The following is a 115,343-nucleotide window of genomic DNA, read 5'->3' as shown; positions in this document are numbered from 1 at the left end:
TTGGCAAGCCGGCATTGGGATGCACCGAGACATAAGCTTCGGAAATGGTGGCCAGGGTTTCGACATAAGGACGCAGCAAATCCGGCCCCAGCGCGCAGTTCAGGCCAAAGGTCACCGGCTTGACATGCGCCAGCGAATAATAAAAAGCTTCGGTCGTTTGGCCGGACAGCGTGCGGCCCGAGGCATCGGTGATGGTACCCGAAATCATCACCGGTAACTCCAGCTGCAGCTCTTCAAACACCTCCAACACGGCAAAGGCTGCGGCCTTGGCATTCAGCGTATCGAAAATGGTTTCCAGCATAATAATATCGGCGCCACCTGCAATCAGCGCCCGGGTCGATTCCTTGTAAGCAAGCACTAACTCATCAAAGCTGACATTGCGAAACCCCGGATCGTTAACGTCTGGCGAAATCGAGGCAGTACGGTTAGTGGGTCCTAACACACCGGCGACAAAACGGGGTTTGTCGGGTTGCTGAGCTGTGACTTCGTCACAAACCCGCCGCGCCAGTGCCGCCGCCTCACGATTGATGCGCTCTGACAGGTGCGCCATCTGATAGTCATGCATCGCAATGGTGGTGGCGTTAAAGGTATTGGTTTCAATAATGTCCGCCCCGGCCAGCAAGTATTGCCGGTGAATATCGGCAATGAGTTCCGGCTGAGTAAGGACTAACAAATCGTTGTTACCTTTGAGATCGGACGGCCAATCCGCAAACTCAGCGCCGCGATAACCGGCTTCATCCAGACGGTGTTGTTGGATCATGGTGCCCATAGCGCCATCCAGCACCAAAATACGTGAGGCCAGCAGCTGGCGTAGTTGCTGTGGCGTTAAACGAAGCTCTGTCATTAACTGTTGCCTATCTGATTCAGGTCAAAGGGCGTAGCCTGGTAAACGTAATAGTTTAACCAGTTACTGAATAATAAAAAGGCGTGCGCCTGCCATAATTTTAACGGCCCCTGGGCCGGATCATTATTCCGGTAGTAGTTCTCCGGTAAACGCGGTGCCAATCCGGCCGCCAGGTCGCGTTGATACTCATCATCCAGCGTGGTCAGATCATATTCCGGATGGCCGGTAACAAAGATCCGGCTACCACTGCTGTTTTGCAGCAAATAGGCCCCGGTGACATCGGCTTCAGCCAGGATATGTAAATCGTCATGCTGTTGGTATTTTTGTTTTGGCACCTGCGCATAACGCGAATGCGGCACCAGAAATTGCTGGTCAAAGCCGCGCAGCAGCGGGCTAAACGGCTGTACTACGTCTTGCCAGTAAACACCGGATAATTTCTCGCCGCGAATTTCCCGCTGTAAGCCGTAGTAATGATACAGCGCAGCATGGGCGGCCCAACATAAAAACAGCGTCGAGGTAACATGGGTATCCGCCCAGCGCAGAATTTCACCAAACTGCTGCCAGTAGGTGACATCCTCATAATCAACTAATCCCAATGGCGCTCCGGTAATAATCAGACCATCATATTTCTGCCCCTGCACATCAGAAAAGTAACGATAGAAGCAGTTTAAATGGCTCTCCGGTGTATGTTTACTGACATGATCATCGATGCGGATCAGCTCAATATCCAGCTGCAGCGGGCTATTCGCTAATAAACGTAATAACTGAATTTCAGTCACAATTTTATTGGGCATTAAATTCAGAATAGCGATCCGCAACGGCCGGATATCCTGGGCGGCCGCCCGGCTCTCGGTCATTACAAAGACATTCTCTGCTGATAAGGCTTCTACTGCAGGTAACTGGTCAATCACTTTAATAGGCATAGCTGGCTCCGCCTTTGGCTAGCACCATGCTGAACCTGAGTCTGGTTAGTCAGCTGGCACCCTGATAACTTCTATACGTTTAGACGTCTAAATAAGGCGTATTATGCCGTACTATGTCAGAAAAGCAACAGCCGTCTGTCGCAGCGGTGATGACGGCAGGCGGTGCCAGTAGAAACTGACTATTCCGCTGCTGCAACTTTAGGTATCAAAGTAGTGTTGAATGTTGAGTGTTGAATGTTGAGTGTTGAGTGTTGAATGTTGAGTGTTGAGTGTTGAGTAGAAGATGCGGACTTGCCTGGCGAGGGCGTAAAATCATTTTTGTTAATATTTGCGATTCACTTATAAAAAAACTCCGGAGCTTTTCAGGTCCGGAGTTTTGTTGTTTTAATCAGATGCGGCAGAGCTTAAAGCTCTTCCGGCTCTGGTATATCCATCACATCGTCAGTAGCAACGGCTTCACCTGGTTTTAATAACAGCCGTGCCCGCAGCTCTTTCTCGATTTCATCCGCGATGGCGGTGTTTTCCTGCAGGAACTTCATCGCATTGGCTTTACCCTGACCAATCTTATTACCCTGATAAGCGTACCAGGCGCCAGACTTATCGACTAAGCCTTGCTGTACGCCCAGGTCAATCAGCTCACCCAGTTTGTTGATACCGGCGCCATATTGAATAATAAATTCAGCTTGTTTGAATGGCGGTGCCACTTTGTTTTTTACTACCTTAACCCGGGTTTCGTTACCGGTAATTTCATCGCCTTCTTTTACCGAGCCAATACGACGGATATCTAAACGTACTGAGGCATAAAATTTCAACGCATTACCGCCGGTGGTGGTTTCCGGGTTACCAAACATTACACCGATCTTCATCCGGATCTGGTTGATAAAGATACACAGGGTATTGGAGCGTTTGATATTGGCAGTCAGTTTACGCAGTGCCTGTGACATTAAGCGGGCCTGTAAACCCATATGGCTGTCACCCATGTCACCTTCAATTTCTGCTTTCGGCGTTAAGGCGGCGACCGAGTCCACGATCACCACGTCTACGGCGGCAGAGCGTACCAGCATGTCGCAGATTTCCAGCGCCTGCTCACCGGTATCTGGCTGAGAAACTAACAGCTTATCGACATCCACGCCTAATTTCTTCGCATACACCGGATCCAACGCATGTTCGGCATCGATAAAGGCACAGGTTTTACCGCTACGCTGTGCTTCGGCAATCACCTGCAGCGTTAAGGTGGTTTTACCGGAGGACTCAGGACCATAAATTTCCACAATCCGGCCATAAGGTAAGCCGCCAATGCCCAGTGCAATATCCAGCCCCAGTGAGCCGGTGGATACCGCTTCAATATCCAGGGCAGTGCTGTCGCCCAGCCGCATAATAGAACCTTTACCGAACTGGCGTTCGATCTGGCTTAGTGCCGCACTTAATGCCTTTTGTTTGTTGTCGTCCATTGGTCGCTCCGGAGAAATTAGGTTAAGCCTTTAACAACTGTATGAGCATACAGTAGTCTAGTTTGTTGGGGCTGTCAATAACAAGATGCATTGTCTGAGCGCATGTTCAATCGCCTGCTGGCGGATCTGCTGCCGGTCGCCAGCAAAATGCAATTGCTGAGTGCTGACAGTCCCGTCGATACTAAAACCGAAACAGACGGTACCGACCGGCTTCTTTGCCGTGCCACCGGTAGGGCCGGCAATGCCGGAGATGGCAAGCGCTATGCTGGCACCCGCCGCCTGGGCTGCGCCACTGGCCATCTCGGCTACCGTTTGCTCGCTGACGGCGCCATATTGTAATAGCGTTGCGCTGCGTACCCCTAACAATTGCTGCTTGGCTTTATTGCTGTAGGTAACAAAGCTACGGTCAACATAGGCCGAGCTGCCGGCTACCGCGGTCAGCCAGTAGGCAACCCCACCACCGGTGCAGGATTCTGCAGTGGTGATACTGGCTTTTTTCCGTAATAATAGCTGCCCTAGTTCAGTGGCAAGCGCTAAGCTTGTTGTTTCCGCTGTCATATTTGATCCAACAGGAAGTGTTAGCACCATTATGCCGTCAGACCAGAAACCGGAGCAAGCGTTAAGCAATCATACCCCGATGATGCAGCAATATCTGGCACTGAAAAGCCAGCATCCGCAGATCTTATTGTTTTACCGGATGGGTGATTTTTACGAACTATTTTATGAAGATGCGAAAAAGGCTGCCGCCCTGTTAGATATTTCGCTGACCAAACGCGGTCAAAGCGCCGGTGAACCGATCCCGATGGCCGGCGTGCCCTATCATGCCGTTGAGGGTTATCTGGCGCGTCTGGTGCAATTGGGTGAGTCCGTCGCCATTTGCGAACAGATTGGCGATCCGGCGACCAGCAAGGGGCCGGTAGAGCGCAAGGTGGTGCGGATTGTTACCCCGGGCACCGTGACCGACGAGGCGTTGCTGAATGAGCGGCAGGATAATTTACTCTGTGCCATCAGTGAGAGTCGCAGCCACTTTGGTCTGGCGCAACTGGATCTGACCAGTGGCCGTTTTTTGCTGAATCAGGTCAGTCATGCCGATGATTTGGCCGCCTTGCTGCAACGGCTAAATCCGGCCGAATTGCTCTATCCGGAAAACTTTAGTCTACCGCACCTGACCGAACGCAAAGGCGCCCGCCGCCGTCCGGTATGGGAGTTTGAACTGGCCAGTGCCGAGCGCTTACTGTGCCAGCAATTTGGCACCCGCGATTTACAGAGCTTTGGCGTGTTGGAAGCGCCGGTTGCGCTGATGGCCGCCGGCTGTTTGATGCAATATGTCAAAGATACCCAGCGCGCTCAGTTACCGCATTTACGCAGTATCGCCCTGGAGCGGCCGGATGATTTTATCGTACTGGATGCGGCCACCCGCCGCAATCTGGAATTAACCCATACCTTAAACGGGCAAACTGAGCATACGCTGGCGGCCGTGCTGGATAAAACCCAGACTGCCATGGGCTCCCGCTTACTGAAGCGCTGGATCCATGCGCCGCTGCGTAACCGCACTCAGCTCAATCAGCGGCTGGATGCGGTACAGGAACTGACAGAAGATTTTCAGGCGCTGCAACCCTCACTAAAGCAAATCGGCGATATCGAACGGATCCTGGCCCGGCTGGCCCTGCGCAGCGCCCGGCCCCGCGACTTTGCCCGGCTACGCCAGGCGCTAACCGAGCTGCCAGAGCTACAGCAACAGTTACTGCATGCCAAAAGTCAGTTGCTGCAGCAGCATCAGCAGGCCACCCTGCCGGTGCCGGAGCTGGCTGAATTATTACAACGCGCTATCGTCGAATCACCACCGGTGCTGATCCGTGATGGCGGCGTCATTGCTCCGGGCTATGATGCCGAGCTTGATGAATGGCGGGCGCTGGCTGAAGGTGCCACCGACTACTTACAGCAACTGGAGTTGCGCGAGCGTGAGCGTACCGGTATTAGTTCGTTAAAAGTCGGCTTTAACAAGATCCATGGTTTTTATATCGAAACCGGTCGCAGTGCTGATACCAGGGTGCCGCCGGAGTATGTGCGCCGGCAAACACTGAAAAATAATGAACGCTATATTATTCCGGAGCTAAAAGAATACGAAGATAAGGTACTGGGTAGCCAGAGTAAGGCGCTGGCGCTGGAAAAACAGCTCTATGACGCGCTGTTTGACGCCGTGAGCCCTTATCTGGCGCAGCTGCAACAGCTGGCACAAGCCTTGTCGGAACTGGATGTGCTGTGCAGCTTTGCCGAGTGTGCGGTGCTGTATCAGTATTGCCGGCCGCTATTAACTGAGCAGATCGGTATTCAGCTGACCCAGGCGCGGCATCCGGTGGTGGAGCGGGTGCTAAAGGCGCCCTTTATTGCCAATCCGTTGCAATTAGACGCCTCACGGCGGATGCTGATGATCACTGGCCCCAATATGGGCGGTAAATCAACTTATATGCGGCAAACTGCCCTGATTGCCTTAATGGCCGCCATCGGCAGCTTTGTGCCGGCAGAGCAGGCGGTTATAGGTCCAATCGACCGTATTTTTACCCGCATTGGCGCCTCTGATGATCTGGCGTCCGGCCGCTCGACCTTTATGGTGGAGATGACGGAAACCGCGACCATTCTGCATCATGCCACCGCACAAAGTCTGGTGTTGATGGATGAAATTGGCCGTGGCACCAGTACCTATGATGGCCTGAGTCTGGCCTGGGCCTGTGTCGACTATCTGGCCAATCAACTGCAGGCGTTAACCCTGTTTGCTACCCATTATTTTGAACTGACCAGTCTGGCGCAGCAATTACCTGCCGTCGCCAATGTCCATCTGGATGCGGTTGAGCACGGTGATGGCATTGTATTTATGCATCATGTGCAGGAAGGCGCCGCCAGCAAGAGTTTTGGCCTGCAGGTCGCCCAGCTGGCCGGGGTGCCAAGGCCGGTGATTCAACTGGCACGGCAAAAACTGCGCCAGTTGGAACAAAACGGGCCAACGACGACGCCTGAACCTGTGACCCAACTGGAATTACTGGCGCCGGAGCATCCGCTGCTGGCTCAGCTGCGTCAGCTTAACCCAGATGATCTAACTGCTCGCCAGGCGTTGGATTATCTGTATCAACTGAAACAACAGCTGGACATTTGATGAGCAGCAGAATGCGTCTTAATGATTGGAGCCTGTCGGCCGTGGTGGCCGGTTTTGTTGCGGTGCTGGTTGGCTTTGCCAGTTCAGTGGCGATTGTGTTTCAGGCAGCAGCCGCCGCCGGTGCCGACAACGCCGTGATGGCGTCCTGGCTGTTGGCACTGGGCATCGGTATGGCGCTGACCTGTATTGGTTTGTCCTGGTATTACAAAGCCCCGGTGATTACCGCCTGGTCAACGCCAGGTGCGGCGCTGCTGGCCACCAGCCTGCAAGGTCTGACGCTGGCGGAAGCGACCGGCGTTTTTATCTTTACCGCAGGCCTTGGTTTATTAATCGGCTTGAGCGGCATGTTTGAACGTTTGACCAAATTAATACCATTACCACTAGCCAGTGCCATGTTAGCTGGTATTTTGCTGCAATTCGGCTTTTCGATCTTCAGCAGCCTACAGCAGCAATTAGTCCTGGTTGGTGCGATGTGTCTCACCTACCTTCTTGCCAAAGCATTCATACCTCGTTACGCGATTTTGGCGGTATTACTTTGTGGTTTATTACTGGTTTGGTTTGGCGGCACGCTTGACCTGTCGGCAGTAAGTCTGACACTCGCCGAGCCGGTTTGGATTACCCCAGATTTTTCATTATCTGCTTTAATTGGTGTTGGCTTACCACTACTGCTGGTAACCATGGCGTCACAAAATATTCCGGGAGTCGCAGTACTTCGAACCAGTGGCTATCAAACACCCGTCTCGCCGCTGATTAGCGGTACCGCACTTAGTACGTTATTACTCGCGCCTCTTGGCGCTTTCTCAATCAATTTAGCCGCTATCACGGCTGCGATTTGCAGTGGTCATGAAGCGCACCCTGATGGCAGCAAACGTTATGTCGCCGGTATTGCTGCTGGGATCTTTTATTTGTTGTTCGGTTTGGCAGGCGCGACAGTCGTTGCTCTTTTTGCCGCCTTTCCAGCCGAAATGGTGGCTGCTCTGGCCGGACTCGCGCTACTTGGAACTATTGCGGTAAATCTACAAAGCTGTACTGCCGATGCCGAGTATCGGGAGGCTGCCGTGATTACCTTACTGGTTACCGCATCTGGTATCAGTTTGTTTGGTATTGCATCTGCATTCTGGGGCCTGATAGCCGGTGCCTTAACTGTTTTAATTCAAGGAATTGGCAAGCTGAATCGCTCTGACTAAGACTTGCTGTACTCTGTCTTCCAAGCTAAGCTCCTGTCGTTCCATTTTATTAATAACAACAAAAAGGATGCAGCATGCGCTTAGCGAAACTGGCCTCTCTGGTCTCCGCCCTCTTGCTCAGTGGTACTCTCAGTGGTACTGCCCTGGCACAAAGCAAAGTCGTGACCGAAGCGGAAGCCCGGGCTTTACATCAGCAAATTCTGACCATTGATACCCATGTCGATATCGGCCGTGGCTATGCGACGCATCTGCTCGATCCGGGTGGCTTTACCAAAGCCCAGGTCGATCTGCCCAAGATGCGTGCTGGTGGCCTGGATGCGGTGTTTCTGATCGTTTATGTGGGTCAGGGAGCCCTGACCCCGGAGGCTTATCAGCAAGCCGCCGCCACCGCCGAGCATAGCTATCAGGCCATAATGCGGATGATCCGTGCCTATCCGGAGCAGGTTGGGCTGGCGAAAACGGCAGCCGAAATTGAAGCCCTGCATGCAGCAGGTAAACGCATTGTGCTGCTGGGGATGGAAAACGCCTATCCGCTCGGCGACAGTGTCAAAGACGTCGCGAAATGGGCTGAGCGTGGTATTCGTTATGTGAGTTTTACCCATATCGGTCATAACCAATTTTCGGGCAGTTCAAATCCGCGTAGCGACCTAAATGACGCTGAGCAGGATCCGGGGTTATCGGCGTTGGGCCGGCAACTCGTCGCCGAACTAAACCACCATGGCATTCTAATTGATGTGTCTCATATGGGTAAAAAGTCGATGCTCGAAGCCATTAAGCTGTCAAAGGCACCGGTTATCGCCTCGCATTCCGGCGCCATGACGGTGCATGCCAATCTGCGGAATCTGGATGACGAACAACTTGATGCGATTAAAGCCAATGGCGGTGTCGCACAGATGGTTGCCTTTCGCAGCTATGTAGCCGAGCTCGATCCGGGGCTCAGTGCTGAGATTAGCAAATTGCGTGAAAAATACCTGCCAAACGGCTGGGCTAATGCCAACGAACAGGACCGCAATAGCTACGATACCGAATTGGCCAGCCTGCGTAAGCAGTTCCCGGATGTCACTGTGGCGCAGTTTGTCGATCATATTGACTATAGTGTGCAACGCCTCGGCATCGAACATGTCGGCATTGCTTCCGATTTTGATGGCGGTGGCGGTGTACAGGGCTGGGAAGATGCCAGCGAAACACTGAATGTGACCTGGGAGCTGATGCGTCGCGGCTATACCAAAGCACAAATCGAAGCGCTCTGGGGTGGCAATGTGCTGCGGATCTTACGCCGGGCCGAGCAGGTTGCTGCAAAGCATCAATAGTATTGGGTCCCTAAGAAGGGTGTTATAAGCAAAAATCCACCTCCAGAGCAGGAGGTGGGTTTACGTTGCTCCCCAATAAGGGGCTAATACACGAATGAACCTGGAACCGCTATTTAGCACTATGTCCACTATTTAACCCCTGCGAAAATCTCCGACAACAAGGACAACAGAACCACCCATCTACAAATCCTCCGGGAAATTGATGCATTCGGTAGCTATCTCTTTAAATTCCTCAAGTTCAATATTATAAAAAGACGCAATAGACTGCTCTTTAATTACATAAGTCCATCTATGTACATTCTTTATTTCAGCCCCCATAAACAAACGTTCAGTTTTAACAAGATAGATGCCAATATTAAAACCGTTAACTTTGAAACTACTAATCAGCTCAAGATATCCGAAGCTATCTTCACGGGAATGGTGCTCAAAATCTACAGCAGTAAATGGTTCACTATAAAAAGTTATTGCTCTGAATTTTTCATTAACATTTTGTGGGTCACGTTGAAAGCTGCCTGATACAAATTTATACTCAGCGTTAATCAACCAATTGCACCCCATAAATTCATATTTCTTAACAGCACTATTATCTCCAAAACTACAAGATGAAATAAAAAGTAACGTTATAATAGAAATGATTTTTTTCATTTTTTACTTCCCAATCCATATATCGTCTAAACCGCAGCTGGTGCCTACACAACTCATCGTCAAAGAATAATTTACGGGACCCGAGTGTAATTGACTTGTGTAGCTATGTAACCCCAACAGATTACCTACAGGGCCGAGTATTTTCGAAGATGTGCGGCCTAACGTTCCACCAATATCACTTGCAGTTGACGAACCAACAGTTGCTCCAGTTGCAATATTACTTGAGGAAGAGGGTGCTGCAGTACCTCTTACAATATAACTTTGAGCATCGGCAGCCAATGCTACAAAATCACTGCGCAAACCAAGCTTCATCCTAGACAATTGATTGAATTCAGGATCTATTGGCGTAGCATGTAGGCTCCCGCTCCAGCCATGCAGCCTCAAGTAGGTTTTAAAAGCCTCCCTACCTGCTTCCGTGTTCAAATCCATTCCATCAAGCCTTTTTATTTCATATCGTGCTGCCCGTTCGACTCTGCTCCAATATTGGGCATTTTCGCGTTTAAGTTGCTCTTCCCCATTAAACGCCTGAGAAAACGCCCCGGTAACAGCACCATTGGCAAATTTACCACCACTTATCTTTGATGCTGTGCCTCCTATAACAGCGGCAGCGGCGATGCGGTGTCCGGCAAAAGCGGCCTCACCACCGCCTATTTTATTAATACCGGGTTTAAACGAAGCACTAAAGCCTGCTGCCCAGAAGCCATGGCCAAACTTACCACCTTGCAGGCTATTCATTAAGCCGCCAGCCACCGCATTACCCATCACATTTGCAAAAGTACCGGCCGCCCATTGCTGGCCTACAGCACCAAAGGTGTGTGCACTAAATGCCCCCATCACTGCACCTTTGAGGATATTACCGCCATTGGCGGCTGCACCAGCCGCCCCGGCTAAGGCACCTATCAGCATTGGTGAACAAGCAGGGCAAACTATAGTCCCCACCACTGCAACTATAGCACCAACAAAAGGCTTAATCTCTTTCCAAAGCTTCTTGAACAAATAACCACTAGGGTCGGTATAACTAAGCGGATTATTCAGCACATAACTATAGCGGTTAAAGTTCTGGCTGTTGGATGGTGACTGTACGAACGGGTCAGCTTGCAAGAAGCGACCAATATGGCTGTCATAAATCCGCCCGCCCATATGCACTATGCTGGCATGGTCTACCTGTAAATGCCCGGTAAAGCCCCTGCTGGTTTTGTTCAGTATCGAGGCCAGGCTTAACGCCACCGGGACATGGGCAGCCGTATACACCTGCCGCCTTTTACCAAAGGCATCAAAACTCAGTTTTTCCAGCAGCTGGCCGGCAGCATTGGTTATAACATCGACACTGCCCAAATGGTCGGTGTACACATAGCTGGTGGTAATGCTATTGCCGCTACGCTCGACAATGGCATTGGCAAAGGTGCGGCGGAAGCGCCGTTCACTGCCCTCAATTATCAGCTCTACCCCACCATGCTGATAAAAGATTTTGGTGCTGCCCTGCTCGGTTACATGCCGCTTAACCAGATTACGGCTGCCATCGTAAGTGTAAAAACTGTCACCCGGTGAGCTGTTATTAGCGACATCGGTGTTATAGCTACGAATTCGGCTGGGTTTGCCTATAGCACCATAATCAATTTGCCGCACCAAAGTACCATCACTATACTGACGCGTTTGATTTCCCATCGTATCATAACAATAACTTTGGGTGCCGATTTGGCTTACCGCCCTTGGCCCGGCTGTCCGGTTGCACTGGTTGGGCCGTATGCCGTATTTGTACTCAGATGCGCTTCTAGAGAACTCAGTCGTCCCCATCAATGTCCAAGTGCCCTCTTCAGGAGGAGGACTAATGCCGTCTTCTGGCGGATCTGAAGGCGGTAATGTGCCCCCAAAACCTGCGTCCCATCGCACATCTGATTTGTAACGTATATTGCCATTATTGGCATATTCCAACCATAAACTTGTGATACTCCCCAAACGCACCTCTGTTAAACGGTTGAGCATGTCGTACTCAAAATACTCGTCAAGTGTTTGCATTTGATAAGGATATTTGGCAGCACGCATCCGATGTAAAGCATCTTTACGATTTCGTAGGTTTCCCAAACCATCAAACTGATAAGTCCACTGCTGCAGCTGGCCAGAGGTGGTAATACTGTTTATCAGACCAGTTTTTGTATCATAGCTGCGCCAGTGTGACCTGCCGTTACCGGCCCGACTTTGAGTAACATTGCCGTACGCGTCCATTGCCTCAAAAAGTTGATAACGCACACTATTAGGGCTGCTACGACCATAGCGGGCTTCCCATATGGCTTTGACGTAACCATTTTGATATTCAAATTGTTGACCAAAATTATCACCACTAGCGTCAAACTGTTGAAAAACACGACCGAACTGGTCATATGTAAAGCTCTCGGTTAGGGTTTCACCATCAATAAACATTACACTGTCTTTTAGCCGGCCAAATGAGTCATAATCAAATAACTTACTAATGTTTACCGCCTCTGCACCAGTGACCGTTTCACTTGTTAACAAGCCACGAACCGCATGTATGCCATCGCTAAACCCCCAGCTAACGCTTCTAAGTAAACTTTGACCATGTCGTATCTCTTCGTTATATTTACGGCCAAAAGCGTCGTAGTAGCTAAGGGTGATATGGTTACGGGGATCTGTCTGGCTAATCAATTCACCCAGAGCATTGTAGCTGTAAAGCCAGTTGCCACTATCAGGATCCTGCATGCTCTTTTTAAAACCACGACTGTTATAAGCCTGTACCATGCTATGGCTATCAACACCAGTGGCTTTTAACAGATTACCTGCGGCATCGTACTCATATCTTAACGTACCAGCAGCATCCACCACCCGCAGCAGCTCACCAAATGCATTTTTAGTAGTCGTTTTGCTTTGGCCAATAGCGTTGGCCCAGAAATTAGTCACTGTTTGAGTAGTACTGGCTCCACTGTAGTTAAAGCTGGTAAGAGTGCCATCTGCTGCTGTAACCTGCTTTATCCGGCTAAGATTGTCGAACTCGGTAACATTCCAATGCAGAGAACTCGGGTTGTCGCCCGGTTGAGACTGGTGTGTAACCCGCCCTAACTCATCGTATTGCGCTAGCTGAAAGCGGAACTCACCACTATTGAAACCCTGTGTTATGCTGGCTAGGACTCTGCCAGCTGCATCATACACCGACCAACTTAATGGTTCACCACCTTGCTCGACTTGCTCATACCAAACCCCCGATGGTGCATTCGCAGGCAAATTGACTGCGCTACGGATATAACTACGGCGGATAATACGATATTGTCCCGTTGCTGCACCGGCAATAGTTTGTGTGCGCTCAAATACTGGCTGTCCAAAGGCATTAAATCGGCGAATGCTAACTATGCCGTTTTCTGTCACACTTTGCGCTTGTCCCAGCGCATTGAAATTTGAATATTTTGCTACCTCAACACCGTTTTGAACTAGAGAGGTAACGTACCGCCGATCATTATCAAACAGAACAGTGCTACTACGATAAATTCTTTCACCTAAATTCTGTTGAGCACTAACACCACAATTCGTTATGTAATGTTTGCTACAAACGGTACTATCTGTCCGATTTCCTACCGCGTCATAGCTATGTACTGTTTTTAGGTAAACCTCATTATTACCCTCTGGCTCAATAACCTCCTCTACCAATTGGCCATTGCCGTTATAGCTAAAAGTCGAAGTTCTTACGACAGTTTTAGTCGGATCAGGGTTGATACTGGCCACACCAAGGCTGATACTGCCTGTTCCTTGCTGATGAGTTACGGTACTGCGGGTAAGGCGGTTTATTAGCCACCTGGAAAGATTATCTTGTTGATAACTATTAACGGTGAGTACTTGCCGCATAATATTGTGTACTACATCCTTGGTATACACTCTCATTTCACGCAGTTCTACGTAGCTATCAGATACTGCAACATATTGTTGTTCTGTTTTAATCTGACTTATCAGCGTGCTAGTATTGTTAGTATTTAACTGATAGTTATCTTCAAAAGATGCATGAGCATAAGGGAATACCGTCTTGCTGCCATTAAGCGGTAGCTGGCTGTATACGTTACGTGATTCGCTCAGCAACACATTTCCCGACCACTGCTCAGTGGTCATTGGTAAACCAATGTACGGGAAACCTAGTCTGTAGCGTGTCCTGGTTTTTACACCAGACTGCAAATCAACAGTAACCAGACTACTAAATCCAAGAAAACCTCTACCACCAGATTGAACAAAGGCTTCACCATATTGATAAGCTACACCTGTAATACCCTGCCCTGTATCTGATAACACCTTTGAAACAACGGGTATAGCACCATTTAACTTAAATACATAAGAGCCAGGCGTAGAGGTGAAACTTTGATTCTGATACGGTTCATCCTGTAAAGCGGTGTTATTAAGAAAGCCATAACTTATTGACGTTGTTAACTGATGACCTGTAGTAAAGGCTTTAATTTTATCTTGCAGCGAATTGCTTACGGATGGATTACTTTGTATCTGACTCATCTCATCAAGGAGCATGTGCTGCGCCTGAATATTGTCACAAGGTCCTACAGTACAGGGTAAGCAATGGGGATAACATGGCGGGTAAGTTTCAGTCTCAACACCAAAATCAAACCATCTTATTCTTTTATTGACAAAATCTGTAACAACAAGCGCAGGTTTACCGTTTCCACGCATATCAACAAACTGCGCACTATCTGTGGTGGTATTTATCGTCGGCCCTGCAACAGAAATTGGCCCAGATGTGAAAGGGTAAGTTAACATCTTCCAGCCATTGTGATAATAAACTATATCTGGCACACCGGAGCCTGTTAAATCAAGGAATTGCATAAAATGCATGTCGTCAGGGTTAGGAAGTTGCTGACTCAACGCCAACGTTTGAATTTTAGGCACAGACTGGCTGTTATACGCTATATGCCAACGATTGTAGTCATGATAAAGGTAGTCAGATTGACCATCATTATTCATATCTAGGACATAAAGCTTTTTTAAATCATTCCCTATCGTTTGCTCACCGCCCAAGGTATCTCGTAACATAAATTCAAGTTGATTTGCATCATTAATCTTTGCATCAAATACTGCCCAATAGGTATTAGGCAAATATACCGCTTTATCTTGCGCCTCGATAACAAGATCATTTAATCCATCATGGTTTAAATCGTAAGCCTGGCTCGTAGTTAGCGCAAAGCCAAAATTCATTCTTGTTGAGCCGCATTGAGTATTAATAGGGTCAGATACTCCGGGTTTACGGTAGCAAACAGCGTTTAATTGACCAAATAGAGAAGTGCCACTATAACTATACTCTTTACTGGTGTTGTAGCGTATCCCATTGTGGGTTAACAAGTCAGGTAAACCATTACCATTAAAATCATGAAGTGCAATAGCTATATCTGTAGATATCGCACTGTAATAATCTGTTGTTATTGAAGTACCATTAAATTGGTTTAGTCGCGCACTCCAAACTGCACGCTGTGTGTTAACTTCAAAAAACAAAAAATCGGTTTTACCATCGCCATTAATATCAACCAGCTTTAATACTTCCATACCGGCTGGTTTCATCATATTGTCAAATATAGATTGGGCAATGCTGAAACTAAAAACCTGTTGTGCCGATGACATACTGATGCCATTACCATACATTACAAAAACTTTATACTGGTCACCGCTTTTAGTTGCATATACCCAGTCTGTAAATCCATCTCCATTCATGTCTGCTAGTTGACTAAAAATCAACTGCTCTGTGGTAGAAATATTTCTTGAAAATGCGGCTGACAATTGAAAGCCTATGGAGGCACCTGATGATTCATACCAATTTAAAATTAACGGTTTTAAGCAACGATTACTAAGACCACATTCTGTAATAGACTTTAACCGCTTGTGGCCTGATGAGGGTGCATTATCGTGTTCAAGCTGGATGCTGTACGTATTTACATTTGCGTGGTTTCTAACATTAATTCCGGTTAAAAGCGCCGAGGGCATTACCATTCTGTCAAATATAAATGCTTTAGGGATGTCCTGCCGTAATGAGTAAACATACTCAAAAGTAACAGTGTTACCACTGTAAGTAACTTTATCTATTAATTGCTCTCCAGACACTGAGCTGTAATGATAATGTATTCGATTGCTATTAGCTGAAATCTGATCTGTTACCTCGCTTAAGCTCCAGCTGAGTATGCGATTTCCCGTAGAAGTTAAAAATCGGCTATCAAGGGTTTTACCATAAAAGCTGATGGAGCCATCTGCACGGCGAACTTCAAAGTGATCAGGATGCCCGAAACTGCCACCTAAAGCAGTCACTCTGACTTGACTGTCAATTTCAGTCGCATAAACACTATTTGGAGCTCCATAAATACCCGTCACTACCATCAAACGCTGTCCGTCCAGACAAAATCTATCGTCTTTTGACAAAGTTACAGCCCTGAATGCACCGTCCTGTACAGGCGTTTGGCGGCAACGATCTATTCTTGACAAACCACCTATAGACCAACCTATCCCTAATAGCCCATTTCCGGCTTGAGAATGATAATTGAGCGAGAGCTCTGGTGTATTTCCGGCAATACCCCTAGGTAATTGCAACGGTAAGCTGTAAGTTGCCGCGCCGCTTTCATCTACTCTAAATGCACCTGAAGTAGCACCGACAACACTTAAATCATTATAGATAGCCTGTACATGCGGGGTAGGGGAGTTTTCCACCATTGAGTCGGGTAAGCTAGATGCATGTGCTGTAGATAGAATTGTTAGTAAGATAAGTGCATATTTATACATTAAGAAATCCGCAAAGCAAACATTTTAAAAAAAATTAATAATAAACCAAAACAAATCACTAAATAAACTAAATTTATACATTTTCAACAAATGGTTCTTTTAAACGAACCTATAATCAAGTTAAGTTCTATCGGATGTCGATTTGACACAGCTGCGGCTTGCCACAACCAGTACGATCAGTGTCGTTGACTCCGGAGCGCCTCAGATTTTCTATCTCACTCAGCCGGCTCTGCTCGTCGGCTAGCTCTGGCAGCAATCTGGGCTTTGAATCGCTCATCCCGCTGACTGGCTGCGCGCAATCCGACAGACGGGACAAAACATCAATAGTACCGGGTTCTTGGGCAGGCTGTTATAAATGAAAACGCCCCTGGCGGGGCGTTTTGCGATAGATGATAAAACCGCTTATTCCTGAAACAGCGTCTCGATATTTAACCCCTGATGGGTGACGATTTCCCGTAACCGACGCAGCGCCTCAACCTGAATTTGCCGCACCCGCTCTCGGGTCAGACCAATTTCATGCCCCACATCTTCCAGTGTTGAGGGTTCATAGCCCAGCAATCCAAAGCGCCTGGCCAAGACTTCGCGCTGTTTTGGATTTAATTCCTGTAACCAAACCACCAAATGCTGGCGGATATCCTGATCCTGTAATTCCAGCTCGGGTCCGAGTTCCTTTTCATCGGCCAGTACATCTAATAGCTGCTTTTCCGAGGCACCGGCAACCGGCGTATCGACTGAAGTAATTTTTTCATTTAACTTCAGCATCTTACGAACTTCTTCTACCGGCTTATCCAGCGCAGCAGCGATTTCTTCCGGCGTCGGCTCGTGATCCAGCTTTTGTGATAATTCGCGGGCAGCGCGCAGATAAATATTGAGCTCTTTAACCACATGTATAGGTAAGCGGATGGTTCGCGTTTGGTTCATTATCGCGCGTTCGATGGTCTGGCGGATCCACCAGGTGGCGTAAGTCGAAAACCGAAAACCGCGCTCGGGGTCGAATTTTTCTACCGCGCGGATTAAGCCAAGGTTGCCCTCTTCAATCAGATCCAACAAGGCTAAACCACGGTTGATATAGCGACGGGCAATTTTCACTACCAGCCGCAGGTTACTTTCAATCATCCGCTTTCTGGCGGCCTGGTCGCCCTTTAAGGCCAGTCGGGCAAAGTAAACTTCTTCTTCGGCACTTAACAGTGGCGAGAAGCCGATTTCACCGAGGTAAATTTGCGTGGCGTCCAGCGTTTTCTGGCTGTCATCCCGCACAAAGAGATCTTCAGGCACCGTTTCGTCTGCGGACAGCTCGAGCAATTCCGGATCCAAATCATCATCACTGAGTAAACTCTCTTCGTTTATCTCATCTTCTTTAAATTCAGTCAGGTCATTGTCTTTTGCTGTCATATCCATCTACTCCGAACTAAAGCGCTTCAAAACCGCTGCGGCGCATCCATGCCACATGTTAATATTATTTTTAATAATTTGTATACTATTTTGGCAAGTACCGCAGCGGATCGACCGACTGGCCACGAAAACGGATTTCAAAATGCAAGCGGGTAGAGGCAGCGTCGGTTTCTCCCATCTCCGCAATTTGTTGACCCGCTTTCACTTCCTGCCGCTCCTTCACCAGGATCCGCTTGTTGTGCGCATAGGCGCTCAGGTAATCGTCGTTATGTTTGATGATAATTAAGTTACCATAGCCACGTAACGCATTACCGGCGTATACCACTTGCCCATCCGCGGCAGCATTGATCCGGCTGCCATCACGACCACCGATTTGGATCCCTTTAATCCCACTCTCCGCGGTCGAGAAGCGCGCTAAAATTGGCCCGCGGATCGGCCACTGCCAGCTAACCCGACCAACCGCCGGCGGCGGCGTGCGAAGAGGCGTACTTGCTTGACCATAACCCGTTTGCTGATTAGCTGCAACTGATTTAGCACTGGTCGTAGTGGCTGGGCGGCTGGCTGGGGTATTTGTTCCGCTAGCGGCAACAGCTTGGCCGCCAGTACCTTGTAAACGGAGTATTTGCCCGGGATAAATGGTGTAAGGTGCAGCTATACCATTGCGGCTGGCCAGGGTCCGGTAATCCTGGCCGGCGCGAAAGGCGATGGAAAATAACGTATCACCACGCTGCACCACATACTGGTTACCGCTAAGCTGGGTACGTTGCTGTTGTGCCGCCGATTGCTGACGGATCTCCAGCGTAGTCACAGGCGCCGGTGCGGACTTGCCGGCGCAGCCGGTGAGTAAAATGCAGAGTAAAAGCAGCAACACCCGGCAAATAGCACTATCTGCCAGATGAGAGGGCATTACGATTCCCAGGCTGCTGACAACGATAAGTTACTCCTTGCTGCGCTCAACAGCGTTGCCCGTGCTGACCGTTTTAGCACCCGTCAGCAATTTTTCCAGGTTAAGCAGTAACAGCATAACGAGAATAGCTACCAGAAAACAAGCCGTTGCCAATAGCAAGTCATGCTGGCCGAAGGTCGCGGCATAACCGCCAGGCGTATACATGCTAGTCGCACTTTGCCAGGGCCACAACCGGTACATGGCCCCGACTACCACACCGGTTAACAGTGCCAGGGTGGCGTCATGATAATGTTTCAGTAACCAGTTTAAAAAGCGGGAGAAGCCAAGTAAGCCACTGATACAACCCAGCAAAAACAGCAATAGTATAGCCAGTTGCAACTCCCGCACCGCCAGTAGCACCGGGGCATACATGCCGGAAATCAGCAGAATAAAGCTACCCGAAATACCCGGCAGGATCATGGCACAAATGGCGACCGCGCCAGCGACAAAAAACATCCAGGTTGCCGGAGTAAAACTCACGGGTGCCAACATCCCAACCAGCAGTGCCAGCACAATGCCAACGCCAAATAACAGTGCGCGTAACGCAGACCAGCGCACTGCCCGCAGCAGTAAGGGCAAAGCGGCAAGAATCAAGCCATTAAAAAAGGCCCATAAGGGGACAGGACGGTGCTCGAGCAACCAGCTAATCACGGTCGCTAATGAAAAAATACTGACCAGCACCCCACCGAATAAGCAAAGTAAAAAAGTGCCATCTATGTGTCGCCAGCATGCCCGCCACTGACCACGCAGTAACAATTGTAATGCTGTCAGGTTTACCGAACTGATCGCCCCCAGTAAACGTTCATAGATACCGAGGATAAATGCCAGAGTGCCGCCGGAAACGCCGGGCACCACATCCGCAGCCCCCATCGCCATCCCTTTAATAATCCATTGTAAATACTGCATGTTAGCCCTAACCTCGTTTTATGCTAATTCGCCTGGTACTAAAGGTACAAAGCGCACTGTTTCAATATCCTGGCTTTGAAACTCATCACCATGCCGCTGGTAGACTCGCAACACTTGCTGCTCACTACCGACCGGAATCACCAAACGGCCGCCGTCGGTCAACTGTTGTAGCAAAGCCTGCGGTACTTCCACCGGTGCCGCGGTAACGATAATACTGTCAAACGGCCCCTTGCTTGGCCAACCTTGCCAGCCATCGCCATGTTTCATCGACACATTATGCAAATCAAGTTGTTGTAAACGCCGCTTAGCCTGAAACTGCAGCGCTTTAATACGCTCTACCGAGCAGACATGAGTGAATAATCTGGCCAGAATGGCAGTTTGATAACCAGAGCCGGTACCAATTTCCAGCACCTTGCCAGAACTGCCGCCTTGCAACAACAACTCCGTCATCCGGGCAACAATATAAGGCTGCGAAATCGTTTGCCCCTGGCCGATAGGCAAAGCGGTATTCTCATAGGCTTTATGCGCCAGCACCGGCTCAACGAATAAATGCCGCGGCGTTTGCGCCAGAGCAGCCAGTACACTGGCATCGCTGATGCCTTCCAGTTGCAGCTTTTGCGCCAGTACCTGAGCGCTACGCATCGTTACCACCGCCATCTTACAGTCTGATCCCATTAAGCCAATTGGCCAGAGTTTCCATACTCTTATACGCCGACATATCAACATGCAGCGGCGTAATCGAGGCATAACCATTGGCAATGGCATAAAAATCCGTACCCTCACCGGCATCCAGCTCCGGGCCCAGGGACCCGTACCAGTAAATCTTCCGTCCCCAGGGATCAGTAGTGCTGGTCATGGTTTCAGCTTTATGACGTCGTCCCAGCCGGGTCACCTGAATACCTTTCAGTTCACTTAACGGAATAGCCGGCACATTAATATTTAAGATCTGATCTGCAGGTAGTGGATGCGACTTTAGTTTTTGAATCACCTGCACAGTAACATGAGCGGCGGTAGCGAAATGCTGTTCATCGCGTCCGGCCAGTGACACCGCAATCGCTGGTAAGCCCAGGTGCCGCCCTTCGGTCGCTGCAGCCACCGTACCGGAGTAGAGCACGTCATCGCCGAGATTAGCACCATGGTTAATACCCGCCACCACTAAATCCGGCGTAAAATCCAGCAGCTGACTGATAGCCAGATGCACGCAATCCGTTGGCGTGCCATTGACGGCGATAAAACCGTTTTCCAACAGCTGGGTTCGCAGTGGATTAAGTAAGGTCAGGGAGTTGGAAGCGCCGCTACAATTGCGATCCGGACCAACAGTTGTGACCTCTGCGATTTGCATTAATGCCTGTTGCAGCACCTGGATCCCTTTGGCATAAACGCCGTCATCGTTACTTAGTAAAATTCGCATTTAAGACTCCATTTGTGCGATATCGCGTGCCGCATCCCGGTACTCCACCAACTCTCTGAGTACACTGGTAGCAAAGCAACCGGCGGGCAGCGCAAATTGCAGCACCACTGCATCCTGTTCCACGCTAGCCTGCAACTGCTCGGGGATAACTCGCATACTGCGCCGGCCAGCCTGAACCCTGAGCAGTTCCAGCGCCTGCTGCCAGGCCTGCCAGGGCGCTAACAGCTGTTGCTCTAATAGTGCGGCCTCTGCCGTCACCATGGCTTTACCCAGGCCGACTAAAGGCGCGGTCAGATGAATATCCTGTGCGCTCAGCCGCTGCTCCAGCTCTGGCGTAACCTGATCCACCACAAAGATTGAACCCGAACCCGCCAGCTGGACCACATCACCCGGTAGTAAGCGGGCAAAGTGACCGCGCCGGATCCGCCCGGCAATCACCTGGTTAAACAAAAAAGACCGGCTGGCTGACAAGGCCAGACCTCGCAGTTGCCGATCCGGAATACTCTCGCCGCCAAATAAACGCTCGGCTAAGGCCAGGTTACCGCCGTTAATACCAAAGCGCTGCTCACCATAATAGTTCGGCACGCCCTCTGCCAGTAGTGGCAATCGTGCCAGCAGGCCAGCGCTATCGCTCACCTGCCGTAATCTAAGGCTAAAATGGTTCCGCTTTAACGCACCCAGCCGCAATTTCCGGTAGTGGCGCACGACCTGCAGGATCCGCGAGCCTTCCAGCTGCCAGTTTTGCCAGGCCAACTCTTGTTTGATCGGCCACTTAAAACAGAACCACTGCGTGGTCACCGCATGGCGATCTTTTAAACCGGCATAGCTGATATCCCGCACCCGCAAACCGGTTAGCCGTGCCAGCTCACGGGCAATAAACTGAGTATTCTGGCCGGTTTTCTCAATTTGCAGCAACAGATGCTCGCCGCTGCCACTGGGCTCGAAATTCAGCTCTTCTACCACCTGAAAGTCAGCCGGCTCAGTGCGGATCACCGCCTGCACTGCTGGTTTGGCATACAGATAGGGCTGCTCGTTGCTGGTAAGCATTATTGACGACACAACAACACCACCGCTTCCGCTGCGATCCCCTCTTTGCGGCCAACAAAGCCTAACTTTTCGGTGGTCGTCGCCTTTACATTGACCTGACTGATATCACACTGCAGATCGGCGGCAATACAAGCACGCATGCTGTGCACATGCGGTGCCAGCTTCGGGGCCTGCGCCATCACGGTCAGATCGAGATTGCCGATCTGATAGCCACGTTGTTGCACCTCGGCAAACACCCGCCGTAATAAGATCCGGCTATCGATACCTTTAAAAGCGGCATCGGTATCCGGAAAATGGTGCCCAATATCGCCAAGCGCCAGTGCGCCCAGCAGCGCATCGGACAAGGCATGTAACACAACATCGCCGTCCGAGTGTGCAATCAGGCCTTGCGGATAGTCAATTTGTACGCCCCCGAGGGTGACCGGGCCTTCACCACCGAAAGCATGGACATCAAAGCCGTGGCCAATGCGGATTGTCATTATCGAGGTTGCTCCAGATAAAAGGCCGCCAGTTGCAGATCTGCCGGCCGGGTAATTTTCAGATTATCACTATGGCCTTCCACCAGTAATACCGGTTGCTGTGCCCACTCCATCGCCGAGGCTTCATCGGTCACCGCTACCCCGGCTGCCAGCGCGCCAGCAATAGCTTGTCTCAGCGCGGCGGTTGGGAAAAATTGCGGTGTCAGGGCATGCCAGAGATCGGTCCGATCTACCGTGCAGTTAACTTGCTGCCGGCCACGCTTCATGGTATCACGCACCGGGGTCGCCAGAATGCCGCCATGTCCGGCTGCCAGACAACGCTCAATTAACAGTTGAATATCACTGACTCTGACCAAAGGCCTGGCAGCGTCATGCACCAGCACCCAGGGGTAACGTGCAGCATCAATCTGTTGCAGCGCATTGAACACCGAATGCACCCGCTCACTGCCGCCATTGACCCGCACGATGCGCGGATCAGTTAAACCGGTGGCGGCAAAATAGGGGTCTTGCTCACTCAGTGCCAGATAACAGGCAGTTACTGCCTCCAGCGCCAGCAAAGGCCTGACACTATGTTCTAACACCGTTTTGCCATGCAGACGCAGATATTGTTTCGGTTTGTCGGCCTGCATGCGCTGCCCGACGCCAGCGGCCGGGATCACTGCGGCAATCGCCGGAAAAGCCTGTACTGCCATTAAGGATCCTGTGGGATTATCCGGAAGAAGACTTCGTCAGCAGCGATCAGTCCCAATTCGTTGCGGGCCCGCTCTTCAATCGCCTCCAGCCCCTGCCGCAAGTCGTTTACATCTGCCAGCAACATCCGGTTGCGTTTGATCAGCTCCTGGTTACTGGCTTGTTGGGTAGCGATTTCCTCTTGCTGGCGTAAATAGTCAGTAATACTCAGCTGGCCGAACCAGAGCCGGTATTGTAAGGCGGCAAGCACCAGCAATAAAAAACCTATTAAAATTCGCATGCGTTTGTTCTTCGCTTAATCCTTCACTATTATGCCGACTGCCGGCTTGCGTGCAAAGCGATATCTCAGTTGCTCTGTGCCGTGTGTGGCCGGGCAAAGTTGCGCCAGTTTAAACGGCTGGCAAGTAACAGCTCACGCAAACTGAGCAGTCGTGGTTCCGTTTTCCGCCGGTTTAACCACTGATGGCCACAGCAGGCTGCCGCCATCATCGTTTTGTCAGGCTTCAGTAAAAAGCGGTCACTGTTGCTCACTTCCAGTGGCATGCCACTAAAACTGAACCAGCCGTGTTGATTACAATGCAAGCGCTGCTGCTGCACATCTACCTCATCGACACTGTCCAGCATAATATGTTCCAGCGTTTTCTCTTCAACATAGACTGGCACTATTAAACCTGGCTTGGCCGCTTTCTGATAAAAACGGGCAATCGGCTCCGCCTGTTGTTTATTAGCCGGACATTGACTCAGCTGACGGCCATACCAGGACGCATTCTGACTATCCAGCTGCAGTTCATGCTGGTAGCGTACTATGGCACTGGCCGCGCGACGAATGTAAAAAGGCAGGCTGGCTAACCTTTTCGGTAAGCTGGGCAGTTCTGCGGCCGGAATTTGTGACAGGCGAAGTAATTCACGCTCATATAAAGCGTTACAAAGTTCAGTGTAAGTCTGGTTATCCGGACTTACCTGCCAAAAATGCGGCTGGGCATCGGGTGTCATGGTCATAGCTGCGATGTTAGCCAATCGCTCAATTTTTGTAAAAGCCTAAATCGGTAAAATATCGCCGCTAAGTACGGGTTTTTGCTGAGCGCCTTGCATTAACCGAAACGGCTGCTGACCATTATCCAATAGCGCGCTGGTCAGCTGCGCTTGTCCGGGCAGATAAAATGGCCGGCTAAGGTGCCAATAGCAGCGCCTTGTTGCGGACGCCCGCAGGCCGCAACAAGGCCCGGCGATAACTTTGCCATAATGAAAGATTCTCAGACACGATACTGGACGACTCCGACAGAAAAGGCTAGTTTAACGGCCTGAACCCTTTTTGCCAAAAGCTGCATGAATCGACGTCAATTTCTTACCGCGGCTGCCTGGACCCCGATCGTGGTGGTACTTGGCGCCAAACTTACCGCGACCATCCGGCCCTATCCGTTACAGCAGCTACTGACACAATTACGGGCGCTGAAGCCTGACGCCTTGCAAAGTTCGGGCAATTGGACTGTCAGCGAGATTTTGCAACACTGCGCGCAAAGTATCCGCTATTCGCTCAGCGGTTACCCGCAAGCCTATTCCGCGTTATTCCAAAATACTGCCGGCAAACTGGCACTGAATTTATTTGCTGCGTCCGGCAGTATGCATCACCCACTGGATCAACCCATCCCCGGCGCGCCGGCGTTAATCCCGGAACTACCGAATGATGTGGCACTGCGTGAGCTGACTTTTGAGCTGCAACAATTTATCAACTGGCAAGGCCCGCTAGCACCGCATTTTGCCTATGGTAGCCTGACTAAGGCACAGTATTACAGTGTGCATTATCTGCACTTACAGAGCCATCTGGCGGAAATCAGCTAGGCTTGCACCCGGATCTGGGGGTTGCTAAACTTTGTGCTGGCTGGGGACGACCCCAGTGCATTCTTTCATTCGGGGACGGCCCCATAACAAGAGGTTACTGTTATGGCATGGCTTATCTTATTTCTCGCCGGCTTATTGGAAATCGTCTGGGCTATTGGCCTGAAATATACGGCTGGTTTTACCAAACCCTGGCCCAGTGTTATAACGCTTGCCGCGATGATTGCCAGTTTTGTGCTACTGGGACAAGCACTGCGCACCTTGCCACTCGGCATAGCTTACTCAGTCTGGGTCGGTATTGGGGTCGTGGGTACGGTAATTTTTGGCGCCTGGTTGTATGGCGAAAGCTTAAGTGTGTTAAAAGTTGCGAGTATTCTGCTGATTTTACTGGGAATTGTCGGCCTCAAGTTGACGAGTTAAATCACCGACTGTTGTCGCGTAGCTCAAATTCAGCTTCAGCAGTCCCCTTAGCTAAAGGATCACATTTGATCAGCGCCCGAAAACCATACATATTATTCTCAGCCGGATCCGGATGTCCGGCTTTGTTTAGCATTAAACTGACACTATGCTGTCGATAACGGCGCTGCGGATTATCCGGGCTATACTGCTGCAGCAAGGTCTCAATTTGTTGTTCGGCCTGGCGTAAGCATTCCTCTGGTGAACCACCGCCTTTATAGCGTCGTTGTATAATAAGCCAGTTTAATTCACCCTGGGCGTTAAACTGCGCGTGTAGCAATTCCTGCAACTCTGCACCTACCGCTGTTGCCATACATTGCTGTTTATCACATTGCACACCAGCGCGCAGAATTTCTGTACTCCCTTCCGCATTGTAGCGCTGTTGCAATATACTTCGGACCAGTTCCTGCGCCATCCCCAATTGCACCCCTTCGACTGTAATCAGCGTTAAATCAACTTCGGCAATCAACGGCTGTCGCGAGTGACCGATATTGGGTAGCATCAGCAGCAGACTAAACGTAAAACTAAGCACGAGTTTCATAGTGCGACCTTAGATGACCCGTAGAAGTTAAAATTATAACAACACCGAACGGGCGCCTTACTGCACTGGATCAAAAAGGGCCACTATTGTGGCCCGATGACAGTCAATTATTGACCTTTAATCTCGCTGCGGCCTTTATAAGGCGCTTTCGCACCCAGTTCCTGCTCAATCCGCAGTAACTGATTGTACTTAGCAACCCGATCCGAGCGGCACAGTGAACCGGTTTTAATTTGACCGGCGGCGGTACCCACTGCTAAGTCAGCGATAAAGGCATCCTCGGTTTCACCGCTACGGTGTGAAATCACTGCGGTAAAGCCGGCATCTTTTGCCATCTTGATGGCTGCCAGTGTCTCGGTCAGCGAGCCGATTTGGTTAAACTTGATCAGAATGGAGTTACCAATACCCTGCTCAATACCGCGGGTCAGGATCTTGGTGTTGGTGACAAACAAGTCATCGCCGACCAGCTGCACCTTGCTACCAATTTTGTTAGTCAGATCTTTCCAGCCATCCCAGTCTGACTCATCCAGACCATCTTCAATTGAGACGATCGGGAAACGCTGTGTCAGACCAGCCAGGAAGTCGTTAAAGCCATAGGAATCAAAACTCTTCCCTTCGCCACCCAGCACATACTTACCGTCTTTGTAGAATTCAGAGGCCGCACAGTCCAGCGCCAGCGTGACATCTTTATCCATTTCGTAACCCGCGGCTTTAACCGCTTCCACGATCACGGTCAGGGCTTCTTCGTTTGATTTCAGATCCGGGGCAAAACCACCTTCATCACCCACTGCGGTGTTCAGGCCACGTTTTTGCAGTTCTTTTTTCAGGCTGTGGAAGATTTCCGCGCCCATCCGCAAGGCTTCAGCGAACGTTTTGGCACCAACCGGCTGCACCATAAACTCCTGAATATCAACGTTGTTATCGGCGTGCTCGCCACCATTGATAATATTCATCATCGGCACTGGCATGCTGTAGACACCAGAGGTACCGTTCAGATCGGCAATGTGCTGATACAACGGGATCTTTTTATCTGCAGCTGCAGCACGGGCAACCGCCAGCGATACTGCCAGAATAGCGTTGGCACCCAGCTTAGATTTGCTCTCGGTACCGTCCAGGTCGATCATCAGCTGATCAATAGCCGCTTGCTGATAAGCATCTTTGCCGATAAGCGCGCTCTGGATTGGACCATTGATATTGGCTACTGCCTTGGTAACACCCTTGCCTAAATAACGGCTTTTATCGCCATCACGCAGCTCCAGCGCTTCACGTGAGCCGGTCGAGGCACCTGAAGGTGCGCAGCCGCGCCCCATAGCACCACTGGCCAGATACACATCGGCCTCAACGGTTGGATTGCCGCGTGAATCCATAATCTCGCGGGCGATAATTTTGACAATTGCTGACATAGTCTTAAATCCCCTGTTAAAAACTAAAAAGCCGTGCCTTAGCGCACGGCTTCAGATCCGTTATACGCGTTGCTGTTTCTGATACTGATGCGCCGCAGCGACAAAGCTCTGAAACAGCGGGTGGCCGTCCCGTGGTGTCGAGTTAAATTCCGGGTGGAATTGCCCGGCGACAAACCAGGGGTGAGTAGGAATTTCGATCATCTCAACCAGCTGGTTATCCGCTGATAAGCCCGAAACCACTAGCCCGGCTTCTTCTAATTTGGGTCGTAAATGGTTATTCACCTCGTAGCGGTGGCGGTGCCGCTCCTGGATCACAGCTTTACCGTAGATCTCACGCGCCTTGGTGTTGTCTTTCAGATTACAGTTTTGACTGCCCAGGCGCATAGTCCCACCCAGATCAGATTCATCGTTGCGCACTTCCACTGAACCATCGGCATCACGCCACTCCGTGATCAAACCGACCACCGGATAAGGCGTAGCTTTGTTAAATTCGGTAGAGTGTGCCCCCGGCATACCGGCAACATTGCGCGCATATTCAATCAGCGCGACCTGCATGCCCAGACAAATCCCCAGGTAAGGTACCTTTTGTTCGCGGGCATACTTCGCTGCTAAAATCTTACCTTCCACACCGCGCTCACCAAAGCCGCCGGGTACCAGAATACCGTCTAAGCCCGCCAGCACTGCGGTGCCTTTGCTTTCGACATCCTGCGAGTCGATATATTTAATATTCACCGTTAAACGGTTTTTCAGACCAGCGTGGCCCAGCGCTTCATTTACTGACTTATAAGCATCCGGCAACTCGACGTATTTACCGACCATACCAATGGTCACTTCGCCGGTTGGATTCGACTCCTGATACAGCACCTGCTCCCACTCGGCTAAATCGGCCTGTGGGGCGTCGATATGGAAGCGACGGCAGACCAGATCGTCCAGGCTCTGTGACTTTAATAACGCCGGGATCTGATAAATGCTGGAAACGTCTTTTAATGAAATAACGGCTTTTTCTTCAACATTGGTAAAGAGCGCAATTTTCGCCTTCTCATTGTTGGGAATCGCACGGTCAGAGCGGCAGACCAGAATATCCGGCTGGATCCCAATTGAACGCAGCTCTTTTACCGAGTGTTGGGTTGGCTTGGTTTTGATCTCACCGGCTGTACCCAGGTAAGGCACCAGCGTCAGGTGCATATAAAGCGTGCGCTCACGACCAACTTCGGTGCCAAGTTGCCGGATGGCTTCCAGGAAAGGTAAGGATTCAATATCGCCGACCGTGCCACCAATTTCGACAATGGCAATATCAAAGCCTTCTGCACCCTGTACCACACGGTGTTTAATTTCGTTGGTGATATGTGGAATGACCTGAATGGTCGCCCCCAGATAGTCACCACGACGCTCACGGCGCAGCACATCAGCGTAGATCCGGCCTTGAGTAAAGTTGTTCAGTTTACTCATTTTGGTACGGATAAAGCGCTCGTAGTGGCCTAAATCCAGATCGGTTTCGGCGCCATCTTCAGTCACAAATACTTCGCCGTGCTGAATAGGACTCATGGTGCCCGGGTCAACGTTAATATAAGGGTCCAGCTTCAGGATGGTGACCTTCAGGCCGCGGGCCTCTAAGATTGCCGCCAGCGACGCTGCCGCTATGCCTTTACCCAAAGATGAGACTACCCCACCCGTCACGAAGATATATCTTGTCGCCATAAGACCCCAGACACACAGTAAGAAAGATTAGACCAAACCACCATGCCAAAAGCGGTATTGCCAATACTGGCAACAGTACAGCTAAGGTAAAGAGCGTTTGGTATCAGGACGGGAGGAAAGTATAGCAAAGGGCAAGGCAGCGCTCAATCAAAAGCGCTGTAGTTTGCGGTTTATTCTAAGCCGGCTGCCAATACCAGCATTACTGGGGATCTTGTTTGACCTGTTGCCATAGCGCCTCCATCTCTGCCAGATCACTGTCGGCCGGCGTTTTCCCCGCGGCTGCCAGCGCCTGCTCTACCGCGCGAAAGCGCCGTTCAAACTTGCTATTGGCCGCACGCAATACCGCTTCCGGATCCAGCTTGTGTTTGCGCACCACATTGACCAGCGCAAACATGAGATCACCCAACTCTTCTGCCAGTTCGGGGCTGTCGCTGGCAGTTTGCTCCACTTCGAGGATCTCTTCTTTAACTTTATCCCAGCAGCCCTGCACGTCCGGCCAGTCAAAACCGACATTGGCGCAGCGTTTTTGTAGCTTATTGGCCCGGCTTAATGCCGGCAAACTCTGCGGAATATTATCCAGTACACTGTGTTGGCCCTGCTGCTGGCGCTCGGCACTTTTCAGTGCTTCCCAATTCTGCAATACCTGCTCAGCGCTATTGGCATTCACAGTGCCTGCAGCATTGGCAAATACATGTGGATGCCGCCGCTCCAGCTTAGTGCTGATACTGTCTACCACATCGTTAAACTGAAAATGGCCATCTTCTTTGGCCAGCTGGGCATAAAACACCACCTGAAACAGCAAATCACCGAGTTCATCTTTTAGCTCAGCAAAGCTTTGCCGGTTAATGGCATCGGCGACTTCGTAGGCCTCTTCCAGCGTGTAGGGCACAATGCTGGCGTAGTTTTGCTTTAGATCCCACGGACAGCCCCGCTCAGGGTCACGCAGGGTGGCCATAATATCCAGTAAGCGTTGTATCGGTGCTGCCACAAAAATTCCTAATGATGAAAGCGTTTGGCTTCAATAACATCGTCAATCTGACTGATTTTACTCAGCAGTTTGTTCAACGAGTCCAGATTATACAGCTCCATCGTCATATTAATGACCGCCGTTTGCTCTTTAATATCCGAACTGCTGCTCATCTTGGTGACGTTAGCTTTTTCATTCGCCAGGATGCTGGTGATGTCTCGCAACAAGCCATTACGGTCATGCGCGACAATACGAATATCCACCTCATAGCCGGAGGCATACTTGTCGCCCCAGGTGGCTTCAACCACCCGCTCTGGCTGGGCGTCCTGCAGCAGTTTAAACTGTTCACAGTCATCGCGGTGAATGGCGATACCGCGGCCCTGAGTGATATAGCCGATAATGGCATCGCCCGGCAGCGGATGACAGCAACCAGCCATATGGCTCAGCAAGTTACCGACGCCCTGCACTATCACATCACTCTTGGCTTTATTTTGTGACAGTGGCTTGGTTTTTAAACGCGGATCAATTTCTGGTAATTCATGCTTGGGTTGCTGGCTTTGAATAAAGTGCACCACCTGGGTGACCTTGATCTCTCCGCCACCAATGCCGACCAGTAACTCGTCCATGCTATTCACATTAAAGCGAGCAATAACTTTCGTCGGATGCTCCAGCACCAGATTAAGTCGCGATAATTCAGCATCCAACAACTCGCGGCCGGCGGCCAGATTTTTATCGCGATCCTGTAACCGGAACCAGTATTGTACCTTCGAGCGGGCGCGGCTGGATTTCAGATAGCCCAAATTCGGGTTTAGCCAGTCACGACTCGGGTTAGGTTCACGGCCGGTTAAAATTTCAACCTGATCGCCGGTTTTTAGCTGATAAGTAAAGGGTACAATGCGGCCGGAGATTTTGGCGCCAATACAGCGATGCCCGACGTTAGAATGGATATAGTAAGCAAAATCCAGCGGCGTTGACCCCATTGGCAAATCAACAATGTCACCCTTGGGGGTAAACACATAGACCCGATCTTCAATCACCTGATTACGTAGTTCTTCTACCAGATCCGTGCCTTCTGCCAGATCTTCCTGCCACTGCAGCAACTTACGTAACCAACCTATTTTTTCATCGTTAGCAGCAGTACGACCAGCCGTAGCGCCCTCTTTGTAACGCCAGTGTGCTGCCACTCCCAGCTCAGCATCTTCGTGCATCTGCCGGGTGCGGATCTGAATTTCAATCGGCCGGCCCTGTGGTCCCAATACCACGGTGTGGATCGACTGATAGCCATTTTGTTTTGGCGTGGCGATGTAGTCGTCAAATTCTTTTGGCAGATGGCGCCAGCTGGTATGTACTAACCCGAGTGCAGCATAACAATCCTGCACCCGTTCGGTAACAATCCGCACGGCCCGGATATCGTACAGCTGATCAAAAGACAGCTGCTTCTTCTGCATCTTTTTCCAGATACTGAAAATATGCTTTGGCCGGCCATACACTTCGGCTTGTAAATTGGCATCCTGCATTTTTTGCCGTACGCTGGCAACGAACTCCTGCATATACTGCTCGCGATCCAGGCGCCGTTCTTCCAGTAAACTGGCGATTTGCTTATAGGTTTGCGGATGCAGGTAACGGAACGCCAGATCTTCCAGCTCCCACTTTAACTGACCAATTCCCAGCCGGTTGGCCAGCGGCGCGAAGATGGCATTGGTCTCTTTCGCCGCCAGAACCCGGGTTTCTTCATCCGCATTTTTGACATCACGTAAATAACAGATTTGCGCAGCCAGTTTAATCACAACGGCCCGCACGTCTTCGACCATCGCCAACAACATCCGGCGTAGCGTATCCGCTTGCTGACCATCGTTATTTTGACGCACACTCAACGGAATGGTGCGGATCGCAGCCATCTGCTGCACGGACGTTAACAAACCTGATACGGCAGGATTAACCTGATCTTCAATCGTCGGTAAGCTCAGTAAATTGGCTTCAAAAACCGGAAATAACAGTGCTGCTACCAAAGAGTCCTGATCCATCCGCAGCTCTGCCAGGATCTCAACCATATCCCAACCGGTACGCACTTGCGGATTATCATCATCCAGCTGTAATTGTTTCAACCAGGTCGCAGTGTCGAGCAGCGATTCAATCTTTTTTTCCGTCAAGCCCAGCGAGCACAACCACTCAAAGGTTTCGCCACCGTGATAACCATGACTATGTGACTGACGTACCCTGACCATGTTTTTTCCTCTGCTAGTGCCCCGGCGAGTCTCAGGCTATTGACGACTGAACAACGCCATAAGTTCCAAATGCGCGGTATGCGGAAACATATCTACCCCAGCCAGTTTTTGCAACTGATAGCCGGCTGCCAGCAGCACCTTCGCATCGCGGGCGAAAGTAGCCGGGTTACAGGAGACGTACAATATCTGTGCCGGTTTCAATGCCAACAGTTGTGTTACCGCCCCTTCAGCGCCAGCGCGGGCCGGATCCAACAGTACTTTTTGATAAATGGGTTGGTTCCAGGCGGCTTTGCCCCAGGGCAGATGTAAATCAGCTTGCCAGAAATGCACATTTTGCAACTGATTTAATTGCGCATTCTCAGTAGCCTGTTGCACCATTTTGGACAAGCCTTCCACGCCATGCACTAATTTAGCACTTTTCGCCAGCGCCAGACTAAAGTTACCCATGCCGGCATACAGATCGAGAATCGTATCTTCGGCGGTCGGAGCCAGCCAGGCGACAGCCTGACTGACCAGTAACTGATTGACGTCAGTGTTAACCTGAATAAAATCATCGGCGGCAAACTCTAAGCTAATTCCCTGCTCTGCCAGGGTATAGCGCAGTGGCTGGTCGGCATTTTGCCAGCTGGTAAATTTTCCAGGCTCAGCTTCACCATACCAGCTGGCATCTGGCCAAACGCTGACAAAGGCTTGTTGCTCAGCTGCCGTCATGGCGGCGACATGGCGGATCACCACAACTGGCTGCTCGTCGGCCAGAATCACTTCAGCGTGCGTCACCGACTCGGGCCGACTTAACCTTGGCACAACCTGTTTTAAGGTGGCAAAAATGGGCTGTAGCGGCGCTGCCAACACATCACAATGTGTTACTTCAGCCAGTTGCTTACTGCCTGCCTGGCGAAAACCCACGGTAAGTTGACGTTGCTTTTTGTCATACCACAGCCCGATGCGCGCTTTGCGCCGGTAGTGTCGGTCAGCGGCACTTAGCATTGGCTGCCAGGGTAAAGTCTGCAAGCCTAACTGATGACAAAGTAGTGCCTGTACTCCTTGCTGCTTATATAAGCGCTGTTGCTCCGCACTCAGGTATTGCAGCTGGCAACCACCACAGCGCGTGAAACTCGGACAAAAAGGTTCAACCCGCTCCGCGCTCTGTTGTAGCACTTTAATGGTACGGGCTTTTAAATAATCGGCTTTATCTTCAGTAACACTGGCCAGCACCTGCTCACCCGGCAGAGCACCACTGACAAAAGCAATTTTTTGCTGATAACGGCTGATGCCGTTAGCTTCATAGTCCAGGTTGTCAATTTGCAACTTAATTTGCTGGCCAAGGCGGCTTGGTTTAGCTTTGGCTATATACAGGCTTACCATCTTGTGGGGTCTTATAGGTTTTTCGCGTTCGATATGTCATTATGACACGGCTGAGCCAAATTGTGATAAATGCGGACCCCCGATGCCGAAAATAGGTTTACGCCTCTGGTTAATCTTATCTGCTGTGTTACCCACCCTGCTGGTGGGTATTCTGCTGGGGGGCTATTTTAACTATCAGCAGCAACAGGATCTGCAGCGCAATTTACACGAGCAGGCAGCCAATATTGCCCTGCCCCTGGCTATCAGTAGTCAGCAATTGCTGTTACAACAAAGCAAAGGCGTGCAGGCATTACTGGAGCATGCGCACCGGCTTAACTCACCCTTAGTCATCAGTATCTCGTTGTTTGATGCTGATGGTCAGCTGCTGTTTACCAGCAACAGTCAACGCGATCTGAGCAACCAGGAAATCCACCAGCAAAAGCCCGCCCGGCTTAGCTATCAACCGCAGGATGATATGCTGTTGGTTTACCAACCTCTGCTCAAGACCAATCCACTGATCGATGAACGCCCTGGCTATTTATTACTGGCGATGCAACAGCAACCTCTGGCGCTGCAGCAGCAAGTCCATCTGCTCAATACTGCGTTACTGGTCAGTGCCGTTGTGCTGCTGGCATTACTGTTCGGACTATTATTGGTACAGAAGCAGCTAACTGCACAACGCCGCCTAAAGCGGCAGTTACAACAGCTATTAGATGGCCAGTATCGCTTAAAGCCCTACGCGCTTGGCATCAACGAACTGGAGCAACTGCAACAGGGTTTACTGCAGCTGGCCGGTCAGCTCAACACCCTTGAGCAGGAAATGCAGCAAAATATTGAACAGGTGACCGGCGATCTGCAGCAAAGTATGGAACAGCTGGAAATCCAGAACATTCAGCTGGAGTTCTCGCGTCGCAAAGCGGTGGAAGAAAACCGGCAAAAATCTGACTTTCTGGCGAAAATGAGCCATGAGTTACGCACGCCCCTGAATGCGGTAATTGGTTTTACCCGGCAATTGCTGAAAACACCACTGAATCCTCATCAAAGTGATTATCTGCATACCATTCAAAAATCGGCCAACAGCCTGCTGCATCTGGTTAATGATGTGCTGGACTTTTCCCGGCTGGAAGAGGGACGGATGGCGATTAATCCAGAGCCGGTATCGCTGCGCGATCTGCTGAACGATGCGGTTGAATTGCTGGCTGCCAATGCTTTTGACAAGCAGCTGGAGCTGGTGCTGCTATTTGAAACTGGCTGTCCGGATGATGTGGTCGCCGATCCGGCTCGCCTAACCCAGATCCTGATGAATATTGCAGGTAATGCGATTAAATTTACCGAACATGGCAGTGTGGTGATCCGGGTCAGTGCCACGGCGCTGTCTGAAGAACAATTGAATTTACATATCTCGGTTAAGGATACCGGCCGCGGTATCAGCGATGAAAAGCAAAGCCGGTTATTTGATGGTACCAGCATCTCAGAGCAACAGGATCAGCAAACGGGCTCCGGCTTGGGATTATTAATTTGTAAGCGGCTGGTGCTGGCGATGCAGGGCAATATCGGCTTTGATAGTAAGCTCGGTGAAGGTTCAACCTTCTGGTTTACTATCAAGTGTCAGAAGCATCAGTTAACCGTTGCCGAGCCGCTGCCGCTGACGCAGCTGGAAAACAAGCGGGTACTGTATTTCGAGCCACAACAATATTCGCGCGAGGCCACCCTGCAGCTGTTAAATAGCTGGGGAATGCAGGTCACGACCTGCGCCACCAAAGGGCAATTACAACAAGCACTCAGCTCGCGGCAACATTATGATATTGGCCTGGTAGGCCGTGCCGTTGCCATCAATCAGGTGAATGATATTATTGCGCTGGTGCAGCAACTGCGCCTCAGTTGTCACTTTGTCTATCTGCTGGTCAATACACTGTCACCGAATTTACGTGAAGTGCTACTGGGCTCTGGCGCTACCGCCTGCTTACCCAAGCCGGCTCACTCACGTAAACTGGCGTTAGCCCTGGCACAACCCTACTCGCAACCCGCATTACCGGCACCGGACGAAGAGAAACAACAGCGGGCAGCATTGCGGGTGCTGACCGTAGATGACAATGAAGCCAATCTGAAACTGATCAACACCCTGCTTAGCGACCGGGTACAGGAGCTGGAGTCAGCCCATGACGGCGCAGCTGCCTGGCAGAAAACCACCCAGCATGTGTACGATATTATTTTTATGGATATTAATATGCCGGTGATGGATGGCATCACCGCCTGCCAACGGATCCGGCAAAGCTCGCTGAACGAACATACACCGATTATTGCCGTCACCGCTCACGCGTTGGAAGGCGAACGCGAAAGATTATTAGCACTGGGGTTTAATGAGTTTCTGACTAAGCCGCTGGACGAACAAATGCTGCATTGCACGCTGCAGGAGTTCTGTGCGCTGCAAAAAACGCAACCCAGTGCCTCACCCGTTATCTTACAGGCTGTACCGCTGATTGACTGGACTCAGGCCTTACAACGGGCCGCTGGTAAAGCGGAATTGGCGCAGGAGATGCTGCAGCTGCTGATCCAATCTTTACCGCAGGCCAGCCGGCAAATTCAGCAAGCCATCACTGATAACGAACAGCAACTGCTACTGCATGCGTTACACAAGCTGCATGGCGCCTGTTGCTACAGCGGTGTGCCACGCCTGAAGAATCTGTTGGAAGGACTGGAAACCCAGCTGAAAAAAGGCGCCAGTATCAAATCGCTGGAGCCGGAGCTGTCGGAGCTGGAGGATGTGTTAGCGCTGTTACTGCAGGCTGACACCCGGCTGCCACCCGAACTGAGTCAGCCTTCCAGCACTACAGTAGCACAGGCATAAGCCTGTTCATCACTGATACTGAGCCATACCGCTGTTACTCCAAGCTGGTTCGCCCGCTCAGCGGCATGACCGCTTAACTGTAACTCCGGCTTACCCAAAGCATCATTACGAATTTCAAAATGCTGAAAGGAAATGCCACGGCCAATACCGGTGCCAAGCGCCTTGGCAGCGGCTTCCTTGGCCGCAAAACGCTTGGCAAAATAGCGCTCGCGCTGGCTATGCGCAGCGAAGCACTCTTGCTCATATGGCGTCAACACCCGGCTGACCAAACGCGGACTTTTCTGCAAGCTGGCGGCGATCCGGTCGATCGCCACAATATCGGTACCCAGGCCGCGGATCGCCATTAGCCTCTGGCCTCAACCATTAAGCGTTTCATTTCTGCCACGGCCGGCCCCAGGCCACTAAACAAGGCGCGGGCGATAATGGCATGGCCAATATTCAGCTCGTACATCTGCGGAATAGCGGCAATCGGCTGTACATTATGATAGTGCAGGCCATGACCGGCATTTACCGTAATACCCAGTGACGCCGCATAAGCAGCCGCTTCGGCAATCCGTGCTAACTCAGCTTGCTGCACAGCACCACTGGTTTCTGCATAATGGCCGGTATGGATCTCGATAAAGGGAGCGCCCACTTCGGCTGCGGCGTCAATTTGCTTTTTATCGGCATCAATAAACAACGACACCAGAATATTATCAGCCTGCAGCTGCTGTACTGCTGCACGAATTTTACTAAGCTGGCCGGCAACCTCTAAGCCCCCCTCAGTGGTTAACTCTTCGCGCTTTTCAGGAACCAGACAGCTAAAATGCGGCTTCAGTTTACCGGCAATGGCCAACATCTCTTCGGTCACCGCCATCTCAAAATTAAGTCGGGTGCCGATGGTTTCGCGCAAAATAAAGACATCGCGATCAATAATATGGCGGCGGTCTTCCCGCAGATGCACAGTGATCCCATCCGCACCATATTGCTCGGCCAGCAAAGCGGCATGCACCGGCTCCGGATAGGCTGTGCCACGGGCATTACGCACCGTTGCAATATGATCGATATTCACGCCTAAATAAATTGCAGACATAACAAACTCCGTGATTAGGCCGGCCCGCTGCTCAGTTGCTGAAACAGAGCACGGCTGGTTAAAGGTTTATCGCCGAGCAACGGCGCGAGCAGCTGCCGGCTTAATTGTTTAGCAACCCGCAGGGCGTCCGGCTGTTGCCAGTCGCCAGCGGCGATCGCCAATAAGGCGGCACCGCGCCAGCCCTGAGGACTGAGCACAAGCCCTTGCTCGGCAGCGAATTGATAGTATTGCTCAGCCTGAACTGGCTGTGCTGCCGCATCCAGCTCCAACGCCGGTAATTGCCCGAGCTCAGCGAGCAAGGCAAATTCAAACTGCCGCAACGCTTGCTCCAGCATGCCATCGCTGCAGCTTTGTGCCAGCGCCACTAAACTTTGCTGGTAATCGGCAAACAGACTATCCGAACCAAGATCAGCAGGCCAGAGCCGGCACAGCAGCTCATTTAAATACAGGGCACTGTATAACACCCGGCCGCGATACGGATAGGCCGCCGCCTGCTCCTCTAGCTGCAATACGGTTTTTAGCGCGCTACGGCCGCCGAGACTCAATAAATAGGGTTGGAAGGGTTGCAGTGCCCGGTGTTGTTTACCGCTACGCCGTCTTACGACAGCGCTGATCCGGCCTTGCTCCGGCAACAGCAGTTGCAGCAAGAGTTTGTTTTCCTGATAGGGACGGCTGTGCAGGATGTAAGCTGGCCACAATCTTCCGTCCATCGCCTGGTTAATCTTCGCCGTAGCCCAGACTGCGCAGGGCGCGCTCATCGTCGGCCCAGCCCGATTTTACTTTAACCCAGATTTGCAGAAACACCGGCGCTTCCAGCATGGCTGCCATATCCAGCCGGGCTTCGGTAGCAATTTGCTTAATCCGTTCGCCTTTGTTGCCGATCACCATTCTCTTTTGGCTATCGCGCTCCACCAGCACCAGCGCAGCGATATGAAAATGCTTTTCTTCCCACTTAAAGCGCTCAATCTCGACGGTCACTGCATAAGGCAACTCATCACCGAGGAAGCGCATCAGCTTCTCGCGCACAATCTCCGCCGCCATAAAGCGCTGCGAGCGATCGGTAACATAATCTTCCGGAAACAGGAATTCACAAGGGGGTAAATGCTGTTGCACCACCTTGCGCAAAGTGGCGACATTGTCACCGCTCTCGGCCGATAACGGCACCACATCCAGAAAATCTAACTGGCTACCCAGCCACTGTAAATGTGGCAGTAATTCCGCTTTGTCTTTATACAAGTCGACCTTGTTGACGACCAGGATCACCGGCTTTTTCGCAGCAATCAGTTTGTTCAGTACCATCTGATCGTCATCATGCCAACGGGTGCCTTCTACTACAAAGAGCACAAATTCGACGTCCAGAATGGAGGTGGCTGCCGCCTTATTCATCAAACGGTTAATCGCCCGCTTTTCATCGATATGCAGGCCGGGGGTATCGACAAACACCGCCTGGTAGTCACCTTCAGTATCAATACCAACAATACGGTGCCGGGTGGTTTGCGGTTTTTTCGAGGTAATACTCACTTTCTGACCAACCAGTTTGTTCAGTAGCGTAGATTTACCTACATTCGGGCGGCCAACGATGGCCACCAGGCCGGCAAAAGTAGAGGGACTAACGGTCATGCTTTAATTGTTCCAAAGCCAGCGCAGCAGCATCCTGCTCCGCCTTGCGCCGGGATGAACCGGTCGCGGTAATAGGAGTCCTTCCCAGCACAGTACAGCGCACGGTAAAAGTTTGTTGGTGCGCTTCCCCGACAGTGGCAATCACTTCATAGGTCGGTAGCGGTAAGCGTAGCCCCTGCAGATATTCCTGCAACTGGGTTTTCGAGTCTTTCTGCTGACCCGGCGCAATTTCTTCTAATCTTGGACCAAACCACTCAAGGATCCGGCCTTTACAGGCTTCCATACCGCTATCTAAATAGATAGCCCCCAAGATCGCTTCCAGCGCATCAGCCAGAATGGATTCTCGGCGAAAGCCACCGCTCTTCAATTCGCCCGGCCCCAGTCGTAAAAAATCCGACAGCCCCAACTCCTGAGCAATAGAAGCCAGGGTAACGCCTTTGACCAGTGCAGAGCGCATCCGCGTCAGATCACCCTCGCGGGTTTGCGGGAAGCGGGCAAACAAGGCTTCTGCGATAATCAGCCCCAGCAGGGCATCACCGAGAAATTCCAGCCGCTCGTTATGTTGACCTTTGCAGCTGCGGTGCGTCAGCGCCTGTTCCAATAAACTCAGCTGATTAAATTGATAGCCCAGCTTACGCATCAGGGGGCTTAAAGATTTTTGCATCGGCATCGCTATTGGATCCGGCCTAACCGCTCAAAACGGACACCAACCGGCACCCAGCGTGGTAACCAGCTATTCGGATCTTCACTAAATTCGAAACTCATCCAGATAAAGACGGCTTTACCAACCAGATTATCGGCCGGCACAAAGCCCCAAAACCGACTGTCGACGCTATTATCGCGGTTATCGCCCAGCACAAAATAATGCCCTTCCGGCACAATAAACTCTTCGATATCAGTACCGCGCTGCCGGAAATAGTTGCGGAAATCTTCCGGTTTCATTGGCGTGGTCAGCACCTGATGCTCCACCTCGCCCAACTGCTCCAGGAAGCGGCTTTGTGGCATAGGCCCCAGATAAAACTCGCCCTCATCCTGAAAAGTCATCGGTACCGCTTGCAGCTCACCGCAACCACTGACCACAGGAGTCGCGCAGTTTTTCGCGATAAACAGCTGTTTATTCCGATAGACGATTCGATCTCCCGGCACCCCGACCACCCTTTTGATGTAATCAATTTTGGTATTAAGCGGGTATTTAAAGACAGCAACATCGCCGCGTTGGGGCGTCTTGTTGCTCCACAGCGTCGTGCGCCAGACCGGATCTTTGACATCATAGGCAAATTTTTGCACCAGAATAAAATCACCGACCAATAGGGTGGGCATCATCGAACCGGAAGGGATTTGAAAGGGTTCAAATAAAAAGGAGCGTAAAATTGTGATCGCAGCCACCAGCGGAAACAGCGACTTGGCCGTTTCCACTACAGCAGACTCTTTCAGAATTTCCTCTTCGGCCTGCAGCGGCAGCGCAGTTTTTGCCTGCGCCCGGGCACCGGCCAGACGCAGTTGCCGCTGTGGTGCCAGATAAAACTTATCCAGCAACCAGATAACACCAAAACTTAGCGTTAACAGCACCAGTAGAATTGAAAAATAGCCCGCCATTAGCTGTCCTTATTATTTTCCGACTTTCAGAATGGCCAGGAAGGCTTCCTGTGGTACTTCCACATTACCGACCTGCTTCATCCGCTTTTTACCTTCTTTCTGCTTTTGCAGCAGCTTTTTCTTCCGGCTAACGTCACCGCCATAACACTTGGCCAAAACGTTTTTCCGTAGCTGTTTAACCGTGGTCCGGGCAATCACATGGTTACCGATCGCCGCCTGGATCGCGATATCAAACATCTGGCGTGGGATCAGCTCTTTTAACTTCTCTGCCAGTTCACGGCCACGGCTTTGCGCAAAATCAATGTGGCTGATAATGGCCAGCGCATCGACCCGCTCACCGTTAATCAGTATATCCACCCGCTGCATATTCGAGGTCTGGAAGCGTTTAAAGCTGTAGTCCAGTGAGGCATAGCCACGGCTGGTCGACTTCAGGCGATCGAAGAAGTCCATCACCACTTCTGCCATAGGCAGTTCATACACCACTGCCACCTGACGGCCGTGATAGCTCATATTGACTTGAGTACCACGTTTCTCAATACAGAGCGTAATAACGTTACCCAGATATTCCTGCGGTACCAGAATATGCGCTTCCACGATCGGCTCGCGGATCTCATCAATATCATTGGTCGCTGGCAGATCACTGGGGTTATCGACCATAATCGTTTCGCCGTTCTTTTTCAGCACCTCATAGACTACCGTCGGTGCCGTGGTGATCAGGTCCAGATCATATTCGCGCTCTAAGCGTTCCTGAATGATTTCCATATGCAGCATACCGAGGAAACCAATGCGGAAGCCAAAGCCCAAGGCTCCGGAGTTCTCCGGTTCATAGAATAACGAGGAGTCATTCAAGCTCAGTTTGGCCAGGGCGTCGCGGAAATCTTCGTAATCGTCACTGGACACCGGGAACACCCCGGCATAAACCTGTGGCTTGATCCGTTTAAAACCAGGCAGTGGCTTATCGGCACTATTTTTGGCCAGCGTCAGCGTATCACCAACCGGCGCACCTTTAATTTCTTTAATACCAGCAATGACAAAGCCAACTTCGCCAGTTTTTAATTCGCCGGTGTTAGTGGCTTTCGGGCTAAAGACCCCGACTTTATCCACTTCATACACCTGGCCGGTCGACATAACTTTAATTTTATCTTTGGCTTTGATACTACCGTGCTTAACCCGCACCAGTGACACTACGCCCTGATAAGAGTCGAACCAGGAATCAATAATTAATGCCTGGGTTGGGCCCTCAGGCTCGCCTTCCGGTGCCGGGATTTTCTTAACGATAGTTTCCAGCACATCTTTGATACCCAGGCCGGTTTTCGCCGAGCACTGCACAGCGCCGACCGCTTCGATACCGATAATATCTTCGATTTCTTCCGATACCCGATCCGGTTCCGCCTGCGGCAAATCGATCTTATTCAGCACCGGCAATACTTCGAGATTCATTTCCAGTGCGGTGTAACAGTTAGCCACAGTTTGTGCCTCGACACCCTGACCGGCATCCACTACCAGCAGTGCCCCTTCACAGGCGGCCAGTGAGCGGCTTACCTCATAGGTAAAGTCGACATGACCCGGGGTGTCGATAAAGTTCAGCTGATAGGTGTTGCCATCATCAGCCTGATAATGCAGGGTCACGCTTTGCGCTTTGATGGTAATACCACGCTCACGCTCCAGATCCATCGAATCCAGCACCTGCTGTTGCATTTCCCGGTCACTTAAACCGCCACAAAACTGGATCAAACGATCTGATAAGGTCGACTTACCGTGGTCAATGTGGGCGATAATTGAAAAGTTTCTGATATGGTCGAGTTTTGGCATCTTATCCGCAAAAAACTGAGTGCACTGTCACCTGAATGCAGCCACAGCGGCGGCATAGGGGGAGGACAATGCGGGTTAGTATTGAAATTAGCGCGAATTGTACTCTATCCGGCTTAAGCTTGCTATGTTTGTTGGCTGAGTGTTTAGCGGCTTAGTCTGGTTGCACGCGATGCAAGGCCAGCTGCGGTAACACTTCCAGGATCTGCACCTGCTCTGACTGCCCCGGCCGCTGATCATAACGCCGGGCCAGATAAAACCCAAGCGCCATAGCCATTACGGCCAGCAGCAGCGACCAGATTTCGGCCACTTGCCAAAAGACATTTAACACCGTGACGCTCAGTAACATCAGCGCCAACGGCAACAGATAGACCAGTAACGCCGCCAGCAACAACCCTTGCTGCGCAATGCCAATCCGCACCTGCTCGCCAGGTAACAGCTTAAGCTCAGTGCTGACAAAAAACCGTTGCTGACGCGGGGTAAAGGTTTTGGCGACAATGCCGGTGCCACAGTCGCCACTTACCTGACAGCTGTTACAACTGCCGGCGGGTGTGGTGGTAAGCCAGACCCCGTGCTGTTCGGTGGCGACCACAGTCGCAATTTCATCGACCTGCATTATTTTTGCGTCACGGCTGCCGCCAGACGCTGGGCAATTTCCAGGCTGACTGGACCTATTACCGTAACGTCCTGCTGCGGATCGGATTTGACAAAAATCGTCAGGGCACCATCGCGATAGGCTTGCGCCGGTAAACGCTGACCGGGCTGTACAAACACCGAGATCTGGTGCAGTCCGTCCGACAGCAACCAGTAACTCTGAATTTCCGGTTGCAGCTGCGGGATAGCCAGTGGCTCAGCGACCACCTGATAGCCATCAGGTAACCAGTGTAGCAGGTGTCGTTGTGGCGGTTGGCTCAGGGTCAAGGCCGTCGCATCCGGTAATTCAATCTCCAACAGCTGCTTCAGGTTATCTGACATTTCACTGCTGATACTCAAGTGCGTAACCTGCCAGATCTCAAGTGCTGCCTGTTGCATATCGGCAGAGGTAATTAAGGTATCCAGTCGCAGCGGGAAAGCGGTTTCAACGTCAACCCACAACCAATAGTGGTAGCGGGCGGCCGAATGGGCAGATAAGCGCAATAATTGCGCGCTGCGGCCATCGACCATGGACGCACTACCCAACACCGCATTGTACAGCGACTTTAAACGGGACGGTTCCTGATAGAATAAGGCTGGTAGTTCTTTAATAAAGCGGCTGTGCGTAATTAACGCCGGACGTTCACTAAGCAGATAATACACCTGGCTGTCACGTCGCAGAATGTCGACACCTTCGGCAAACATCGGCACCAGATGCTCAATCTCAGCTTGCTGCTGCCGACCATGTAACCAACGGTAGGACTCAACCTGATTACCTTTGAGGATCACGAAGGAGGTATCAAAATTGTGCTGCCTGACGCTTTGCTGCACCCGCTCCAGCAGGGCCCACCCTTCTTCATCGGCCTTGGCGACAGTGCTGCTGAGAATCAGCACTACGCCTAGCCATAACAGCACTTTGTTCATGTTAACGCGGCTCTTGCTGTTCCGGTTCCTGCTGCGCTTGTGGTTGCTCCATTAAACGCACCTGCTGGCGGTGGGCCTGCAACAAAGCTTGTAACCGTCGTTGCTGTTCCAGCATCGCCTGCTGCTCCTGCTCAGCGAAGCGGCTTTCAACCGAAGTCTGGCTTAAACTGACCGGCGTCGCAAAACCGGCTACCGGCCGGGTTTGCAGCACCGGAGTCGGTAACATCAGTTCCTGCTCCAGTGGCTGCTGATATTGCTGTACGCCAAAAACCGCCACCAGCGCCACACCGGCCGCGATAGCACCCTGCGCTGCCGGCTTAAACCACTGCGCATTCGCAGCCTGTTGCAGGGTACCGCGCAACCGGCTTAGCAGGCTATGCTGCGGTTGCAACTGATAGGTTGCTTCCTGCTCCAGACGGGCAGCAAAGCGTTCACTGAAATCCGCCGGCAGCACACTGGCATCTTCATTACGCAATATAGCACCCATCAACTGATAGCGCTCCAGCGTCTGCTGTGGCTCGCGCTGCTGCAACAAGGCATCCAGTTGCGCGGCCGTTAGCGGCTGATTATCTGCGGCTTCTGACAGCCATTCCTGCTTCTCTGACAACATAAAGTTTCCTGTCAAGGTACTTGCTGGGTTTAGCCTAACCTACCAAAGGTTTCAGCTGAGCATCTATCGCTTCACGGGCCCGGAAGATCCGACTGCGTACTGTCCCGATCGGGCATTCCATTACTTCAGCGATTTCTTCATAACTTAGCCCTTCTAACTCACGCAGGGTAATAGCCGTGCGCAGTTCATCAGGCAATTTATCAATGGTGCCGAATACCACCTGCCGGATTTCCTCGGACAACAACAAGCGTTCCGGGGAGTCCTGCTCTTTCAGGGCATCGCTACCTTCAAAATATTCCGCATCTTCCGCGTCCACATCGCTGGCCGGTGGTTTACGGTTATTCGCGACCAGATAGTTCTTCGCGCTGTTAACCGCAATCCGATACAGCCAGGTATAAAACGCACTTTCACCACGGAAGCCCGGTATCGCCCGATAGGCTTTAATAAAGGCTTCCTGTACTACATCTGCAACATCTCCGTGATTAGAGACATAGCGGGAAATTAAGTTCGCGATCCGGTGCTGATATTTTTTTACCAGCACGTTAAACGCCGCTTTATCCCCTTGTTGTACCCGCTGGACGATTTGCCAATCTAATTCTTGCTCGCTCATTCTTTGAGCCTGCCCCTGTAATGCAATAGGTGTTGTTTCTGAGTGGCGCCAGTCAAGCGTACTGATTATGACTGCAAGCTGAATAAATAGTTCTGCTAACTGTCACAAAAAGGCTAGAATAACCTGATCTTAAATCCGGCACTGCCGGTAAAACCGGCTGTTTCTGCGCATTTTTCAGAGCCATTAATAGAGTTAAGTGTATCGTATGACACAGGCAAATGAACATCTTTGTGACGTTTTAATTATCGGCAGTGGCGCCGCCGGCTTGTCGCTGGCGCTGCAATTAGCCGATCAGCGGCGGGTGCTGGTGCTGAGCAAGGGCCCACTGCGTGAGGGCTCGACCCTGTATGCCCAGGGGGGTATTGCCGCTGTGTTTGACGAAAATGACAGTATTGCGTCCCATGTTAACGATACACTGGTAGCAGGCGCCGGACTCTGTGATCCCGCCGCCGTACAATTTACTGCCGAACACGCCAAGGCCGCGATGCAATGGCTGATTGCTCAGGGCGTGCCCTTCGATCAGTATCAGGATAGCGATGGCAGCATGAAATATCATCTGACCCGTGAAGGCGGCCATAGCCATAGACGCATTCTGCATGCGGCCGATGCAACCGGCCGTGCGGTGCAGATCACCCTGGTCGATCAGGTGCGACAGCATCCGAATATCGTGTTGCTGGAAAACTATAACGCAGTTGATCTGATCACCGGTAAAAAGCTCGGGCTGGATCCAAAACGTTGCTATGGTGCCTATGTCTGGAATAAAGCGGCCAGCCGGGTAGAAACCATCCGGGCCCAGGCGGTGGCGTTGGCGACTGGCGGCGCCAGTAAGGTTTATCTTTACACCAGCAATCCGGACGTGGCCAGTGGCGACGGTATTGCGATGGCCTGGCGCGCCGGCTGCCGGGTGGCCAATATGGAATTTAACCAATTCCACCCCACCAGTCTGTATCATCCGGCAGCGCCCAATTTTCTGATCACCGAGGCGATGCGCGGCGAAGGCGCTTATCTGAAGCGGCCGGATGGTAGCCGTTTTATGCCGGATTTTGACGAAAGAGCAGAATTAGCGCCGCGGGATATCGTCGCCCGCGCCATCGATTTTGAGATGAAGCGTTTGGGTGCCAAGTCAGTATTGCTGGATATCAGCCATCAACCAAAAGATTTTATTATCGAGCACTTCCCTACCATTTATGCCAAATGTTTAAGCGTCGGTATTGATATTACCAAAGAGCCGATTCCGGTAGTGCCGGCGGCGCACTATACCTGTGGCGGTGTGATGACCAATCTGCATGGTCAAACCGATCTGGATAATCTGTATGCTATCGGTGAGGTGGCTTATACCGGCCTGCATGGCGCCAACCGGATGGCCTCGAACTCCTTGCTTGAATGTATTGTGTTTGCGCAGGCTGCGGCCCGGCATATCCTGCAGCAGCCGGTCAACAACCTGCAAAACCTGAGTATTCCAGCCTGGGATGAAAGCCGGGTCAGCAACTCAGATGAAGAGGTGGTGATCACCCATAACTGGCATGAACTCAGACTCTTTATGTGGGATTACGTTGGCATTGTTCGCACCAACAAACGGCTGGAACGTGCCCTGCATCGGGTGGAGTTGTTACAACAAGAAATTCAGGATTACTACAGCCACTTCCGCGTGAGCCATAATCTGCTGGAGCTGCGAAATCTGGTACAGGTGGCGGAGCTGATTATCCGCTGCGCAATGCAGCGTAAAGAAAGCCGTGGCTTACATTACAACCTGGATTACCCACAGCAACTGGCTAACAGCCAACCCAGCATTTTACAACCCGCTAATTTTTAACCGGATCCGGGTTATGTCGCCAGCGCTGGGTATATAGCCAGCGCGCCAGACTACGGTAATCGGCGGCAGAAAACTGGTCGGCGAACAGCCATTGCTGCTGACGCCGACCTTGGGTATCTGTCCAGCATAACAGCGTAGCATAGCGACTGATAACACTGCCTGGCCGCCAACTGCCGGCAGAGAGCGTTGAATCTAACCAACGCAGCCCACCCTCAGCATCCAGCAATAACGCAGAGGCGGACGCAGCCTTGCTGGACCATAACAGATAAAACCAGGCAGTCAGGCTTAACCACGCCAGCAGATAACTGCTGCCCTGCAACGGCAGCAGCAAATACAGCAGCGCCAGCGCAGCGCCGGCGGCCAGCAACAGCCTGCGCCGTAATAACGAAGTGTTAAGCGCCAGGCTATACCCGGACACGATTCACAATCAACTCAATTAATGCCTGGATGGCGCTATCGGTCGAACGGGCGTGCCCCATAAACCAGGCGAACAGGTCTGGATCATCACAGGCCAGTAAACGCTCGAAATCCGCTTTCTGCTGCTCAGTCAGGGCGTCATAGCCCTCTTCGACAAAGGGAGCCAGTAACACATCCAGTTCCAGCATGCCGCGGCGGCAGGCCCAGCGTAATTTCGGTTTACTCATTAATTGAGACATCGGGATTCCTCGCAATTTAGGCGTTTTGGCGGTATCTTAACAAAATTCCGGATCCAGGGTTGAGCTTTTGTGCCTCGCCCCAATCTACCTTTTATTATCAGCTTAAGCGTTACATATTATGCAGACATCCTGGCTCAGCGCAGAACAATACGCAGCTTTATCAACAGAAGTTCAACCGGCTTTCCTAAGTCCACTTCCTGGCTTTCAGGTGCTGAAGATTAGCGGCCCTGATAACCGTAAATATTTGCAAGGACAAACCACCTGCGATCTCAATCAACTGACAGCAGACAATTTCCTGCGCGGCGCCCATTGCGACGCCAAGGGCAAGATGTGGTCGGTTTTTCATTTGTTTGCACAAGGTGAGGATCTGCTGGTCGTGGCTTTTCGGGATGAATTGCAGGCCTCATTAGTGCAGTGGAAAAAGTTTGGTGTCTTTTCTAAAGTCAGCTTTGACCAAAGCGAACAACCCTATGCTGTGTTCGGCTTAGCCGGCTCTGAGAGCCAGAGTTTAATCCGACAACTGGGGTTTGCGGTGCCGCAAGCCGCCGGTCAGCTGGTGCGTAACGGTGCACTCAGCCTGCTTTGCCTGGCTATGGATCATTATTTGCTGGTATTGCCGCAAACTGAACTGGCCAGCCTGCAACAGGCGCAGCTGCCACTGGCCGCGCCGACGCTCTGGCTGGAGCAGCATATCCGCCATGGCCTGGCCTATTTAGAGCAACCCCTGATTGGCGAACTGGTGCCACAAATGCTTAACTTACAAGCGGTAGATGGCATTAGCTTTACCAAGGGCTGTTATATTGGTCAGGAGACTGTTGCGCGCTTGAAATACCGTGGTGGCAATAAAAGAGCGGCCTATATTCTCAGTGCCGAAACCGATGAAACACCGGTGGCCGGTGCCGACATTGAACTACAACTGGATACTAACTGGCGCCGGATCGGCCAGGTAATCAATGCGGTTAACGTTAACCGGCAGCTGTGGCTGCTGGCGTTGCTGCCTAATGACATAACACCGGCAGATTCGTTACGGCTGGCCGGCGAGCAGCCATTGCTACTCAGCCAGCACGCTCTACCTTATTCACTCAATTAAGAGGTTCGCATGACCATTTCGCAAGACAAAGTTGTCGCCATTCATTACACCGTTACCGATAGCAAGGGTAACCAACTCGATTCTTCTGCCGGTGGCGAGCCTCTGGTATTTATGTTCGGTCAGGGCGCGCTGATCCCGGGTCTGGAACAAGCCCTGGCCGGTAAAGCCGCCGGCGACAAATTTAGCAGCACCATTGCAGCAGCAGACGCTTATGGCGAGCGCCACGACCAGCTGGTACAAGCCGTGCCGCGTTCTATGTTTGAAGGGATGGACGTTGCTGTGGGTATGCGCTTTCGTGCCTCAGGCCCGGATGGTCGCGAACAGCCGGTCATCATTATTGATGTGTCAGAGGAAGAAGTCGTTGTCGATGGCAACCACCCGCTGGCCGGCTTTGAACTGCAGTTTGATGTGGAAGTGATCGCGGTACGCGATGCCACTGAGGAAGAACTGGCACATGGTCATGCCCATGGCATCGACGGTCACGCCGGACATTAAGTGTTTCTGATATGTGAAATAAATCAAGGCGCCAGCAACAATCTGCGTTGGCGCCTGCTGTCCGCAACTGACAAAGTGCTTGACAGTACCGGTAAAGCCCCCTATTTTTGCTGTTGGTCAACAACTGGTTACAGAGTAAACAATTCGCGCTGATGAAAGATCGTATAATAATTTCCGTCTCAAGCGTACATGGTACCCGACACTTCAATATCAGTAATATCGTGAAACGCAATGCCGTTATTGGCTTGTGGGTACTGCTGTTTTCGGTGTTAATTACCGCTGCGGTGATTCATTATCTGATGTATACCGTCGACTCGGCTAAAGCCGAGCAACAACTGCTGGCTGAGCAAACCTCGGCATTGCAGCAGCAACTGGCGCAATTAACGGAAACCCGCGATACACTGGAGCAGGAGCTGACGTTAAAGCAGGACGAGATGGCCTTAGTCAGTCAGCGTCTGGAAGAAATTGAACTAAGCCTGGGATTAGAGCATAACCATGATCAGGGTCTGGAGAGCCGGCTGGATCTGGCAACCGTCACTTCCAGCGCCCGGATGGCGATGCTGCAACTGGTACCTAATGGTTCACCGCTGGATTTTGATAAAAGAACGTCGCGCTTTGGTGTCCGCACGCACCCGATTCTGGGCAAGCGCCAGCATCATAATGGCATCGACCTGACTGCGCCGCGTGGTACCCCGATTTATGCCCCGGCTGATGGTGTAGTAGAACTGGTACGTAAAAGTAATAGTGGTTACGGTAATCTGCTAAAAATCCGCCATGCCTTTGGTTTCTCCACGCTTTACGCCCATCTACAGGATTTTAAAGTCACTGGTGGTACCTTCGTACACAAGGGGCAATTAATTGCCACCTCGGGCAATACCGGCAGTTCTACCGCACCACATCTGCACTATGAGATCCATTTTTTGGATCGCTCACTAAACCCACAGCACTTTGTTGACTGGGATTCCGGTAACTTTGATCTGATCTTCGAAAAAGAGCGCAATGTGCGCTGGGACTCGCTGGTCTCGATGCTGCAAACCAAAGCCAGCACCCAGTTACAACTGGCGACCTTTAAAGAGCAGCCTGTTACTCAGGTGGCAGAATAAGCCGCCGCTGGCGCTGTCATTCCCGGCGCTGCAGCGGCAAAATTTCCAACGCCATTTGTGCTCTGTAATTTGTGCTCTATAATTTGTGTTATAGTGCGCTGCTGTACGCAGACACCGGGTCAGCGTAACCTTAGCTGAGTAATACCTGTGATTGAGTGCCGCCCCTTTTCCGATTTCGCCCTATCCCCAGCCTTATTAAAAACCCTGCAAGAGCTTAACTTTGCCCAGGCAACGGCGGTACAAAGCGCCAGCTTACCGGCCATCCTGGCGGGTAAAGATGTGTTTGCCCAAGCGGCGACCGGCTCAGGTAAAACGGCAGCCTTTGCGCTGGGTTTACTCAGTAAACTGAATGTCGGCCGGTTTCGCATTCAAAGTCTGGTGCTGTGTCCAACCCGCGAGCTGGCCGAACAGGTGGCCAGCGAAATCCGTCTGCTGGCGCGCGGTATTCACAATATTAAGGTGCTGACATTGTGTGGCGGCGTGCCAGCCAAAGGCCAGATCCTGTCATTGGAACATGGTGCCCATATTATCGTGGGTACGCCGGGACGGGTGCTTGATCATTTGCAGCAACAGCGGCTGGACCTTGCCGAAGTTTCACAACTGGTACTGGATGAAGCGGATCGCATGCTGGAAATGGGCTTTGCCACTGAACTGGAGCAAATTCTGGCGGCACTGCCACAAACCAAACAACAGCTGCTGTTCAGTGCGACCTTTGCGCCGGAGGTAAAAAAACTGGCGCAGGCGCAGCTAGATCAGCCCGAGGTGATCATTATCGATAGCCCGGCGCAGGCAGCACGCATTGCACAACAATTTTATCTGCTGGAGCAACATAGCCGCAGTGAAGCGGTTAAACGCTTATTACTGGCGCTGCAGCCCGATAGCTGCGTGATCTTTGCCAATACCCGCAAAGAAGTACAGCAGCTGTATAGTGAATTACAGCAACAGGGCTTTAGTGTCGCCGCCCTGCATGGCGATCTGGAGCAACGCGAGCGCGAACAGCAACTGCTGCAATTTGCTAATGGCAGTTTGCAGCTGTTAGTGGCGACCGATGTCGCCGCCCGCGGTCTGGATATCGAAAAGTTGGATCTGGTGATCAATTATCAGCTGGCGCATGATGTCGAAACCCATACTCACCGTATCGGCCGTACCGGTCGTGCCGGTAGCGAAGGTTTAGCCTGCTCGCTGTATACCGTCGACGACAGCCACAAATTGGCCGCGCTGGAGCAAGCCTTTGCCATTGAAATTGAACCGCTGCCGTTACCTGTCGCCAATAGCAATCAGCCGCGGCAGCCGGCCATGGTGACACTGGAAATTGATGGCGGTAAAAAACAAAAATTACGCCCGGCGGATATTGTCGGCGCCCTGACCCGCGATAACAAACTGGCGTTTGCCGAAATTGGTAAAATTCAGCTGCAGGATTTCCGGGCCTATGTCGCGGTCAGCCGCAATGCCTATAAAGCCGCGTTACAACAGCTGAATCACAGTAAGATGAAAGGCCGCAGCTTTCGTGCCTGGTTATTAACTGTAGTGTAGCAGGCTTAGTCAAAACGCTTTTGCTGGCGTAACGCCTTGGTTTGCCCTTGCTGCTTTTTGCTTTGCAGCCGCTTTTGCTGGCTGCTGTAGCTGGGCTTAGTCGCCAGCCGTTTTTTCTGCGTTTTAGTGGCACTTTGCAACAGTGCCAGCAGCTGTGCCAGCGCCAGTTCACGGTTTTGCTCCTGACTGCGGCTCTGCTGACATTTAATCGTAATCTTACCGCTTTGGCTGATGCGATGATCGGCAAGCTTTAACAAGCGCTGCTGCAGCCAATCTGGCAAACCAGACTGGCGAATATCCAGCTGCAACAGCACCGCCGTCGACACCTTATTGACATGCTGACCACCCGGGCCAGAAGCGCGGACAAACTGCCAACTTAGCAGTTCTTCGTCAAGATAAATATCAGCCGTGATCGCTAGCACGGCGGCTTAACGCTCCCAGTAGGCTTCTTCCAGGCTGTCTTCGCGCTCTGGCAAGCCTTTAGACAACCTGGGGGCATTTTGCACCAGGATCTCATAACTGACCCGGTTGGCATATTTACACAGCTGGGCAAACGACGAATAGGCCAGATAAGGCAACTCATGCTTGCTCGACAGCGGCTGTACCTGCTTATGATAGCTGTTAGCTGCCATATCGTGCAGGATGGCCGACAAGGCGCCATCTCCGGCACCATTGGTATTCTTAATCCGCTCCGGCCCGCCCAGGTAAGGGTCAATATGCGAATAGACTTTCAGCGGCTGCTGGCAATGCCGGCGCAGCATTGGCCGGCTAAATTCAAAGCGGTTAAAATCGGCCAGGCTGGCAGACTTAATCGGATTTGAACTCTCGCGTTTAGTGCGCTCGTCAGTATAGCCACACAGATACAAGCCCTCTGCCCCGGCGGTGATCAACACCATATCGGTAATTTCCAGTGCCGCCTCGGCTGCCAGCAGCGGATCGCGGAACCCGGTCAGGGCTTCGGCTTCCTGCTCGTTCATCGCCAGCACATTGACGTAATCATGAATGGTTTGCAGGATCTGGGCGCGGTTTTCTTCTACCAGATGGCGGGTACCCAGGCTCATCACCACCGGCACCTGATGGGCTTTGGCATCGGCCAGCGCCTTTAACATCGCCTGCTGGATCGGTTGACCTGTTGCCCGAAGCGGATAAGCGCTGACCACAAAGGCCGCCGCACCGGCAATAATGGGGGTCGGAATATAGTCCGGCGCCAGCTGATCCATATCACTGGGGTCAATCACAAAGGTGCGCTCGCCATCCGGCGTGATCATGGTAATACCACGCCCGATATCACCCGCCACCCCTTGCAGATGATTCATATCGACTTTCGAGCTGGTATGACACACATAATGATAAGCAGGCGAACCCAGTGCAATATTGGCCGACATCACGCCCAGCAATACCGATTTATCATCCGCCAGCACCGAGTAATTATGGATCGTATTGCCGATGGTGCCGCCGGCAAAATGATCGGAGATAGCGTTATTGACCACCAGCTCATGATAAATCCGGTTCGCTTTGTCATGCTCAACCAGGTTCGATAAACCTTTAGGGATATCATATTTGGCCAGAAACTCATCGCTAACACTGGCAACCACATCAACAATGGTTTGATCTAAACCGACAATATAGGTATCCAACGCCGGACGCACATCCAGACTGGGTAATTGCGGTTTGGGCTGAGAGACCGGAAAGTAATGCTTGATTTTACGCAGACCGGGAAATTTCATTAGCTGACGCTCGGTGACAAACAAAGCGCTATTTTAGCGAAAAAAACGCCGCAACGCGCGGCGAATTTTAGCTAAGTGACAACTTAATGGCGACTGAGTCGCGAATAGTTGAGAATAGTCGCGAATAATTGCGAATAGTAGCGAATAGTGACGAAAAGTAGCGCTATCAGCCGTTATTGCGGCAGATCACGCAAAAACACCGGCTTATCAGGGCGGGAATGTTCAGCACTGTAGTAATAGCCAGCCAGATTAAAGCCCTGGATACCCTCCAGAGCCGTTAGCCGCTGCTGAATAACATAACGGGCCATTAAACCGCGGGCTTTCTTGGCGTAAAAGCTGATGATCTTGTACTGACCATTTTTCAGATCTTTAAACTCCGGGCTAATCACCCGCGCCTGCAGGGCTTTGGTATCGACCGCCTTAAAATATTCCTGCGACGCCAGATTTAACACCGTGTCGGTATTCAGCGCGGCCAGCTCGCTATTCAGATGGGCGGTTAAGCGGCTTTTCCAGAACGCATACAAATCTTTACCAGCCGGATTCGCCAGGCTGGTGCCCATTTCCAAGCGATAGGCCTGCATCAGATCCAGTGGCCTGAGCACGCCATAGAGGCCGCTTAAGATCCGCAGTTGCTGCTGCGCAAAGCTCAGATCGGCCGCAGATAAGCTCGCTGCGTCCAGTCCCTGATACACATCGCCGTTAAACATAAAGAGCGCGGCTTTAGCATTGTCAGGGGTAAAAGGCGGTTGCCACTGGGCAAAACGAGCGGCATTTAAGCCGGCCAGCTTGTCACTGATATGCATCAGCGAGCTTAAATCAGCCGGCGTCAGGGTTTTACAAATCGCGGCCAGCGCTGTGGCCTCGGCTAACAGCGCTGGCTGAGTCACCGCTAAGGGTGTGGCAGACGGAGTCAGGTCGAGATCTTTAGCCGGTGATACCAGCAACAACATAAGCGGGGCTCCTTTTCTTTAAAAACAGAGGTCAGAAAATCAGATATGCCAAAATCAAACGTTAACAGGCGCTGGCATTGGCGATCGGCAAGCCGTCAGATAAAACCGCGATTCAGCCAGCCTAACAACTGACTAACCTTAATACTGGCGCGGCAGCCCTTGCAGATCACGCAGGGCGCCATTATGCTTGTTCCAGGCGCGAATGCAAAGGATCCTGCCGCGAACTGCCGCCTGAGCGCGGCCGCTTGTCATCTTTTGTTCAGCCGGTCGACCTATACTGCAGGTCGACCGGCTAACACTCCGCTTATCGGCTGAACTTAGTACGATATTTGTTGTTTTATTACTACACTTTTAGCCGTTTAGCCGTATAATCAGTCTCAATTAACCAACAAAATGGTAAGTGAATAACATGAAAGATTTATTAACTCAGTTAAAAGCGGTCACCACCGTGGTGGTTGACAGTGGCGACCTGAATGCCATCGAGCAATTCCGGCCAGTGGATGCCACCACTAACCCGTCTTTGTTGTTAAATGCCAGCCAGTTAGATTTTGCTAAACCGATGCTGACTGCGGCTATCGCTTACGCCAAAACACAAAGTCAGGACCCGGCGCAGCAACTGGCCTTAGCCAGTGATAAATTCGCCGTCGATGTCGGCACCGCCATCAGTAAGCTGGTGCCGGGCCGGGTGTCTACTGAAGTCGACGCCCGTTTATCCTTTGATACTGCCGCCACTATCGCCAAGGCGCGCCAGTTGGTGGCCCTGTATCAACAAAATGGTATTGGCACCGACCGGATCCTGATCAAAATCGCCTCGACCTGGGAAGGCATTCAGGCCGCCAAAGTACTGGAGCAGGAAGGTATTCAGTGTAACCTGACCTTACTGTTCCATCTGGCACAGGCGCGGGCTTGCGCCGAGGCCGGCGTCTATCTGATTTCGCCCTTTGTTGGCCGGATCCTGGACTGGTACAAAGCCAATACCAAGCAAGACTATACCGCCGAGACCGATCCGGGTGTGTTGTCGGTACGCGAAATCTATCAGTTCTTTAAACAGCATGGCTACAGTACTATTGTGATGGGCGCTAGTTTCCGCAATATTGGCGAAGTATTAGCACTGGCCGGTTGCGATCGCCTGACGATCAGCCCGGCACTGCTGGATGAACTGAGCCAGCAACAGGGCGAGCTGGCAGTGAAACTGCAAGATCAAGGCGTCACGTCGGCCAAACCGGCGGCGTTAACCGAACAACAGTTCCGCTGGGCACTGAATGAAGATGCGATGGCGACCGAAAAACTGGCAGACGGGATCCGTAAATTTGCCATTGACCAGCGTAAGCTGGAAAGCCTGATCCAAAGCCAGCTGTAACGGGAGCACCGCATGACTGCCAGTTTAACTGCCTTATTAAAGCCATTGGCCGAGCGGCAACAGCCGCTGCGTCAGTTATTTGCTGCTGAGCCAAATCGCGCTGCGCGTTTTAGTGCCAAAGCTTGTGGTATCACGCTGGATTTCTCCAAAAATCTGTTGGACGACAGCAGCTGGCAAACCCTGCAGCAACTGGCCGCCCAAAGCAGCATCCGCCAGCTGTGTCAGCAAATGCAAGCCGGTGCCGCTATCAATAATACCGAGCAGCGTGCGGTCTGGCATACGCGGCTGCGGCAGCAAGATTTGCAAGACCTGCGGCTAAATGGCGAGGATATCGGTGCGGCGATTAGCGCCTGTCGCGCACAAATGGCGACACTAATCGACCAGCTCCACCAAGGGACTTACCTTGGTTATAGCGGCAAGCCAATTACCGATCTGATTTGGGTCGGCATTGGTGGCTCGCTGCTGGGCCCGCAAATGGCGGTGGAAGCCCTGACGCCCTATCATTGTAGTCCGGTGCGACTGCACTTTGCCGGCAATATCGATGGCGCTATTGTCAGCGATCTGACCAAACAACTGCAGCCTGAGACGACACTGGTGGTGGTTGCTTCAAAATCCTTTGGCACCGAAGAAACCAAACAAAATGCGTTAGCGCTGCGCGCCTGGTTTAGTGCTCAGGGCGCAGACAAAGCCGCTATCGCGCGACACTTCTGGGCCACCTCTGCCAATGTACAGGCGGCCGCCGAATTTGGCATTGTGCCACAGCATATCCTGCCGATGTGGGACTGGGTGGGTGGCCGTTATTCCCTCTGGTCAGCGATTGGCTTACCGGTTGCGCTGATGATTGGTAATGACGGTTTTAATCAGCTGTTAGCCGGTGCCGCCGCCATGGACCAACATTTCTTTAACGCGCCCTTTAGCGAAAACCTGCCAGTGATCCTGGCATTACTGGGCATCTGGTATATCAACGGTTTCGGCTGTCAGGCGCAGGCGCTGCTGCCTTATAGTCATTATCTGCGTTTACTGCCGTCTTATGTGCAACAACTGGATATGGAAAGTAATGGCAAGGCGGTCGATCGCCGCGGCCAGCCATTGAGCGATGTCACCGCCCCGGTGATCTGGGGTGATGCCGGCACCAATGGCCAGCATGCTTATCATCAGTTATTGCATCAAAGCCAGCTGAAAATCCCAGCCGACTTCCTGCTACCGCTAAAGGTCGCGCATCCGCTACAGGACCATCACCAGCGGCTGGCCGCGCATTGCTTTGCGCAAACCCAGGCGCTGATGCAGGGTAAGACCGAGCAGGAAGCTTATCAGGAATGTCTGGCACAGGGCATGACGGCGCAGGCGGCAGCAGAATTAGCCCCGCATAAGGCGTCACCTGGTAATAAACCCAGTAATACTTTATTACTGGATGAGTTATCACCCTATCATCTGGGCGCCTTGATCGCACTCTATGAACATAAGGTGTTCTGTCAGGGTGCGATCTGGCAACTGAATAGCTTTGACCAATGGGGCGTTGAGCTGGGCAAGCAGCTTTCTACACCTATTTATCAAGCACTTAAGGCGCAGGGTGACGCTCAGTTCGACAGTTCAACAGCGCAGTTGATTGCCCTGTTCCGCCAACAAAACCGCTAAACCCTGTTTAGCATCAGCAAGGCTGCCCGCGGGCAGCCTTTATTTTTTGCGCCGTCATCGTACTGTCACTTTTTAGTTTTATTTTTACACAAAGTGTGGTAGAAACTTGTTGAAAATAACAACAAGAAACAACAATCAGATGAGGCCGTAATTATGGAAAGCTTCGAAGACTTACTGAACATGTTGGAACGTCCGGCGGCGAAAACCCGCACCGTTAAGCGCAAATGGCGGGAAATTGAGGAATTGAAAGAACGCCAAAGGCTCAAAAAAGAGCTTTGTGACATTGATTGGACCATTGAACCGGAACTGATTGATATCGAATTATAAACAAAAGGGCCTGCAGTTAACTGCAGGCCCTTTTCGTTGTTCATTTTCGTTATCTGTTAAATCAGCTAAGACACGGTCAGTTAAAGCACTGAGTGCCAGTTAACCGGCGTTTTGCCGGCGGCGCGCAGCAGGCTGTTAGTCTGTAAAAAATGACCACAGCCCAGAAAGCCGCGATGTGCGGACAACGGCGATGGATGGGGTGCCTGCAGAATATGATGCCGGCTGGCGTCAATTAGCCGCGCTTTCTTCTGCGCATGAGAGCCCCAGAGTAAAAACACCAATTGCTCGCAGTGCTGGCTGATCTGTCGGATCACCTGATCAGTAAATTGCTCCCAGCCCAGGGCGCGATGCGAGTTCGGCTCATTTGCCACCACCGTCAACACGGTATTCAGCAATAACACGCCCTGCTCGGCCCAGCTTTGCAGGTAGCCATGTGACGGCACTTGAAAGTCTGCATATTCCAGCGCCAGCTCCTTGTAGATATTCAGCAACGAAGGCGGCACCCGTACACCCGGCCTGACCGAAAACGCGAGTCCATGCGCTTGGTTCGGGCCATGATAAGGATCCTGCCCCAGCACCACCACCTTCAGCTCAGATAACGGCGTCAGCTTAAACGCATTAAAGATTTCACTGTCCGGCGGATAGATCACCTGGCCGCCGGCGCGTGCCTGCTGGATCGCCGTCAGCGTTTGCTGAAAGTAGGGTTGTTGCTTTTCACTGCCAAGAAGGTCCTGCCATTGCATCAGCGATTATCCAGTTGTCGTAATACCTGCTCCAGGGTGGCAAAATCGGCCGGAATATCGCGGCTATAACTTTGCTCAGCGGCACATTTTGCCAAAGCCGCCGGTAAAGCGATAGGTGTTCCTAAAATATTCTCTACCTGCTCTTTAAACTTAGCCGGATGCGCTGTACCAAGGAAGATCCCCACCTCACCCGGCTGCAAGCTGCGTTTTAACGCCTTATAGGCAACAGCCGCATGCGGCTCACTCAGATAGCCCTCTTGCGCCAGTAAGCGCATACCAAGCTGGGTGTCATCTTCATCGACCTTAACCGCCTCGATATCAGTCCGGCTCACTACCCCCTGCGCCAACAGCGCTTCTACTCTGGGCCAGTTATTCGGTGCACTGACGTCCATCGCATTCGATAAGGTGGCAATGGTTTTGTTGGGTTGCCACTGGCCGCTCTGCCAGTAACGCGGCACGGTATCATTCAGATTCGTCGCAGCGACCATCCGCTTAATCGGCAGCCCCAGCGCCTTGGCAATCAGACCTGCGGTCAGGTTGCCAAAGTTACCGCTGGGTACCGCTATCACCGCTTGTGAGCGCTGGTCGGCCGGCAGTTGGGCAATAGCCTCAAAGTAATAACAGATTTGCGCAAATAAACGACTGATATTAATCGAGTTGGCCGAGTTAATATTGTAGGTTTTTACCAGCTCCTGCTGATCAAAAACTTGCTTAACCAGCGCCTGACACTGGTCAAAGTCACCATCCACCGCCAGCGTGGTGATATTCTGCCCCAGGGTGGTAAACAGCTTTTCCTGCAGCAGACTGATCTTGCCTTTCGGATACAGGATCACCACCTCTACCCCTGGCTGCTGATAAAAGGCATGTGCCACAGCCGCACCGGTATCGCCGGAGGTGGCCGTGACAATAGTGGTTTTGCGCCCGCCCTGGGCTTTGGCCAGCGCCTGCGCCATAAAGCGGCCGCCAAAGTCTTTAAACGCCAGCGTCGGGCCATGAAACAGTTCCAGGCAAAACGTCTGCGCCGTAACGGGTACCAATGGTGCGGCAAAGGTAAAAGCGGCACTCACCATCTGAGCGACTTCAGCCTCGGTTAGCTCATCGCCAATCAAGGCAGATAAAATTTTGGTACTGCGTGCTACCAGCGGTAAAGCGAGTAAAGCGTCAATATCCAGCTTTGGCCAGCTGGTCGGGAAAAATAAGCCTTGTTGCTGGCCCAGGCCCTGTCGTACTGCCTGTAAAAAACTAACCTGTTCGGTTGGGACTTTTAAATTCGTTAACATCATCTTTATTACTCCGCGAGCGCTCTGGCGCCCTGTGGCGCTAACCGGCAGATGGCAGTCAGCGCGTCCTGATTCTTGGCATAATGGGTATTAAGGTAGGCTGCTGTGGTGGCGGCCTGCGCATCATCCCGGCAAAGTGCAAATACGGTCGGGCCGGCACCGGAAATCCCCAGGTGCAGCACCCCTTGCTCACTTAAGGCGGTACGCAAGGGCAATAATTCCGGCATCAGACTTTGCCTGGCCGGTTCTGCCACCCGATCCTGCAACGCCGCTGCCGCATCCTGCTCATCGCCGGCGTAGAGCGCACTGACAAAGCGGCTGAGCATACCGGCAAAGGCGATACTGTCGGTTAAACTTAACTGCTGTGGCAAGACAGCGCGTGCGGCCTTGGTCGAGAGTACTGTCCCCGGATAACAGAGCACCACCCGCCAATGCTCGAACCAGGGCAAGCTGCGGCAAATTTGCGCACTATCCGGTAACATCAACTGTAAGCCACCATAATAAGATGGCGCCACATTATCATAATGCACACTGCCACTGACCCCGCCCTCAGCCACCGCCATTAACTGTAGCAGTTCACTCTGGCTAAACGGCTGACCGAAATAGTCATTAAAGGCATAAAAAGCCACGACGATTGAACAGGCGCTGGAGCCTAAACCACTGCCGACCGGCAGCTGTTTATTAAGCTGCAAGCGCAGCCGGGGCAAGGGTTTACCCAGTGCCTGTTCAAAAGCATAAAAGGCTTTAAACACCAGATTATCTTCGGTTGCCGCCGGTAGCTGATGCACGTAGCGGCCACTTAGCTGCAAACTGAGCTCTGCCGCCTCACCCAGGATCAGCAGCTCATCACCGAGCAGGCTGCCGTCTACCGGTTCAAAGGCGGCGCCCAGCAAGTCAAAACCGACGCTGAGATTGCCGGTCGAGGCCGGCGCATAATAACGCTTAGTTGAATGTGATTGCATAGACTATACCTGCTGCTGCCAGCTCAGGGTGCGCAGAATATCGCTAAAGACCCCGGCAGAAGTGACAGCAGCACCGGCACCATAACCACGCAGCACAAAGGGGATCGGCTGATAATAGCGGCTTAGGATCGACAGCGCATTCTCACCGTCTTTTACTTTGGCCAGCGGATGATCAGCCGCCAGCGCTTTAATCGCGACCTTACATTTGCCATCGCGGATCTCGCCGATATAACGCAGCACCTTACCCTCAGCTTTGGCAGCAGCCAGCCGCTCAGCAAAGGCCTGGTCTAACTGCGGCAGCTGCGCCATAAAGTCTTCGACGTTGGCGCCGGCAGCAAAACCAGCCGGCAACACCGAGTCCACTTCGACCTCGCTCAGATCCAGCATTAAACCGGCTTCGCGCGCCATAATCAGCAGCTTGCGTGCCACATCCATGCCAGATAAGTCGTCGCGCGGATCAGGCTCTGTAAAGCCCATAGCGCGGGCTTTGGCGGTCACCACCGACAGCGGCACTCCGGCTTCCAACTCGCCAAAGATATAGGATAAGGAGCCGGATAGAATACCTTCAAAGGCCAGCAACTGATCGCCGGCATTTAGCAGCCCTTGCAGGGTATCGATTACCGGTAAACCAGCACCGACAGTAGTTTCATACAAAAAGCGCCGCCGTTGCTGCTGGGCAACAGCACGCAAGCGATGGTAATACTCCAGGCTGCTGGTATTGGCTTTTTTGTTTGGCGTAACGACATGGAAGCCGGCTGCCAGAAAATCTGCATACTGGTCCGCGACTGCCTGGGCACTGGTGCAATCGACCAGTACCGGATTGGTTAAATGCTGTTCCTGTACAAAGCGGTTTAACTCCGCCAGCGAAAACTGTGCATTGGCCTCTGCCAATGCCGGCTGCCAGTTTTTCAGATCCACACCGTCTTTCGCCAATAACAGCTGCTTACTATTGGCAATGCCATATACGGTAAGCTTAACCTGGCGCTGCTGTAAAAAGGCTTGTTGCCGTTCGATCTGGGCCAGTAATTCACTGCCGACCACCCCGCAACCAACCAGAAACACATCAATGCTGGGGATATGGCTGAAGAAGTTCTCATGGCAGACCTTAACCGCATTCTGACAGCTGCGCTGCTCGACTACCGCAGAGATCGAGCGCTCACTGCTATCCTGCGCAATGGCTACTACGTTCACCCGCGCCTGCGCCAGCGAAGCGAAGAACTTCGCAGCCACACCTCTGTGCTGCCGCATGCCATCGCCGACCAGGCTGACAATCGCCATATCGGATTGGATGGCTAATGGCCGTAGCAGTTTGTTTTGCAATTCTAATTCGAACTCAGCTTCCAGCGCCTTTTTCGCCGCCACCAGATGCAGCTGCGGCACACAGAAGCTGATGCTAAATTCCGACGAGGACTGGGTAATTAAGCTTACTGAAATCTGTGCGCGCGCCATGGCGGCAAATACCCGGCTGGCCATGCCCACCACGCCCTTTAAACCCGGGCCAGATACCGTAATCAGCGCCAGATGCTCGAGGCTGGAAATGCCCTTCACCAGCGCTTCACCATCACCTTCCACATCGATACAGGTGCCCGGCGCACTGGGGTTAAGGGTATTTTTGATATAACAGGGAATTTGCACCCGTGCCAGCGGGCCGATCGTTTTCGGATGCAGCACCTTAGCACCGAAATAGGATAACTCCATCGCCTCATCATAAGACAGACGATCGATTAAGCGGGTTTGTTTCACCTGCCGTGGATCGGCACTGTAGACGCCATCGACATCGGTCCAGATCTCACAGGCACTGGCTTTGATCGCCGCAGCAATGACGGCGGCGGAATAATCCGAACCATTGCGCCCTAGTAAGGCCGTCTCGCCCTGGGCGTTACTGGAAACAAAGCCTGCCATCACATAGATACTGGCAGGTGTCGCCGCCATAGCAGCATCAATCACCGTTGCTGTCGCCGCCACATCGGCAGTGGCATTTAAAAAATCACCCTGACTTTTCACCAGCTTTACCGAGTCCAGCGCCTGCACATCCGCACCTTGCCCCTCTAATAAGGCCGTCATCAGTGCCACGCTGAACTGCTCCCCCAGACCGAGGATCTGCGCTTTAATATGATCCGGGCAAAACTTTAATAAACTCATGCCCTGTAACTGCCAGCCTAGCTGCTGGATCTGGCTGTTGATCAGCGCCTGCACCTGCTGCCGGCGTGCCTCACTGACGCCCGGCACCGCGGCTAACAGTTGCTGGTAGCGCTGCTGAAGCTGGCTTAGCGGTGACTGAAAGTCTGCTCCCAGATAGGCCAGATCGGTTAATTCGACCAGCGTATTGGTTACCCCCTGCGGGGCCGATAACACCAGACAGACTTGTTCTGTTGTTGCCTGCTGCAACACAATTTGCGCCACTTCAGAAAATCTGGCCACCGACGCCAGCGATGACCCGCCAAATTTTAGCACCCTCATAATTTCTCCTCGCGCATCCAAGTCTTTAGTCGTTTTGTTATCGCAGACCTTTGTTAGTCAACCGGCTGTCACGCTATGTTGCGTGATCAACGCCGGTTCACCTGGGCCAAGTGGCCAAAAAAAAGGCCCGGAACCTTTGAGGTCACGGGCCTTTTTACAGACAGCACACCGCCGACCTCCTACCCCGCGGGGTTGGTGGTGGTAATAATGGTGGTGAGTACTGCTGCTTTTATATTCATAGACTACACTATGCACAGACTTTTAGACGTCTGTCAAACCTTTTCTGAGTTCCACAGCGGGCAATAGTCCCTGAGCACAATAAAGCTCAAGAAAGAGCTCTCGCCAAGGCTTTAACCCGGGCGAGATAACGCCGCCAAACTTAACTGGAACCAGCGCTATCCACGCCAAAAGCTGGTTTGGTTTTTCCCCATACATTTAGCTTGATACAGAGCTTGTTCAGCTTGTTGTAACAAGGTATCAGCTGCAATTGCCGGTGCAAGCGCACTGATACCGCAACTAATACTTAGCTTGGCCTGCAATGAGGCTTCTGAACCACTTAGCTGCGCAACATAATTTTTTATCCGGCTTGCCACTTCCAGGGCACCAGCCAACTCCGTATCCGGTAGTAAAATAGCAAATTCCGCACCCGCCAGCCGAGCCAATAAATCGTTGTCACGTAGCAGCTCGCTGCATTGCTGGGCCAGGCTACGTAGCACTTTGTCACCAAGCTGATGCCCGTATTGATCGTTCAATGCTTTAAAACGCTCGAGTTCAAACAATAACACGGCTAAGGGGCGTTGATAACGCTCCGCCCGAGCCAGCTCAAGCTGCAATTGATACAACCAAAATTGCCGATTCGGTAATTCGGTCAGCGGATCGAAACGTGCCTGCTGTTTTAACTGCTGGTTGCTAAGTAGCAACTGGGCATGATGGCGCGCGGCTTCTGTGGCATCCTGCAACCAGATAGCCAAAACATGACCTTCCGCCGTATCCAGAGGAATTAAACTTACATTCTGTGCCATTGCCCCAGCGTCTGGCACACTTTGCCTGGGAAACTTTAGTAGATACAGGCGTTGCTGCCAGCTTAAATGTTGTGCTCGTTGCTGCTGTAATACTTCGCTAGCTTTACGACAAAACCAGTCTTGTGGCACTTCGGGAAACAGCTGGAACAGTACCCGACCAATTAGGCTCTGTTCCGACAAGCCACTGTGTTGACAGATAAAATCGTTAACATAGGTCAGTTTGAAGTGACGATCTAACAGCATCACCCCACCGGGTAGCTGTTGGATTAATTGCTGAGCAAACATTTTCATCTAAACCTGGTATCCTGCAGTAGCAAAAGTTGTTTTTATTATCACATTCTGAAAATAGTTATTTTAAACAACAACCATATTCGTTATCGTACACTTAGTCGATCGCTTTTTGCTCAGGACGCTATGCAGAGTGATAACATGCCGCAAGTCAGCTTGTCGAAAAAGCTGCTAACCAAGGTTCTCTCGGTCTATTTCTTACTAACGTTGATTGTGACCCTCGGTCAAATCGCGGCAGAATACTATAATGCGAAGAACTTCATTAAGAACGAACTTTCCACACTGCAACAAACCTTTGCTGGTAGTTTAACCCGAGCTATTTGGGAGCTGAATACTCCGCAAACCTTAAATATTGCTGATGGTTTGTTGGCAATCCCTGCGATAGAGGGGGTTATAGTCCGCGATGACAACGGCACCATTATCACGCAATCAGGTCGTTATATTGATATTCAACAACGCTTTAGCAATCAACTGGTACAACAAGAACTTAGCCTGAGTGATCAGCAAAGTGGTATTTTCGGCTACACCTTTCCCCTGGTTTTTGAGTTCTCCGGCCGTACCAGCCAAGTTGGTGATGTTACCTTATTCTCCAGCCGTAAAGTGGTGATTGAGCGTATCGAAGTTGGATTATACTTTTTAGTAGGCAATGCCATTCTAAAAACCACTTTTTTAATTATTTTATTTCTGATTGCCTTTCGGAAATACTTGACAGAACCCTTGGCCGATTTAAGCCAGCAGATCGAAAGTTTAGATATAGAACAGCTGGATGGTTCGAAAATAAGGATTACCGCTGACGAAGGTGTTGAGCTCGCCGTAATGGCTAACGCCTATAATAAATTGATCGAGCGCCTACAAGATAACCAACAACAGCTAAAACAAACCCAGCAACAGCTGCTGCTCTCTAATAACAAACTCGATCAGCAGAATTTGTTATTAGAACAGGAAGTCGCACGTAAAACGTCTGGGCTTAGTCAGGCGATGATGGACTTACAGCAACAGAAGCAGGAACTATTAAAAAACAAGCAGGCGTTGCGGGAAGAGATTGAACAACGGCGGCAGACTGAACTGGATTTGCTAAAACAGCAAAAGGAACTGCAGGACACCATAGACAGCCTGAATCAAGCTCAGGATCGGCTGGTACAATCAGAGAAAATGGCTGCGCTCGGTGGTTTAGTTGCAGGTATTACCCATGAGGTTAATACACCGGTCGGCATTGGTGTCACCGCTACCAGCTTTTTGGCCGAACGGCTAAAGCAACTTGATACCGCCTTTTCGCAAAAGACGCTTACGCCAACCATGTTGCAGGAGTTTTTATCAGAAGCGACTCAGGGTACTGAGCTTTTGCAATCTAACTTAAGCCGGGCCTCAGAATTAATTGCCAGTTTTAAGCAAATTGCTGTCGATCAAACTAGCGAAGCAATCAGGACCATTAATCTGGCTGATTACCTGCGAGAAATTATCCGCTCCCTGCAACCACATTTTAAAAAGACCCAACATCAGATCGAGGTGAATTGCGCCGACAATATTATTCTGGACTGCCCCGCTGGTGCGATCTCGCAGATTTTCACAAATTTCTTAATGAACTCACTGCTGCATGGCTTTGAAGGTATGACTCAAGGTCAAATTCGTATTACCGTTATCGATGATGCTGATAATATCGAAATCCGCTACTCAGACAATGGTAAAGGCTTAGATGCGGAACAACTGGCTCAACTGTTCCATCCATTTTTCACCACCAAGCGCGATCAGGGGGGCAGCGGTCTGGGCACTCATATCGCCTATAATTTGGTGCGTCAAACCTTAGGGGGCAGTATTGAAGCAGACAGTAAACCCGGTGCTGGCTTGCATTACCACATTTGTTTTCCGAAAAAACTAAGATTGAACCGATAAGGCGAGGTATACTTCTGGCTTTGTTGTTATCGGAAAATCTGCGTTATGTGGTTTAAAAATGTTCGTGTTTATCGTCTAAGTGCCCCTTTGACTACCGATTTGGCTGCTCTGGAGCAAGCTTTTGCTGAGTTTAAATTTAGTCCTTGTAGTGGGCAGGAAGCTGTACGTACCGGCTTCAGTTATCCTTTGCATGCATCAATCAAGCAGTTTTGCCATCAGCAGCAGCAACGTTGGTTCTTTGCGATCAAACGCCAGGAAAAGGTGTTACCAGCAGCAGTCATTAACGAAGAGTTAGCTCCAAAGCTGGAGGCTGCAGAACAGGAAGCAGGCCGGACATTAAGCCGTAAAGAAAAACAAGCCTTAAAAGAGGATTTGATCCAGAGCTTATTGCCAAGAGCCTTTAGTCGCTCTACGCTGACGCATGGCTATTACGATGCAGAGCAGCAATGGCTGGTCATCAATACCGGCAGTGCCAGTAAGGCCGAAGACGTACTGGCGTTATTACGAAAAGCATTGGGGTCATTACCCGCTCTGCCCTGGCTGGATAACCATAAGCTGAATCAACATCTACAGCTTTGGCTACAACATCAGCAACTACCAGGACAATTTCAACCTGGTACCGAAGTTGAATTAAAAGCACCAGACGAAGAGGGTGCCAAGGTACGTTTTAGTAATCATTTACTAAGCACTGATGAAGTGCAAACCCATCTGGAAGATAAACTGGTCACGCGCATCAGCTTACAACAGCCTGATGGTTTTCGTCTAACTGTTACCGATGATGCCGGTATTAAACAGCTGCAGTATTCTGAACTTTTGCTGGAGCAAAACGATGAACTGGGCTGGGACGATCTCGCAGCCCGGCTGGATGCTGATTTATTACTAATGGCAGACAGCTTGAACCAGGCGCTGCAAGCCATTTACCAACAGGTGATGCGAGAGTCAGACTAAGTAAATAAGCTGCGAATATCCTGATACAGTTCAGTAAACTGGGGCTGTTTAGCGAATTGTGGTACGGCTATCAGTTGTTGCTCCAGATAGTGTTGTAGCAACTGCATTTCTGCTTCCGCAGACTTATAATAACCTCTGGCTATCGCAGCTAAGCGGATAAAATCGGTATATTCTGGTGGCTGGCTTGCCTTACATAGCCGCCAGTTTTTTGCGGCCGTTTGAAACTCTTCGTCAAACCCCCAGGCTTGTAACACCTTAATACTGATATAGGGCGCGACTTTCTCCGAGACATTATGTAAAAAAACAGGATGACCAAATACTTCAGGATGCCGCTCGGCTTCAGCAATCACGGCCAAAGCACCAATATTATGCACTAACCCACATAAGGTCATTTTATCAACACTAAATACCGTGGCCGGATGCTGTTGCTGATATAGCTTTAAGCATGCTGTCGAAATTGCGGCGACCTGAATATTCTCCCGCCAAAGTTTATCTAACTGTTGTTGCACCACCGGATATTTAGAAACAAACAACTGTTCCAACGCTAAAGCAGTAGCAACATGTTTGATCTGACTAAGACCGATCCGTGTCACGGCCTGCAGTAAAGTACTACATTTAATCGTTCGGCCTAAGAAGGCACTATTGGCGAGCTTGACTAACCTTGCCGCTAAAGCAGGATCCTGTGCTACTACCTCAGCCATGTTTGCCAGACTCGTATCGGGTAGCTCTGCTATACGTCGAATTTTTAATGCAATTTCAGGTAAGGTCGGTAACACCAAAGTATCAGCTTGAATTTTCTGGTCCAGTATCGTCAACAACGCTTGTTGGGCACTCATTTAATCTTCCTCTACCTGACGGGTATGATCACGATATAACTCAGCTCACCAGTTCCGCCCTTGTTAACACCAACTGCATCTGTTGCAAAATATTAGCAATTTTCGCAGCTATGGCATGTTGAGCAGCTTGCTCGAGCTGACCGGCCAGTTCGGTAAGTTCAGGATACCCCATACTTCCGGCGCTACCTTTTAAACTATGGGCAGCAAAACCTAACGCCTGCCAATTGCTTGCAGCAGCGAGCTGTTGTAGTTCCGCTAATAATTCAGGTAAACGTAACCTAAATTGTTGCATCAGCTGTTGCATAGCCGGGTCAGCCATCAGTTGTTCGGTAATGTCAGGCGAAGATTGTTGGAGCTGATCTTCCCAACGTTGTAACAGAGAGACAAATTCCCGCTGTTCAATTGGCTTGGCCAGGACAGCCTGGCAGCCAGCCAAGCGGTATCGCTCTGCATCCTCGGTCATCACATTAGCTGTCACAGCGATAATGGGGGTTTGAATACCGGCATGCCGAATCAAACGAGCAGCCTCCTCTCCGCCCATCACCGGCATCTGCATATCCATTAAAATTAGATCAAAATGCTCAACCAGCACACGCTCTACCGCCTGATGGCCGTTATTAACCAGGACATACTTGACGCCAATTTGCTGCAACATTAACTCTAACAATAACTGATTATCCGGATTATCTTCAGCGACCAGAACACGTATTTTTAAATCTGAATTTATTGTAATAGCGGCGGGCGCCGATATCGGTGACGAATGATAGTCATTAATTAAACGAGGGCTGGCAGCAACCGGAATAGACAACTCAAAACTGCTTCCGATCCCTTTAACGCTCTCTACCAGTATATCGCCATCCATTTGTTCCATTAGTTTTTTTGAGATACACAGACCTAGCCCGGTTCCGCCGAAATGCCGGGTTACTGTTGCATCAGCCTGCACAAATGGCTGAAATAGCCGCCTGATCTCATCCTCAGACATACCGATACCCGAGTCTTTAATTTTTATTGATAGCATTGCCCGTTGCGCATCGAAGCTCACACTCAATACAATTTTTCCTTTTCGGGTAAATTTGAGTGCATTACTGGTCAGATTCAATAAAACTTGCCTGAGCCTGAGACTGTCCAAATAGAGTTCTGCCGGAAGCGGAAAATGTAACTGCAGCTGACAATCCAAGCCTTTGACTTTAGCTTGCTCCTGAGTTTGCTGATAGATCTCATCTAACAGTGCAAGATAGTTGAAATGCTCAGGTTGTAGCTCTAGCTTTTCGGCTTCGATCTTTGATAAATCAAGAATATCATTGATTAAGTGCAGCAAGTGTTCACTACTGCGCAGCACCCGCTGTAAATAATCGGCTCGCTTATCTGCATTTTGTTCTTTTAAAGCCTGCTGACTAAATCCGACCACAGCTGTCAGTGGCGTTCGGATTTCATGACTCATATTCGCCAGAAATACACTTTTCAAGCGATTCGCCTGCTCTGCCAGTTCGCGGGCTACAATCAACTCCTGATTGGCCGCAGCCAGATCATCATTCGCTTGAGCTAATGCTTGCGTTCGATGTAACACCTTATCTTCCAGCTGCTGCTTATAGGCCTGCTCGCGCTCGCGATATACCCGCAACTGTCTTACCATCACGTTAAAGGCAGCAAACATCTCTCCCAGTTCATCTTGCTTGCGCGGTTCCAATACGATAGAGAGGTCGCCCTTGCCGACAGCCGTCTTGGCAAGAGTAAGTTGCTGCACTGGTTTTAAAACCTGTCGGATCAGCAATTGATATATCGCAGCGGGTACCAAAATCAGAATGGCCAATGTAAACAAAATAATTAAGACCGGCCTGTTAGCCTGCATCGCAGTTAGCTCAGCTTCATCTAAACCGTACACTAACTGATAACCGGCAGAGAGATTGCGACCTGCTAATAACTTCGGCTGCCCCAGTAGCAAAGTTGACACCAAGCGATCTTGCTCCAGACTTTGCTGAATAATACGATAATGGCTGGGTGTAAAAGCACTGCCGATCAGTGCCTGATTCGCGGCATAAGCAATTGTCGCAGTTCTATTAATAATGAGATTAACACTGTTGGGCGTGATAGGAGTATTTACGGCCGCGATAAAGGGAGTCGGCTCAGTAACGAGCAACAAGTAACCCCATAACTGGCGATTGGCATTCTGCTCATTAGTATAAATCTTACGGGCAAAAAAGAGTTGTAAGCCACTATTATCACCGTCATGGGCGACAAAGATGCTGTAATCATCAATCATACCCTGTAGCACCGAGAAATATTCATTTCTGAACCGGTCAGGCCGAGGTGGTGAGGACTGCATTGCAGGCACACTGATTTGTTCATCACCATTGAGTTTGAGCAAGCGGATCGCCCTAATATTGTGATCCTGGCTAAGAAACTTCTCAAAAATCGACTGCGCTGCGACTTGCTGCTCCGCGCTTTGACCTGTCAAAAACTCACTGAGTGTTCTGGAAGCACTCAATACTGACAGTCGGGTTTGGTGAAAATTTAAAAATTCATTCAACTGCTGCTGCTGTAACTGCAGTTGCTTAGAAACATGCTGATAAAGCAATTGTTGCTGCAAGGTGGTACTGAAGTGATAGGCCAAATAACCCAAGGCAGCGACAGGCAACACCAATAGCGGTAGCATATATACCAGTAGTGTGGCCTTGAGTTTCATCCGGCTTAAGCCTGCCCTAATTTAAGCTATTGCTACTAACAGCATACTCAGCATCCTGCTGTATCACAAGTCAGGCGAAAATAAATTTCGCCATAAAAATCAGCGCTAATAACCAGACACTCAGGGTAGTCCGTTCCAGTTTACCGGTGAGCAGGCAAAGTACGGCGTAACTGATAAAGCCCATACCTATACCATCAGCAATTGAAAAGGTGAGCGGCATCATTATCAGTACTACGGCGACCGGTACTGCTTGCAACATATCATCCCATTCAACATGCTGTAAGCTGGTCAGCATCAGGGTCGCCACATACAGCAAGGCACCTGCAGTGGCATAGCCCGGTACCATGGCAGCCAGCGGTGAAAACCACAGGGCCAGTAAAAACAGCATACCGGCTACGATGGCAGTCAGGCCGGTGCGCCCGCCCGCCGCCACACCACTGGTACTTTCAACATAGCTGGTAGTGGTCGACGTGCCCAACAAGGCCCCCACCATACTGGCGCTGCTATCGGCCACGAGCGCACGGCTTAAGTCCGGTACCTTGCCATCTGCTTGTAACAAGCCCGCTTTTTGGGTTACCGCTACCAGCGTACCTGAGGTATCAAATAAATCGAGAAACAGTAAGGTCAGTACTACCGGGATAATGCTCAGTGTCAGCGCAGCCGTAAAATCCAGCTGCATAAAGGTCGGTGCCAGCGAGGGTGGCATAGCAACGATACCGCTAAACTCAGTGTCACCTAACCACCACGCGGCCAGGGTTACCAGCAAAATACTGACCAGGACAGCGCTATGCCAACCGCGATGCGCCAGCGCAAAGATCAGAAAAAAGCCGGCAATGGCTAACAGTACCTGTGGACTATGCAAATCACCAAGAGTAACCAGCGTTGCCGGGCTGGCGACGATAATATTGGCCGTTTTCAGCGCGATCAACGCCAGAAACATGCCGATACCGGCGGCAATCCCCAACTTTAGCGGCAAGGGGATACTGTTAATAATCCATTCCCGGATCTTAAAAATGCTTAGCAGTAAAAATAAACAACCGGAAAAAAATACCGCAGCCAGCGCCGTCTGCCAGCTATAGCCCTGCTCCAGCACTATCACATAAGTAAAAAAGGCATTCAGCCCCATACCCGGTGCCAGGGCGATCGGCAGATTCGCCAACAGCCCCATCAATACACAGCCCAGTGCAGCGGCCAGACAGGTTGCGACAAAGACCGCACCATGATCCATGCCGGCCTGCGCCAGTAAGCTGGGATTGACAAACAGCACATAAGACATCGCCATAAAGGTCGTCAGACCGGCCAGCAGCTCCTTGCGGACCGAGCTATGGCGGGCGGATATTTTGAACAGTTGCTCGAACATATCAGTTCCGGCGGGGCGCTTGGCCGCGGCCCGCAGTAAGAAGAAAGGAAGTTAGATAATTTTGTTATCCTGCCAGAATTTTTCTTTTTCCAGCCGTTTTTGCCGCTTTTCGCACGGCTTATCACAATCACAGGCTTTATCTATGCCCAGCTCACCTAAACCGCCACAACTGCCGGCCAGCGTTTTGCGCTGCAACAGATAGCCGACCGCCATCGCTACCACAACCACTAAAAACAGCCCAAATGTCAGCAAAAAGATCGTCATACGCTACCTCAGGATTAATTTAAAAAAGGTGTGAACGCATCAGAATAGCGCTCTTCAAAACCGGTTTCGGTTTTTACAATCAGGATCGCTGCCAGCTGGTGCTGATTGGCAAAGGCAATCGCCTCGTCAGCAGGCAACACATTTAAGGTGGTGGCATAAGCATCAGCAACAATCGCATCCGGATGCAGTACAGTACTGGATACGGTCTTATGCTGAATAGGCTTGCCGCTACGCGGGTCAATCAGATGTGAATAGCGAATACCGTCTTCTTCAAAGTAGTTACGATAATCACCCGATGTCGCCAGTGCCATGCTCTGTAATGCCAGTATTCGCTGCACTGAGCGTTCGCTACTGACCGGACGCTCAATAGCAATCTTCCAGGGGCCGCTTGGCTTGGCTGTGCCTACCCGCATATCACCGCCGATATCGACCATAAAGCTCTGATAACCATGTGCCAGCAGAATTTCAGCCAGGCGATCTACACCATAACCCTTGGCAATAGTCGATAAATCAATCGCCACCCGCGGCTCCAATTTGCGCAGCACCTGCCCCTCTAACGCAATTTTATCTATTCCGACATAAGCACGAATGGCATCCAGTTGGGCTTGCTCCGGGGCATGAGTAATGCGTCCCTGAGCACCAAAGCCCCACAATTCCACCACGGGGCCAACAGTCACATCCAGAATGCCACCACTTTGCTGACCAATGCGGATTGCTTCGGCAATCACCTTCGCAGTTTGTGGCGTTAGCGTGACCGGTTCAGTGCTTTGCTGGCGGTTAAAGCGCATCAGCTCTGACTCCGGCCGGTAAGTCGACATCAGATCGTTGATCAGTTCCAGCTCGGTATCCAGCTCTTGCTGCAGTGCAGTCAGATCCGGTTGCTGTTCACTGTAAAATTTCACCACATAGTAGGTGCCCATGGTCTTGCCTTGTAGCTGATACTCTTTCGCCTGCTGCGCGGGCTGACAACCCATCACAAGTAACAGCAACAACAGCGGAACCAAACGACAGACAGACCACATATTTACTACTCCGGTAAAAGAAAAGGGGCGACCAAGTCGCCCCTATTTTACCGTGTTTGCGGTTGATTAACCACCGAAGTCGTCCAACAGAATGTTGTCGTCTTCTACACCTAAGTCTTTCAACATGTTGATCACCGCCTTGTTCATCATTGGCGGACCACACATATAGAATTCACAGTCTTCCGGCGCTTTGTGGTTTTTCAGGTAGTTTTCATAAATTACGTTATGAATAAAACCGGTATAACCTGTCCAGTTGTCCTCTGGTTGTGGGTCTGACAACGCGGTATGCCAGACGAAGTTTTCATTCTCTGCTGCCAGCATATCGAAATCTTCGACATAGAACATTTCGCGCTTAGAGCGGGCGCCATACCAGAAGCTGATCTTACGCTTGGATTTTAAGCGGCGTAACTGGTCGAAAATATGCGACCGCATTGGTGCCATACCGGCACCACCACCGATAAATACCATCTCGGCATCGGTATCCTTGGCGAAGAACTCACCAAATGGACCTGAAATCGTCACCTTGTCACCGGCTTTTAACGACCAGATAAAGGACGACATCTTACCGCAAGGTAACGTCAGGTTATTTGGTGGCGGCGTTGCGATCCGCACGTTCAGCATAATAATGCCTTCTTCTTCCGGATAGTTCGCCATTGAGTAAGCACGAATGGTCGGCTCATCAACTTTAGATTCCAGCGTAAAGAACTTAAAGCGTTCCCAATCACCACGGTACTGTTCAGGAATATCAAAATCCTTGTACTTAACATGGTGGGCTGGCGCTTCGATCTGAATATAACCACCGGCACGGAACGGCACAGATTCGCCATCCGGGATCTGCAGCTTCAGTTCTTTGATAAAGGTCGCTTTGTTATCGTTAGAGATAACAGTACAGTCCCATTTCTTGATGCCGAAAATCTCCGGTTCTACCTCGATCTCCATATCAGATTTAACATTAACCTGACAGGATAAGCGGCAACCCTCACGGGCTTCACCCTTGGTGATGTGGCCCAGCTCAGTTGGCAGAATTTCACCGCCACCAGCGTGCACATGTACCCGGCACTGACCGCAGGAACCACCGCCACCACAGGCAGATGACAGGAAAATACCGTTATCGGCAAGTACGCTTAATAGCTTGCCGCCGGCTTTGGTTTTAATGGCTTTGCTTGGATCACCGTTAACACTGATGGTAATGTCGCCGCTGGCAACCAGCTTTGACTTGGCGGCCAGGATAATAAATACCAGCGCCAGTACCACGACAGTGAACATGCCAACGCCAAGATAAATCTCTTGCATGGTGCTATTCCTCTACTGCTTACAGTTGAACGCCGGAGAAGGACATAAAGCCTAATCCCATTAACCCTACTACCAGGAAGGTAGTGCCCAGACCGCGTAAGCCATCCGGAATATCGGCATACTTCAGTTTTTCACGTACTGCAGCCAGTAAGGTAATCGCCAGCGCCCAGCCAACACCACTACCTAAACCGAATACTACGCTTTCACTAAAGGTATAATCACGCTCAACCATAAAGGCTACCGCACCGAAGATCGCACAGTTTACTGTGATCAACGGCAGGAAGATCCCCAGGGCGTTGTACAGCGCCGGGAAATACTTATCCAACGCCATCTCCAGGATCTGTACCAGCGCCGCAATAACGCCGATATAGGTCAGGAAGCCGAGGAAGCTTAAATCTGCATCCGGGAAACCGGCCCAGGCTAAAGCGCCCGGTGCTAACAAGTTAGCGTACACCAGATTGTTCACCGGTACAGAAATACCCAGTACCACGATAACCGCAACACCTAAACCAAAGGCAGTTTTAATCTTCTGCGATACCGCCAGGAAGGTACACATACCGAGGAAGAAGGCCAGTGCCAGGTTCTCAATAAAAACGGCACGTACAAACAGGCTAATATAATGTTCCATGCGTTACTCCTTAAGCCTTTTTCTCAACCTGCTCTGGGCGGAAAGTCCGCAATACCCAGATAAAGCAGGCGATAATGATAAAGGCGCTTGGCGGCATCAACAGGATACCCATAGGCTGATACCAGCCGCCTTCACTGATCAGTGGCATAATTTGTACGCCGAACACTGAACCTGAACCACCCAGTTCGCGGATAAAGGCAACCACCAGCAGTACCACACTGTAGCCTAAACCGTTACCGATACCATCCAGGAAGCTCATCCCCGGAGTACTCTTCATCGCGTAGGCTTCAGCACGACCCATTACGATACAGTTAGTGATGATCAGGCCAACGAACACTGACAGCTGCTTCGATAAATCGTAAGCATAAGCTTTCAGGAACTGGTCAACGACGATTACCAGCGACGCAATAATCGTCATCTGTACGATAATCCGCACACTGGACGGAATATGGTTACGAATCGTCGAAATAAACAGGTTAGAAAATGCCGTTACAAAGGTCAGTGCCAGACACATAACCAAAGCAGTAGACATCTGAGTTGTTACTGCCAGCGCAGAACAAATACCCAGTACCTGCAGCGCGATCGGGTTATTGGCAAAAACCGGCCCGAACAGTACGGTTTTGATTTCTTTTGCATTAGCCATTGCTTAAGGCTCCTTGACGTACTTTAGCCAGGAATGGACCAAAACCATTCTCACCGATCCAGAAAGTAAAGGTGTTCTGCACGCCATTGGCAGTCAGCGTTGCACCTGATAAACCATCAACCTGATGCGCAGATTGCGGATCAGCATTACCGGGTTTCAGGATAGATAACGCCAGCTCACCGGCTTCGTTGGTCAGTTGCTTACCGACGAACTGCGCTCTCCAGCGTGGGTTCTCGATTTCACCACCTAAGCCTGGTGTCTCACCCTGCTCATAGTAGTTCAGACCGATAATAGTATTACCATCGACTTCCAGCGCCAGGAAGGCGTGCATAGTAGACCATAAGCCATAGCCATGTACCGGCAGCACGATCGCTTTCAGATTACGCTCAGTATCGTAAGTCAGATACACAGGCGCAAATTCAGAGATACGGCGGATAGAGGCCACGTCATCAGGCTGAGCCAGGGCCCGGCCTTCTTTTAACGCTTTGCGGTAATCGAAATTCTCAGCACAGCTGCGGTCACAGCTGGCATCAATTTCGCCCGTGCTCAGGTTTACCAGTCGGGTCTCGATATGCTGGTTAAACAGCTCTGCTACCCGGGCGGCTGGCGCACTACCCTCAACCAAACCGACACTGCGCAAAATGTTGATTTGCGAATCTAACTTTTTATTCGCTTGCTGAGTTGGCCGTAATTGTACCGCCGCAGTAGATACCACGATGGCACAGACCAGACATAAAGAAATTACTACGATCAGCGTTTTGCTGATGCTGTCGTTATTACTAGACATTACGTGCCAGCCTCCGCTTGATATTGGCTTGCGCCACGAAGAAATCGAATAAAGGAGCGAACAGGTTAGCAAACAGGATCGCTAACATCATGCCCTCTGGGTAAGCCGGGTTAACCACACGGATCATCACCACCATAAAGCCGATCAGAATACCGTAGGCCCACTTGCCCTGGTTGGTGAAAGACGCCGATACCGGGTCTGTCGCCATAAAGAACATACCGATAGCAAAACCACCCAGCACCAGATGCCAGTGCCAAGGCATAGCAAACAGCGGGTTAGTGTTCGAACCGATAGCATTGAACAGGTAACTGGTCAGGATCATACCAACCATCACACCCAGTACAATGCGCCAGGATGCAATGCGGAAGTAAATCAGCGCCAGACCACCGATTAACAGCGCTAACACAGAGGTTTCACCGACTGAACCCGGAATAAAGCCCAGGAACGCATCCCACCACAGTTGGGTGTTAGCCGCATAGTCCAGTTCGCCCATCTGCGCTTTGCTCAGCCAGGTGGCGCCTGAATAACCATCAGCAACAGTCCATACCGCATCACCGGAAATTTGTGCCGGGTAAGCAAAGAACAGGAAAGCACGACCAGCCAGTGCCGGGTTCAGGAAGTTACGGCCTGTACCACCAAACACTTCTTTGGCAACAACGACACCGAAGGTGATACCCAGCGCAACCTGCCACAACGGAATAGTAGCGGGCAGAATTAACGCAAACAGGATTGAACTGACAAAGAAACCTTCGTTCACTTCATGCTTACGGACAGAGGCAAATAAAACTTCCCAGAAACCACCAACAACGAAGGTCACGGCGTAGATAGGCAGGAACCAGACGGCACCATAGAACATCTTGCTGCCCCAACCGGAGTCAGCCGTTAATTCACCGCCTAAGGCTGAAAAAATAGCGACCTGCCAGGTATCCGGCGTGGCAAAACCTTGCGCCAGCGCCAGTGCTGCCTGATGGCCGATGTTATACATGCCGAAGAACAGTGCCGGAAACAAGGCTAACCAAACGAAAATCATAATCCGCTTCAGATCGATACTGTCGCGCACATGAGTGCCGTTTTTGGTTACATAACCAGGCGTGTAAAGAACAGTGGCCACAGCTTCGTACAAAGCGTACCACTTTTCGTATTTGCCGCCTTTTTCAAATTGCGGCTCAATGCGCTCTAAAAAATGCTTTAAGCTCATGATTAGCCTTCCTTCTGGATGGTCGTCAAGCAGTTGCGCAGAATGGTACCGTAGTCATATTTGCCTGGGCACACATAGGTACACAGTGCTAAATCTTCCTCGTCCAATTCCAGGCAACCTAAAGTTACTGCCTCATCAGTGTCGCCGGCAATCAGGTTACGCAGTAACAGCGTAGGCAGGATATCCAGCGGCATTACCCGCTCGTAGTTACCGATTGGTACCATGGCGCGTGACGAACCGTTAGTGGTGGTCGTCAGGTTGAACAGCTTTTTCGGACTTAAATGGCCCAAATAAGCACGGGTTACTGAGTGTTTCTCGGCACCAGGTGCAATCCAGCCCAGGAAGTGCTTTTCAAAGCCTTCAGCCAACACTGAAACCTGAGTATGGAAACGCCCTAAATAACCGTGCACACCGTGCGCTGTAGTACCAGCCAGCACTGAGCCAGAAATGATACGATTCTGACCGTCGGCAAGTTCACCGGCTGTCAGTTCAGCAGTTGACGCACCCAGTACGGTTTTTACCAAACGTGGATTTTTCACTACAGGACCAGCTAAAGCAACCACACGCTCACTGTGCAGCTGACCGGTGGTAAACAGCTTACCGATGGCAATAACGTCCTGATAGCCAAGGTGCCAAACAACTTTCTTGGCGCCAGCACCATCCAGGAAATGGATATGGGTACCAACCAGGCCAGCCGGGTGTGGACCGTCAAACTCAGCGACAGTAACCTGGCTGACGCTAGGGATACTGCTACCCGCTTTTTTAGTCAGGTAGGTCTTACCGTCGGTTAAGCGCGAGATCACCGTTAAACCTTGCTTAAAGGCTTCGGCATCGGCATTGATTATCACTGCAGGATCGGCGGCCAACGGATTGGTATCCATCGCGTTAACGAAGATGGCGCGCGGCGTGCTATCAATAGCCGGAGATTGGGAAAAGGGCCGGGTACGGAAGGCAACCCATAAACCTGAATCCACCAGGTTCTGTTTTACCTGTTCTGCACTCAGGGTAGCCAGTTGCTCGGCCGGATACTGCGTGAAAGTCTCAGCCGCATCGCCAGACACCGCAATCACTACCGATTGCAGTACCCGTTTGGCGCCACGATTGATTTCCTTCACCGTACCAGCTGCCGGAGCTGTGAATTTCACGCCAGGGTTTTTCTTATCTTCGAAAAGCACCTGACCTTTTTTCACGCTGTCACCCACTTCGACCGCCATGGTCGGACGCATACCTACATACTCTTCGCCGAGTACGGCGACAGTAGTAATGGCATTGCCCGTAGTGATCTCTTGTTTAGGACTGCCTGCAAGGGGAATGTCCAAGCCTTTTTTGAGTTTTATCATACGTACTTGCACTACTATTTTGGGAAGAAACAGGGCCTAGTTTTTCAGCTGCGCCAGCGCAGCACACCTGGTTTGCGTTTTGCACCACCTGCAATTGTACAAAAGTTAACCAGATACACGTATTAAAGTCGCGAATTTTAGCACTAATACCGTCTTCTATCCATGGTATTACCAAAAATTCTGTGCCAATTACCACCTGTCGGGGGTAGAGAAAAACCGCCCTTGGGCGGTTTTTGCGGCTTTGTCAATACGACTAATTGACCAGATGCTGTAATGGACTCAGCGGTGACACATCCGCCTCGTAATCCACATGCTGGTAGCCAAAACCGAACAAACGTAAAAACTCATTATGGTAGCCGACATAATCGGTCAGACTATCGATGGTGTCTGTTGTGACCTGGCCCCATAAGTCTTTCACTGCCTGCTGCACATGATCGCTTAATTCTTTGCCATCCATCCGTAACCGGCCGGCATCGTCCAGTTGCGGGGCTGTCGCATATAAGCCCTGGCGGAACAAACCGTTAATCTGTTCAATACAGCCTTCATGGGTACCCTCAGCTTTCATCACCCGATACAACAGCGAGATATACAGCGGCATAATTGGAATAGCTGAACTGGCTTGAGTCACCAGGGCTTTTAATGACGCAACATAGGCTTTACCCTTCTGCGCGCTGAGCTTAGCGGTAATGGCAGCGGCAGCACGATCCAGATCTTCTTTTGCCTTGCCGATTGTCGCCTTGCCGTAGATTGGCCAGGTGAGTTCCTTACCAATGTAGGTATAAGCAACCGTCTGACAGTTGTCTGCTAACACACCGGCGGCGTGCAGTTGATCCAGCCAGCGCTCCCAATCTTCGCCACCCATCACCTTAACGGTATTAAAGATTTCTTCGTCATTAGCCGGCTCTACCGACACCTCTTCAATTTCACGCTTCGACGTATTCAGATTCTTGGCGGTGTAAGCCTGACCAATAGGTTTGAGTACCGAGCTGTAAACCTCACCGCTCACCGGATCCTTACGCCGTGGAGCGGCCAGACTGTAGACTACCAGATCAATTTTACCCATTTCGCGACGGATCAAATCAATCGCTTTGGCTTTTAACTCATCGGTAAAGGCATCGCCGTTTAAGTGCTTGTTCCATAAACCTTCAGCATCGGCAGCAGCTTCAAAGGCGGCAGTGTTATACCAACCAGCAGAACCGGTTTTACCCTCAGTCGGTTCTTTTTCAAAGAAAATACCCAGGGTCGCGGCACCTGAACCAAAGGCGGCAGTAATGCGTGAGGCCAGGCCATAACCGGTAGAGGCGCCGATCACCAGCACATTCTTTGGACCACCGCTTACCGGCCCCTGCTGCTTAACATAAGCAATTTGCTCTTTTACATGCTCCGCACAGCCAACCGGGTGTGCGTTAGTACAGATAAAACCACGAATCTTTGGTTGAATAACCATAGCCAATCCTGTTGTTGTCTTTATGAAAAGTGTCGCTAGTGTAAAACTTTACCGCTAAAAACAGGTCGGATCAGCAAAAATCGTGCTCAGGACGCTTTTTCGGCTTTACTGCCACCAAAGCACTTCGGCGAAACCGGCGGCTTTTCCGCATAATATTCGTACCATTCCGACGGCGTGTAAGTATGTAAAGCCAGGGCATGGATTTTCTCAGCCAGCTCTTCCGCGACAATGGCATTTACGGCACGGTGGCGCTGTAATAAGCGCATGCCTTCAAACTGCGGGGTCACAATCACCACCTTAAAATGCGATTCCGAACCCGGCGGCACATTATGGTTGGCACTCTCATTGACTACGTCCAGATGAATCGGGTTAAAAGCATCCAGTAATTTTTGCTCTATTGCAGTATGGATTAACATCTTGTCCAGCTCCTGTTGGCGTCCTGAACTTAATTTTAGTCAAAGCCGACCGCTTTGTCCCCAGTCGATCAAGCTACAGCGGTTGGATCTTGGCTAAGCTGATAACGGCATTATAAAAATAATTATTTTGACGCTATGTATCTAAAGGTCAGATTGATCCGCTCCGTATTCGCCGCCGCCTGCTTTGGTAAGCGATGCTGCCAGTAGTGCTGACATTCGCTCGCCATCAACAGCAAGCTGCCATGCGGCAGCATCAGCTGCAGCTGACAGCCCAGCTCGCGATGCTTTAAATCAAAGCGGCGTGGATAGCCCAAACTGACCGACGCAATTTGCGGCGCGACACCCAGTTCCGGCTCATCATCAGCATGCCAGCCCATATGATCCTGACCATCGGCGTATTGATTTAACAACACACAATTAAACGGCAGCTGCAAGGCCTGACTTAGCTGCGACGCCAGCGATTTGACGGCCGGATGCCAGGGCTCCGGTAAAAAGTCAGTGCCCGAGTAACGATATTGACAGTGGGGTTCCCCCATCCACACCTGCCGCCTTGGGATTGGCACCGCCTTACCATAAAGCCGGATGCTGGCACGCTGCCAGGCTAACTGCTGACTTAACACTTGCTGTAGTTGATCTGCCGCCGTGGCCGGCAAAAATGCCGGCCAAAGCTGCAGCTCGGCCTGCGGTAAACTAAAATATTGCCGTTGCTGATTGCGGTTGTCGCTGGGGGTAGCCCGTGTCAAAATAGCGCCCTCTTTGTTCTGAATAGGTTGTTATGAATACTCTGTTTACCCGCGCTGACTTACAGTTGCAACTGGCACGTTGGCCACTACAACAGCCTAATCACAGTTTACAGGCCTGGGATGCCGCTGATGAACTGTTACTGGATCGCGCCCTACCCGCGTTAAGCGCTATCACCGCCAGTGGCAGAGTCGCCAAGATCCTGATTTTAAATGATAGCTTTGGTGCTCTGTCCTGCGCGCTTGGCAATAGTCAGCAATATCTGGTGCAAGACTCCTATATCGCCCAGCAGGCCTGCCGCCATAACCGGCAACAAAATGGCCTGACGCTGGAAGGCATTACCGAATTGACCAGTCTGGATAGCTTGCCCGCTGCCCCCGATTTGGTATTGCTAAAACTACCGGCTAATCACAGTTATCTGGCCTGGCAACTGTCAGCACTGAGTCAGGTACTCAGCGCCAATACCCAGCTGCTGATTGCCGCCAAAGCCAAAGATATTCACCGCAACGTATTGGCCATTTTTGCCCGCTATATCGGTCCGACTCAGGCCTCGCTAACCCTGCGCAAGTGCCGTTACCTGGATTGCCAATGGCAGCCGGGATTACCACATACTGCCCCGGATTATCCAAGCCGCTGGCCCTTGCCTGAAACCGGCTTTATGCTGGTGAATCATGCCAATGTGTTCGCCCGCGACAAACCGGATATCGGCGCCCGCTTTTTTCTGCAACATTTACCCACGGTCACAGCCGGACAACAAGTCATTGATTTAGGCTGTGGTAACGGCATGTTAAGCCTGCAGCTCCTCGCGCAGCAAGCAGACTGTCAGCTGCTACTGACGGACGAATCTTATATGGCCGTCGAATCGGCCCGGCTCAGTGTGGCAGAAAATTTTCCTGCCGCGCTATCGCGTTGCCGCTTTGTGGTCGATGATTGTCTGAGCCAGCAAGCCGATAACAGTGCCGACTGGGTACTCTGTAATCCACCCTTTCATCAGCAGGCGGCAGTGACCACCCATATTGCCAGTCAGATGTTTTACGACGCCAAACGGGTATTAAAACCCGGTGGTAAAATCAGAATTGTCGCCAACCGCCATTTGCCTTACCGTCAACAACTGGCAAAATGCTTTGGTAATTGCCGGCAATTAGCGGCTAACCCGAAATTTATTATTCTAGAGTCCACCAAAAGGAGTTAACTATGCGCTATTTATGGCTGACGCTGGCAATACTGCTGGCTGGCTGTGCCACCCAGGTGCCGTCTTTTATTGTGGCACCCCAGATCTTCTGGCCGCAGCAAATGGAGCTAAACGGCAAGGTATTTAGTTTTGCACTGGTCGATCTTCGCCCCAGAGCTCAGACGCTGACCATCCGCCAGGGCAGCAATGAACAGCACTACCGCACCAGCAATGATGTGCGCGCCCAATTGGAACAAACCGTAGCCGCTGCGTTACAGGAAAAAGGTGCGACGCTGAATAGCCAGAGTCCGGTACAGATGAAAATCCAGATCAATCAATTGCAATCTAATGTAATTCAACGGCCGCTGGATCATCAGGTCACTAACCAGGTAACAATGACGGTTTTTATCCAAAGTGATAATGGCTCCTTTACCAAGTCCTATGCCGGCGACAGTAACTTTACCTCGCCGTTAAAAGTTGACCTGGCTGCCGTTGAGCGCGAATTACGGGTACTTACCGAGCAGGTATTAAATCAGCTGCTGCAGGACCCGGCCTGGAAAGATGCCCTGAATTAACGGAGGTCACAGATGCGTATTCTGCTTTGCTGCTTATTGCTGCTAAGCCCGGCCTTATCAGCCGGGCAGTTTATGCAACCGGATAATCTGTTTCCTAAAGTGCAGCTAATGACCTCGCATGGCGACATCGTGGTCGAGCTGGACCGCAGCCGGGCGCCATTAACGGTTAATAACTTTCTTAGCTATGTGAAGAAGAACAGTTACAACAATACGGTGTTCCACCGCCTGATCCCAGGTTTTGTGCTGCAGGGTGGCGGCTATAACCCGGACTTCAAAGCCATCGAGACCTTAAAGCCGGTTTTTAATGAATCCGGCAACGGCTTAAAAAATCAGCTGGGCAGCATTGCTATGGCCAGACAAAGCGATCCGCACAGTGCTGATAGCCAGTTCTATTTTAATCTGAACGATAACCCAAGCCTGGATCCTGGCAGTCGCTGGGGCTATACAGTGTTTGGTCAGGTGGTTTCCGGCATGGATGTGTTGGAAAAAATTCAACAAATCGAAACCGAAGTCTCAGAGCAACTGGGCTGGCCGGATGTACCAAAAGAGCCGATTATCCTGAAAATGGTCGTACTGCTGCCGCAGGAATAGCAGCCTCAAGACGCTATCCTATTCCCGATTAAGCTTTAGAAAAAACGCCGCTGGCCCAGCAGGGTCAGCGTTTCTGCACTATACTGTGGCAAAGGTCAGCAGACCGGAGCAGGAAAATGCCGCAAGGTTTTATTGAGCAAAAATCCCGCCAGCTGGTTTTTTATGCCTCACGCTTTTTGCGTGGTCAATTGCCGCAGGCAGAATTGCATCTGTTTATCTGGGATACGCTGGAGGAATGGGCTGCGCTGCCGGTACGCCCTGCCTGGCCGCCCAGTTATCAGGAGCGGGTGTTCTGGCATTTGCTGCATCAACTGGAATATTGGCCGGAACAGCAATTACGTGCTGACCGACAACTGAAGCGCCGGCTGCAACACTGCCTCGGTTATCTGGCCGGCAAAGGCCAGCGCCCGGCCGATTGCGTTGGTTTACGCCCACTTTAAGCTAATTTTCTGCAACCAAAAGGCTTTGCCGCCGCCTTAGTCTCTGTTAAGGTCAGCCTCAATTCTCTGCAAGGTTTTTTTATGCTCTCAAAACAACAAGGTGCGGCACAAAGCTGGCGCCAGGCGCTTGCCAGTTATCAGGATATCCGGTTGCTGTTTATTTTTTTTATGGGCTGTGCTTCCGGCTTTCCCTGGGTATTGATTGGCTCCAATATGAGTGGCTGGCTGAACGACGCAGGCCTGTCCCGGGCAGCTATCGGCTATTTTGGCTCCATCTTTGTGGTTTATGCACTGAATTTTCTCTGGGCGCCGCTGTTAGATCGGATCAAGCTGCCACTGCTTAGCCGCTACCTGGGACAAAGACGCAGCTGGATCCTGCTAATGCAAAGCCTGATGTTGTTAGCCACGCTGGCTATTGCCTACACTAACCCCGGTGAAAGCCTGCTATTTACCTCATTATTGGCGATGACCATTGCCCTGGCGTCTGCTACCCAGGATGTGGCGATCGACGCCTACCGGATTGAGCTGATTGGCGATGATACCATTCGGGTGGCACCGGCGGCAGCGATGGGAGTAATTGGCTGGTGGACCGGCTATTCACTGCCGGGCTATCTGGCGTTTAGCCATGCTGATCAGTATGGCTGGCCGGCGGTCTATCTGGGTATGGCCGCGCTGATCGCTTTGTTGATGATCTTTACCCTGCTAAGCCGCGAACCAAACACAGAGCGTGAGCAGTTACAGCAAGCTGCCGCCGCGCGCTATCAGGCATCACTGGGCCGCACTGCCGGCAAACCCTATCTGGTCTGGCTATCGGTTACGGTATTTGAACCCTTTGTGGAGTTTTTCCGCCGTAACGGTTGGCAACTGGCCATCCTGATCCTGAGTTTCGTGTTCTTATTTAAGATTGGTGAAGCCTTTTTGGGCCGGATGTCGATCCAGTTTTATAAAGAAGTGGGATTTAGCAACGAACAGATCGCAGAATACTCCAAGCTGGTTGGCTGGGTGGCGACCATTGGTTTTACCCTGATTGGTAGCGCCATCAATATCCGTTTTGGTATTATCCGTGGCCTTTTTATCGGCGGTGTAGCGATGGCAGCCAGCAATCTGATGTTTGCCTGGATTGCACTGGCAGGGCCGAAACCGGAGCTGTTTATTGCCGCTATTCTGGTGGATAACTTTACCGCAGCCTTTTCTACAGTGGCCTTTGTTTCGTTCTTAACCTGGCTAACCGGCCGCGCCTTTACTGCTACGCAGTACGCCTTACTGGCGTCATTAGGCAATCTTGGCCGCACTACGCTGGCGTCCTTCAGTGGTGAGTTAGTCGATGCCTTAGCAGGTAACTGGGCGTTGTTCTTTGTGATCACCGCGCTGATGGTGATCCCCGGCTTGTGCTTATTGTTGATTGTCGGCAAGAAATTACAACAACGTGAACAGCAACGAACCTCAACCTAGCCCAAAAACGCAACAGGCCGCATTATGCGGCCTGTTGCTTTGCTGAAGATTAATTACTGGTAACCTGCCTGAGTCCCTCTGCCGGATCCACTTCCAGCGCCTGACAATACCGCACGAATTCCACCACATCCAGCCGCCGCTCCTGATTCTCCACCTTACCGATAAAGGAATGTGGCGTACCCAGAAGCTCGGACAAGCTGCGCATCGTATGTTTCTTTAGTTGGCGCTGTTGCTTCAGCCAGGCGCACAACTTTTTATTCTCATCCGAAATAACGCTTTTTGTACCTTTCATTTTTTTTCTTCTCCCAGCGTGTTACGCTTTGTTTTAATTATGATATCGCTGCGTCCTGCACCTGACTCCAGACCGAACTAAGCCGGCCGTAAAATATGTGGTGTCTTAATTAATATCATAGCTTGCGACGAGCGTACAGCTTGGCGCGACAAAAAACAGACCGCAGGGTCAGAAAATCATCTAAAGGGCACAGGAGATCACTGATGGTAAGACTGCTGTTTCTATTACCGATACTGATGTGTCTGGGCTGGTACCTGTTTCTCAGACACTATCAGATCCCGCTAAAACAGGGCATAAAAGGCTTTAGTTATATTATCGCCTTTAATGCTGTCCTGGGGCTGATGTTATGGGGCTTGCTGCTCCTGACCAACCGTTAACGGCTGATCAGGGGTATTAAACGGAGAACGAAGAACCGCAACCGCAGGTGGTGGTCGCGTTAGGGTTTTGTACAACAAAACGGCTGCCCTGCAAGCCTTCGGTGTAATCGACCACACCGCCCATCAGGTATTGCAGACTCATCGGATCAACCACCATGGCTACGCCCTGCTTCTCAATCAGCAGGTCGCCCTCGTTTACCTTTTCATCAAAGGTAAAACCATACTGGAAACCCGAGCAACCGCCACCGGTAATATAGACCCGTAATTTAAGTTCAGGATTTTCCTCTTCGCTCACCAGAGCAGCAACCTTGCGGGCGGCAGCATCGGTAAATTCTAACGGGATTTGCATTTCAGACATGATGGCTCCAACCGGGTTACAACAGTGTGGATTATCTAATACCTGACTAATTTATTCAAGTATTCCGGGTGGTCACCTGTTAACTGCGCCGCGGGTTTTGCCTGCCAGGGGCACTCCCTCAGCAGTCATAGCAAACACGCAGCGGACAAATTTTGTGTTAAACTTCTGACACTAAAACTAAAAACTGAATCTTTGTTATGCGGCGCTGGCAAGATCACCTACCTGCTTTACAACGGCGGCTGGCGATTCCTCAAACTTCGTTACAACTCTGTCTGCTGGGAATGCTGGGCGGGCTGATTGCGGCGCTGCTGATTATTCTATTCCGGCTGGCGATTATCGGCATCCAGGGTTTCTTTTTGCAGCACAGCGACGACTTTAGCAGCATCAGTGCCGAGTACCGCTGGTTGTTACCGCTGCTTGGCGCTACCTTAATTGGCTTAATCGCCCTGGCAACCGGCTATAAACACTACCGGCTTGGGATTCCTTTTGTCATTCACCGCATCAAAACAGCTTACGGCATTATGCCGTTTCGCAATACTCTGAATCAGTTTTTTGGCGGCATTCTGGCACTGGCCAGCGGTTTCTCGGTCGGCCGTGAAGGCCCGTCGGTACATCTTGGCGCCTATGGTGCCAGTACTGTTGGCCGCTATCTGCAGCTGCCTTACAACAGCGTACGTATTCTGGCCGGTTGCGGTATTGCTGCCGCGATAGCGGCGTCTTTTAATACCCCGCTGGCGGCGATGATCTTTGTGATGGAAGTGGTACTGCGTGAATACCGTATTCATGTCTTTATTCCGGTGATGCTCGCCTCCGTCGTCGGTGCCATGGCGACCCAGCTGGTATTTGGCCACGATAAAGAACTGGCAGCGCTGGAGATTATCAGTCTTAGTGTCTGGCATTTTCCCTATCTGGTGCTTTGTGGGGTGGTGATTGGCGCCTTTGCCTGGTTATTTAACCGTAATTTAATGCGGATGCTGCAATGGTTCAAAAACTGGCCCTTATTGCTGCGGCTGGCACTGGCGGGCGTGATCACCGCTGCGGTTGGCTATGTTATTCCCCATGCGATGGGCGCAGAAACCGGCGCTATCCAGTTTGCCATCGACAGCCCAACTGCAGTGCATTTGTTATTGCTATTATTAGCTGGCAAAATGATTCTGACGCTCTGTGCCATCGGTCTGGGTGTACCCGGCGGCATTATCGGTCCGATCTTTGGTATGGGTGTCGTTTTGGGTACCATCCTGGCGATTGTACCGGCGGTGCTGGTTGATAACACCAGTAACTCGGGCACCTATGCGGTATTAGGTATGGCTGGCCTGATGGCAGCCACCCTGCATGCGCCCCTGGCAGCGCTGGTGGCAGTAATGGAGCTGGCGGCAAACCAGCAAATCGTGTTGCCGGCCATGTTGGTGATTGTTACCGCCTATGTCACCACGGTGCAGTTTTTTAATAATAAATCCATCTTTATGACCCAGCTCGATTTTATGCAGCTGCCCTATAAGCTGTCACCGGCGGATGACGTGCTGCAAAAAGTCGGGGTACTGGCGGTGTTAACTCAGGATTATCAGCTGCTGGCCGATCCCGATGAACACAACGTGCGTCAGGTATTAGCGCAGCTCCAACCACCGCAACAGTTACTGATCAAGCGCCATGAAGGTGATAGTGTGCAGTTTTATACTGCGCAATATGATGTCAGCTTATCACTCAGTGGCGACAGCAGTATTCAGTATGCCGCAGTAAAAGGCTTGTCACATCAGGCAACCATGGCTGAAGTGTTGCATGAACTGGAAGATCGCCGTGAAGGGCTGGTGTATATTTACCAGCAAGATCCAACCGAACCTATTGGCATTATCCGCTGGGACCAGTTGCGGGCCCTGCTGATTAAACAGAATAATTTAATATGACGCTAATCCTGATTTACAAAGCCCTGCATGTGTTTTTTATGGTGGCCTGGTTTGCCGGTATTTTTTATTTACCACGGCTGTTTGTCTATCATGCCGAAACCCGAAGCCCGGACTGCGATGCCACCTTTAAGGTGATGGAGCGGCGCTTACTGTACTTTGTGACACCTTTTGCCATCCTAACACTGGTATTTGGCTTGCTGTTGATCGTCAGCTATGGCCGGGCCTGGTTCGCGGTAAGTAGCTGGCTGCATTACAAACTACTACTGGTGACAATACTGTATCTCTATCATGGCTACTGCTTTAAGCTGTTGGCCGATTTTAAACATAATCGCAACCGGCGTTCGGCGCGTTTTTATCGCATCTTTAATGAACTGCCGGTACTGCTGCTACTGGCGATAATTATATTAGCGATACTGAAGCCGCTTTAGCCGACAGCGGCTTTGTCGTATAATCAGCTAGCCGTTTTGCCCAGCCCTACGACAAGTGAGCATCCCGATGAGCTTTAAAGGTCAGCATATTCTGTCGGTCAAACAGTTCGACCGTGACAATATCCAGTATATTTTTCAGATCGCCCGCAAAATGGCACCTTATGCCAGTCGGAAGAAACGCACCCGAGTTCTGGATGGTGCCATCCTTGGTAATTTATTTTTCGAACCCAGTACCCGCACCCGGGTCAGCTTTGGTTGTGCCTTTAACCTGTTAGGTGGCGAAGTCCGCGAAACCACCGGTATGGAGTCCTCCGCCTTATCCAAAGGTGAGTCCTTGTATGATACCGCGCGGGTGATCAGCAGTTACAGCGATGTGATAGCAATGCGCCATCCTCAGGCCGGCTCTGTCGCAGAATTTGCTGAGGGCAGCCGGGTACCGGTATTAAATGGTGGCGACGGTGCCAATGAGCACCCCACGCAAGCCCTTCTGGACCTGTTTACCATTGAACGCGAACTCCAGGCCTCGGGCCAGAGTATTGATGGTATGCATATTGCGATGGTCGGCGATCTGAAGTTTGGCCGTACCGTGCATTCGTTATCTAAATTGCTGGCACTGTATAACAACCTCAAGATCACCCTGATTTCGCCGCAAGAGCTGGCGATGCCGGATGAAGTGGTCAGTGCCCTGGATAATGCCGGCCACCGCTTAACCATTACCGATAAACTGGAAGGCAATCTGAATGCCGATATCGTCTATCAGACCCGGATCCAGGAAGAGCGCTTCCCCTCTAAAGCCGAGGCCAATCAGTACCGCGGCAAGTTCCGGCTGAACCAGGAAATTTACACCCGGCACTGTAAATCCAATACCGTGATTATGCACCCGCTGCCGCGCGACTCGCGGCTGGAAGCAAACGAGTTGGATAATGATTTAAACCTGAATCCAAATCTGGCCATCTTCCGCCAGGCGGATAACGGTATTCTGGTGCGGATGGCACTGTTTGCGCTGACCTTAGGCGTACAGGATCTGGTACAGGACTACGAGTGCACTGTGCCTTGGTACACCAATAAATAAGCGGTTATAGGAATTATTATGTCTTTATCATCTGAATTATTTCAACGCGCGCAGCGCACTATCCCGGGTGGGGTTAACTCGCCGGTGCGTGCTTTTAAAAGCGTTGGCGGTGAGCCTTTCTTCGTCGCCAAAGCCGAGGGTGCCTACCTGTTTGATGTCGATGGCAAACGCTATATCGACTATATCGGCTCCTGGGGCCCGATGTTACTGGGCCATAACCATCCGGCGATCCGCGAAGCTGTGATTCGTGCCGCAGCCAATGGCTTAAGCTTTGGTGCGCCCTGTCCGGCGGAAGTGACCATGGCCGAAAAAGTCGCTGAACTGGTGCCCAGTATGCAAATGCTGCGGATGGTCAGTTCCGGTACCGAAGCGACGATGAGCGCAATCCGACTGGCGCGCGGTTATACCGGTCGCGATACCATCGTAAAATTTGAAGGCTGTTACCATGGTCATGCTGATTCCTTGCTGGTTAAAGCCGGCTCTGGCGCCCTGACGCTGGGCGTACCCAATTCACCGGGCGTACCGGCAGACTTTGCCAAATATACCCTGACCTGCGAGTTTAATAATCTGCCGCAAATTCAGCAGTTATTTGCCGAACAGGGTAATCAGATCGCCTGTATTATCGTCGAGCCGGTGGCCGGCAATATGAATTGTATTCCGCCTGAGCCTGGCTTTTTAGAGGGGCTGCGCGCCCTTTGTGACGAGTACGGCAGTGTGCTGATCTTTGATGAAGTAATGACGGGTTTCCGCGTTGCGCTGGGTGGTGCTCAGGCCTATTACGGCGTAACACCGGATCTGACGACACTGGGTAAAATCATCGGTGGCGGTATGCCGGTTGGTGCCTTTGGCGGTAAAAAAGAGATTATGCAACATCTGGCGCCGCTGGGCCCGGTGTATCAGGCCGGCACCTTATCCGGTAACCCTATTGCAATGGCGGCGGGTTTAGCGGCCCTGACTGAAATCAGCAAGCCGGGGGTGTACGAGGCATTAACCGAAAAAACCGCCCAGCTGATTAAAGGCTTAGCTCAGGCTGCAGCTAAACATGCTGTACCGGTGAGCTTTAATCAGGTCGGCGGTATGTTTGGCTTGTTCTTCACCAACGAAGGCCGGGTCAGTAACTACCAGCAAGCCACCCGCTGTGATATCGACGCCTTTAAACGCTTCTTCCATCTGATGCTGCAACAGGGGATCTATCTGGCGCCTTCTGCCTATGAAGCCGGCTTCCTGTCGCTGGCCCATAGCGCAGAGGACTTAAAGGAAACCATCGCTGCGGCCGACTACGCTTTCTCGGCATTATAAACCGCTAACAGTAATCGGGTTAGACCAAAACGCCAGCGCTATGCTGGCGTTTTATTTTGGTATTCTCAGCTTAATCGCAATCCGCTAAACCCAAGAGCGAGTTTTTATGGGCTGGTAACAGCCAGCTGTTGGGGCAGTAGTCCGGCACCGGTAAACCGCTTTTGGTCGAAAAACGCTGCCATTCCACCTGCTCCGGCATATAGCGGATCAGATTCTGACTGCCTTTCTGCCGGAAATAATCGGCAAATAAGCGTAAGGCGCCGGTACCACCGGTCAGGCCGGTACTCTTATTATCATCCCGGCCCAGCCATACTGTTACCAGAGTGTCCTGGTCAAAACCGGCAAACCAGCTGTCGCGGTAATCACTGGAAGTCCCGGTTTTGCCGGCAAAAGTCGGTCTGGGCCAGCTGCGCGCCAGCGACTGGGCGGTGCCGGTTAGGGTTGATTCAATCATCGCGTAGTGCAGCAGATAAATATCTTCCACCGGATAACGCCGGCTTGGCTGTTGTGATCTTTGATAGAGCGCGCTACCTTGCTGATCGGTCAGTGCCAGCACTGTGGCTAATGGCTGATGCACCCCATTGTTCGCAATAGTCTGGTATAGCTGGGTGACTTCATAGGGGCTTAAATCAATAGCGCCCAGTAAGGCTGACGGATACAAATTGACCCGCCGCTCCAGCCCCAACCGGCGCAAACTGTCCTGCACCTTTGGCAGCCCGAGCTGCAAACCGAGCCGCACTGTTGGCACATTCAGTGAGTCGGCCAAGGAGCGCAGCAGAGAGACGTCACCGCGGAATTTTTTATCAAAGTTTTGCGGCTGCCAATCCTGATTATTGTTCCTTAGACTGATTGGGCTATCGTCCAGCATAGTGCCCAGTGTATAACGACCGCGCTGTGCCAATGCCTCCAGATAAATCGGTGGCTTAACCAGACTGCCAATCGGCCGGCGGGCATCCAGTGCCCGGTTAAAGCCGGCGAAACCAGCGGTTTTACTGCCAACCAACGCCTTAATCGCCGCTTGCTGATAATCAACGACCAGCATCGCTGCCTCCAGCTCCGGGTTCATCGCCGGCACCGTATCGGACACTGTGCGCTCGGCCTGAATTTGCGCCAGCGGATCCAGATAGGTAAAGACTTTAATGCCGCTATGCAACATCCGGCTATCCAGGTTCAGTTGCCGCAACTCTTTGCGCACGGCATCCAGATAAGCGGGGAAATTGGCATTCAGGAACTGGCCGCGTTCAATCACCCTAAGTGGTGTCGCAATGGCGCGCTCATAGGCGGTTTTATCCAGCAAATGCTGTTCAAACATCAACCGCAGCACCAGATCCCGGCGCTGTTGCGCGCGCTGTGGAAACCGGCGCGGGTCGTAAAAGCCCGGACCTTTGACAATACCGATCAGCAAGGCGTACTGTTCCGGATTTAGCTCGGCCAGCGGTTTACCAAAATAAAAGCGGCTACCCAGACCAAAACCGTGGATCGCATTATTATGGTTTTGCCCCAGATAGATCTCATTCAGATAGGCTTCCAGGATCTGATCTTTACTAAAGCGGTATTCCAGCACCAGCGCAATAAAGGCCTCGTTGATTTTCCGCCACAGGGTACGGTCCTGTGTCAGATACATATTCTTTGCCAGCTGCTGGGTCAGGGTAGAACCGCCCTGCACTGTGCGCCCGGCACTCAGATTGACGAAGAAAGCCCGCACTATCGATAAGGGGGAAACGCCCCTGTGCTGATAAAAATCACGGTCTTCAACCAGCAATAAGGTTTCTTTCAGTAGCTCAGGTACCCGCTCCAGCCTGACCAGCTCGCGGTCTTCCTGCTCAGCCGACACCAGATGTTCAATCAATTGCGGCTCCAGCCGGGCAAAATCAACCGCGCTATTCTGGCGGACAATACGGCTAACGCCATTGCGGTTAAACTCAACACTAAACTGTTCAGCGGGGACTTCGCCCTCCAGGTAAACAAAGCCGCGCCGGAATATGGTAACGCTGCCGCCACGCACATTAAACTGCCCGGGACCGGTTAGCTGGTCACTGCGCCGGTACTGCAATTGCTCCAGCTCCCGCACCAGATTGGCCTGGGTTAGAAACAGGCCCGGATAGAGGGTCAGGCTGCGGCCATAAATTTGTGCCGGGATCTGCCATTTTTGGCCGGAGAAGGTACTGGTGATCTTACTGTCGAGATAAATCAGATAAATGCCCAGCCCGAGTACCAGCGCCAACGCCAGTTTCAGGCTGGTTTGCCAGATCAGGCGCCACCAGCGGCCCGGACGGCTGCTGGATACGGCTTTTTTGCTGCGCTTTCGGCTCATAACTGCATCGCTTTTTTAGTTTTGGTGGTCGGCAGCGCCGTCGCCGGATCGTCCGGCCAATAGTGTTTAGGGTAACGCCCTTTCATTTCCTTTTTTACCTCAGGCCAGGCTTGTTGCCAGAAGCTCGCCAGATCGCGGGTAATTTGCAGCGGCTGCCGCCCCGGTGACAGCAACGTCAGCGTCAGGGCCAGTTGCCCGGCCAGCACCGTCGGCGAAACGAGTTGACCATACATTTCCTGAACCCTGACTGAAAAACCCGGTCCACCCGGCAGGGTGTAATCAATACTGACTCTGGAGCCAGCTGGGGTTTGCCAGTGTTCCGGTAACCACTCGTTCAGTTGCTGTTGCTGCCGGTAACTCAGCTGCTGCCACAGTAAATTGTATAACGGCAGTTGTTGTAGCTCCGTCAGCTTATTCAGCTCGCCAAGGTAGGGGCCCAGCCAGACGGATAAGGTCGTTAGTAAGGCAGCATCGCTCAGATCCGGTAAGCTGCTGTCCACAGTGCGCGCCAGCGCCAGCCGCTGCTGCAGTTGCCGGCAATGGTCGTTAAACGGCAATAATTGCAAACCCTTACGCAGCAGATAGTCAAGCCAGGCTTGCTGTCTGAGCTGGGGGTCCAGCTGTAACTGCGCCGGCCTACGCTGCAGGATTAACTGGCCAAAGCGCAGTTGCTGTTCGCTAAAAAACGCCTGCTTTTGCTCATCCCAGCCGCTGTAAGCTTGCCAGCTTAACTCAGGCCAGTCCGCCAGTACTTCGTCCAGCGTAATCGCCACCGCCTGACTAATGCGGTTTTGCTGCTGATAGTCTCGGCTGCTGCTCACCACCAACAAGGCTTGCCCCGACAAGGGATCATCCGGCGCCAATACCGCGCCACAACCATTGGCCAGTAAATAGCCCTGACCACGGCGCTGCGCCAGCCGATCCGGAAAGGCGCGTAGCAATAAGGTTGGCAGCAATTGCAGTGGCAAGGTCGTCAGCTTGCTCACGCCGAGCTTGCGGGCAAACTGCTCGGCCTGCGGGTATAAGCTGGCAAAAGGTGGCCGCCGCTGCTGTAACAGCGCGAGTTGTTGATACAGGTCCTGCGTAGCGGGCCGGCTGTCTTCCAGCAAGGCAGCTAACAAGGCGGCCAGCCAACCAGCACCGGCGGTGCTTTTTTCCAGCTGCCTGGCATGCTGCAACATACTGGCCAGCCGGATATCGGTACCAAACTGATACAGTTCACGACCATAGCGGCTAAGCTGCCCTTTGGCATCCAGCACCTGTAGTTGCTGCAATAAGGCCGTCGCCGCGGCCAGATTACCGCTGGCCGGGGCCGTTAACCAGTTTAACGCCTCTGGCTGACAACCCCAGACGGCCAGCTCCAGCCGCAGCTGGGTTAATTCCGCCAGTTCAATCTCCGGCGGCTCGAAAGCCGGGCGGCGCTGCCATTGCTCCGGCGTATCCAGCCGGTAGCAAATACCCGCTGCCAAACGACCGGCGCGACCGGCGCGCTGCACCGCGGCAGCCTGGCTAATGGCAACGGTTTCCAGTTTGGTCAGGCCATTACGCGCCTGATAGCTGGCCCGGCGCGCCTGGCCACTGTCTACCACCACGGTAATGCCTTCAATGGTTAAGCTGGTTTCGGCCAGATTAGTCGCCAGCACAATTTTATGCTGGCCGGCCGGTGGCGCGGCAATAGCGGCTTGTTGCTGCGCCAGGCTGAGGCTACCGAGCAGGGGCCAGACTCGCAGCTCAGGCGGCAAGCCCTGGCTCTGTAACCAAATGGCGGCCTGCTGAATTTCGGCCTGACCGGGTAAAAATACCAGCAGATTGCCGCCGTGCTGGCGATAAGCCTGCAATGCCAGCTTAGCGGCCTGTAATGCCAGCGGTTCTTTCGACACCGGCGTCGGCGGCTGATAGCGGATCTCAACCGGATAGCTGCGACCGTCGCTTTGCAGCAGCGGCGCCTGCAAATACTGCTGCAATGCCTGACAATCCAGCGTCGCCGACATCACCAGCAGCTTTAACTGTTCATTTAGTTGCTGCACCTCTAACGCCAGCGCTAACCCCAGATCGGCATGCAGCGAACGTTCGTGAAATTCGTCGAATATTAATAAATCCACCGTAGATAACAGCGGATCTTGCTGAATTTTTCGGGTTAAAATGCCCTCAGTCACAATCAATAGCCGGGTAGTAGCGCTAAATTGACTGTCCTGGCGGATTTGATAGCCCACTGTTTTACCGACCGGCTCACCCAATTGCTGTGCCAGATAGGCAGCAATGCTGCGTGCCGCCAGGCGGCGCGGCTCCAGCAACAGGATCTTCTTACCGGCAAACTGCGGCTGCTGTAACAGATACAGCGGCAAATACGTCGATTTACCGGCACCCGGTGGCGCCGACAAGATGACGCGGTTTTGCTGTGCCAGGATCTGGCACAGCTTAGGCAGGATCTCTACAACAGGTAACAAGCTATAGCTCTCTCAGACAGCGGCAGCACACTAAGCGCTAGCTGCCGCCGCCACTCAGGCTGACAATTCCGCTAACAGGGTAGCGGCAATAGTACGAATGCCCTGACCGGTGGCACCGGCCGCCCAATAGGCATTGGCGCTGCCATTAAAAGCGGCAGCTAAATCAAAGTGCAACCAGCCCTGACCGTCATTCGGTACAAAGCGACTTAAAAAGCCGGCAGCATTACTGGCGCCACCGGCACCGCCACCTTTGACCGGCCGGCTGTTGGCCGTATCGGCATAAGGTGACGGGCATTGCTGCTGATGCCATTTTGCCAGCGGTAACTGCCAGGTCAGTTCCTGTTGTTCCGCCGCATACGCCAGCGCCCGCTGTGCCAGTACCTGATCTAAGGCAAACAAGGCATTATATTCGGTGCCAACCGCCGTTTGCGCAGCGCCGGTCAGCGTTGCAGCATCAATAATCAGCCCGGCACCACTGTCGCCCGCCAGTTGCAGACCATCCGCCAGTACCAGCCGGCCTTCGGCATCGGTATTGACGATTTCTACTGTGGTACCATTTTTATAGGTAATAATATCGCCAAGCTTATAAGCATGACCGCTGATCAGGTTTTCGGCGCAGCATAAGATCAGTTTGACCCGCTGCGTCAGACCACCGAGGATCGCCAGCGCCAGCGCTGCCGTGACTGTCGCGGCACCACCCATATCACATTTCATCGTCAGCATGCCTTCAGTCGCTTTAATCGAATAACCGCCACTGTCAAAGGTAATGCCTTTACCGACCAAAGCCGCAGCAACAGGCGCATCCGGGTTGCCGGTCGGGTTAAAGTCCAGCTCCAGCAGCGCCGGTGCACGATCGCTGCCGCGACCAACCTGATAAATTCCATGCCAGCCAGCCTGTTGCAGTTGTTCACCGAGCAGGATCTGCTGCGAAACCTTGCCGTCACCTGCCACCTCTTGAATAAAAGCTGCCGCCTGCTGACACAGTAACTCAGGAGATAATTGCTCCGGCGTCTGGTTAATCAGGCCGCGGGCAAAGCTGTAACAACGTACCAGCTGCTGCAGACGGGTTACTGTTGCGGCATCGCCGGTAAAATTAACACCGGTAAAGCGTTTGGCATTAATAAAGCCCTGATAAAAGGCCCACTGCGCTTCCAGCGACCAGTCACCCGCTAACTGCACCTCGGTCAGACCAAGGTTATCCAGCTGCCGGGCAGCTTTTTGAATACTACGCAGCTCATCACCGGCTTTAACATGAATTTGATAGCCCTGGCTGCTTGGGGTCAGGCTGGCTTTACCAAAGGCAGCAGCGGCTGGCTGCTGAGTCAGTGAAATGTGTAACAGATTAGTGGTCGATTCCATCTTTTACTCCGTTTATAGGGGGCTGTCGGCTTCTTAGCAAGGCTGATGCTGAACATTGTAACACAGAGCGGCTGCTGAAAATAAAGTGACGAATGGCTGCTCAGTCTGTATACTTCCGCGGTTTTTCAATAGTGATTGCGATAGCATTAATATTCTGCTATCTATAGCCGCCATCTTTTTTGCTTGGCGGTATTGTACAGGAGAGAATCATGCCAGAGGGCAATAACAACAAAACCCTGGGGCTGCTGGCGCTGGCCGGTGTTGAGCCATATCAGGAGGCGGTCGGGGAAGAGTACATGAACCCGAAGCAGCTGGAGCATTTCCGCAAAATTCTCGATGCCTGGCGCCAACAGTTACGGGAAGAAGTTGACCGTACCAAGAACCATATGGCCGACGAAGCCGCTAACTTCCCGGATCCGGTAGATCGGGCCGCGCAGGAAGAAGAATTCAGCTTAGAACTGCGCGCACGGGATCGTGAACGTAAACTGCTGAAAAAGATTGAAAAAACGCTACAAAAAATTGAGAACGACGATTTCGGTTACTGTGATACCTGCGGCATTGAAATCGGTATCAAGCGCTTAGAAGCGCGGCCAACTGCCGATCAGTGTATCGACTGTAAAACCCTGGCCGAAATCAAAGAGAAGCAGTTAGGCGGTTAAGGTCTTATCCCTTGGCAAACGCCAGCTCTTCCCCCCAAAACACGGCCGGCTATACCGGCCGTTTTGCTCCCTCCCCTTCTGGTCCGCTGCACTTTGGCTCCTTAATTGCTGCCCTGGGTAGTTATTTGCAGGCAAAGAGTCAGGCTGGCCGTTGGCTGGTGCGCATCGAAGATATCGATACCCCGCGCACCCAACCCGGCGCCGACAGCGCCATTTTAACGGCACTGGAAAGCTTTGGTCTGCAGTGGGATGGCGAGATTTGGTATCAAAGCCAGCGGCTGGAACGTTACCAAAGCATTTTTCAACAGCTACGCCAGCAAGGGCTGATCTATGGTTGTCAGTGCAGCCGTAAACAAATTAGCGATGGCGGTGGGATTTATCCCGGTACTTGTCAGTACCTCGGACTGTCTGCTGAGCCGTTAGCCTGGCGACTCTGCAGCCCGGCTGCAACCGGCTTTAGCGATCTGGTCTTCGGCCCGCAGCAGATCGACGCCGCCCTGGCCGCCGAGCACTATGTGGTAAAACGTCGGGATGGTCTGTTTAGCTACCAGTTGGTGGTGGTAGTGGATGATTGGGATCAGGGCATTACACAAGTGATCCGTGGCGCCGATTTGCTGACGATGACCAGCCGGCAACAGCACTTATTTTGGTTATTGGGCGCAGCAGCGCCTGACTATGGCCATTTACCGCTGGCGGTAACAGCACCTGGCCAGAAGCTGAGTAAACAAAACCATGCCAGGCCGTTGCAAGATTGGCCGCTGACGCAAAGTATGGCGGCGGCCTTAACTGTACTTGGCCATCCGCCGCCGGCAGAGCTTGCCGGTGCCCCGGTGAGCGAGTTGTTAGCCTGGGCACTTGGCAACTGGCAATTACGTCAGGTACCGCAGCAGTTGGAAGTGCGCTGCCCTGACTTTGCCTGATAAATTTGCCGCCGGCCTTACATTCTCATTTTCCGGCAATTCGGGTATGATACGCCGGTTTTTCGGCCAAAGTGCCGTATCGGTTTTTAGGAGACATATCATTATTTCGCGAGTGCTTGATTTTTGCCGCCGTAAGCTGAGCAAAACTGCCACCCAACCGAGCAGTGGCAAGCCGGCTAAAGCTGCCAAAACCCCGGCGACTAAAGCTATCAGCGCCAACCCGGTGCCCTCTTCAGTTTTGCCGCCCTTGCAGGTGATTAGCCGTGATCGGCATGCCATTTCGCGCAAAGATATCAGCCCGAATGCGTTGAAAGTGTTGTACCGGCTCAAAGATGCGGGCTACGACGCCTATCTGGTCGGTGGCTGTATCCGTGATTTATTGCTTGGCTTACAGCCAAAAGATTTCGATGTGGTCACCAATGCCAAGCCGGAAGAAATTAAGCAGGTGTTCCGCAACTGCCGGCTGATTGGCCGCCGTTTTCGCTTAGCACACGTGGTCTTTGGCCGCGAAGTGATTGAAGTCGCCACCTTCCGTGGCCATCACAGTGGCGTTGACGACGAGGAAGATAGCAGCAAGATCGCCAGCCTCAGCGATCACGGTCAGATCCTGCGCGATAATGTGTATGGTACCATTGAAGAAGATGCCGAGCGGCGCGACTTTAGCGTCAATGCGCTGTACTACTCGATTAAAGACTTTGCTATCTATGATTTTGCCAACGGCATGCAAAGCATCGCCGAGCGGCGCATTGAACTGATTGGCGATCCGGAAACCCGCTATCGTGAAGATCCGGTACGGATGCTGCGCGCCATCCGCTTTGCCACTAAATTAAATATGCAAATCGCACCGGATACGGCGCGCGATATCCCTGAGCTGGCGGTATTGCTAAAGAATATCCCGGCGCCACGGCTGTTTGATGAACTGGTTAAGATGTGGCTGGCCGGCAAAGGCTTCGACAACTTTATGCTGATGCGTGAGCTGAAAGTCTTTAAGGTATTACTGCCGCAGCTGGAAAAACTGTTAAAGCAGGAACCGGAAGGTAAAGCCTTTCAACTGGTCACCCGTGCCTTGCAGGATACCGATCAGCGGGTCGCGCAGGACAAACCGGTGACGCCGGCCTTTGTGTTTGCCGCCATGCTGTGGTACCCGGTAGAAGTGCGGGCCCAGACGCTGCTGATTGAGAGTGGCCTGAATGAAAATGATGCCCTCAGCATCGCGATGACCGAAGTGCTGGATGACGTGCAGCGTAGTATTGCCATTCCGAAACGCTTTAGTCTGGCAATGCGCGATATCTGGATCTTACAAAGCCGGCTGCCAAAACGCGCTGGTCGTCGTGCCTTTAAGCTGATGGAACAAAATAAATTCCGCGGCGCTTTTGACTTTTTGCAACTAAGAGCCGCAGCCGAGGGCGGTGAACTGACTGCACTGGCAAACTGGTGGCAGAGTTTTCAATTTACCGATGAAGCCGGCAAGCTGCAGCTGATTAATCAACTCGGCAAAGCCGGTGTCGAGCGGCCAAAACGCCGGCGTACCAAACGTAAAGCGCCAACTGGCAATACTGATAATGCTGGCAGCTGAACGTTGTTATATTGGCCTGGGCGCCAATCTGGTGAAACCGGTGGCGCAGCTGCAGGCCGCGGTGACAGCCCTTGGACAACTGCCCGAAACCAGGCTGGTGCAGGTATCGCGCCTTTACAGCTCCAAACCGATGGGGCCACAGGATCAGCCGGATTATGTTAATGCGGTAGCGGCACTGGATACCCGTTTAACGCCGCTGGCGTTACTGCACGCCTTACAGCAGATCGAACTTGCGCATGGCCGGCAACGCAAAGCCGAGCGTTGGGGCCCCCGCACCCTGGATTTAGATATCCTGTTATTCGGCATGCAACAAATCGATCATCCCGAGCTGACTGTGCCACACTATGGTATGCAGCTGCGGGAGTTTGTGTTGTATCCGCTGGCCGAGCTGGCACCGGATTTAATTTTACCTGATGGCGTAACGTTACAGAGCCTGCTACAACGGGTGCCACTAAATGGCCTGACGCCACTGCAACCTCCTTGCGACTGACGCCACTTTGTGCGAAGGTGCGCATCCGGACTCACTGTCGGAATAGATCAAAATGCCGAAAATTACCACTGCCGTACTGCAAAAAATGAAGCAACAAGGTGACAAAATCACCATGTTAACGGCTTATGATGCCAGCTTCGCCAAACTCTTTGCCGAGCAAGGCGTCGATGTGCTGCTAATTGGCGACTCGCTGGGCATGGTACTGCAGGGTCATAGCGATACACTACCCGTTACCACCGCCGATATCGCTTATCACACCCGGGCGGTGCGCGCCGGTGCCCCCGATGCCTTTGTGATTGCCGACATGCCCTTTATGAGCTATGCCACGCCGGAGCAGGCGATGCATAATGCGACGCCGCTGATGCAGGCCGGTGCCAATATGGTGAAATTAGAAGGCGGTGACTTTTTACTGCCAACCATCAAAGCCCTGACCGAGCGCGGCGTGCCGGTGTGTGGTCATTTAGGCTTAACGCCGCAATCCGTCCACTTGTTTGGTGGCTTTAAAGTGCAGGGTAAAACCGCGGAAAAAGCCGATGCCATGGTCCGGCAAGCGCTGGCGCTGCAGGAAGCCGGTGCGCAACTGCTGGTGATGGAATGTATTCCACAGCCGCTGGCCGAGCGAATTACTCAGGCGCTGACCATTCCGGTGATCGGTATTGGTGCCGGCAACGTCACCGATGGTCAGGTACTGGTGATGCATGATTTACTTGGCATCAGCAGTGGCTATATCCCAAAGTTTTCCAAAAATTATCTGGCGCAAACCGGTGACATCCGTAGCGCCATAACAACCTATGTCAGTGAAGTGAAAGCCGGCATTTTCCCGGCAAAAGAGCACAGTTTTCAATAATGCAGCACCTGGAATCGATCTCTGCGCTACGGGCGCAAATCCGCGACTGGCGCTTAGCCGGTAAACGCATTGGCTTTGTGCCAACGATGGGTAATCTGCACGCCGGCCATTTCCGGCTGGTTGATATCGCCCGCCAACATGCCGATGTGGTGATTGCCAGCATCTTTGTTAATCCGATGCAATTTGGTCAGAACGAAGATCTGGACAAGTATCCGCGTACCCTGGCGGCTGATATGCAAGGCCTGACTGCACATGGCTGTGCCGCCTTGTTCACGCCCACGCCGGCCATCATGTATCCGCACGGGCTGGACGTACAAAGCTTTGTCGAAGTACCGAAACTGGGCGATTTACACTGTGGCGCCAGCCGGGCCGGTCATTTCCGCGGCGTTAGCACCGTGGTGGCGAAACTGTTTAATCTGGTGCAACCGGATGTCGCCTGTTTTGGTCAGAAGGACTATCAGCAACTGGCGATTATCCGCCAGATGGTGGCAGACCTGTCGTTTCCGATTGAGATTATCGGGGTGCCGACTGAGCGCGCGGCGGATGGTCTGGCACTCAGCTCGCGTAACGGTTATCTGACGGCAGAGGAACGTGCCAAGGCACCGGCGTTATATCAGATCCTGCAGCAACTAAAACAACAGATCCTGGCTGCTGCCGCCCCTTACCGCGAGCTGGAGCAAAACGCCAAAGCGGCGTTACAGGCGGCCGGTTTTATCCCGGATTATCTGAATATCAGCCATCGTCAGACCTTAGCCCTGGCCAATGACGCCAATGAGCCAAAAGTGATCCTGGCGGCAGCCAAACTGGGTAGCACCCGGCTGATCGATAATCTGGAAGTGTAAATGCTCTACCTGGGCTGCCCGCTGTGGGCTAATCCACACTGGCGTGGCAGCCTGTATCCGCAAGGTACCAGCAGCAGCGACTTTCTCGCCCATTACGCCACCGTGTTTAACAGCGTCGAGGGCAATACCAGCTTTTATGCCGATCCGGACAGCGCCACCCTCAAGCGCTGGGCGGCGACCTTGCCTGCTGACTTCCGGCTGCAGTTAAAGCTGCCGTCGCGTTTTTCGCATAACAGCGCGACAACGCAAGCAGATGATATCCTGGCCTGGTTAAAGACGCTCAGCGTGTTAGGGGATAAGCTTGGTATGCTGCATTTACAACTGCCGGCCAGTACCGGCCCGCACGCCTTGCCCTGGCTGGAACAGCAACTTGCTACGCTTCGCCCGCATTACCCGCTGTGCGTTGAAGTGCGGCATCCGGCCTTCTTCGATAAGGCGGCACACGAAATCAGCTTAAACCGCTTACTACAGCAGTATCAATGCGAACGGGTGGTGCTCGATAGCCGGGCGCTGTTTAGTGTGCCGGCCCGCAGTCCGGCGCTATTGGATGCACAACAAAAAAAGCCCCGGCTACCAGTACATGCAATCTGTCTGAGCGCCCAACCGGTGATCCGCTTTATCGGCTGTGATGATGCCAGCATCAACCAGCATTATTATCAACCCTGGTTACGCAAAGTCGCCGACTGGCTGCAGGCCGGTAAAACTCCCTACTGCTACTTTCATACTCCGGATAATCATGGCGCACCGGCCTTATGCCGCCAGTTTGTCGCTGATTTACAGCCAATGGTGCCCGGCTTGCAGCACCCGGTACTGGCTCTTTGGCCAGGAGAAGCGCGCCAACAACTCGGTCTTTGGTAGAAAAGACCGCTGAGATCAAAGTTTTTCCGCCCAAAACCCGCTATGCTGCTTCTAAGAATGGCGTGAATGGAGAGCGGATCAGTGCTTAACACCCTGCTAGGCGTCAGCCGGGCAAATTTTCTAACCCTGACCTTAGTTTGCATCCTGCTGTCCGCCACCGCCAGTTGGCAAGCCGGCGCCTCACCTGGCTGGCCAACCCTGTTATTGGTGACCTTACTGGCGCTCTGTGCCCATATCAGCGTTAATGCCTTTAATGAATATTTTGATTTTAAGTCCGGTCTGGATTTTCTGACCGAACGCACGCCCTTTAGCGGTGGTAGCGGTACTCTGGTGGCTAATCCGGCTGCCAGTTACGCCGCATTGGCGATTGCCGTGATCAGCTTAGCATTACTGATCGCCGGCGGACTTTACCTCACCTTATTGCATGGCTGGCAACTGCTGCTGATTGGTATTCCGGGTGTGCTGATTATTTACGCCTATACCCAATATCTGAACCGCTCACCACTGGCCTGCCTGCTGGCGCCAGGCATTGGCTTTGGTTTGTTGATGACGCTGGGCGCGTTTTGGGTATTTGCACAGCAAGTCAGCATGGCAGCCTGGCTGTTGGCCGCCATTATCAGTTTGCTGGTCTCCAACCTGTTGCTGTTAAATCAGTTTCCGGATGTCGAAGCCGACAGGCAGGTCGGACGCCGGCATTTGCCGATTGTCATTGGCCGCAGCCACAGTGCCAGTGTTTATAGTCTGCTGGCTGCTGCCAGCTATCTGTTACTGCTGCTTGGTGTTGCCCTGGGTGCGCTGCCCTGGCAGAGCTTACTTGGCTTACTCAGTTTGCCGCTGTTGCTGAAAATTCTGCCTGGCATTTTCCGGCTGGCAGATAAACCACGCGAGCTGGCACCTTACCTTGGCCTGAATGTGCTGCTGTGCCATCTTTATCCCTTACTACTCAGTGCCGGTTTGTACTGGGCCGCCAGCGGCAATTAATCACGGAGGCAGGATGCAGATTATAACAACGGATATTATTGTGGTCGGCGGCGGTGGTGCTGGCTTACGCGCCGCTATTGCTGCTGCTGAAACCAGGCCGGATGCCCGCATTAGTCTGCTATCCAAAGTCTATCCGATGCGCTCGCATACGGTTGCAGCCGAAGGTGGCGCGGCGGCCGTCACGCTGGCCGAAGATAGTCTGGACGCACATTTTCAGGATACCGTTGCCGGCAGCGACTGGCTGGCTGACCAGCTGGTGGTGGAACATTTTGTTAAAGCCGCTTATCAGGAGCTGGTGCAACTGGAACACTGGGGCTGTCCGTGGAGCCGTAAAGCCGATGGCAGTATTCAGGTGCGGCGCTTTGGCGGCATGAAAACCGAACGCACCTGGTTTGCGGCCGATAAAACCGGCTTTCATATTTTGCATACGTTGTTTCAAACCTCAATGAAATATCCGGCCATCCGCCGGCTGGATGAGTTCTTCGTGCTGGATTTACTAGTCAGTGAACAGCAGGTGCTGGGGGTGCTGGCGCTGCAACTGAATAGCGGCGAACTATTCCAGATCCTGGCGCCGAAAGTGATACTGGCTACCGGCGGCGCAGGCCGGCTGTTTCACTACAATACCAACGGCGGCATCGTCACCGGTGATGGTATGGCGCTGGCGTACCGGCATGGTGTAGCGCTACGGGATATGGAGTTTGTGCAATACCACCCCACCGGCTTACCCGGCTCCGGCATCCTGATCACCGAAGCTGCCCGCGGTGAAGGCGGGATTCTGCTGAATAAAGACGGCTATCGTTACCTGCAGGATTATGGTCTGGGCCCGGAGACGCCCTTGGGCCAACCGCAAAACAAATATATGGAGCTGGGGCCACGCGATAAACTGTCGCAGGCGTTCTGGCAGCAGCAACAAGCCGGACTTACCGCTGACTATCAGGGGCATGCTGTCGTCTATCTGGATTTACGTCATCTCGGGGTACAGAAACTGGCCGAGCGGCTGCCCTTTATCTGTGAACTGTCGCGTTCTTACGTCAATATCGATCCGGTACAACAACCGATCCCCATTCGCCCGGCAGTGCACTATACCATGGGCGGCATTCTGACTGAGTTGCAAGGTGAAACCAGCATTAGCGGCTTATATGCAGTCGGTGAGTGCGCTTCGGTCGGCCTGCATGGCGCCAACCGGCTGGGGTCGAACTCACTGACCGAATTACTGGTATTTGGTAAAGCCGCCGGCGAACATGCCGCGCAAAGCCTACCGCCGATGCCGCGTAGCCAATCAACAGCAGCGACAGAGCAGGCGCAAACGCAACAACGGCGACTGGCCAGTCTGTTCGGTGGCAAACAGCAACAGAGCATCGCCAGCCTGCGTAAAGCCATGACACTGGCGATGGAGCAAGGTTGTGGTATCTATCGCGATGAACAAGGTATGCAGCAATGCCGCACCACCCTGGTATCGTTACAGCAACAGCTGGCCGGGCTGAAGGTAAGCGACCACAGTAAGGTGTTTAACGCTGAGCTGATCCAGTATCTGGAGCTGAGTTTCGGCCTGGAGGTGGCACTGACACTCTGTGAAAGCGCGCTGGCGCGTAAAGAATCGCGCGGCGCGCATCAACGGCTGGATCCGGGCCTGACCCAGCGTAATGATCAGGATTTTTTACAGCATACCCTGGCTTACCGGGCAGCGGATGGCCGTGTTGCGCTGCGTTACCAACCGGTTAGGATCACCTGCCTGCCACCGGCGGCCCGCGTCTACGGTGCTGCCGCTAAGCAAGGAGCCTGAGCATGGAAAAAACCATAATTATTCAGCGCTATAATCCCGAGCAAGATCAGGCACCCAGCGCAAAGCGCTATCAGGTGCCCTTTGATCACAGCACCTCGGTGCTGGATGCACTGCTGTATATTCAGCAGCAATTGGATCCGACGCTGGCCTTTCGCTGGTCCTGCCGGATGGCGATTTGCGGTTCTTGCGGCGTGATGGTGAATAAGATCCCGAAACTAGGCTGTAAAACCTTTTTACGCGATTATCCGGCTGAACTGACGATTAGCGCACTGGACCATTTCCCGATTGAGAAAGATCTGATCAGCGATATGGCGGTGTTTTTAGACCATCTGCAAGCGGTAAAACCTTATCTGATTAATGATAGTCAAAACACTGAACCGCACCGGCAAACGCCGGCGCAGCTGAAAAAGTACCAGAAATTCTCCAGCTGTATTAACTGTGGCCTGTGCTATGCCGCCTGTCCGCAATTTGGCCTTAATCCGGAATTTCTGGGGCCAGCGGCTATTGTCACGGCACAGCGCTATAACCTCGACAGCCGCGATCAAGGCAAAGCACAGCGCATGCCGCAGCTAAATGGCAAAAACGGCGTCTGGGCCTGCACCTTTGTCGGCTTTTGTGCCGATGTCTGTCCGAAGCAGCTGGATCCGGCAGCGGCCGTCAATCAGGGCAAAGTTGCCTCGGCTACCGATATGCTGATCAGCATCTTTAAACCTTAGGAGGCCCTATGCCAGACTCTGCCGGCGCCCGCCGCCCCTATCTGCAACCGCTCTCTCGCAGCTGGTGGCTAAAACATAGCTTTTTTCTGCGCTATATGCTGCGCGAAGCCACTGTGCTGCCACTGCTGTTTTTCTGTGGCTGCCTGCTGGCGGGGCTTTACAGCCTGAGTCAGGGAGAAAGTCAGTATCAAAGCTGGCTGGCGTTTATGGCGCAGCCCTGGGTGATAGCGCTGAATGCACTGGTGCTGCTGGCCAGCTTATATCATGCTAAAACCTTTTTTGAACTGTTCCCACGGGTGATGCCGCTACTGCCGGCACCACTGATGATTGCCGGCCAGTGGCTCGGCACCCTGCTGGTCGCGCTATTCTTACTCTGGTTATTTGGAGCTATCGGATGAATCAGCCAAAACGCTCAGATGAACCGATCTGGTGGGCCTTATTTAGTGCCGGTGGCGTCTGCTTTGCAATGGTGATTCCGGGTCTGGTATTAACCCTGGGCCTGCTCTACCCACTCGGATTATTGCCAGAAGCGGCTTTCAGTTATAGCCGGGTTCAGCAACTGTTACAGAGTTTCTGGGGCTTAGCGGGTCTGGCTTTCGCTGGCGCAGCCATTTGTTTGCCGCTATTTCATGCTATGCACCGCGTGCATCATGGTTTGCATGATTTAAAGCTGGCTAAAGGGCCGCTGGCCAAGGTCCTCTGTTATGGCCTGGCCAGCCTGCTTAGTGCTGTTGCTATCGTTTATAGCGGGATTATTGCTTAAGGGTGGTTAAAAAACGCTCTGACTCGGCAATGGCTTTATTCATCTCGGTCAGTAACCGGCTGATATCGCGCTCAATACTGCCAAATTCGCCTTTTAGCGCACCAATCGCCTGGGCATTCAGATTATGCTTTAAATACAGCGCATTATCTTTTAATGACGATAACACCGGTTGCATCGTCGCTTCGGCCTGACGCATGGTCACTAACAAGCTGGTGTACTGGCGGCGGGTTTGGCTAAGTTTGCGTTCGCTATCACGCTTCAGGCTCTGATTGCTGTATTCGTTCAGCTCCTGCTGCCACTCTTTAAAGAGTGCTTCAGCGACCTGCTCAATGGCATCGATACGATTTTTCACATCCAGTGCTGACTTTTCACAGGCATCGTATTCAGCCTGAGTGAGCTTGTACTGCCGCTGTAAATCACCACCATCATATTTGACCAGAGCCGAAAACTGCTCCAGCGCCGAACTGAACTGCTCCTGCGCCTGACGCTGCGACTGCTGCGCGCCCTCGACCCGATCGACCAAAATATCCCTTTTATGGACACCGACTTTTTCCATCGTCGCGTAATACGCCTGCTGACAGCCCGTCAATAGCAGCAATAGCACTAACCAAATTTTTGCCATCCCAAGCTCCTTACGACAATAAACCAACGCCCGACTAAGCGTACAATTGCTGCGCCGCCAATTGTAATAGCTTAGGATAAAACTCCTTATCCTGCTGTGCCAGCTGATCCTGCTCCACTAACACATCACGCAAAATCTGCTCTGTGGTCAGCGGATTAGCCAATACCACCCGAAACACTATGGTTTCCTGCCGCTGGTAGCGGGCGGGGGTTAGCCGGGTGCGGGAGACGAAAGATTTACCTTCTTCGCGTTGCCGCTTCTGAATAAACTTGGTTAGGCCGTTAAGCAGTTCATTAAAGCGCAGCTGCTGCTCCGGGCTGGCACTGGCCATCGCCTTTTGCACCTGCGCCGGCACATAGCGGTAGGTCAGGATACAGAGCTCCGGCTCAGTGATCAGTTCAAAGTCGATATTATGGCTAATCAGGGTGGCAAAGTAGCGGGCCTTTTCCAGACTGCGGTCGATCAGGATCTGATAACCCTGGCGACCAATCACCTGTAAGCAGGCATGCACCAGCATCGCCATACCGGGTCTTGAGCCCTCCAGCGTCTGGCTGCCCAGATCTTTCGAGCCTTTACGCAAAATATATTCGGCATGATGTTCAATCACGTTCGCCGTCGACGGGTGTTTAAATACCACCATACCGGCGCCCATCGGTACGTACATCTGCTTATGGGCGTCGATGGTCACAGAGTCTGCACGCTCAATACCAGCCAGCAAATGCCGATACTTAGCTGATAATAAGGTCGCGCCACCCCAGGCGGCGTCAACATGGAAATGGCATTGTTGTTGCTCGGCCAGATCGGCAAGCTCATTTAACGGGTCGATATTGCCGGTTTCCGTGGCGCCGGCAACGCCGACAATGGCTAGCACTTTAATATTACGCTCCGCAAGGTCGGCCAGTACCCGACGCATTTCGGCAGTGTCCACCTTGTTATTGGCGTCCGTTTTGACCGACACCACCATATCACGGCCGATACCCAACACATCTGCGGCCTTACCCAGCGAATAGTGACCACGTTCTGACACCACTATCGCCAACCCCTGATAACCATAATGCTGCATCGCGCGGAACAAGCCTTCTTTGGCGATACCTTTAAAGTCACCGTCCGGTTTTAATAAGCGGTTGCGGGCAATCCACAGCGCAGTGATATTGGCAATGGTACCACCGGAGCAAAAGGCACCCAGCGAATGATTAGCGCTGTGCATCCACTTTTTATAGAAGCCGTCTTTTTCGCCATACACCAGATGATGCATCATGCCCAATACCTGCCGCTCCAGCGGGGTAAAGGCTTTTGAGGTCTCGATTTTTACCAGGTTCTGATTTAAACCCACCATCATTTTCGACAGCGGCAGCACAAAATAGGGTAAGGCCGACGTCATATGACCAATAAAACTGGGCGCCGCAGTATGTACTGAGTGCGCCACCAGCTTTTGCATAATGGTATCGGTATAATCAGAAACAAAGGACGGCTGCTCCGGGATCTGGAACGCCTGAAAATCCCGCTCAATCTGCCATAACGGCTTTTCCACCGCTACGATACTTTCATTTAAAAAGCCGGCCAGATTCTGCGACAGGTTTTGTTCGATAATACTAAGGGTCGAATCCGGCGCTTCCGGGATCGTAAAAATACGCCACAGCGCTTCTTCGGAAGCCGTGGCCTGGCGTTTAATGATGTCGTTCATGCCTGTCGTTACCTGCTGTAACCTTATCAGCGTTTATACGCAGCAAAGCGTTCAACTGTACTGCAACCACCGAAAAATGTCTGCTAATTTCTGGCGTCTGTTTTATTGCGCCGCTAACTGCGTAAACCAATGCCTTTGTTGATCAGATACATCGCATAACTGAATAACACCAGGATAAAGCTCAGCACGACCACCAGCGCCAGCCATAAGTTGACATCGGTATAGCCCAGAAAGCCGAAGCGGAACGCATTCACCATATAGACAATCGGGTTTAGTTGCGCCAGTTGCTGCCAGAATCCGGGCAACAGTGTCAGCGAATAGAAGACACCGCCCAGGTAGGTTAAGGGCGTTAACACAAAGGTTGGAATAATGCTGATATCGTCAAAGGTTTTGGCATAGACGGCATTGATCAGGCCTCCCAATGCGAACAACATCGAGGTCAAGACCACGGTTAAGATAATAATCGCCAGATTATAAATACTGATGGTAACAAAAAACAGCGACAGCACCGTCACGATCAGCCCCACCAGAATACCGCGCGCCATGCCACCACCAACATAACCGAGCACAATAATATAGTTGGGTACCGGCGCTACCAGTAGCTCTTCGACATTACGCTGGAACTTGGCGCTAAAAAACGACGAAGCCACATTGGCGTAGGAGTTGGTAATAACCGACATCATAATCAGGCCGGGAACAATAAATTCCATATAACTAAAGCCGTTCATCTCGCCGATCCGAGAGCCAATCAGGCTACCGAAAATGACAAAATACAGGCTCATGGTAATGGCCGGCGGCACCAGGGTTTGTACCCAAATGCGCATAAAGCGCGTAATCTCTTTGATCAGAATACTTTGTAACGCAATCAGATAGCGAGCTGTCATTTTGCTTGTCCTCTGCCATGTTCTACTAAGGTGACAAACAGCTCTTCCAGCCGGTTGGCTTTATTCCGCATTGATAACACCTTTACCTGCTGCGCACTAAGTTGTTCGAAGATCGGGTTTAAGCCAGCACTTTTCTCTACGTCCACTTCCAGACTGTGTTGATCTAACTTACGCCAGACAAAGTCAGCCAGCTGCAGGCTGTCCGGCAGTTGGTCCAGATCCAGAATAAAGGTTTCTTTACCCAGCTTGGATAACAACGCTTTCATACTGGTGTTTTCGATAATCCGCCCTTTATCAATAATGGCGATATTACGACACAGCATCTCGGCTTCTTCCAGATAATGGGTGGTCAGGATAATCGTCACGCCCTGCTGATTTATCGTGCGTAAAAACTCCCACATTGAGCGCCTTAGCTCAATATCGACACCGGCCGTCGGCTCATCGAGGATCAACAACCTTGGCTCATGCATCAGTGCCCGGGCAATCATTAGCCGCCGCTTCATGCCACCCGACAACTCACGGGCCCGGGCATGACGTTTTTCCCATAACCCCAGCTGGCCTAAATATTTCTCAGCACGTTGTAAGGCCACCGCACGCGGCACACCATAATAGCCGGCCTGATTGACTACGATTTGCAGCAGGGTTTCAAACTGATTAAAGTTAAATTCCTGCGGCACCAGGCCGAGCTGACTTTTTGCCGCTTCCAGCTCGGTATCCAGGTCAAAGCCAAATACCTTAACTTGCCCGCGGCTTTTATTGACCAGCGCACTGATAATACCGATGGTGGTACTTTTACCGGCACCGTTTGGCCCTAACAACGCAAAAAAATCGCCCTGCTGTACCTGTAAATCGATACCACTGAGTGCGACCGTACCGCTGCGATAGATTTTATGTAAGTCTTTAATGTCCAGTGCCAGCGTCACGCTATTCTCCTGCTTGCTGTTGTCGCGAGTCATAGCCCCAGCGCCCCACTAACTGTTGCGCTAAGCCCAGTTGATCCAAGACCCGGGCCACCATAAAGTCGACCAAATCGCTGATTTGCTGCGGCTGATGATAAAAACCGGGCGCGGCCGGCATAATACAGACGCCAAGGCGGGCTAGCTTCAGCATATTTTCCAGATGAATGGCACTGAGTGGGCTTTCCCGCAGCACCAGTATTAGCTTGCCACCTTCCTTAATCACCACATCAGCGGCACGCTCCAGCAGGTTATCACTGGCGCCCTGCGCGATAGCCGACAGGCTGCCGGTAGAACAGGGGCAAACCACCATCTGTTTCGGCGCCGCCGAGCCGGAAGCAACCGGTGAAAACCAATCGTCCTTACCATAAACCTTTAACAGGCCGGGTGCAGCTTGCAGGTACTGTTCCAGCTGCTGTGCGCATTTCTCCGGCGCAGCACTTAACTGCAATTGCTGCTCAGTGGCAAACACCACCCGCGCCGCACTGGACATCAGCAGATGCACTTTAATGCCCTGCGCTAACAATACCTGTAATAAACGTAAACCGTAGGGCGCACCCGAGGCACCGCTAAAGGCCAGAGTAATCTCTTTGCTGGTTATCATTGGCTTTCCTATCGACTGGCCACGCTTAACTCAGCGCCTCCAGTAGTTGTTGATGAATGCCGCCGAAGGCGCCATTGCTCATTATTACTATCTGATCGCCTGGCTGCACCAGCGCCAGAATACTGGCTTTCAGCTCAGCAATGTCATAACAGACACTGGCCGGCATCGAGAGCCGCGCGGCCAGCTCGGCCATCGACCAGCCGGCATTGCGTGGCTCATATAAAAACACCTGATCTGCCGTTAACAGCGCCTGCGGCAAAGCCGCCTGATGCACACCAAGGCGCATGGTATTAGATCGCGGCTCTAATACGGCGATAATCCGCGCCTGGCCCACTTTCGCCCGCAAGCCTTGCAGCGTGGTGGCAATAGCGGTGGGGTGATGGGCAAAATCGTCGTAGATGGCAATACCTTGTGGAGAGCCTTTTAGCTCCATCCGCCGTTTTGGTGCCACGAAGCTGGCTAAGGCCTCGGCTGCAACACCAACCGGTACCCCGGCATGACGCGCGGCAGCAATCGCCATTACCGCATTATCAACATTGTGCTGGCCACTGAGCGACCAATTTACCAGCGCCACCTGTTGCTGTTGCCAATACAGCGCAAACTGACTGCCATCCGGTGTTAATAACTCGGCCTGCCAGTCGCTGCCATAGGCTTCACGTTGGCTCCAGCAGCCCATAGCCAGCGTCTCGGCGACGGCAGGTGTCGCTTCCGGTGACAACACCAGCCCTGAAGCTGGCACGGTGCGTAACAAATGATGAAACTGCCGCTGGATCGCCGCCAGATCCGGGAAGATATCCGCATGATCATACTCAAGGTTGTTGATCACCAGTGTACGCGGCCGGTAATGCACAAATTTGGAGCGCTTATCAAAAAATGCCGTATCGTATTCGTCGGCTTCAATCACAAAGAACGGCGCCTCACCTAAGCGGGCAGAAACGCCGAAATTTTGCGGTACACCGCCAATCAGAAAACCCGGCTTAAGACCGGCATAGTCTAAGATCCAGGCCAACATACTGGCGGTGCTGGTTTTACCATGGGTGCCGGAAACGGCCAGTACCCAGCGCTGCTGCAGTAACTGTTCGGATAACCACTGTGGGCCTGAGGTGTAAGGCAGGTTATGTTCCAGCACATACTCAACGGCCGGATTACCACGCGATAAGGCATTACCGATAATCACCAGATCCGGGGCGGGTTCCAGCTGTGCGGGATCATAACCCGGAGTCAGACTGATGCCCAGCTGTTCCAGCTGAGTGCTCATCGGCGGGTAAACCTGTTGATCGGAACCTGTGACCTGATGGCCAAGGGCTTTGGCCAGGGCTGCGATACCGCCCATAAAGGTGCCGCAAATCCCCAGAATATGAATATGCATAATGTACTTCTCTGTTAAGCAGGGGCTTATTGTAGCAAATGCAGAATAAGCTGCGATCAAAACTGCAATTTAAGAATAAATTCTTTAAAATAACCCAGACTGAATGAGATTTCGCCACTTGTACCGGACGAAAGCTTAATCGGTCTGACTCTGTCTTACCCGAAAATATAACAAGGACCTACTATAATGCGTCGCATCTCACCCGTACTGCAACAAGATGGCGTGGATCCGGATCTGATCTCGTTGTTAAAAACTATCCTGGCGGCCTGCCGCGAAATCGCCTTCCGCGTCGGTCAGGGCGAACTGGCCGGTGTACTGGGCTCCACGCTGTCGGAAAACGTACAGGGCGAAACCCAGAAAAAACTGGATGTGATCGCGAACGAATTACTAAAAGAAGTGATCCTGGAAACCGGCGTGGTGAAAGCTATCAGCTCAGAAGAAGA

The 115,343-nt window shown here is 51.9% G+C and carries 106 protein-coding genes and 1 pseudogene (1 of these 107 running past the window's edge); 39 read left to right on the top strand and 68 right to left on the bottom strand.

Annotated features, from left to right (window positions below; translation table 11 throughout):
• The 4 genes from AJE_RS13495 to AJE_RS13480 all read right to left on the bottom strand — a co-directional run.
• Nucleotides 1-844, bottom strand: the 5' portion of a protein-coding gene (locus AJE_RS13495) for a homocysteine S-methyltransferase family protein (RefSeq protein ID WP_008951320.1). Its footprint begins 224 nt before the window's first position; only the first 844 of its 1,068 coding nucleotides appear in the window; the start codon lies at nucleotides 842-844; the stop codon falls past the left edge of the window.
• Nucleotides 844-1,767 (bottom strand): homoserine O-succinyltransferase, encoded by a 924-nt coding sequence (locus AJE_RS13490; protein WP_008607286.1) that lies wholly within the window; start codon nucleotides 1,765-1,767, stop codon nucleotides 844-846. Before AJE_RS13490 ends, AJE_RS13495 begins: the two co-directional genes overlap by 1 nt.
• A gap of 404 nt (nucleotides 1,768-2,171) precedes the next feature.
• Nucleotides 2,172-3,218, bottom strand: a complete 1,047-nt coding sequence (gene recA, locus AJE_RS13485) for a recombinase RecA (RefSeq protein ID WP_008951319.1) — start codon at nucleotides 3,216-3,218, stop codon at nucleotides 2,172-2,174.
• A gap of 57 nt (nucleotides 3,219-3,275) precedes the next feature.
• A complete protein-coding gene (locus AJE_RS13480; RefSeq protein WP_008607284.1) occupies nucleotides 3,276-3,776 on the bottom strand; it encodes a CinA family protein in 501 nt (166 codons plus the stop codon).
• Nucleotides 3,777-3,807: 31 nt separating this feature from the next.
• On the opposite strand from AJE_RS13480, the gene mutS reads away from it, so the two are divergent.
• The 3 genes from mutS (at nucleotide 3,808) to AJE_RS13465 (ending at nucleotide 8,866) form a co-directional block, all read left to right on the top strand.
• Nucleotides 3,808-6,369: a DNA mismatch repair protein MutS gene (gene mutS / locus AJE_RS13475; protein WP_008951318.1), complete on the top strand. Its 2,562-nt coding sequence runs from the start codon at nucleotides 3,808-3,810 to the stop codon at nucleotides 6,367-6,369.
• Nucleotides 6,370-6,380: 11 nt separating this feature from the next.
• A complete protein-coding gene (locus tag AJE_RS13470; RefSeq protein WP_193353317.1) occupies nucleotides 6,381-7,556 on the top strand; it encodes a benzoate/H(+) symporter BenE family transporter in 1,176 nt (391 codons plus the stop codon).
• A 74-nt stretch (nucleotides 7,557-7,630) separates the two neighbouring features.
• Nucleotides 7,631-8,866 (top strand): dipeptidase, encoded by a 1,236-nt coding sequence (locus tag AJE_RS13465; RefSeq protein ID WP_008951316.1) that lies wholly within the window; start codon nucleotides 7,631-7,633, stop codon nucleotides 8,864-8,866.
• Between the two features lie 180 nt (nucleotides 8,867-9,046).
• On the opposite strand, the gene AJE_RS13460 is transcribed toward AJE_RS13465, so the two are convergent.
• The 12 genes from AJE_RS13460 to AJE_RS13405 all read right to left on the bottom strand — a co-directional run bounded on the left by AJE_RS13460 (nucleotide 9,047) and on the right by AJE_RS13405 (nucleotide 24,140).
• Nucleotides 9,047-9,511, bottom strand: coding sequence for a hypothetical protein (locus tag AJE_RS13460; RefSeq protein WP_008951315.1), 465 nt, complete (start codon nucleotides 9,509-9,511; stop codon nucleotides 9,047-9,049).
• Nucleotides 9,512-9,514: 3 nt separating this feature from the next.
• The gene (locus AJE_RS13455; RefSeq protein ID WP_083835114.1) at nucleotides 9,515-16,270 is read right to left on the bottom strand and encodes an FG-GAP-like repeat-containing protein; all 6,756 of its coding nucleotides are present in this window, start codon (nucleotides 16,268-16,270) and stop codon (nucleotides 9,515-9,517) included.
• Between the two features lie 402 nt (nucleotides 16,271-16,672).
• A complete protein-coding gene (gene rpoS / locus AJE_RS13450; RefSeq protein ID WP_008951313.1) occupies nucleotides 16,673-17,662 on the bottom strand; it encodes an RNA polymerase sigma factor RpoS in 990 nt (329 codons plus the stop codon).
• Nucleotides 17,663-17,747: 85 nt separating this feature from the next.
• Nucleotides 17,748-18,569, bottom strand: coding sequence for a peptidoglycan DD-metalloendopeptidase family protein (locus AJE_RS13445; protein ID WP_008951312.1), 822 nt, complete (start codon nucleotides 18,567-18,569; stop codon nucleotides 17,748-17,750).
• A 30-nt stretch (nucleotides 18,570-18,599) separates the two neighbouring features.
• Nucleotides 18,600-19,514 (bottom strand): DUF368 domain-containing protein, encoded by a 915-nt coding sequence (locus tag AJE_RS13440; protein ID WP_008951311.1) that lies wholly within the window; start codon nucleotides 19,512-19,514, stop codon nucleotides 18,600-18,602.
• Between the two features lie 18 nt (nucleotides 19,515-19,532).
• Nucleotides 19,533-20,171: a protein-L-isoaspartate(D-aspartate) O-methyltransferase gene (locus AJE_RS13435; RefSeq protein ID WP_008607271.1), complete on the bottom strand. Its 639-nt coding sequence runs from the start codon at nucleotides 20,169-20,171 to the stop codon at nucleotides 19,533-19,535.
• 1 nt (nucleotide 20,172) lies between these two features.
• A complete protein-coding gene (gene surE / locus AJE_RS13430) occupies nucleotides 20,173-20,925 on the bottom strand; it encodes a 5'/3'-nucleotidase SurE (RefSeq protein WP_008607270.1) in 753 nt (250 codons plus the stop codon).
• Nucleotides 20,926-21,984 carry a tRNA pseudouridine(13) synthase TruD gene (truD, locus tag AJE_RS13425; RefSeq protein WP_237709361.1) on the bottom strand — a complete coding sequence of 353 codons (1,059 nt, stop codon included), beginning with the start codon at nucleotides 21,982-21,984 and terminating at the stop codon, nucleotides 20,926-20,928. It abuts the gene before it with no gap.
• Nucleotides 21,972-22,451: a 2-C-methyl-D-erythritol 2,4-cyclodiphosphate synthase gene (gene ispF / locus AJE_RS13420; protein WP_008607268.1), complete on the bottom strand. Its 480-nt coding sequence runs from the start codon at nucleotides 22,449-22,451 to the stop codon at nucleotides 21,972-21,974. Before ispF ends, truD begins: the two co-directional genes overlap by 13 nt.
• On the bottom strand, nucleotides 22,451-23,143 hold the full coding sequence (gene ispD, locus AJE_RS13415; protein WP_008607267.1) for a 2-C-methyl-D-erythritol 4-phosphate cytidylyltransferase: 693 nt from the start codon (nucleotides 23,141-23,143) through the stop codon (nucleotides 22,451-22,453). Before ispD ends, ispF begins: the two co-directional genes overlap by 1 nt.
• Nucleotides 23,143-23,421: a cell division protein FtsB gene (gene ftsB, locus AJE_RS13410; RefSeq protein WP_008607266.1), complete on the bottom strand. Its 279-nt coding sequence runs from the start codon at nucleotides 23,419-23,421 to the stop codon at nucleotides 23,143-23,145. The genes ispD and ftsB overlap by 1 nt, the downstream gene beginning before the upstream one ends.
• 65 nt (nucleotides 23,422-23,486) lie before the next feature.
• Complete coding sequence (locus tag AJE_RS13405) at nucleotides 23,487-24,140, bottom strand: hypothetical protein (RefSeq protein WP_008607265.1); 654 nt, start codon at nucleotides 24,138-24,140, stop codon at nucleotides 23,487-23,489.
• 327 nt (nucleotides 24,141-24,467) lie between these two features.
• Here AJE_RS13405 and AJE_RS13400 point away from each other — a divergent pair, with 327 nt between their 5' ends.
• The gene (locus AJE_RS13400) at nucleotides 24,468-24,980 is read left to right on the top strand and encodes a DUF1569 domain-containing protein (protein WP_008951308.1); all 513 of its coding nucleotides are present in this window, start codon (nucleotides 24,468-24,470) and stop codon (nucleotides 24,978-24,980) included.
• Between the two features lie 102 nt (nucleotides 24,981-25,082).
• Entirely contained in the window at nucleotides 25,083-25,397 is a 315-nt protein-coding gene (locus AJE_RS13395; RefSeq protein ID WP_008607263.1) for a DMT family transporter, read from the top strand.
• 1 nt (nucleotide 25,398) lies between these two features.
• Here AJE_RS13395 and AJE_RS13390 read toward each other — a convergent pair whose 3' ends face one another.
• From AJE_RS13390 to rlmD, 6 genes are all read right to left on the bottom strand, one after another.
• Nucleotides 25,399-25,974, bottom strand: a complete 576-nt coding sequence (locus tag AJE_RS13390; protein ID WP_008607262.1) for a hypothetical protein — start codon at nucleotides 25,972-25,974, stop codon at nucleotides 25,399-25,401.
• Nucleotides 25,975-26,081: 107 nt separating this feature from the next.
• Entirely contained in the window at nucleotides 26,082-27,374 is a 1,293-nt protein-coding gene (gene eno / locus AJE_RS13385; protein WP_008607261.1) for a phosphopyruvate hydratase, read from the bottom strand.
• 60 nt (nucleotides 27,375-27,434) lie between these two features.
• Nucleotides 27,435-29,072: a CTP synthase gene (locus AJE_RS13380; protein ID WP_008951307.1), complete on the bottom strand. Its 1,638-nt coding sequence runs from the start codon at nucleotides 29,070-29,072 to the stop codon at nucleotides 27,435-27,437.
• Nucleotides 29,073-29,271: 199 nt separating this feature from the next.
• Nucleotides 29,272-30,060, bottom strand: coding sequence for a nucleoside triphosphate pyrophosphohydrolase (gene mazG, locus AJE_RS13375; RefSeq protein ID WP_008951306.1), 789 nt, complete (start codon nucleotides 30,058-30,060; stop codon nucleotides 29,272-29,274).
• 8 nt (nucleotides 30,061-30,068) lie between these two features.
• Nucleotides 30,069-32,264: a GTP diphosphokinase gene (relA, locus tag AJE_RS13370; protein ID WP_008951305.1), complete on the bottom strand. Its 2,196-nt coding sequence runs from the start codon at nucleotides 32,262-32,264 to the stop codon at nucleotides 30,069-30,071.
• A 36-nt stretch (nucleotides 32,265-32,300) separates the two neighbouring features.
• Nucleotides 32,301-33,629 carry a 23S rRNA (uracil(1939)-C(5))-methyltransferase RlmD gene (gene rlmD / locus AJE_RS13365; RefSeq protein ID WP_008951304.1) on the bottom strand — a complete coding sequence of 443 codons (1,329 nt, stop codon included), beginning with the start codon at nucleotides 33,627-33,629 and terminating at the stop codon, nucleotides 32,301-32,303.
• A gap of 82 nt (nucleotides 33,630-33,711) precedes the next feature.
• Here rlmD and AJE_RS13360 point away from each other — a divergent pair, with 82 nt between their 5' ends.
• The gene (locus tag AJE_RS13360) at nucleotides 33,712-36,456 is read left to right on the top strand and encodes a response regulator (RefSeq protein WP_008951303.1); all 2,745 of its coding nucleotides are present in this window, start codon (nucleotides 33,712-33,714) and stop codon (nucleotides 36,454-36,456) included.
• On the opposite strand, the gene acpS is transcribed toward AJE_RS13360, so the two are convergent.
• The 11 genes from acpS to rpoE all read right to left on the bottom strand — a co-directional run bounded on the left by acpS (nucleotide 36,423) and on the right by rpoE (nucleotide 45,330).
• Nucleotides 36,423-36,800, bottom strand: coding sequence for a holo-ACP synthase (gene acpS / locus AJE_RS13355; RefSeq protein WP_008607248.1), 378 nt, complete (start codon nucleotides 36,798-36,800; stop codon nucleotides 36,423-36,425). The two genes, AJE_RS13360 and acpS, sit on opposite strands and share 34 nt — an antisense overlap.
• The gene (pdxJ, locus tag AJE_RS13350) at nucleotides 36,800-37,528 is read right to left on the bottom strand and encodes a pyridoxine 5'-phosphate synthase (RefSeq protein WP_008951302.1); all 729 of its coding nucleotides are present in this window, start codon (nucleotides 37,526-37,528) and stop codon (nucleotides 36,800-36,802) included. The genes acpS and pdxJ overlap by 1 nt, the downstream gene beginning before the upstream one ends.
• A 14-nt stretch (nucleotides 37,529-37,542) precedes the next feature.
• Nucleotides 37,543-38,286, bottom strand: coding sequence for a DNA repair protein RecO (gene recO / locus AJE_RS13345; protein ID WP_237709360.1), 744 nt, complete (start codon nucleotides 38,284-38,286; stop codon nucleotides 37,543-37,545).
• Nucleotides 38,246-39,148, bottom strand: a complete 903-nt coding sequence (gene era / locus AJE_RS13340) for a GTPase Era (RefSeq protein WP_008951300.1) — start codon at nucleotides 39,146-39,148, stop codon at nucleotides 38,246-38,248. Before era ends, recO begins: the two co-directional genes overlap by 41 nt.
• Nucleotides 39,138-39,812, bottom strand: a complete 675-nt coding sequence (gene rnc, locus AJE_RS13335) for a ribonuclease III (RefSeq protein WP_039928793.1) — start codon at nucleotides 39,810-39,812, stop codon at nucleotides 39,138-39,140. Before rnc ends, era begins: the two co-directional genes overlap by 11 nt.
• An 8-nt stretch (nucleotides 39,813-39,820) precedes the next feature.
• The gene (lepB, locus tag AJE_RS13330; RefSeq protein ID WP_008951298.1) at nucleotides 39,821-40,744 is read right to left on the bottom strand and encodes a signal peptidase I; all 924 of its coding nucleotides are present in this window, start codon (nucleotides 40,742-40,744) and stop codon (nucleotides 39,821-39,823) included.
• A 12-nt stretch (nucleotides 40,745-40,756) separates the two neighbouring features.
• Complete coding sequence (gene lepA, locus AJE_RS13325; RefSeq protein ID WP_008951297.1) at nucleotides 40,757-42,556, bottom strand: translation elongation factor 4; 1,800 nt, start codon at nucleotides 42,554-42,556, stop codon at nucleotides 40,757-40,759.
• Between the two features lie 151 nt (nucleotides 42,557-42,707).
• A complete protein-coding gene (locus tag AJE_RS13320; protein WP_008951296.1) occupies nucleotides 42,708-43,169 on the bottom strand; it encodes a SoxR reducing system RseC family protein in 462 nt (153 codons plus the stop codon).
• Nucleotides 43,169-44,110: a MucB/RseB C-terminal domain-containing protein gene (locus AJE_RS13315; RefSeq protein WP_008951295.1), complete on the bottom strand. Its 942-nt coding sequence runs from the start codon at nucleotides 44,108-44,110 to the stop codon at nucleotides 43,169-43,171. Before AJE_RS13315 ends, AJE_RS13320 begins: the two co-directional genes overlap by 1 nt.
• 1 nt (nucleotide 44,111) lies before the next feature.
• On the bottom strand, nucleotides 44,112-44,720 hold the full coding sequence (locus AJE_RS13310; protein WP_008951294.1) for a sigma-E factor negative regulatory protein: 609 nt from the start codon (nucleotides 44,718-44,720) through the stop codon (nucleotides 44,112-44,114).
• Between the two features lie 34 nt (nucleotides 44,721-44,754).
• Entirely contained in the window at nucleotides 44,755-45,330 is a 576-nt protein-coding gene (gene rpoE, locus AJE_RS13305) for an RNA polymerase sigma factor RpoE (RefSeq protein WP_008607236.1), read from the bottom strand.
• 205 nt (nucleotides 45,331-45,535) lie between these two features.
• Here rpoE and nadB point away from each other — a divergent pair, with 205 nt between their 5' ends.
• Nucleotides 45,536-47,143 carry an L-aspartate oxidase gene (nadB, locus tag AJE_RS13300; protein WP_008607234.1) on the top strand — a complete coding sequence of 536 codons (1,608 nt, stop codon included), beginning with the start codon at nucleotides 45,536-45,538 and terminating at the stop codon, nucleotides 47,141-47,143.
• On the opposite strand, the gene AJE_RS13295 is transcribed toward nadB, so the two are convergent.
• The gene (locus AJE_RS13295; RefSeq protein WP_237709359.1) at nucleotides 47,133-47,561 is read right to left on the bottom strand and encodes a protein YgfX; all 429 of its coding nucleotides are present in this window, start codon (nucleotides 47,559-47,561) and stop codon (nucleotides 47,133-47,135) included. The two genes, nadB and AJE_RS13295, sit on opposite strands and share 11 nt — an antisense overlap.
• Nucleotides 47,548-47,799 (bottom strand): FAD assembly factor SdhE, encoded by a 252-nt coding sequence (locus AJE_RS13290; protein WP_008607232.1) that lies wholly within the window; start codon nucleotides 47,797-47,799, stop codon nucleotides 47,548-47,550. The genes AJE_RS13295 and AJE_RS13290 overlap by 14 nt, the downstream gene beginning before the upstream one ends.
• Before the next feature lie 118 nt (nucleotides 47,800-47,917).
• Between AJE_RS13290 and ygfZ the strand changes: the two genes are divergently transcribed.
• The 4 genes from ygfZ to dbpA all read left to right on the top strand — a co-directional run bounded on the left by ygfZ (nucleotide 47,918) and on the right by dbpA (nucleotide 52,020).
• Nucleotides 47,918-48,889 (top strand): tRNA-modifying protein YgfZ, encoded by a 972-nt coding sequence (gene ygfZ, locus AJE_RS13285; protein WP_008951292.1) that lies wholly within the window; start codon nucleotides 47,918-47,920, stop codon nucleotides 48,887-48,889.
• 9 nt (nucleotides 48,890-48,898) lie between these two features.
• Nucleotides 48,899-49,384 carry an FKBP-type peptidyl-prolyl cis-trans isomerase gene (locus AJE_RS13280; protein WP_008951291.1) on the top strand — a complete coding sequence of 162 codons (486 nt, stop codon included), beginning with the start codon at nucleotides 48,899-48,901 and terminating at the stop codon, nucleotides 49,382-49,384.
• Nucleotides 49,385-49,536: 152 nt separating this feature from the next.
• Nucleotides 49,537-50,487 carry a M23 family metallopeptidase gene (locus AJE_RS13275; protein ID WP_039928791.1) on the top strand — a complete coding sequence of 317 codons (951 nt, stop codon included), beginning with the start codon at nucleotides 49,537-49,539 and terminating at the stop codon, nucleotides 50,485-50,487.
• Between the two features lie 147 nt (nucleotides 50,488-50,634).
• Entirely contained in the window at nucleotides 50,635-52,020 is a 1,386-nt protein-coding gene (gene dbpA, locus AJE_RS13270; RefSeq protein ID WP_008951289.1) for an ATP-dependent RNA helicase DbpA, read from the top strand.
• Between the two features lie 5 nt (nucleotides 52,021-52,025).
• On the opposite strand, the gene arfB is transcribed toward dbpA, so the two are convergent.
• From arfB to yaaA, 3 genes are all read right to left on the bottom strand, one after another.
• Complete coding sequence (gene arfB / locus AJE_RS13265) at nucleotides 52,026-52,442, bottom strand: alternative ribosome rescue aminoacyl-tRNA hydrolase ArfB (RefSeq protein WP_008951288.1); 417 nt, start codon at nucleotides 52,440-52,442, stop codon at nucleotides 52,026-52,028.
• Nucleotides 52,443-52,448: 6 nt separating this feature from the next.
• Nucleotides 52,449-53,747, bottom strand: coding sequence for an inosine/guanosine kinase (locus AJE_RS13260; protein ID WP_008951287.1), 1,299 nt, complete (start codon nucleotides 53,745-53,747; stop codon nucleotides 52,449-52,451).
• Between the two features lie 173 nt (nucleotides 53,748-53,920).
• Nucleotides 53,921-54,697 (bottom strand): peroxide stress protein YaaA, encoded by a 777-nt coding sequence (yaaA, locus tag AJE_RS13255; protein ID WP_008951286.1) that lies wholly within the window; start codon nucleotides 54,695-54,697, stop codon nucleotides 53,921-53,923.
• Nucleotides 54,698-55,106: 409 nt separating this feature from the next.
• Between yaaA and tal the strand changes: the two genes are divergently transcribed.
• The 3 genes from tal to AJE_RS18270 all read left to right on the top strand — a co-directional run bounded on the left by tal (nucleotide 55,107) and on the right by AJE_RS18270 (nucleotide 58,019).
• Entirely contained in the window at nucleotides 55,107-56,057 is a 951-nt protein-coding gene (gene tal / locus AJE_RS13250; protein ID WP_008607222.1) for a transaldolase, read from the top strand.
• Between the two features lie 12 nt (nucleotides 56,058-56,069).
• A complete protein-coding gene (gene pgi, locus AJE_RS13245; RefSeq protein ID WP_008951285.1) occupies nucleotides 56,070-57,692 on the top strand; it encodes a glucose-6-phosphate isomerase in 1,623 nt (540 codons plus the stop codon).
• Between the two features lie 153 nt (nucleotides 57,693-57,845).
• Nucleotides 57,846-58,019: a DUF3545 family protein gene (locus tag AJE_RS18270; RefSeq protein ID WP_008607219.1), complete on the top strand. Its 174-nt coding sequence runs from the start codon at nucleotides 57,846-57,848 to the stop codon at nucleotides 58,017-58,019.
• A gap of 80 nt (nucleotides 58,020-58,099) precedes the next feature.
• Here the strand turns inward: AJE_RS18270 and ung are convergent, their stop codons facing one another.
• The 5 genes from ung to AJE_RS13215 all read right to left on the bottom strand — a co-directional run bounded on the left by ung (nucleotide 58,100) and on the right by AJE_RS13215 (nucleotide 64,777).
• Entirely contained in the window at nucleotides 58,100-58,762 is a 663-nt protein-coding gene (gene ung, locus AJE_RS13240) for a uracil-DNA glycosylase (protein ID WP_008951284.1), read from the bottom strand.
• Complete coding sequence (gene thrC / locus AJE_RS13235; protein WP_008951283.1) at nucleotides 58,762-60,045, bottom strand: threonine synthase; 1,284 nt, start codon at nucleotides 60,043-60,045, stop codon at nucleotides 58,762-58,764. Before thrC ends, ung begins: the two co-directional genes overlap by 1 nt.
• A gap of 5 nt (nucleotides 60,046-60,050) precedes the next feature.
• Nucleotides 60,051-61,004 carry a homoserine kinase gene (gene thrB, locus AJE_RS13230; protein ID WP_008951282.1) on the bottom strand — a complete coding sequence of 318 codons (954 nt, stop codon included), beginning with the start codon at nucleotides 61,002-61,004 and terminating at the stop codon, nucleotides 60,051-60,053.
• Between the two features lie 3 nt (nucleotides 61,005-61,007).
• Nucleotides 61,008-63,464, bottom strand: a complete 2,457-nt coding sequence (gene thrA / locus AJE_RS13225) for a bifunctional aspartate kinase/homoserine dehydrogenase I (RefSeq protein WP_008951281.1) — start codon at nucleotides 63,462-63,464, stop codon at nucleotides 61,008-61,010.
• A gap of 395 nt (nucleotides 63,465-63,859) precedes the next feature.
• Nucleotides 63,860-64,777 (bottom strand): sensor domain-containing diguanylate cyclase, encoded by a 918-nt coding sequence (locus AJE_RS13215; RefSeq protein WP_008951280.1) that lies wholly within the window; start codon nucleotides 64,775-64,777, stop codon nucleotides 63,860-63,862.
• Nucleotides 64,778-64,915: 138 nt separating this feature from the next.
• On the opposite strand from AJE_RS13215, the gene AJE_RS13210 reads away from it, so the two are divergent.
• Both AJE_RS13210 and AJE_RS13205 read left to right on the top strand, forming a co-directional pair.
• Nucleotides 64,916-66,664: a sensor histidine kinase gene (locus tag AJE_RS13210; RefSeq protein ID WP_008951279.1), complete on the top strand. Its 1,749-nt coding sequence runs from the start codon at nucleotides 64,916-64,918 to the stop codon at nucleotides 66,662-66,664.
• A gap of 45 nt (nucleotides 66,665-66,709) precedes the next feature.
• A complete protein-coding gene (locus AJE_RS13205; RefSeq protein WP_008951278.1) occupies nucleotides 66,710-67,612 on the top strand; it encodes a recombination-associated protein RdgC in 903 nt (300 codons plus the stop codon).
• Here the strand turns inward: AJE_RS13205 and AJE_RS13200 are convergent.
• The 14 genes from AJE_RS13200 to AJE_RS13135 all read right to left on the bottom strand — a co-directional run bounded on the left by AJE_RS13200 (nucleotide 67,609) and on the right by AJE_RS13135 (nucleotide 82,272).
• Nucleotides 67,609-68,448, bottom strand: a complete 840-nt coding sequence (locus AJE_RS13200; protein WP_008951277.1) for an HDOD domain-containing protein — start codon at nucleotides 68,446-68,448, stop codon at nucleotides 67,609-67,611. The genes AJE_RS13205 and AJE_RS13200 overlap by 4 nt on opposite strands.
• A 40-nt stretch (nucleotides 68,449-68,488) precedes the next feature.
• Entirely contained in the window at nucleotides 68,489-71,131 is a 2,643-nt protein-coding gene (locus AJE_RS13195; RefSeq protein WP_008951276.1) for an ATP-binding protein, read from the bottom strand.
• Nucleotides 71,132-71,201: 70 nt separating this feature from the next.
• Complete coding sequence (locus tag AJE_RS13190) at nucleotides 71,202-72,491, bottom strand: NCS2 family permease (RefSeq protein ID WP_008951275.1); 1,290 nt, start codon at nucleotides 72,489-72,491, stop codon at nucleotides 71,202-71,204.
• 51 nt (nucleotides 72,492-72,542) lie between these two features.
• Nucleotides 72,543-72,755 (bottom strand): (Na+)-NQR maturation NqrM, encoded by a 213-nt coding sequence (gene nqrM, locus AJE_RS13185; protein WP_008607204.1) that lies wholly within the window; start codon nucleotides 72,753-72,755, stop codon nucleotides 72,543-72,545.
• 14 nt (nucleotides 72,756-72,769) lie between these two features.
• A complete protein-coding gene (locus AJE_RS13180) occupies nucleotides 72,770-73,777 on the bottom strand; it encodes an FAD:protein FMN transferase (RefSeq protein WP_008951274.1) in 1,008 nt (335 codons plus the stop codon).
• Nucleotides 73,778-73,843: 66 nt separating this feature from the next.
• Nucleotides 73,844-75,070: an NADH:ubiquinone reductase (Na(+)-transporting) subunit F gene (gene nqrF / locus AJE_RS13175; protein ID WP_008951273.1), complete on the bottom strand. Its 1,227-nt coding sequence runs from the start codon at nucleotides 75,068-75,070 to the stop codon at nucleotides 73,844-73,846.
• A gap of 19 nt (nucleotides 75,071-75,089) precedes the next feature.
• Nucleotides 75,090-75,698, bottom strand: a complete 609-nt coding sequence (gene nqrE / locus AJE_RS13170) for an NADH:ubiquinone reductase (Na(+)-transporting) subunit E (RefSeq protein WP_008607200.1) — start codon at nucleotides 75,696-75,698, stop codon at nucleotides 75,090-75,092.
• A 10-nt stretch (nucleotides 75,699-75,708) separates the two neighbouring features.
• Nucleotides 75,709-76,341 carry an NADH:ubiquinone reductase (Na(+)-transporting) subunit D gene (locus tag AJE_RS13165; RefSeq protein WP_008607199.1) on the bottom strand — a complete coding sequence of 211 codons (633 nt, stop codon included), beginning with the start codon at nucleotides 76,339-76,341 and terminating at the stop codon, nucleotides 75,709-75,711.
• Nucleotides 76,334-77,128 (bottom strand): Na(+)-translocating NADH-quinone reductase subunit C, encoded by a 795-nt coding sequence (locus AJE_RS13160; protein ID WP_008951272.1) that lies wholly within the window; start codon nucleotides 77,126-77,128, stop codon nucleotides 76,334-76,336. The genes AJE_RS13165 and AJE_RS13160 overlap by 8 nt, the downstream gene beginning before the upstream one ends.
• Nucleotides 77,121-78,326 (bottom strand): NADH:ubiquinone reductase (Na(+)-transporting) subunit B, encoded by a 1,206-nt coding sequence (locus AJE_RS13155; RefSeq protein ID WP_008951271.1) that lies wholly within the window; start codon nucleotides 78,324-78,326, stop codon nucleotides 77,121-77,123. The genes AJE_RS13160 and AJE_RS13155 overlap by 8 nt, the downstream gene beginning before the upstream one ends.
• Nucleotides 78,327-78,328: 2 nt before the next feature.
• A complete protein-coding gene (locus tag AJE_RS13150) occupies nucleotides 78,329-79,666 on the bottom strand; it encodes a Na(+)-translocating NADH-quinone reductase subunit A (protein ID WP_008951270.1) in 1,338 nt (445 codons plus the stop codon).
• A 253-nt stretch (nucleotides 79,667-79,919) separates the two neighbouring features.
• Nucleotides 79,920-81,113: an enoyl-ACP reductase FabV gene (fabV, locus tag AJE_RS13145; RefSeq protein WP_008951269.1), complete on the bottom strand. Its 1,194-nt coding sequence runs from the start codon at nucleotides 81,111-81,113 to the stop codon at nucleotides 79,920-79,922.
• 86 nt (nucleotides 81,114-81,199) lie between these two features.
• A complete protein-coding gene (locus tag AJE_RS13140; protein WP_008607189.1) occupies nucleotides 81,200-81,529 on the bottom strand; it encodes a BolA family protein in 330 nt (109 codons plus the stop codon).
• Between the two features lie 122 nt (nucleotides 81,530-81,651).
• The gene (locus tag AJE_RS13135; protein WP_008951268.1) at nucleotides 81,652-82,272 is read right to left on the bottom strand and encodes an alpha-ketoglutarate-dependent dioxygenase AlkB family protein; all 621 of its coding nucleotides are present in this window, start codon (nucleotides 82,270-82,272) and stop codon (nucleotides 81,652-81,654) included.
• Nucleotides 82,273-82,304: 32 nt separating this feature from the next.
• Between AJE_RS13135 and AJE_RS13130 the strand changes: the two genes are divergently transcribed.
• The 5 genes from AJE_RS13130 (at nucleotide 82,305) to AJE_RS13110 (ending at nucleotide 86,499) form a co-directional block, all read left to right on the top strand.
• Entirely contained in the window at nucleotides 82,305-83,462 is a 1,158-nt protein-coding gene (locus AJE_RS13130; RefSeq protein ID WP_008607185.1) for a methyltransferase, read from the top strand.
• 2 nt (nucleotides 83,463-83,464) lie between these two features.
• Complete coding sequence (locus AJE_RS13125) at nucleotides 83,465-84,016, top strand: YajG family lipoprotein (RefSeq protein ID WP_008607184.1); 552 nt, start codon at nucleotides 83,465-83,467, stop codon at nucleotides 84,014-84,016.
• A 12-nt stretch (nucleotides 84,017-84,028) separates the two neighbouring features.
• Nucleotides 84,029-84,607, top strand: a complete 579-nt coding sequence (locus AJE_RS13120; protein ID WP_008951267.1) for a peptidylprolyl isomerase — start codon at nucleotides 84,029-84,031, stop codon at nucleotides 84,605-84,607.
• A gap of 116 nt (nucleotides 84,608-84,723) precedes the next feature.
• A complete protein-coding gene (locus AJE_RS13115; protein WP_008607181.1) occupies nucleotides 84,724-85,047 on the top strand; it encodes a hypothetical protein in 324 nt (107 codons plus the stop codon).
• A gap of 81 nt (nucleotides 85,048-85,128) precedes the next feature.
• A complete protein-coding gene (locus AJE_RS13110; RefSeq protein ID WP_008951266.1) occupies nucleotides 85,129-86,499 on the top strand; it encodes an AmpG family muropeptide MFS transporter in 1,371 nt (456 codons plus the stop codon).
• Nucleotides 86,500-86,548: 49 nt separating this feature from the next.
• On the opposite strand, the gene AJE_RS13105 is transcribed toward AJE_RS13110, so the two are convergent.
• Nucleotides 86,549-86,791, bottom strand: a complete 243-nt coding sequence (locus AJE_RS13105) for a helix-turn-helix domain-containing protein (RefSeq protein WP_008607175.1) — start codon at nucleotides 86,789-86,791, stop codon at nucleotides 86,549-86,551.
• A gap of 203 nt (nucleotides 86,792-86,994) precedes the next feature.
• On the opposite strand from AJE_RS13105, the gene AJE_RS18630 reads away from it, so the two are divergent.
• A complete protein-coding gene (locus AJE_RS18630; protein ID WP_008951265.1) occupies nucleotides 86,995-87,168 on the top strand; it encodes a hypothetical protein in 174 nt (57 codons plus the stop codon).
• A gap of 16 nt (nucleotides 87,169-87,184) precedes the next feature.
• Here AJE_RS18630 and erpA read toward each other — a convergent pair whose 3' ends face one another.
• A complete protein-coding gene (erpA, locus tag AJE_RS13100; RefSeq protein ID WP_008607171.1) occupies nucleotides 87,185-87,526 on the bottom strand; it encodes an iron-sulfur cluster insertion protein ErpA in 342 nt (113 codons plus the stop codon).
• Between the two features lie 197 nt (nucleotides 87,527-87,723).
• Between erpA and AJE_RS13095 the strand changes: the two genes are divergently transcribed.
• The 4 genes from AJE_RS13095 to hemL all read left to right on the top strand — a co-directional run bounded on the left by AJE_RS13095 (nucleotide 87,724) and on the right by hemL (nucleotide 92,226).
• Complete coding sequence (locus AJE_RS13095; protein WP_008951264.1) at nucleotides 87,724-89,427, top strand: chloride channel protein; 1,704 nt, start codon at nucleotides 87,724-87,726, stop codon at nucleotides 89,425-89,427.
• Complete coding sequence (locus AJE_RS13090; RefSeq protein WP_008951263.1) at nucleotides 89,424-89,855, top strand: CopD family protein; 432 nt, start codon at nucleotides 89,424-89,426, stop codon at nucleotides 89,853-89,855. Before AJE_RS13095 ends, AJE_RS13090 begins: the two co-directional genes overlap by 4 nt.
• 67 nt (nucleotides 89,856-89,922) lie before the next feature.
• Nucleotides 89,923-90,927: an aspartate carbamoyltransferase gene (locus AJE_RS13085; RefSeq protein ID WP_008951262.1), complete on the top strand. Its 1,005-nt coding sequence runs from the start codon at nucleotides 89,923-89,925 to the stop codon at nucleotides 90,925-90,927.
• Between the two features lie 18 nt (nucleotides 90,928-90,945).
• Complete coding sequence (gene hemL / locus AJE_RS13080; protein ID WP_008951261.1) at nucleotides 90,946-92,226, top strand: glutamate-1-semialdehyde 2,1-aminomutase; 1,281 nt, start codon at nucleotides 90,946-90,948, stop codon at nucleotides 92,224-92,226.
• A gap of 70 nt (nucleotides 92,227-92,296) precedes the next feature.
• Here the strand turns inward: hemL and mrcB are convergent, their stop codons facing one another.
• Genes mrcB through pepB form a run of 3 tightly spaced genes read right to left on the bottom strand, consistent with a single transcriptional unit; the run spans nucleotide 92,297 to nucleotide 98,346 of the window.
• The gene (gene mrcB, locus AJE_RS13075) at nucleotides 92,297-94,540 is read right to left on the bottom strand and encodes a penicillin-binding protein 1B (protein ID WP_008951260.1); all 2,244 of its coding nucleotides are present in this window, start codon (nucleotides 94,538-94,540) and stop codon (nucleotides 92,297-92,299) included.
• On the bottom strand, nucleotides 94,537-96,987 hold the full coding sequence (hrpB, locus tag AJE_RS13070; RefSeq protein WP_008951259.1) for an ATP-dependent helicase HrpB: 2,451 nt from the start codon (nucleotides 96,985-96,987) through the stop codon (nucleotides 94,537-94,539). Before hrpB ends, mrcB begins: the two co-directional genes overlap by 4 nt.
• A gap of 54 nt (nucleotides 96,988-97,041) precedes the next feature.
• Nucleotides 97,042-98,346, bottom strand: a complete 1,305-nt coding sequence (gene pepB / locus AJE_RS13065; protein ID WP_008951258.1) for an aminopeptidase PepB — start codon at nucleotides 98,344-98,346, stop codon at nucleotides 97,042-97,044.
• Between the two features lie 209 nt (nucleotides 98,347-98,555).
• Between pepB and dksA the strand changes: the two genes are divergently transcribed.
• From dksA to frdD, 12 genes are all read left to right on the top strand, one after another.
• Complete coding sequence (gene dksA, locus AJE_RS13060; RefSeq protein WP_008607161.1) at nucleotides 98,556-99,005, top strand: RNA polymerase-binding protein DksA; 450 nt, start codon at nucleotides 98,556-98,558, stop codon at nucleotides 99,003-99,005.
• 11 nt (nucleotides 99,006-99,016) lie between these two features.
• Entirely contained in the window at nucleotides 99,017-99,925 is a 909-nt protein-coding gene (gene gluQRS, locus AJE_RS13055) for a tRNA glutamyl-Q(34) synthetase GluQRS (RefSeq protein WP_008951257.1), read from the top strand.
• Between the two features lie 112 nt (nucleotides 99,926-100,037).
• Complete coding sequence (gene pcnB / locus AJE_RS13050; RefSeq protein ID WP_008951256.1) at nucleotides 100,038-101,501, top strand: polynucleotide adenylyltransferase PcnB; 1,464 nt, start codon at nucleotides 100,038-100,040, stop codon at nucleotides 101,499-101,501.
• Nucleotides 101,488-101,991 (top strand): 2-amino-4-hydroxy-6-hydroxymethyldihydropteridine diphosphokinase, encoded by a 504-nt coding sequence (folK, locus tag AJE_RS13045; protein WP_008951255.1) that lies wholly within the window; start codon nucleotides 101,488-101,490, stop codon nucleotides 101,989-101,991. Before pcnB ends, folK begins: the two co-directional genes overlap by 14 nt.
• A gap of 52 nt (nucleotides 101,992-102,043) precedes the next feature.
• Nucleotides 102,044-102,838, top strand: a complete 795-nt coding sequence (gene panB, locus AJE_RS13040; protein WP_008951254.1) for a 3-methyl-2-oxobutanoate hydroxymethyltransferase — start codon at nucleotides 102,044-102,046, stop codon at nucleotides 102,836-102,838.
• Nucleotides 102,838-103,680 (top strand): pantoate--beta-alanine ligase, encoded by an 843-nt coding sequence (panC, locus tag AJE_RS13035; protein WP_008951253.1) that lies wholly within the window; start codon nucleotides 102,838-102,840, stop codon nucleotides 103,678-103,680. The genes panB and panC overlap by 1 nt, the downstream gene beginning before the upstream one ends.
• Complete coding sequence (locus AJE_RS13030) at nucleotides 103,681-104,538, top strand: DUF72 domain-containing protein (RefSeq protein WP_008951252.1); 858 nt, start codon at nucleotides 103,681-103,683, stop codon at nucleotides 104,536-104,538.
• A gap of 81 nt (nucleotides 104,539-104,619) precedes the next feature.
• Nucleotides 104,620-105,519 carry a prenyltransferase gene (locus tag AJE_RS13025; protein WP_039928778.1) on the top strand — a complete coding sequence of 300 codons (900 nt, stop codon included), beginning with the start codon at nucleotides 104,620-104,622 and terminating at the stop codon, nucleotides 105,517-105,519.
• A gap of 13 nt (nucleotides 105,520-105,532) precedes the next feature.
• Nucleotides 105,533-107,302: a fumarate reductase (quinol) flavoprotein subunit gene (frdA, locus tag AJE_RS13020; RefSeq protein ID WP_008951250.1), complete on the top strand. Its 1,770-nt coding sequence runs from the start codon at nucleotides 105,533-105,535 to the stop codon at nucleotides 107,300-107,302.
• Between the two features lie 2 nt (nucleotides 107,303-107,304).
• Nucleotides 107,305-108,018, top strand: a complete 714-nt coding sequence (locus tag AJE_RS13015; protein WP_008951249.1) for a succinate dehydrogenase/fumarate reductase iron-sulfur subunit — start codon at nucleotides 107,305-107,307, stop codon at nucleotides 108,016-108,018.
• An 8-nt stretch (nucleotides 108,019-108,026) separates the two neighbouring features.
• A complete protein-coding gene (locus AJE_RS13010; RefSeq protein WP_008951248.1) occupies nucleotides 108,027-108,416 on the top strand; it encodes a fumarate reductase subunit C in 390 nt (129 codons plus the stop codon).
• Nucleotides 108,413-108,781, top strand: a complete 369-nt coding sequence (frdD, locus tag AJE_RS13005) for a fumarate reductase subunit FrdD (protein ID WP_008951247.1) — start codon at nucleotides 108,413-108,415, stop codon at nucleotides 108,779-108,781. The genes AJE_RS13010 and frdD overlap by 4 nt, the downstream gene beginning before the upstream one ends.
• On the opposite strand, the gene AJE_RS13000 is transcribed toward frdD, so the two are convergent.
• The 6 genes from AJE_RS13000 to mpl form a co-directional block, all read right to left on the bottom strand.
• Nucleotides 108,771-109,403: a DUF2959 domain-containing protein gene (locus tag AJE_RS13000; protein ID WP_008951246.1), complete on the bottom strand. Its 633-nt coding sequence runs from the start codon at nucleotides 109,401-109,403 to the stop codon at nucleotides 108,771-108,773. The two genes, frdD and AJE_RS13000, sit on opposite strands and share 11 nt — an antisense overlap.
• A gap of 34 nt (nucleotides 109,404-109,437) precedes the next feature.
• Nucleotides 109,438-111,087, bottom strand: coding sequence for a pyridoxal-dependent aspartate 1-decarboxylase PanP (gene panP, locus AJE_RS12995; protein WP_008951245.1), 1,650 nt, complete (start codon nucleotides 111,085-111,087; stop codon nucleotides 109,438-109,440).
• 113 nt (nucleotides 111,088-111,200) lie between these two features.
• Entirely contained in the window at nucleotides 111,201-111,971 is a 771-nt protein-coding gene (locus AJE_RS12990; RefSeq protein WP_008951244.1) for an ABC transporter permease, read from the bottom strand.
• On the bottom strand, nucleotides 111,968-112,927 hold the full coding sequence (locus AJE_RS12985) for an ABC transporter ATP-binding protein (protein WP_202799386.1): 960 nt from the start codon (nucleotides 112,925-112,927) through the stop codon (nucleotides 111,968-111,970). The genes AJE_RS12990 and AJE_RS12985 overlap by 4 nt, the downstream gene beginning before the upstream one ends.
• The gene (locus tag AJE_RS12980) at nucleotides 112,896-113,531 is read right to left on the bottom strand and encodes a flavin prenyltransferase UbiX (protein ID WP_008951242.1); all 636 of its coding nucleotides are present in this window, start codon (nucleotides 113,529-113,531) and stop codon (nucleotides 112,896-112,898) included. Before AJE_RS12980 ends, AJE_RS12985 begins: the two co-directional genes overlap by 32 nt.
• A gap of 25 nt (nucleotides 113,532-113,556) precedes the next feature.
• Nucleotides 113,557-114,900: a UDP-N-acetylmuramate:L-alanyl-gamma-D-glutamyl-meso-diaminopimelate ligase gene (mpl, locus tag AJE_RS12975; RefSeq protein ID WP_008951241.1), complete on the bottom strand. Its 1,344-nt coding sequence runs from the start codon at nucleotides 114,898-114,900 to the stop codon at nucleotides 113,557-113,559.
• A 186-nt stretch (nucleotides 114,901-115,086) separates the two neighbouring features.
• Here mpl and AJE_RS12970 point away from each other — a divergent pair.
• A pseudogene (locus AJE_RS12970) lies at nucleotides 115,087-115,343 on the top strand (class 1 fructose-bisphosphatase); the annotation flags it as partial.

This window comes from Alishewanella jeotgali KCTC 22429 (assembly GCF_000245735.1).
GTDB lineage: Bacteria > Pseudomonadota > Gammaproteobacteria > Enterobacterales > Alteromonadaceae > Alishewanella > Alishewanella jeotgali.
This window is presented reverse-complemented; position numbering and strand designations above follow the sequence as displayed.

Coding starts and splice junctions, on each gene's coding strand:
- AJE_RS13490 (WP_008607286.1), bottom strand. CDS start 1,767: ATGCCTATTAAAGTGATTGACCAGTTACCTGCAGTAGAAGCCTTATCA.
- recA (WP_008951319.1), bottom strand. CDS start 3,218: ATGGACGACAACAAACAAAAGGCATTAAGTGCGGCACTAAGCCAGATC.
- AJE_RS13480 (WP_008607284.1), bottom strand. CDS start 3,776: ATGACAGCGGAAACAACAAGCTTAGCGCTTGCCACTGAACTAGGGCAG.
- mutS (WP_008951318.1), top strand. CDS start 3,808: ATGCCGTCAGACCAGAAACCGGAGCAAGCGTTAAGCAATCATACCCCG.
- AJE_RS13470 (WP_193353317.1), top strand. CDS start 6,381: ATGCGTCTTAATGATTGGAGCCTGTCGGCCGTGGTGGCCGGTTTTGTT.
- AJE_RS13465 (WP_008951316.1), top strand. CDS start 7,631: ATGCGCTTAGCGAAACTGGCCTCTCTGGTCTCCGCCCTCTTGCTCAGT.
- AJE_RS13460 (WP_008951315.1), bottom strand. CDS start 9,511: ATGAAAAAAATCATTTCTATTATAACGTTACTTTTTATTTCATCTTGT.
- AJE_RS13455 (WP_083835114.1), bottom strand. CDS start 16,270: ATGTATAAATATGCACTTATCTTACTAACAATTCTATCTACAGCACAT.
- rpoS (WP_008951313.1), bottom strand. CDS start 17,662: ATGACAGCAAAAGACAATGACCTGACTGAATTTAAAGAAGATGAGATA.
- AJE_RS13445 (WP_008951312.1), bottom strand. CDS start 18,569: ATGCCCTCTCATCTGGCAGATAGTGCTATTTGCCGGGTGTTGCTGCTT.
- AJE_RS13440 (WP_008951311.1), bottom strand. CDS start 19,514: ATGCAGTATTTACAATGGATTATTAAAGGGATGGCGATGGGGGCTGCG.
- AJE_RS13435 (WP_008607271.1), bottom strand. CDS start 20,171: ATGGCGGTGGTAACGATGCGTAGCGCTCAGGTACTGGCGCAAAAGCTG.
- surE (WP_008607270.1), bottom strand. CDS start 20,925: ATGCGAATTTTACTAAGTAACGATGACGGCGTTTATGCCAAAGGGATC.
- ispF (WP_008607268.1), bottom strand. CDS start 22,451: ATGACAATCCGCATTGGCCACGGCTTTGATGTCCATGCTTTCGGTGGT.
- ispD (WP_008607267.1), bottom strand. CDS start 23,143: ATGGCAGTACAGGCTTTTCCGGCGATTGCCGCAGTGATCCCGGCCGCT.
- ftsB (WP_008607266.1), bottom strand. CDS start 23,421: ATGCGAATTTTAATAGGTTTTTTATTGCTGGTGCTTGCCGCCTTACAA.
- AJE_RS13405 (WP_008607265.1), bottom strand. CDS start 24,140: ATGACCATGACACCCGATGCCCAGCCGCATTTTTGGCAGGTAAGTCCG.
- AJE_RS13400 (WP_008951308.1), top strand. CDS start 24,468: ATGAATCGACGTCAATTTCTTACCGCGGCTGCCTGGACCCCGATCGTG.
- AJE_RS13395 (WP_008607263.1), top strand. CDS start 25,083: ATGGCATGGCTTATCTTATTTCTCGCCGGCTTATTGGAAATCGTCTGG.
- AJE_RS13390 (WP_008607262.1), bottom strand. CDS start 25,974: ATGAAACTCGTGCTTAGTTTTACGTTTAGTCTGCTGCTGATGCTACCC.
- eno (WP_008607261.1), bottom strand. CDS start 27,374: ATGTCAGCAATTGTCAAAATTATCGCCCGCGAGATTATGGATTCACGC.
- AJE_RS13380 (WP_008951307.1), bottom strand. CDS start 29,072: ATGGCGACAAGATATATCTTCGTGACGGGTGGGGTAGTCTCATCTTTG.
- relA (WP_008951305.1), bottom strand. CDS start 32,264: ATGGTCAGGGTACGTCAGTCACATAGTCATGGTTATCACGGTGGCGAA.
- rlmD (WP_008951304.1), bottom strand. CDS start 33,629: ATGGTAAGCCTGTATATAGCCAAAGCTAAACCAAGCCGCCTTGGCCAG.
- AJE_RS13360 (WP_008951303.1), top strand. CDS start 33,712: ATGCCGAAAATAGGTTTACGCCTCTGGTTAATCTTATCTGCTGTGTTA.
- acpS (WP_008607248.1), bottom strand. CDS start 36,800: ATGGCGATCCGCGGCCTGGGTACCGATATTGTGGCGATCGACCGGATC.
- pdxJ (WP_008951302.1), bottom strand. CDS start 37,528: ATGTCTGCAATTTATTTAGGCGTGAATATCGATCATATTGCAACGGTG.
- recO (WP_237709360.1), bottom strand. CDS start 38,286: ATGAGCGCGCCCTGCGCAGTCTGGGCTACGGCGAAGATTAACCAGGCG.
- era (WP_008951300.1), bottom strand. CDS start 39,148: ATGACCGTTAGTCCCTCTACTTTTGCCGGCCTGGTGGCCATCGTTGGC.
- rnc (WP_039928793.1), bottom strand. CDS start 39,812: ATGCAAAAATCTTTAAGCCCCCTGATGCGTAAGCTGGGCTATCAATTT.
- lepB (WP_008951298.1), bottom strand. CDS start 40,744: ATGGCGGGCTATTTTTCAATTCTACTGGTGCTGTTAACGCTAAGTTTT.
- lepA (WP_008951297.1), bottom strand. CDS start 42,556: ATGCCAAAACTCGACCATATCAGAAACTTTTCAATTATCGCCCACATT.
- AJE_RS13320 (WP_008951296.1), bottom strand. CDS start 43,169: ATGCAGGTCGATGAAATTGCGACTGTGGTCGCCACCGAACAGCACGGG.
- AJE_RS13315 (WP_008951295.1), bottom strand. CDS start 44,110: ATGAACAAAGTGCTGTTATGGCTAGGCGTAGTGCTGATTCTCAGCAGC.
- AJE_RS13310 (WP_008951294.1), bottom strand. CDS start 44,720: ATGTTGTCAGAGAAGCAGGAATGGCTGTCAGAAGCCGCAGATAATCAG.
- rpoE (WP_008607236.1), bottom strand. CDS start 45,330: ATGAGCGAGCAAGAATTAGATTGGCAAATCGTCCAGCGGGTACAACAA.
- nadB (WP_008607234.1), top strand. CDS start 45,536: ATGACACAGGCAAATGAACATCTTTGTGACGTTTTAATTATCGGCAGT.
- AJE_RS13290 (WP_008607232.1), bottom strand. CDS start 47,799: ATGTCTCAATTAATGAGTAAACCGAAATTACGCTGGGCCTGCCGCCGC.
- ygfZ (WP_008951292.1), top strand. CDS start 47,918: ATGCAGACATCCTGGCTCAGCGCAGAACAATACGCAGCTTTATCAACA.
- AJE_RS13280 (WP_008951291.1), top strand. CDS start 48,899: ATGACCATTTCGCAAGACAAAGTTGTCGCCATTCATTACACCGTTACC.
- AJE_RS13275 (WP_039928791.1), top strand. CDS start 49,537: ATGAAAGATCGTATAATAATTTCCGTCTCAAGCGTACATGGTACCCGA.
- AJE_RS13260 (WP_008951287.1), bottom strand. CDS start 53,747: ATGAAATTTCCCGGTCTGCGTAAAATCAAGCATTACTTTCCGGTCTCT.
- yaaA (WP_008951286.1), bottom strand. CDS start 54,697: ATGTTGTTGCTGGTATCACCGGCTAAAGATCTCGACCTGACTCCGTCT.
- tal (WP_008607222.1), top strand. CDS start 55,107: ATGAAAGATTTATTAACTCAGTTAAAAGCGGTCACCACCGTGGTGGTT.
- pgi (WP_008951285.1), top strand. CDS start 56,070: ATGACTGCCAGTTTAACTGCCTTATTAAAGCCATTGGCCGAGCGGCAA.
- AJE_RS18270 (WP_008607219.1), top strand. CDS start 57,846: ATGGAAAGCTTCGAAGACTTACTGAACATGTTGGAACGTCCGGCGGCG.
- ung (WP_008951284.1), bottom strand. CDS start 58,762: ATGCAATGGCAGGACCTTCTTGGCAGTGAAAAGCAACAACCCTACTTT.
- thrC (WP_008951283.1), bottom strand. CDS start 60,045: ATGATGTTAACGAATTTAAAAGTCCCAACCGAACAGGTTAGTTTTTTA.
- thrB (WP_008951282.1), bottom strand. CDS start 61,004: ATGCAATCACATTCAACTAAGCGTTATTATGCGCCGGCCTCGACCGGC.
- thrA (WP_008951281.1), bottom strand. CDS start 63,464: ATGAGGGTGCTAAAATTTGGCGGGTCATCGCTGGCGTCGGTGGCCAGA.
- AJE_RS13215 (WP_008951280.1), bottom strand. CDS start 64,777: ATGAAAATGTTTGCTCAGCAATTAATCCAACAGCTACCCGGTGGGGTG.
- AJE_RS13210 (WP_008951279.1), top strand. CDS start 64,916: ATGCCGCAAGTCAGCTTGTCGAAAAAGCTGCTAACCAAGGTTCTCTCG.
- AJE_RS13205 (WP_008951278.1), top strand. CDS start 66,710: ATGTGGTTTAAAAATGTTCGTGTTTATCGTCTAAGTGCCCCTTTGACT.
- AJE_RS13200 (WP_008951277.1), bottom strand. CDS start 68,448: ATGAGTGCCCAACAAGCGTTGTTGACGATACTGGACCAGAAAATTCAA.
- AJE_RS13195 (WP_008951276.1), bottom strand. CDS start 71,131: ATGAAACTCAAGGCCACACTACTGGTATATATGCTACCGCTATTGGTG.
- AJE_RS13190 (WP_008951275.1), bottom strand. CDS start 72,491: ATGTTCGAGCAACTGTTCAAAATATCCGCCCGCCATAGCTCGGTCCGC.
- nqrM (WP_008607204.1), bottom strand. CDS start 72,755: ATGACGATCTTTTTGCTGACATTTGGGCTGTTTTTAGTGGTTGTGGTA.
- AJE_RS13180 (WP_008951274.1), bottom strand. CDS start 73,777: ATGTGGTCTGTCTGTCGTTTGGTTCCGCTGTTGTTGCTGTTACTTGTG.
- nqrF (WP_008951273.1), bottom strand. CDS start 75,070: ATGCAAGAGATTTATCTTGGCGTTGGCATGTTCACTGTCGTGGTACTG.
- nqrE (WP_008607200.1), bottom strand. CDS start 75,698: ATGGAACATTATATTAGCCTGTTTGTACGTGCCGTTTTTATTGAGAAC.
- AJE_RS13165 (WP_008607199.1), bottom strand. CDS start 76,341: ATGGCTAATGCAAAAGAAATCAAAACCGTACTGTTCGGGCCGGTTTTT.
- AJE_RS13160 (WP_008951272.1), bottom strand. CDS start 77,128: ATGTCTAGTAATAACGACAGCATCAGCAAAACGCTGATCGTAGTAATT.
- AJE_RS13155 (WP_008951271.1), bottom strand. CDS start 78,326: ATGAGCTTAAAGCATTTTTTAGAGCGCATTGAGCCGCAATTTGAAAAA.
- AJE_RS13150 (WP_008951270.1), bottom strand. CDS start 79,666: ATGATAAAACTCAAAAAAGGCTTGGACATTCCCCTTGCAGGCAGTCCT.
- fabV (WP_008951269.1), bottom strand. CDS start 81,113: ATGGTTATTCAACCAAAGATTCGTGGTTTTATCTGTACTAACGCACAC.
- AJE_RS13140 (WP_008607189.1), bottom strand. CDS start 81,529: ATGTTAATCCATACTGCAATAGAGCAAAAATTACTGGATGCTTTTAAC.
- AJE_RS13130 (WP_008607185.1), top strand. CDS start 82,305: ATGAATACTCTGTTTACCCGCGCTGACTTACAGTTGCAACTGGCACGT.
- AJE_RS13125 (WP_008607184.1), top strand. CDS start 83,465: ATGCGCTATTTATGGCTGACGCTGGCAATACTGCTGGCTGGCTGTGCC.
- AJE_RS13120 (WP_008951267.1), top strand. CDS start 84,029: ATGCGTATTCTGCTTTGCTGCTTATTGCTGCTAAGCCCGGCCTTATCA.
- AJE_RS13115 (WP_008607181.1), top strand. CDS start 84,724: ATGCCGCAAGGTTTTATTGAGCAAAAATCCCGCCAGCTGGTTTTTTAT.
- AJE_RS13110 (WP_008951266.1), top strand. CDS start 85,129: ATGCTCTCAAAACAACAAGGTGCGGCACAAAGCTGGCGCCAGGCGCTT.
- AJE_RS13105 (WP_008607175.1), bottom strand. CDS start 86,791: ATGAAAGGTACAAAAAGCGTTATTTCGGATGAGAATAAAAAGTTGTGC.
- AJE_RS18630 (WP_008951265.1), top strand. CDS start 86,995: ATGGTAAGACTGCTGTTTCTATTACCGATACTGATGTGTCTGGGCTGG.
- erpA (WP_008607171.1), bottom strand. CDS start 87,526: ATGTCTGAAATGCAAATCCCGTTAGAATTTACCGATGCTGCCGCCCGC.
- AJE_RS13095 (WP_008951264.1), top strand. CDS start 87,724: ATGCGGCGCTGGCAAGATCACCTACCTGCTTTACAACGGCGGCTGGCG.
- AJE_RS13090 (WP_008951263.1), top strand. CDS start 89,424: ATGACGCTAATCCTGATTTACAAAGCCCTGCATGTGTTTTTTATGGTG.
- AJE_RS13085 (WP_008951262.1), top strand. CDS start 89,923: ATGAGCTTTAAAGGTCAGCATATTCTGTCGGTCAAACAGTTCGACCGT.
- hemL (WP_008951261.1), top strand. CDS start 90,946: ATGTCTTTATCATCTGAATTATTTCAACGCGCGCAGCGCACTATCCCG.
- mrcB (WP_008951260.1), bottom strand. CDS start 94,540: ATGAGCCGAAAGCGCAGCAAAAAAGCCGTATCCAGCAGCCGTCCGGGC.
- pepB (WP_008951258.1), bottom strand. CDS start 98,346: ATGGAATCGACCACTAATCTGTTACACATTTCACTGACTCAGCAGCCA.
- dksA (WP_008607161.1), top strand. CDS start 98,556: ATGCCAGAGGGCAATAACAACAAAACCCTGGGGCTGCTGGCGCTGGCC.
- folK (WP_008951255.1), top strand. CDS start 101,488: ATGCTGGCAGCTGAACGTTGTTATATTGGCCTGGGCGCCAATCTGGTG.
- panB (WP_008951254.1), top strand. CDS start 102,044: ATGCCGAAAATTACCACTGCCGTACTGCAAAAAATGAAGCAACAAGGT.
- panC (WP_008951253.1), top strand. CDS start 102,838: ATGCAGCACCTGGAATCGATCTCTGCGCTACGGGCGCAAATCCGCGAC.
- AJE_RS13030 (WP_008951252.1), top strand. CDS start 103,681: ATGCTCTACCTGGGCTGCCCGCTGTGGGCTAATCCACACTGGCGTGGC.
- frdA (WP_008951250.1), top strand. CDS start 105,533: ATGCAGATTATAACAACGGATATTATTGTGGTCGGCGGCGGTGGTGCT.
- AJE_RS13015 (WP_008951249.1), top strand. CDS start 107,305: ATGGAAAAAACCATAATTATTCAGCGCTATAATCCCGAGCAAGATCAG.
- AJE_RS13010 (WP_008951248.1), top strand. CDS start 108,027: ATGCCAGACTCTGCCGGCGCCCGCCGCCCCTATCTGCAACCGCTCTCT.
- frdD (WP_008951247.1), top strand. CDS start 108,413: ATGAATCAGCCAAAACGCTCAGATGAACCGATCTGGTGGGCCTTATTT.
- AJE_RS13000 (WP_008951246.1), bottom strand. CDS start 109,403: ATGGCAAAAATTTGGTTAGTGCTATTGCTGCTATTGACGGGCTGTCAG.
- panP (WP_008951245.1), bottom strand. CDS start 111,087: ATGAACGACATCATTAAACGCCAGGCCACGGCTTCCGAAGAAGCGCTG.
- AJE_RS12990 (WP_008951244.1), bottom strand. CDS start 111,971: ATGACAGCTCGCTATCTGATTGCGTTACAAAGTATTCTGATCAAAGAG.
- AJE_RS12985 (WP_202799386.1), bottom strand. CDS start 112,927: ATGACTCGCGACAACAGCAAGCAGGAGAATAGCGTGACGCTGGCACTG.
- AJE_RS12980 (WP_008951242.1), bottom strand. CDS start 113,531: ATGATAACCAGCAAAGAGATTACTCTGGCCTTTAGCGGTGCCTCGGGT.
- mpl (WP_008951241.1), bottom strand. CDS start 114,900: ATGCATATTCATATTCTGGGGATTTGCGGCACCTTTATGGGCGGTATC.